The sequence below is a fragment of the Novosphingobium sp. JCM 18896 genome, from assembly GCF_025938095.1.
Lineage (GTDB): Bacteria > Pseudomonadota > Alphaproteobacteria > Sphingomonadales > Sphingomonadaceae > Novosphingobium.
The window spans coordinates 1-106,236 of the sequence record NZ_JAPCZF010000006.1 but is presented as its reverse complement, the minus strand read 5'-3'; the positions used below and the strand labels follow the sequence as shown (position 1 = coordinate 106,236).

At 64.5% G+C, this 106,236-nt stretch carries 135 protein-coding genes, 1 tRNA gene and 1 pseudogene (1 of these 137 only partly in view); 65 read left to right on the top strand and 72 right to left on the bottom strand.

Features of this window, described 5'->3' with window-relative positions:
- The 3 genes from OLX23_RS20360 to OLX23_RS20350 all read right to left on the bottom strand — a co-directional run.
- A protein-coding gene (locus OLX23_RS20360) for a glycosyltransferase family 4 protein (protein ID WP_264446963.1) crosses the window boundary here: on the bottom strand, positions 1-398 show its start. The gene continues 658 nt to the left of window position 1, outside the view; the window shows 398 of its 1,056 coding nt (coding positions 1-398); its start codon is at positions 396-398; its stop codon lies off the left edge, out of view.
- Between the two features lie 85 nt (positions 399-483).
- Positions 484-1,536: a glycosyltransferase family 4 protein gene (locus OLX23_RS20355; RefSeq protein WP_264446962.1), complete on the bottom strand. Its 1,053-nt coding sequence runs from the start codon at positions 1,534-1,536 to the stop codon at positions 484-486.
- Complete coding sequence (locus OLX23_RS20350) at positions 1,533-2,837, bottom strand: lipopolysaccharide biosynthesis protein (protein ID WP_264446961.1); 1,305 nt, start codon at positions 2,835-2,837, stop codon at positions 1,533-1,535. Before OLX23_RS20350 ends, OLX23_RS20355 begins: the two co-directional genes overlap by 4 nt.
- Before the next feature lie 129 nt (positions 2,838-2,966).
- On the opposite strand from OLX23_RS20350, the gene OLX23_RS20345 reads away from it, so the two are divergent.
- The gene (locus OLX23_RS20345; RefSeq protein ID WP_264446960.1) at positions 2,967-4,130 is read left to right on the top strand and encodes a glycosyltransferase; all 1,164 of its coding nucleotides are present in this window, start codon (positions 2,967-2,969) and stop codon (positions 4,128-4,130) included.
- 9 nt (positions 4,131-4,139) lie between these two features.
- The gene (locus OLX23_RS20340; protein WP_264446958.1) at positions 4,140-5,267 is read left to right on the top strand and encodes a glycosyltransferase family 4 protein; all 1,128 of its coding nucleotides are present in this window, start codon (positions 4,140-4,142) and stop codon (positions 5,265-5,267) included.
- Here OLX23_RS20340 and OLX23_RS20335 read toward each other — a convergent pair.
- From OLX23_RS20335 to OLX23_RS20320, 4 genes are all read right to left on the bottom strand, one after another.
- Positions 5,264-6,553, bottom strand: coding sequence for a cell wall hydrolase (locus OLX23_RS20335; protein WP_264446957.1), 1,290 nt, complete (start codon positions 6,551-6,553; stop codon positions 5,264-5,266). The genes OLX23_RS20340 and OLX23_RS20335 overlap by 4 nt on opposite strands.
- 35 nt (positions 6,554-6,588) lie before the next feature.
- On the bottom strand, positions 6,589-7,992 hold the full coding sequence (locus tag OLX23_RS20330; RefSeq protein WP_264446956.1) for an exopolysaccharide biosynthesis polyprenyl glycosylphosphotransferase: 1,404 nt from the start codon (positions 7,990-7,992) through the stop codon (positions 6,589-6,591).
- A 197-nt stretch (positions 7,993-8,189) separates the two neighbouring features.
- Positions 8,190-8,432 (bottom strand): hypothetical protein, encoded by a 243-nt coding sequence (locus OLX23_RS20325; RefSeq protein ID WP_264446954.1) that lies wholly within the window; start codon positions 8,430-8,432, stop codon positions 8,190-8,192.
- 134 nt (positions 8,433-8,566) lie between these two features.
- Positions 8,567-8,872 (bottom strand): hypothetical protein, encoded by a 306-nt coding sequence (locus OLX23_RS20320; protein ID WP_264446953.1) that lies wholly within the window; start codon positions 8,870-8,872, stop codon positions 8,567-8,569.
- A 115-nt stretch (positions 8,873-8,987) separates the two neighbouring features.
- Between OLX23_RS20320 and galE the strand changes: the two genes are divergently transcribed.
- From galE to OLX23_RS20305, 3 genes are all read left to right on the top strand, one after another.
- The gene (gene galE / locus OLX23_RS20315) at positions 8,988-9,986 is read left to right on the top strand and encodes a UDP-glucose 4-epimerase GalE (RefSeq protein WP_264446952.1); all 999 of its coding nucleotides are present in this window, start codon (positions 8,988-8,990) and stop codon (positions 9,984-9,986) included.
- A gap of 126 nt (positions 9,987-10,112) precedes the next feature.
- Positions 10,113-11,435 carry an amidohydrolase family protein gene (locus OLX23_RS20310; protein ID WP_264446951.1) on the top strand — a complete coding sequence of 441 codons (1,323 nt, stop codon included), beginning with the start codon at positions 10,113-10,115 and terminating at the stop codon, positions 11,433-11,435.
- A 69-nt stretch (positions 11,436-11,504) separates the two neighbouring features.
- Entirely contained in the window at positions 11,505-12,023 is a 519-nt protein-coding gene (locus OLX23_RS20305) for a glycine cleavage system protein R (RefSeq protein WP_264446949.1), read from the top strand.
- Between the two features lie 19 nt (positions 12,024-12,042).
- On the opposite strand, the gene OLX23_RS20300 is transcribed toward OLX23_RS20305, so the two are convergent.
- The 8 genes from OLX23_RS20300 to OLX23_RS20265 all read right to left on the bottom strand — a co-directional run bounded on the left by OLX23_RS20300 (position 12,043) and on the right by OLX23_RS20265 (position 22,685).
- Positions 12,043-13,050, bottom strand: coding sequence for a glycosyltransferase family 2 protein (locus OLX23_RS20300; protein WP_264446948.1), 1,008 nt, complete (start codon positions 13,048-13,050; stop codon positions 12,043-12,045).
- Between the two features lie 5 nt (positions 13,051-13,055).
- Entirely contained in the window at positions 13,056-15,401 is a 2,346-nt protein-coding gene (locus OLX23_RS20295; RefSeq protein WP_264446947.1) for a tetratricopeptide repeat protein, read from the bottom strand.
- Between the two features lie 104 nt (positions 15,402-15,505).
- Positions 15,506-16,765 (bottom strand): adenosylmethionine--8-amino-7-oxononanoate transaminase, encoded by a 1,260-nt coding sequence (locus OLX23_RS20290; protein WP_264446946.1) that lies wholly within the window; start codon positions 16,763-16,765, stop codon positions 15,506-15,508.
- A complete protein-coding gene (gene bioD / locus OLX23_RS20285; RefSeq protein ID WP_264446945.1) occupies positions 16,762-17,379 on the bottom strand; it encodes a dethiobiotin synthase in 618 nt (205 codons plus the stop codon). The genes OLX23_RS20290 and bioD overlap by 4 nt, the downstream gene beginning before the upstream one ends.
- Positions 17,376-18,503, bottom strand: a complete 1,128-nt coding sequence (locus tag OLX23_RS20280; protein ID WP_264446943.1) for an 8-amino-7-oxononanoate synthase — start codon at positions 18,501-18,503, stop codon at positions 17,376-17,378. Before OLX23_RS20280 ends, bioD begins: the two co-directional genes overlap by 4 nt.
- A 10-nt stretch (positions 18,504-18,513) precedes the next feature.
- On the bottom strand, positions 18,514-19,539 hold the full coding sequence (gene bioB / locus OLX23_RS20275; protein WP_264446942.1) for a biotin synthase BioB: 1,026 nt from the start codon (positions 19,537-19,539) through the stop codon (positions 18,514-18,516).
- Positions 19,540-19,586: 47 nt separating this feature from the next.
- A complete protein-coding gene (locus OLX23_RS20270; protein WP_264446941.1) occupies positions 19,587-20,108 on the bottom strand; it encodes a biliverdin-producing heme oxygenase in 522 nt (173 codons plus the stop codon).
- Positions 20,109-20,117: 9 nt separating this feature from the next.
- The gene (locus tag OLX23_RS20265) at positions 20,118-22,685 is read right to left on the bottom strand and encodes an HWE histidine kinase domain-containing protein (RefSeq protein ID WP_264446940.1); all 2,568 of its coding nucleotides are present in this window, start codon (positions 22,683-22,685) and stop codon (positions 20,118-20,120) included.
- Positions 22,686-22,888: 203 nt separating this feature from the next.
- Here OLX23_RS20265 and OLX23_RS20260 point away from each other — a divergent pair, with 203 nt between their 5' ends.
- The 3 genes from OLX23_RS20260 to OLX23_RS20250 all read left to right on the top strand — a co-directional run bounded on the left by OLX23_RS20260 (position 22,889) and on the right by OLX23_RS20250 (position 24,247).
- Positions 22,889-23,080: a DUF4169 family protein gene (locus tag OLX23_RS20260; RefSeq protein ID WP_264446939.1), complete on the top strand. Its 192-nt coding sequence runs from the start codon at positions 22,889-22,891 to the stop codon at positions 23,078-23,080.
- Entirely contained in the window at positions 23,080-23,283 is a 204-nt protein-coding gene (locus OLX23_RS20255) for a hypothetical protein (protein ID WP_264446938.1), read from the top strand. Before OLX23_RS20260 ends, OLX23_RS20255 begins: the two co-directional genes overlap by 1 nt.
- A gap of 76 nt (positions 23,284-23,359) precedes the next feature.
- Complete coding sequence (locus OLX23_RS20250) at positions 23,360-24,247, top strand: TauD/TfdA dioxygenase family protein (RefSeq protein WP_264446936.1); 888 nt, start codon at positions 23,360-23,362, stop codon at positions 24,245-24,247.
- Between the two features lie 13 nt (positions 24,248-24,260).
- Here OLX23_RS20250 and OLX23_RS20245 read toward each other — a convergent pair whose 3' ends face one another.
- Positions 24,261-25,121, bottom strand: coding sequence for a hypothetical protein (locus OLX23_RS20245; RefSeq protein ID WP_264446935.1), 861 nt, complete (start codon positions 25,119-25,121; stop codon positions 24,261-24,263).
- A 237-nt stretch (positions 25,122-25,358) separates the two neighbouring features.
- Entirely contained in the window at positions 25,359-26,081 is a 723-nt protein-coding gene (gene ubiG, locus OLX23_RS20240; protein ID WP_264446934.1) for a bifunctional 2-polyprenyl-6-hydroxyphenol methylase/3-demethylubiquinol 3-O-methyltransferase UbiG, read from the bottom strand.
- A gap of 79 nt (positions 26,082-26,160) precedes the next feature.
- Here ubiG and OLX23_RS20235 point away from each other — a divergent pair, with 79 nt between their 5' ends.
- Both OLX23_RS20235 and OLX23_RS20230 read left to right on the top strand, forming a co-directional pair.
- Positions 26,161-27,417, top strand: a complete 1,257-nt coding sequence (locus OLX23_RS20235; protein ID WP_413629922.1) for an aspartate kinase — start codon at positions 26,161-26,163, stop codon at positions 27,415-27,417.
- A 71-nt stretch (positions 27,418-27,488) separates the two neighbouring features.
- The gene (locus OLX23_RS20230) at positions 27,489-27,893 is read left to right on the top strand and encodes a GxxExxY protein (protein ID WP_264446933.1); all 405 of its coding nucleotides are present in this window, start codon (positions 27,489-27,491) and stop codon (positions 27,891-27,893) included.
- A gap of 47 nt (positions 27,894-27,940) precedes the next feature.
- Here the strand turns inward: OLX23_RS20230 and OLX23_RS20225 are convergent, their stop codons facing one another.
- Positions 27,941-28,507, bottom strand: a complete 567-nt coding sequence (locus tag OLX23_RS20225) for a TetR/AcrR family transcriptional regulator (protein ID WP_264446931.1) — start codon at positions 28,505-28,507, stop codon at positions 27,941-27,943.
- 72 nt (positions 28,508-28,579) lie between these two features.
- Here OLX23_RS20225 and OLX23_RS20220 point away from each other — a divergent pair, with 72 nt between their 5' ends.
- The gene (locus OLX23_RS20220; RefSeq protein WP_264446930.1) at positions 28,580-29,320 is read left to right on the top strand and encodes a Coq4 family protein; all 741 of its coding nucleotides are present in this window, start codon (positions 28,580-28,582) and stop codon (positions 29,318-29,320) included.
- Positions 29,321-29,460: 140 nt separating this feature from the next.
- Here OLX23_RS20220 and OLX23_RS20215 read toward each other — a convergent pair whose 3' ends face one another.
- Positions 29,461-30,975, bottom strand: coding sequence for a catalase (locus OLX23_RS20215; protein WP_264446929.1), 1,515 nt, complete (start codon positions 30,973-30,975; stop codon positions 29,461-29,463).
- Positions 30,976-31,173: 198 nt separating this feature from the next.
- Between OLX23_RS20215 and OLX23_RS20210 the strand changes: the two genes are divergently transcribed.
- From OLX23_RS20210 to OLX23_RS20200, 3 genes are read left to right on the top strand one after another with little or no spacing between them, the layout of a single operon-like run.
- Positions 31,174-32,163, top strand: a complete 990-nt coding sequence (locus OLX23_RS20210; RefSeq protein WP_264447085.1) for an NAD(P)H-dependent flavin oxidoreductase — start codon at positions 31,174-31,176, stop codon at positions 32,161-32,163.
- Positions 32,163-33,017, top strand: a complete 855-nt coding sequence (gene purU / locus OLX23_RS20205) for a formyltetrahydrofolate deformylase (protein ID WP_264446928.1) — start codon at positions 32,163-32,165, stop codon at positions 33,015-33,017. The genes OLX23_RS20210 and purU overlap by 1 nt, the downstream gene beginning before the upstream one ends.
- Before the next feature lie 24 nt (positions 33,018-33,041).
- Complete coding sequence (locus tag OLX23_RS20200; protein WP_264446927.1) at positions 33,042-33,437, top strand: VOC family protein; 396 nt, start codon at positions 33,042-33,044, stop codon at positions 33,435-33,437.
- 8 nt (positions 33,438-33,445) lie between these two features.
- Here OLX23_RS20200 and OLX23_RS20195 read toward each other — a convergent pair whose 3' ends face one another.
- The 4 genes from OLX23_RS20195 to OLX23_RS20180 form a co-directional block, all read right to left on the bottom strand.
- On the bottom strand, positions 33,446-34,285 hold the full coding sequence (locus OLX23_RS20195; protein WP_264446926.1) for a VOC family protein: 840 nt from the start codon (positions 34,283-34,285) through the stop codon (positions 33,446-33,448).
- Positions 34,286-34,297: 12 nt separating this feature from the next.
- On the bottom strand, positions 34,298-35,320 hold the full coding sequence (locus OLX23_RS20190; protein ID WP_264446925.1) for a glycerophosphodiester phosphodiesterase: 1,023 nt from the start codon (positions 35,318-35,320) through the stop codon (positions 34,298-34,300).
- A 62-nt stretch (positions 35,321-35,382) separates the two neighbouring features.
- A complete protein-coding gene (locus tag OLX23_RS20185; protein ID WP_264446924.1) occupies positions 35,383-36,135 on the bottom strand; it encodes an SDR family NAD(P)-dependent oxidoreductase in 753 nt (250 codons plus the stop codon).
- Entirely contained in the window at positions 36,136-36,597 is a 462-nt protein-coding gene (locus tag OLX23_RS20180) for a protein tyrosine phosphatase family protein (protein WP_264446923.1), read from the bottom strand. It abuts the gene before it with no gap.
- 60 nt (positions 36,598-36,657) lie between these two features.
- Here OLX23_RS20180 and OLX23_RS20175 point away from each other — a divergent pair, with 60 nt between their 5' ends.
- Both OLX23_RS20175 and OLX23_RS20170 read left to right on the top strand, forming a co-directional pair.
- Positions 36,658-37,464 (top strand): dienelactone hydrolase family protein, encoded by an 807-nt coding sequence (locus OLX23_RS20175; RefSeq protein WP_264446922.1) that lies wholly within the window; start codon positions 36,658-36,660, stop codon positions 37,462-37,464.
- A 48-nt stretch (positions 37,465-37,512) separates the two neighbouring features.
- A complete protein-coding gene (locus OLX23_RS20170; RefSeq protein ID WP_264446921.1) occupies positions 37,513-38,382 on the top strand; it encodes a dienelactone hydrolase family protein in 870 nt (289 codons plus the stop codon).
- A 58-nt stretch (positions 38,383-38,440) separates the two neighbouring features.
- On the opposite strand, the gene OLX23_RS20165 is transcribed toward OLX23_RS20170, so the two are convergent.
- Entirely contained in the window at positions 38,441-39,424 is a 984-nt protein-coding gene (locus tag OLX23_RS20165; protein ID WP_264446920.1) for an SDR family NAD(P)-dependent oxidoreductase, read from the bottom strand.
- A 176-nt stretch (positions 39,425-39,600) separates the two neighbouring features.
- Between OLX23_RS20165 and OLX23_RS20160 the strand changes: the two genes are divergently transcribed.
- The 6 genes from OLX23_RS20160 (at position 39,601) to OLX23_RS20135 (ending at position 45,099) form a co-directional block, all read left to right on the top strand.
- Positions 39,601-40,497, top strand: a complete 897-nt coding sequence (locus OLX23_RS20160; protein WP_264446918.1) for an AraC family transcriptional regulator — start codon at positions 39,601-39,603, stop codon at positions 40,495-40,497.
- Between the two features lie 63 nt (positions 40,498-40,560).
- Positions 40,561-41,475, top strand: coding sequence for an SPFH domain-containing protein (locus OLX23_RS20155; RefSeq protein WP_264446916.1), 915 nt, complete (start codon positions 40,561-40,563; stop codon positions 41,473-41,475).
- Positions 41,475-41,921 carry an NfeD family protein gene (locus OLX23_RS20150; protein ID WP_264446915.1) on the top strand — a complete coding sequence of 149 codons (447 nt, stop codon included), beginning with the start codon at positions 41,475-41,477 and terminating at the stop codon, positions 41,919-41,921. Before OLX23_RS20155 ends, OLX23_RS20150 begins: the two co-directional genes overlap by 1 nt.
- A 52-nt stretch (positions 41,922-41,973) precedes the next feature.
- A complete protein-coding gene (gene msrB / locus OLX23_RS20145; protein WP_264446914.1) occupies positions 41,974-42,372 on the top strand; it encodes a peptide-methionine (R)-S-oxide reductase MsrB in 399 nt (132 codons plus the stop codon).
- A gap of 129 nt (positions 42,373-42,501) precedes the next feature.
- Positions 42,502-44,673 (top strand): PBP1A family penicillin-binding protein, encoded by a 2,172-nt coding sequence (locus OLX23_RS20140; RefSeq protein WP_264446913.1) that lies wholly within the window; start codon positions 42,502-42,504, stop codon positions 44,671-44,673.
- 69 nt (positions 44,674-44,742) lie between these two features.
- Positions 44,743-45,099 carry an endonuclease domain-containing protein gene (locus OLX23_RS20135; RefSeq protein WP_264446912.1) on the top strand — a complete coding sequence of 119 codons (357 nt, stop codon included), beginning with the start codon at positions 44,743-44,745 and terminating at the stop codon, positions 45,097-45,099.
- A gap of 84 nt (positions 45,100-45,183) precedes the next feature.
- On the opposite strand, the gene OLX23_RS20130 is transcribed toward OLX23_RS20135, so the two are convergent.
- From OLX23_RS20130 to hflK, 3 genes are all read right to left on the bottom strand, one after another.
- On the bottom strand, positions 45,184-46,728 hold the full coding sequence (locus OLX23_RS20130; protein ID WP_264447084.1) for a Do family serine endopeptidase: 1,545 nt from the start codon (positions 46,726-46,728) through the stop codon (positions 45,184-45,186).
- A 148-nt stretch (positions 46,729-46,876) separates the two neighbouring features.
- On the bottom strand, positions 46,877-47,722 hold the full coding sequence (gene hflC / locus OLX23_RS20125; protein ID WP_264446911.1) for a protease modulator HflC: 846 nt from the start codon (positions 47,720-47,722) through the stop codon (positions 46,877-46,879).
- A complete protein-coding gene (hflK, locus tag OLX23_RS20120) occupies positions 47,722-48,879 on the bottom strand; it encodes a protease modulator HflK (RefSeq protein WP_264447083.1) in 1,158 nt (385 codons plus the stop codon). The genes hflC and hflK overlap by 1 nt, the downstream gene beginning before the upstream one ends.
- Before the next feature lie 161 nt (positions 48,880-49,040).
- On the opposite strand from hflK, the gene OLX23_RS20115 reads away from it, so the two are divergent.
- From OLX23_RS20115 to OLX23_RS20050, 14 genes are all read left to right on the top strand, one after another.
- A complete protein-coding gene (locus OLX23_RS20115; RefSeq protein ID WP_264446910.1) occupies positions 49,041-50,027 on the top strand; it encodes an Mrp/NBP35 family ATP-binding protein in 987 nt (328 codons plus the stop codon).
- A 1-nt stretch (position 50,028) separates the two neighbouring features.
- Positions 50,029-52,266, top strand: coding sequence for a xanthine dehydrogenase family protein molybdopterin-binding subunit (locus OLX23_RS20110; protein ID WP_264446908.1), 2,238 nt, complete (start codon positions 50,029-50,031; stop codon positions 52,264-52,266).
- Positions 52,263-53,249, top strand: coding sequence for a ferrochelatase (gene hemH / locus OLX23_RS20105; RefSeq protein ID WP_264446907.1), 987 nt, complete (start codon positions 52,263-52,265; stop codon positions 53,247-53,249). Before OLX23_RS20110 ends, hemH begins: the two co-directional genes overlap by 4 nt.
- A 76-nt stretch (positions 53,250-53,325) precedes the next feature.
- Positions 53,326-54,345 carry a winged helix DNA-binding protein gene (locus OLX23_RS20100; RefSeq protein WP_264446906.1) on the top strand — a complete coding sequence of 340 codons (1,020 nt, stop codon included), beginning with the start codon at positions 53,326-53,328 and terminating at the stop codon, positions 54,343-54,345.
- 41 nt (positions 54,346-54,386) lie between these two features.
- Positions 54,387-55,403, top strand: coding sequence for a cation diffusion facilitator family transporter (locus OLX23_RS20095; RefSeq protein WP_264446905.1), 1,017 nt, complete (start codon positions 54,387-54,389; stop codon positions 55,401-55,403).
- 91 nt (positions 55,404-55,494) lie between these two features.
- Positions 55,495-55,875, top strand: coding sequence for a GIY-YIG nuclease family protein (locus tag OLX23_RS20090; protein WP_264446904.1), 381 nt, complete (start codon positions 55,495-55,497; stop codon positions 55,873-55,875).
- Positions 55,872-56,525, top strand: coding sequence for a DNA-methyltransferase (locus OLX23_RS20085; RefSeq protein ID WP_264446902.1), 654 nt, complete (start codon positions 55,872-55,874; stop codon positions 56,523-56,525). Before OLX23_RS20090 ends, OLX23_RS20085 begins: the two co-directional genes overlap by 4 nt.
- Positions 56,522-56,971, top strand: a complete 450-nt coding sequence (locus tag OLX23_RS20080) for a hypothetical protein (RefSeq protein ID WP_264446900.1) — start codon at positions 56,522-56,524, stop codon at positions 56,969-56,971. Before OLX23_RS20085 ends, OLX23_RS20080 begins: the two co-directional genes overlap by 4 nt.
- Positions 56,968-57,162, top strand: coding sequence for a hypothetical protein (locus OLX23_RS20075; protein WP_264446898.1), 195 nt, complete (start codon positions 56,968-56,970; stop codon positions 57,160-57,162). Before OLX23_RS20080 ends, OLX23_RS20075 begins: the two co-directional genes overlap by 4 nt.
- A 37-nt stretch (positions 57,163-57,199) precedes the next feature.
- The gene (locus tag OLX23_RS20070; RefSeq protein WP_264446896.1) at positions 57,200-57,391 is read left to right on the top strand and encodes a hypothetical protein; all 192 of its coding nucleotides are present in this window, start codon (positions 57,200-57,202) and stop codon (positions 57,389-57,391) included.
- 85 nt (positions 57,392-57,476) lie between these two features.
- The gene (locus OLX23_RS20065) at positions 57,477-57,803 is read left to right on the top strand and encodes a hypothetical protein (RefSeq protein ID WP_264446895.1); all 327 of its coding nucleotides are present in this window, start codon (positions 57,477-57,479) and stop codon (positions 57,801-57,803) included.
- Positions 57,804-58,128: 325 nt separating this feature from the next.
- The gene (locus OLX23_RS20060; protein ID WP_264446894.1) at positions 58,129-58,413 is read left to right on the top strand and encodes a hypothetical protein; all 285 of its coding nucleotides are present in this window, start codon (positions 58,129-58,131) and stop codon (positions 58,411-58,413) included.
- Positions 58,406-58,732 carry a hypothetical protein gene (locus OLX23_RS20055; RefSeq protein ID WP_264446893.1) on the top strand — a complete coding sequence of 109 codons (327 nt, stop codon included), beginning with the start codon at positions 58,406-58,408 and terminating at the stop codon, positions 58,730-58,732. The genes OLX23_RS20060 and OLX23_RS20055 overlap by 8 nt, the downstream gene beginning before the upstream one ends.
- A complete protein-coding gene (locus OLX23_RS20050) occupies positions 58,729-58,917 on the top strand; it encodes a hypothetical protein (protein WP_264446892.1) in 189 nt (62 codons plus the stop codon). The genes OLX23_RS20055 and OLX23_RS20050 overlap by 4 nt, the downstream gene beginning before the upstream one ends.
- Positions 58,918-59,235: 318 nt before the next feature.
- Here the strand turns inward: OLX23_RS20050 and OLX23_RS20045 are convergent, their stop codons facing one another.
- The 42 genes from OLX23_RS20045 to OLX23_RS19840 form a co-directional block, all read right to left on the bottom strand.
- Positions 59,236-59,430, bottom strand: coding sequence for a hypothetical protein (locus OLX23_RS20045; protein ID WP_264446891.1), 195 nt, complete (start codon positions 59,428-59,430; stop codon positions 59,236-59,238).
- A 171-nt stretch (positions 59,431-59,601) separates the two neighbouring features.
- A complete protein-coding gene (locus OLX23_RS20040; RefSeq protein WP_264446890.1) occupies positions 59,602-59,856 on the bottom strand; it encodes a hypothetical protein in 255 nt (84 codons plus the stop codon).
- Complete coding sequence (locus tag OLX23_RS20035) at positions 59,853-60,263, bottom strand: hypothetical protein (RefSeq protein ID WP_264446889.1); 411 nt, start codon at positions 60,261-60,263, stop codon at positions 59,853-59,855. The genes OLX23_RS20040 and OLX23_RS20035 overlap by 4 nt, the downstream gene beginning before the upstream one ends.
- A 573-nt stretch (positions 60,264-60,836) precedes the next feature.
- A complete protein-coding gene (locus OLX23_RS20030; protein ID WP_264446888.1) occupies positions 60,837-61,442 on the bottom strand; it encodes a lysozyme in 606 nt (201 codons plus the stop codon).
- Complete coding sequence (locus OLX23_RS20025) at positions 61,439-61,798, bottom strand: hypothetical protein (protein ID WP_264446886.1); 360 nt, start codon at positions 61,796-61,798, stop codon at positions 61,439-61,441. The genes OLX23_RS20030 and OLX23_RS20025 overlap by 4 nt, the downstream gene beginning before the upstream one ends.
- Positions 61,795-62,145 (bottom strand): hypothetical protein, encoded by a 351-nt coding sequence (locus OLX23_RS20020; RefSeq protein WP_264446885.1) that lies wholly within the window; start codon positions 62,143-62,145, stop codon positions 61,795-61,797. Before OLX23_RS20020 ends, OLX23_RS20025 begins: the two co-directional genes overlap by 4 nt.
- Positions 62,145-62,597: a DUF4376 domain-containing protein gene (locus OLX23_RS20015; RefSeq protein ID WP_264446884.1), complete on the bottom strand. Its 453-nt coding sequence runs from the start codon at positions 62,595-62,597 to the stop codon at positions 62,145-62,147. The genes OLX23_RS20020 and OLX23_RS20015 overlap by 1 nt, the downstream gene beginning before the upstream one ends.
- A 2-nt stretch (positions 62,598-62,599) precedes the next feature.
- Positions 62,600-63,511 (bottom strand): hypothetical protein, encoded by a 912-nt coding sequence (locus OLX23_RS20010; protein ID WP_264446883.1) that lies wholly within the window; start codon positions 63,509-63,511, stop codon positions 62,600-62,602.
- Positions 63,508-64,380, bottom strand: a complete 873-nt coding sequence (locus OLX23_RS20005) for a hypothetical protein (RefSeq protein WP_264446882.1) — start codon at positions 64,378-64,380, stop codon at positions 63,508-63,510. Before OLX23_RS20005 ends, OLX23_RS20010 begins: the two co-directional genes overlap by 4 nt.
- The gene (locus OLX23_RS20000; RefSeq protein WP_264446881.1) at positions 64,377-67,814 is read right to left on the bottom strand and encodes a D-Ala-D-Ala carboxypeptidase family metallohydrolase; all 3,438 of its coding nucleotides are present in this window, start codon (positions 67,812-67,814) and stop codon (positions 64,377-64,379) included. The genes OLX23_RS20005 and OLX23_RS20000 overlap by 4 nt, the downstream gene beginning before the upstream one ends.
- Positions 67,815-68,488: 674 nt before the next feature.
- Positions 68,489-68,911 (bottom strand): hypothetical protein, encoded by a 423-nt coding sequence (locus OLX23_RS19995; RefSeq protein WP_264446880.1) that lies wholly within the window; start codon positions 68,909-68,911, stop codon positions 68,489-68,491.
- Between the two features lie 134 nt (positions 68,912-69,045).
- Positions 69,046-69,513, bottom strand: a complete 468-nt coding sequence (locus tag OLX23_RS19990; protein ID WP_264446879.1) for a hypothetical protein — start codon at positions 69,511-69,513, stop codon at positions 69,046-69,048.
- Between the two features lie 72 nt (positions 69,514-69,585).
- Positions 69,586-69,777 carry a hypothetical protein gene (locus OLX23_RS19985; protein ID WP_264446878.1) on the bottom strand — a complete coding sequence of 64 codons (192 nt, stop codon included), beginning with the start codon at positions 69,775-69,777 and terminating at the stop codon, positions 69,586-69,588.
- Between the two features lie 10 nt (positions 69,778-69,787).
- On the bottom strand, positions 69,788-70,195 hold the full coding sequence (locus tag OLX23_RS19980) for a tail completion protein gp17 (RefSeq protein WP_264446877.1): 408 nt from the start codon (positions 70,193-70,195) through the stop codon (positions 69,788-69,790).
- On the bottom strand, positions 70,192-70,716 hold the full coding sequence (locus OLX23_RS19975) for an HK97 gp10 family phage protein (protein ID WP_264446876.1): 525 nt from the start codon (positions 70,714-70,716) through the stop codon (positions 70,192-70,194). Before OLX23_RS19975 ends, OLX23_RS19980 begins: the two co-directional genes overlap by 4 nt.
- A gap of 2 nt (positions 70,717-70,718) precedes the next feature.
- Positions 70,719-71,087 (bottom strand): head-tail adaptor protein, encoded by a 369-nt coding sequence (locus OLX23_RS19970; RefSeq protein WP_264446875.1) that lies wholly within the window; start codon positions 71,085-71,087, stop codon positions 70,719-70,721.
- Positions 71,084-71,617, bottom strand: a complete 534-nt coding sequence (locus OLX23_RS19965; protein WP_264446874.1) for a hypothetical protein — start codon at positions 71,615-71,617, stop codon at positions 71,084-71,086. Before OLX23_RS19965 ends, OLX23_RS19970 begins: the two co-directional genes overlap by 4 nt.
- A gap of 183 nt (positions 71,618-71,800) precedes the next feature.
- Entirely contained in the window at positions 71,801-72,394 is a 594-nt protein-coding gene (locus OLX23_RS19960) for a head-tail connector protein (protein ID WP_264446873.1), read from the bottom strand.
- Between the two features lies 1 nt (position 72,395).
- Complete coding sequence (locus OLX23_RS19955; RefSeq protein ID WP_264446872.1) at positions 72,396-74,357, bottom strand: hypothetical protein; 1,962 nt, start codon at positions 74,355-74,357, stop codon at positions 72,396-72,398.
- A gap of 90 nt (positions 74,358-74,447) precedes the next feature.
- Complete coding sequence (locus OLX23_RS19950; protein ID WP_264446871.1) at positions 74,448-74,822, bottom strand: hypothetical protein; 375 nt, start codon at positions 74,820-74,822, stop codon at positions 74,448-74,450.
- The gene (locus tag OLX23_RS19945) at positions 74,815-75,123 is read right to left on the bottom strand and encodes a hypothetical protein (RefSeq protein ID WP_264446869.1); all 309 of its coding nucleotides are present in this window, start codon (positions 75,121-75,123) and stop codon (positions 74,815-74,817) included. Before OLX23_RS19945 ends, OLX23_RS19950 begins: the two co-directional genes overlap by 8 nt.
- Before the next feature lie 56 nt (positions 75,124-75,179).
- Positions 75,180-75,488, bottom strand: coding sequence for a hypothetical protein (locus OLX23_RS19940; protein ID WP_264446867.1), 309 nt, complete (start codon positions 75,486-75,488; stop codon positions 75,180-75,182).
- 23 nt (positions 75,489-75,511) lie between these two features.
- On the bottom strand, positions 75,512-75,694 hold the full coding sequence (locus tag OLX23_RS19935) for a hypothetical protein (protein WP_264446865.1): 183 nt from the start codon (positions 75,692-75,694) through the stop codon (positions 75,512-75,514).
- 78 nt (positions 75,695-75,772) lie between these two features.
- On the bottom strand, positions 75,773-77,002 hold the full coding sequence (locus tag OLX23_RS19930; RefSeq protein WP_264446864.1) for a phage major capsid protein: 1,230 nt from the start codon (positions 77,000-77,002) through the stop codon (positions 75,773-75,775).
- Positions 77,003-77,028: 26 nt separating this feature from the next.
- On the bottom strand, positions 77,029-77,655 hold the full coding sequence (locus OLX23_RS19925; RefSeq protein ID WP_264446863.1) for an HK97 family phage prohead protease: 627 nt from the start codon (positions 77,653-77,655) through the stop codon (positions 77,029-77,031).
- Between the two features lie 57 nt (positions 77,656-77,712).
- Positions 77,713-77,994, bottom strand: coding sequence for a DUF305 domain-containing protein (locus tag OLX23_RS19920; RefSeq protein WP_264446861.1), 282 nt, complete (start codon positions 77,992-77,994; stop codon positions 77,713-77,715).
- A 132-nt stretch (positions 77,995-78,126) separates the two neighbouring features.
- Positions 78,127-79,437, bottom strand: a complete 1,311-nt coding sequence (locus OLX23_RS19915) for a phage portal protein (protein ID WP_264446859.1) — start codon at positions 79,435-79,437, stop codon at positions 78,127-78,129.
- Positions 79,434-80,918, bottom strand: coding sequence for a terminase large subunit (locus tag OLX23_RS19910; protein ID WP_264446858.1), 1,485 nt, complete (start codon positions 80,916-80,918; stop codon positions 79,434-79,436). Before OLX23_RS19910 ends, OLX23_RS19915 begins: the two co-directional genes overlap by 4 nt.
- Positions 80,919-81,016: 98 nt before the next feature.
- On the bottom strand, positions 81,017-81,484 hold the full coding sequence (locus tag OLX23_RS19905) for a hypothetical protein (RefSeq protein ID WP_264446856.1): 468 nt from the start codon (positions 81,482-81,484) through the stop codon (positions 81,017-81,019).
- Positions 81,485-81,570: 86 nt separating this feature from the next.
- On the bottom strand, positions 81,571-81,789 hold the full coding sequence (locus tag OLX23_RS19900; protein ID WP_264446854.1) for an HNH endonuclease: 219 nt from the start codon (positions 81,787-81,789) through the stop codon (positions 81,571-81,573).
- 212 nt (positions 81,790-82,001) lie between these two features.
- Positions 82,002-82,232 (bottom strand): hypothetical protein, encoded by a 231-nt coding sequence (locus OLX23_RS19895; RefSeq protein ID WP_264446853.1) that lies wholly within the window; start codon positions 82,230-82,232, stop codon positions 82,002-82,004.
- The gene (gene nusG / locus OLX23_RS19890) at positions 82,229-82,795 is read right to left on the bottom strand and encodes a transcription termination/antitermination protein NusG (protein ID WP_264446851.1); all 567 of its coding nucleotides are present in this window, start codon (positions 82,793-82,795) and stop codon (positions 82,229-82,231) included. Before nusG ends, OLX23_RS19895 begins: the two co-directional genes overlap by 4 nt.
- Positions 82,792-83,010: a hypothetical protein gene (locus OLX23_RS19885; protein WP_264446850.1), complete on the bottom strand. Its 219-nt coding sequence runs from the start codon at positions 83,008-83,010 to the stop codon at positions 82,792-82,794. Before OLX23_RS19885 ends, nusG begins: the two co-directional genes overlap by 4 nt.
- Positions 82,994-84,409, bottom strand: a complete 1,416-nt coding sequence (locus tag OLX23_RS19880; protein ID WP_264446849.1) for an AAA family ATPase — start codon at positions 84,407-84,409, stop codon at positions 82,994-82,996. Before OLX23_RS19880 ends, OLX23_RS19885 begins: the two co-directional genes overlap by 17 nt.
- A 147-nt stretch (positions 84,410-84,556) precedes the next feature.
- The gene (locus OLX23_RS19875) at positions 84,557-85,264 is read right to left on the bottom strand and encodes a hypothetical protein (RefSeq protein WP_264446848.1); all 708 of its coding nucleotides are present in this window, start codon (positions 85,262-85,264) and stop codon (positions 84,557-84,559) included.
- Positions 85,264-85,446, bottom strand: a complete 183-nt coding sequence (locus tag OLX23_RS19870; protein ID WP_264446847.1) for a hypothetical protein — start codon at positions 85,444-85,446, stop codon at positions 85,264-85,266. Before OLX23_RS19870 ends, OLX23_RS19875 begins: the two co-directional genes overlap by 1 nt.
- A complete protein-coding gene (locus tag OLX23_RS19865; RefSeq protein ID WP_264446846.1) occupies positions 85,443-85,790 on the bottom strand; it encodes a VRR-NUC domain-containing protein in 348 nt (115 codons plus the stop codon). Before OLX23_RS19865 ends, OLX23_RS19870 begins: the two co-directional genes overlap by 4 nt.
- Positions 85,787-86,068, bottom strand: coding sequence for a hypothetical protein (locus OLX23_RS19860; RefSeq protein WP_264446845.1), 282 nt, complete (start codon positions 86,066-86,068; stop codon positions 85,787-85,789). The genes OLX23_RS19865 and OLX23_RS19860 overlap by 4 nt, the downstream gene beginning before the upstream one ends.
- The gene (locus OLX23_RS19855; protein ID WP_264446843.1) at positions 86,061-86,231 is read right to left on the bottom strand and encodes a hypothetical protein; all 171 of its coding nucleotides are present in this window, start codon (positions 86,229-86,231) and stop codon (positions 86,061-86,063) included. Before OLX23_RS19855 ends, OLX23_RS19860 begins: the two co-directional genes overlap by 8 nt.
- Complete coding sequence (locus OLX23_RS19850) at positions 86,231-86,644, bottom strand: hypothetical protein (RefSeq protein WP_264446841.1); 414 nt, start codon at positions 86,642-86,644, stop codon at positions 86,231-86,233. Before OLX23_RS19850 ends, OLX23_RS19855 begins: the two co-directional genes overlap by 1 nt.
- Positions 86,634-87,149 carry an HNH endonuclease gene (locus OLX23_RS19845; RefSeq protein WP_264446840.1) on the bottom strand — a complete coding sequence of 172 codons (516 nt, stop codon included), beginning with the start codon at positions 87,147-87,149 and terminating at the stop codon, positions 86,634-86,636. Before OLX23_RS19845 ends, OLX23_RS19850 begins: the two co-directional genes overlap by 11 nt.
- 363 nt (positions 87,150-87,512) lie before the next feature.
- On the bottom strand, positions 87,513-87,746 hold the full coding sequence (locus OLX23_RS19840) for a hypothetical protein (RefSeq protein ID WP_264446839.1): 234 nt from the start codon (positions 87,744-87,746) through the stop codon (positions 87,513-87,515).
- Between the two features lie 6 nt (positions 87,747-87,752).
- On the opposite strand from OLX23_RS19840, the gene OLX23_RS19835 reads away from it, so the two are divergent.
- The 26 genes and pseudogenes from OLX23_RS19835 to OLX23_RS19710 all read left to right on the top strand — a co-directional run bounded on the left by OLX23_RS19835 (position 87,753) and on the right by OLX23_RS19710 (position 99,437).
- Positions 87,753-88,166 carry a helix-turn-helix domain-containing protein gene (locus OLX23_RS19835; RefSeq protein ID WP_264446838.1) on the top strand — a complete coding sequence of 138 codons (414 nt, stop codon included), beginning with the start codon at positions 87,753-87,755 and terminating at the stop codon, positions 88,164-88,166.
- A gap of 583 nt (positions 88,167-88,749) precedes the next feature.
- Positions 88,750-89,055 (top strand): hypothetical protein, encoded by a 306-nt coding sequence (locus OLX23_RS19830; protein ID WP_264446836.1) that lies wholly within the window; start codon positions 88,750-88,752, stop codon positions 89,053-89,055.
- Positions 89,055-89,615: an HNH endonuclease gene (locus OLX23_RS19825; RefSeq protein ID WP_264446834.1), complete on the top strand. Its 561-nt coding sequence runs from the start codon at positions 89,055-89,057 to the stop codon at positions 89,613-89,615. The genes OLX23_RS19830 and OLX23_RS19825 overlap by 1 nt, the downstream gene beginning before the upstream one ends.
- Positions 89,612-89,830 carry a hypothetical protein gene (locus OLX23_RS19820; protein WP_264446833.1) on the top strand — a complete coding sequence of 73 codons (219 nt, stop codon included), beginning with the start codon at positions 89,612-89,614 and terminating at the stop codon, positions 89,828-89,830. The genes OLX23_RS19825 and OLX23_RS19820 overlap by 4 nt, the downstream gene beginning before the upstream one ends.
- Positions 89,827-90,069 (top strand): hypothetical protein, encoded by a 243-nt coding sequence (locus tag OLX23_RS19815; RefSeq protein WP_264446832.1) that lies wholly within the window; start codon positions 89,827-89,829, stop codon positions 90,067-90,069. Before OLX23_RS19820 ends, OLX23_RS19815 begins: the two co-directional genes overlap by 4 nt.
- Complete coding sequence (locus OLX23_RS19810) at positions 90,066-90,242, top strand: hypothetical protein (protein ID WP_264446830.1); 177 nt, start codon at positions 90,066-90,068, stop codon at positions 90,240-90,242. The genes OLX23_RS19815 and OLX23_RS19810 overlap by 4 nt, the downstream gene beginning before the upstream one ends.
- Positions 90,239-90,733, top strand: coding sequence for a siphovirus Gp157 family protein (locus tag OLX23_RS19805; protein ID WP_264446828.1), 495 nt, complete (start codon positions 90,239-90,241; stop codon positions 90,731-90,733). Before OLX23_RS19810 ends, OLX23_RS19805 begins: the two co-directional genes overlap by 4 nt.
- Entirely contained in the window at positions 90,730-91,344 is a 615-nt protein-coding gene (locus OLX23_RS19800; RefSeq protein ID WP_264446827.1) for a hypothetical protein, read from the top strand. The genes OLX23_RS19805 and OLX23_RS19800 overlap by 4 nt, the downstream gene beginning before the upstream one ends.
- 3 nt (positions 91,345-91,347) lie before the next feature.
- Positions 91,348-91,734: a single-stranded DNA-binding protein gene (locus OLX23_RS19795; RefSeq protein WP_264446826.1), complete on the top strand. Its 387-nt coding sequence runs from the start codon at positions 91,348-91,350 to the stop codon at positions 91,732-91,734.
- Positions 91,735-91,743: 9 nt separating this feature from the next.
- Positions 91,744-92,112 (top strand): DUF1364 domain-containing protein, encoded by a 369-nt coding sequence (locus OLX23_RS19790; protein WP_264446825.1) that lies wholly within the window; start codon positions 91,744-91,746, stop codon positions 92,110-92,112.
- Positions 92,105-92,488, top strand: a complete 384-nt coding sequence (locus OLX23_RS19785; protein ID WP_264446823.1) for a hypothetical protein — start codon at positions 92,105-92,107, stop codon at positions 92,486-92,488. Before OLX23_RS19790 ends, OLX23_RS19785 begins: the two co-directional genes overlap by 8 nt.
- Positions 92,478-92,852, top strand: a complete 375-nt coding sequence (locus OLX23_RS19780; RefSeq protein ID WP_264446822.1) for a recombination protein NinB — start codon at positions 92,478-92,480, stop codon at positions 92,850-92,852. The genes OLX23_RS19785 and OLX23_RS19780 overlap by 11 nt, the downstream gene beginning before the upstream one ends.
- 4 nt (positions 92,853-92,856) lie before the next feature.
- Positions 92,857-93,258 (top strand): hypothetical protein, encoded by a 402-nt coding sequence (locus OLX23_RS19775; RefSeq protein WP_264446820.1) that lies wholly within the window; start codon positions 92,857-92,859, stop codon positions 93,256-93,258.
- The gene (locus tag OLX23_RS19770; RefSeq protein WP_264446818.1) at positions 93,255-93,458 is read left to right on the top strand and encodes a hypothetical protein; all 204 of its coding nucleotides are present in this window, start codon (positions 93,255-93,257) and stop codon (positions 93,456-93,458) included. The genes OLX23_RS19775 and OLX23_RS19770 overlap by 4 nt, the downstream gene beginning before the upstream one ends.
- 140 nt (positions 93,459-93,598) lie before the next feature.
- On the top strand, positions 93,599-93,838 hold the full coding sequence (locus OLX23_RS19765; protein ID WP_264446816.1) for a hypothetical protein: 240 nt from the start codon (positions 93,599-93,601) through the stop codon (positions 93,836-93,838).
- Positions 93,839-93,840: 2 nt separating this feature from the next.
- A complete protein-coding gene (locus OLX23_RS19760; RefSeq protein ID WP_264446814.1) occupies positions 93,841-94,209 on the top strand; it encodes a hypothetical protein in 369 nt (122 codons plus the stop codon).
- Positions 94,210-94,211: 2 nt separating this feature from the next.
- Entirely contained in the window at positions 94,212-94,562 is a 351-nt protein-coding gene (locus OLX23_RS19755; RefSeq protein ID WP_264446813.1) for a hypothetical protein, read from the top strand.
- Positions 94,563-94,692: 130 nt separating this feature from the next.
- Positions 94,693-95,130: pseudogene (locus tag OLX23_RS25835) on the top strand (DNA cytosine methyltransferase); the annotation flags it as partial.
- A gap of 94 nt (positions 95,131-95,224) precedes the next feature.
- A complete protein-coding gene (locus OLX23_RS19745; protein WP_264446811.1) occupies positions 95,225-95,830 on the top strand; it encodes a hypothetical protein in 606 nt (201 codons plus the stop codon).
- 141 nt (positions 95,831-95,971) lie between these two features.
- Positions 95,972-96,190 (top strand): hypothetical protein, encoded by a 219-nt coding sequence (locus tag OLX23_RS19740; protein WP_264446809.1) that lies wholly within the window; start codon positions 95,972-95,974, stop codon positions 96,188-96,190.
- A gap of 265 nt (positions 96,191-96,455) precedes the next feature.
- The gene (locus OLX23_RS19735; RefSeq protein WP_264446808.1) at positions 96,456-96,707 is read left to right on the top strand and encodes a hypothetical protein; all 252 of its coding nucleotides are present in this window, start codon (positions 96,456-96,458) and stop codon (positions 96,705-96,707) included.
- Positions 96,704-97,561 (top strand): Lar family restriction alleviation protein, encoded by an 858-nt coding sequence (locus OLX23_RS19730; RefSeq protein WP_264446806.1) that lies wholly within the window; start codon positions 96,704-96,706, stop codon positions 97,559-97,561. Before OLX23_RS19735 ends, OLX23_RS19730 begins: the two co-directional genes overlap by 4 nt.
- Positions 97,558-97,869: a hypothetical protein gene (locus OLX23_RS19725; RefSeq protein ID WP_264446804.1), complete on the top strand. Its 312-nt coding sequence runs from the start codon at positions 97,558-97,560 to the stop codon at positions 97,867-97,869. Before OLX23_RS19730 ends, OLX23_RS19725 begins: the two co-directional genes overlap by 4 nt.
- 100 nt (positions 97,870-97,969) lie before the next feature.
- A complete protein-coding gene (locus tag OLX23_RS19720) occupies positions 97,970-98,254 on the top strand; it encodes a hypothetical protein (RefSeq protein WP_264446802.1) in 285 nt (94 codons plus the stop codon).
- Between the two features lie 23 nt (positions 98,255-98,277).
- Positions 98,278-99,336, top strand: coding sequence for an integrase (locus OLX23_RS19715; protein WP_264446801.1), 1,059 nt, complete (start codon positions 98,278-98,280; stop codon positions 99,334-99,336).
- 25 nt (positions 99,337-99,361) lie between these two features.
- A tRNA-Val gene (locus OLX23_RS19710) sits at positions 99,362-99,437 on the top strand.
- Between the two features lie 104 nt (positions 99,438-99,541).
- Here the strand turns inward: OLX23_RS19710 and OLX23_RS19705 are convergent.
- The 3 genes from OLX23_RS19705 to OLX23_RS19695 all read right to left on the bottom strand — a co-directional run bounded on the left by OLX23_RS19705 (position 99,542) and on the right by OLX23_RS19695 (position 102,394).
- Positions 99,542-99,955: a hypothetical protein gene (locus OLX23_RS19705; protein WP_264446800.1), complete on the bottom strand. Its 414-nt coding sequence runs from the start codon at positions 99,953-99,955 to the stop codon at positions 99,542-99,544.
- A 257-nt stretch (positions 99,956-100,212) separates the two neighbouring features.
- Complete coding sequence (locus OLX23_RS19700) at positions 100,213-101,364, bottom strand: nucleotidyltransferase (protein ID WP_264446798.1); 1,152 nt, start codon at positions 101,362-101,364, stop codon at positions 100,213-100,215.
- Between the two features lies 1 nt (position 101,365).
- Entirely contained in the window at positions 101,366-102,394 is a 1,029-nt protein-coding gene (locus tag OLX23_RS19695) for a CBASS cGAMP-activated phospholipase (protein WP_264446796.1), read from the bottom strand.
- Between the two features lie 111 nt (positions 102,395-102,505).
- Between OLX23_RS19695 and OLX23_RS19690 the strand changes: the two genes are divergently transcribed.
- The 3 genes from OLX23_RS19690 (at position 102,506) to OLX23_RS19680 (ending at position 105,116) form a co-directional block, all read left to right on the top strand.
- The gene (locus tag OLX23_RS19690; RefSeq protein ID WP_264446794.1) at positions 102,506-102,820 is read left to right on the top strand and encodes a helix-turn-helix transcriptional regulator; all 315 of its coding nucleotides are present in this window, start codon (positions 102,506-102,508) and stop codon (positions 102,818-102,820) included.
- Positions 102,821-102,822: 2 nt separating this feature from the next.
- Entirely contained in the window at positions 102,823-103,680 is an 858-nt protein-coding gene (locus OLX23_RS19685) for an ImmA/IrrE family metallo-endopeptidase (protein ID WP_264446793.1), read from the top strand.
- Positions 103,681-103,988: 308 nt separating this feature from the next.
- Positions 103,989-105,116 carry an AbiJ-NTD4 domain-containing protein gene (locus tag OLX23_RS19680; protein ID WP_264446791.1) on the top strand — a complete coding sequence of 376 codons (1,128 nt, stop codon included), beginning with the start codon at positions 103,989-103,991 and terminating at the stop codon, positions 105,114-105,116.
- Positions 105,117-106,236 lie beyond the last annotated feature (1,120 nt).

Below are 106,236 nucleotides of genomic sequence, written 5' to 3'. Positions count from 1 at the left end.
GTGATGACGTGGTCCGCATGGCGGAAGATCGTCGGCGTCAGGACGTTGTAGACCGCGCGGAACGGCAGGCTGTAGGCGGTTGGGAAATAGAGGTACGAGAGGTCGTGCACGCAGACGACGACACGCGGCTTGCCGAGCAGCGAGGCGATCGGCGCGGTGTTGCCGGGGCAGAACAGCGCGTCGCCCTTGAAGGCGCGCGGCAGGACCATCTGCTCCCAGGCGTGGCCCGCCGCCGAGCCGACGCTGCGCACCGCGATGTTGCGATAGATGGGGCTAGGGCCGTTCAGTTCAGGACAGAGAATCTCCAGGCTGACGTCGCTCCGCTCGTCGAGCAGGTCGTCGAGCGCGCGAGTCACCTCGTGGGCATAGCGCTGCACACCGGTGACCGGTTGGGTCAAAAATCGGCCGTTGATAACGACATGCATCCAGACGAACGCCCTGATTCCAAGTGTGCGCAGCAAACGATTTATGCTGCAGTGCACACTACAGGGTGCCGGAGAGCTCCGTCAGCCGATTTGCGCTGACCTGCCATGAATAGCCGGTAGCCCGAAGCCGGGCCGCGCTCGTTAATCTGGCGTGCAGGTGATCGTCGTCGAAGACCCGGCGCATGGACTCGGCAATCGCCTGCTGATCGCGCGGATCGAAATAGAGCGCGGACTCGCCGCAGACCTCGCGCACCACGGGAATATGGCTGGCGAGCACCGGAATCCCCAGGTGCATCGCTTCGAGCGGGGGGATGCCGAACCCCTCGTAGATGCTGGGGAACACGAGCGCGTGGGCGCCCTTGTAGAGCGCCGCGAGCTCGCGATCGCTGACGCGGCCGGCGAGGATCACCTTGCCAGGCAGGTCGCTTGGCGTGTCGTTGGCGAAAACGTCGACCTTGGCGCCGACGATGACCAATTGCTCGTCGGGCTTCGCGCAATCGAGGAAGGCGCGGATGGCCATGGGGATGTTCTTGTTCGGCGCGAAGGATCCGACCATCAGCAGATAGCGCGAACCGCCGAGCCCCAGCCGTTCGGTGATCGCGGGATCGGGCGCGATGCGATCGAGATGATCGGCCGCGTTCGGGATCACCGTGACGCGCGCCGGATCGAGCGCGAGGATCGCGGCGAGTTCTTCGCGGGAAAATTGCGATACCGAGGCGATCCGCGCCCGCTTCGCCAGCACGCGATCGAGCGTCTGGTGGAACAGCCGATAGGTGCGCGAGAAATGGTCGGGATGGCGGAAGACCCAACCATCGTGGAGCACCACGAGCGACCGCGGATGCAGCACCGGCCCCGAATTGCACAGGTTGAGCAACGCGCCGCGCCGTGCGGCCGCGAACAGTTCGATCTGTTCCCAGGCGTGCCCGTTCAGCCGGCCGACCGTGGCGAAGCCGATATTGCGCAGCCAGTCGGGTCGCGCGACGCCGTACGGTGCCAGCAGGCAGAAGCTCTCGGCGTCAGGCGTTGCATCGAGCGCGCGGACGATCTCGATCGCGAAGCGCTCTACGCCGGTCACGGTTCGGGTGAGGAACCGCCCGTTGATGTAGATCACGCCTCGCTCCGCGCGGGCACCGGCATCGCGCCACCTTCGCCGGCTTCGCTGCGCACGATGCCGCGCAGGTGGATCAAGCGCGACACGATCAGGATCGCCGCGGTCGCCGCAGCGCCCAGGCCGCTGCCGATCAGGCCGAACAGCGAGATCCCGACGAAGGCGCAGGCCAGCGAGAGGAACACGCCGGCGACGTTGCTCGCCGCATAGTAGCGGTCGCGGCCGCTGCTGGTGATGCAGACGTTGAGCAGGTCCGATCCCGCGCGCAGCACCGAGGCGAGCAGAAGGCAGCCGAACAGTTCGCGCTCGCGCGGGAAGTGGCCGCTCTTGTCGAAGACGAAGACCAGTTCCATCGCCACGAACATCAGCGCCGCGAGGCCCAGCGACACGACGATCGCCTTGAGCAGTTCGCTCTTCACCAGCCGGCTCCAAAGCGCCATGTCGCGCTGGCCATAGGCCTTGACCAGCCGCGGCAGCGCGAGCTGAACCACCGAGGCCTGCATCAAGGTCTGCAGCGCGTTCGCCAGTGACCAGTAGAAGGTGTAGATGCCCGTCGCGGTCAGGCCGAGCAGGCCCGAGACCATGTAGCGGTCGAGGTAGATCAGCCCGACGATGCCGAGGTCGCTCAGATAGATGTACCACGACCGGCTCAGGCGGTCGCGAATCCAACCACGATCGACCGGGTCGGCGAGTCGTTCCCAGACCGGCCAGGCGCGCAGGAAGCGCGCCATCAGCGCCAGGCTCAGCAGGTGCCCGCCGATCCAGAAGGCGCAGAGCGCGTCGAGCGAGCGCAGGTCGTGCCAGGCCATGCCGGCGGCCACCGCGATCGGTACCCAGAGCGCCGAGCGGACGAAGACGACGACATTGGCCTGGGTGGCGAGTTCGAGCCCGATCAGCGGGAGGTAGAGGTCGAGCGCCAAGGTCTCGAGCCAGATCAGTGCCAGGACCAGCAACCACAGCGGCCGCCATTCGATACCGGTCACGCTCGCGGCGATTGCGGCGACGATCGTCAGCAGGCTCAGCGAGACGAAGGTGACCGTCAGCCGGGTCTTGACCAACCCGGCTGCGGCGTCGGGCGTCCGGCCGACGACCTCGCGCGCGACGAAATAGTTGAGCCCCCAGCCGATCAGCGCGGGCGCGACGCCCACGGCGCCGAGCAGCAGGCCATAGATGCCCGCGGCCTGCAGCCCGAGGTAGCTGACCACGTAGAACGACAGGCCGAAACGGAAGGCGAGCGTGGCGGCGCGCAGGACGAGGTTGAGGCCTCCCCCTGTGGCCAATCGGCGAAGGCGCGACGACATCATGCCGCGGCTTTCTCTGCCATGCGGGGCTCCTTCTCAAGCCCCTCGCGGGGCGTGCGTCGATAGCCAGCGTCAACGTACCGCACGCGGGCTTGCGGCAGCCGTTTCTATTGCATAGCACGCAATGATGCAATGCAGCATAAGCATCATTCAACGAAGATCGGGCAGTCTTCTATGAAGATATTGGTTGTAGGTAAATTCTACACTCCGTTCCGTGGGGGGATTGAGGAGGTTACCCAGATTGTCGCCGAGTATGCTGCCAAGTATCATGATGTCACGGTTCTGGTGAATAATCATGAATCGGGAGAATCTTCCGAAGTTATAAATGGCGTAACCGTCATACGGCGCAATCAGGACCTGTTTTTAAAGGGTCAGCCGATTTCTTTCGGCATGTTTCGCGGAGTCCGCTTCGCCGACTACGACCTGATCAACTTCCATTCGCCGAACCCCTTCACCACCGCGCTGTTCCTGCTCCAGGGGCTGGGCCGCAAGGTGCCGCCGGTGGTGGTGATCCATCACATGGAGATCTTCGGCCGCAAGCTGCTGCGCGCATTGTCGCTGCCCTTCGTGCGTCACCTCGTCCGCCGGTCGAAGACCGTGATCGTCACGTCGAAGAAGAACCTGGAGGTGTCGCGCGATCTGCCGCGGCATGCGAACTATCAGGTCGTTCCGCTGGGTATCAAACCCGAGGAGTACCAGCTCGATGCCGAGCTCATCGAGGAGGCGAAGGCTTGGCGCCGCGAGCTCTCGGGTGATGCGCCGCTGATCGGCTTCGTCGGCCGGATCGCGCGCTACAAGGGCCTCGGCGTGCTGCTCCACGCGCTGGTCACGCTGCCCGGCGTCCATGCCGTGATCGGCGGTACGGGCGAGTATTACGACGAGATCCAGCGCATCGCGCGCGAGCTGAACATCACCGACCGCGTGCACTTCCTCGGCCGCATCTCGCACCGCGAGAAACTGCGGCTGCTCGCCGCGATCGATCTCTTCGCCTTCCCGTCGAACGAGATCACCGAGGCCTTCGGACTTTCGCAGGTCGAAGCGATGATCTGCGGCGCTCCGGTGGTCGCCACCAACCTGCCGACGGGTGTCACCGACGTGTCGATCGATCGGGTGACTGCCCTGCTCGCCGAGCCGGGTGACGTTGCCTCATTTGCGCACTGTTTGCGGACGATGCTCGATGATCCCAAGCTGGCCGCCGATCTGGCGGCGCGGGCGAAAGTGCACGTCATGGAAAATCTGACCGCCGACAAGGTCTCCGCACGAACGCTGGAAGTGTTTCATGCGGCCATAAAATGAGGGATGCCCATGGAAGGGACGAGAGATCCACCGGGCAGCGCTAGGGCCAAGAAGGTCCTGCATGTCTGCGATACGGTGGCGGGTGGAACGGGTACATATCTGACCGAGCTGCTCACGCGCCAGCTCGCGCTCTACGGTGCCGGCAACGTGATCCTGTTCATCCCCCAGGATCACGCGCACTATCTTGAGCCGGAACTGCGCAATTCGGCGGTGACGCTCGAATTCTTCAAGCGCCCCGGGCGCTATCGCGGGCTCGCCAACCTGGCGCTGCGCTATCGCTCGGTCTGGAAACGGCACCGGCCTGACGTCGTCCACGCGCATTCGACGGGGGCGGGGCTGGTGACGCGCCTGTTTCCCCGGCCGAAGGGGGCGCTGGTCTATTGTGCGCACGGCTGGACCTTCGAGATGTCGAAGCGGCCGACAACGCGCAAGCTGTTTGCCATGCTCGAGCGCGTGCTGTCGCGGCGCGCCGATCACATCATCGCGATCTCGCAGTACGAATACGATCGTGGGCTCGAAATCGGCATCGATCCGCAGCGGATCAGCACGATCCTCAACGGGATCACGCGGATGCCGCCCGCCGTAGCGCCGGCCGACTGGGACGATGATCGGCTGAAGCTGCTGTTCGTCGGGCGCTTCGACCGACAGAAGGGCCTCGACGTCCTGCTCGAGGCGGCCGAGCCGCTGGTCGATCGCGTCTGCATCCGCGCCGTCGGCGATCACGTCGTCGGGCCGCGTTCGGCCGGGGTGGTCGAAAGGCCAGGCGTGAGCTTCATGGGCTGGATGAGCCGCGAGGCGGTTACGGCGCAGATGCTCAGCGCCGATCTGCTGGTCATTCCGTCACGCTGGGAGGGTTTCGGCCTCGTCGCGGTCGAGGCGATGCGTTGCAAGCTTCCCGTCGCCGGCTCGGCGGTCGGCGGTCTGAACGAGATCCTCGAGAGCGGGCACTACGGCTTCATGTTCCCCTCGGACAACGTGCTGGCGCTGCGGCGTTTCCTGGGCGAGGTGACGCAGGAGCAGCTCGCCGACTACCGCGAGCGCGCCCACGAACACTTCCTGCTCAACTACACCGCCGAACGGCTCGTCAGCGAGATCGACGATCTCTACGACCGGCTACTGACCACCCAGCCTAGCTAGAGGCACTGGTTCGCCTGGGGGCGCGGCGAGGCCTTGCAGTCCCATTGCGCGGTTTCCGCGCCGCCGGCAAGCCGGCGATAGCGGAAGGCGAGCTTGGTGGCAGTACCGTTGGAGGCATCGCGCATCCCCACGACCTCGCAGGTCGCGAGGCCGCGGCAGAGCGCCAGTGCGCTGAGGGCATAGGTACCCGCGCCGGCCGAGTCCGATACCTGCATGACGAACTTTCCGCCCGCCGGGTCGCGCCGCACGATGCTGTGGCTCGCGAGCGCGCGCGTGCCGGCGCCGACGTCCTTCGGGAAGTTCTTGCCCTGCGCGGCATAGTCGGTGGCTTCACGGCCGGCCGCGGGCACGGGCGGAAGTCCCGCGATCTGTGCCGTCGGCCCCAGCGCATGCGCCGGCGACAGCGCGGCCATCAGCGGCTCGAAGGCTTCGGGCGAAAATGTGCGGCGCGCAAAGGCCTGCGGCCGGCCGAAGCTGCCCGGCCAGCGGAAGAACAGGTGCGTGCCGACCTTGGTCAGCTTCTCCATCTTCGGGCTCCACTTCGCCACGACCCAGTCGGTGTGATAGTGCGTGGCGACGCCGACGCGCGGGTCGACGAAGCCTGACAGGGCGTTGTCGGCGAGCGCCTGCGCCTTGATCCATTGCGCTGGCGACGGGCGCCGGCGGGCCATCGAGCCGTCGCAGGTGAACGAGAACTGGCAGCCGGTCCGGCGTTCGGAACCCTGGAATACGGTCGAGCAGATATCGGCGGGGAAGGCCGGATGCCGCACGCGGTTGAGGATGACCTGGACGACGCTGCTCTGGCCCACCGCGTCGTTGCCGGCTTCGTACCAAGCGCCCGCGGCCAGGCAGTCGCGCGCGAGCGAGCGCGCCTGGGCGTCGCCGCGGAACACGAACGGACGCGCGGCGGTGATCGGTCCGGATACGAAAGGCTGCCGCGCGTTCCGCGCGCGCGCATCGTCGGGACCGATCGGCAGGACCTCGAGCGTTTCGACCGGCGGAAGCAGCGGCGGTGCCTTGGTCGCCGTAGAGACCGTTTCGCGCAGGCTGCTGGTCGAGGTCTTCGCCTGATCGGGCTGCGTCAGGTAGAACGCAGCGGCGATCAGGGCTGCGAGGCCGAGCGTCAGCCCGATCCACAGGCCTGCGCGTGGTCGCCGATGCCAATGCCGGTCCCGCGCGGGCTGGGGCGGCGGCATTGGCGGCGCAGCGGGGCTGCGCGGCGGCGTGTCTTCACTCCTGATGCGCTGCGCGGCGCCGGGCCGGGAGAGGGTGGTGGCGTAGGCCATTGTTTGGGGGCGTGGCCGTCAGGCCCTGGCGCCGCTCAGTAGGCGTTCGGGTGCCAGACCACCCGCGCCGTGTTCACCAGGATCGCCACGTCGCGCCAGATGTTCCAGCCCTGGATATACTCCATGTCGGCGTCGAGGCGGTCGGTCAGGTCCGAGGTGGTGACGGTGTTGCCGCGCAGGCCGCGGACCTGGGCGAGGCCGGTGATTCCGGGCTTGAGCTGGTGGCGCAGCCAATAGGTCTCGTCGACCTGCCAGAACAGCTTTTCGCCGGCGAGCGAGCCCAGCGCGTGCGGCCGCGGGCCGACCAGGCTCATGTCGCCGAGCAGCACGTTGAGCAGCTGCGGCAGTTCGTCGATGCTGGTCGCGCGGATGAAGCGGCCGAGACGCGTGATGCGATCGTCGTCGCGCGAGGTCGAGCGGTTGCCCGAGGCGTCGCAGCTCTCGATCTTCATGCTGCGGAACTTGAGCACTTCGAACAGGCGGTTGCCGCGGCCCACGCGCTGCTGGCGGAAGAACACCGGGCCCGGCGAGTCGATCTTGATGGCGATCGCGACGAGCACCATCGGCACGAACAGCGCGATGATCAGCGGCACCGACACGGCGATGTCGAGCATGCGCTTCTGCATGCGGTGCGCGAGGCTCAGCGGCTGGCGCGCGACCTGCAGCGTGTCCTGGCCGTGGAACTTGCCCATGCCGATGGCGCCGAGGTGGTTGGCCTGCTCGACGAAGATCTCGCCGTTGATGTTCGCGCCCTTGAGCATCAGCGCCCATGCGCGATGATATTCGGGATCGCTGTCGATGAGCACGCGATCGAAGGCGGAGACCACCGTGCCGAACAGGTGCATCGTATAAGGATCGTGCAGGTCGGGGATCAGATTGGCGCGATCGGCGTCGAGGATCACGGCGCCCTTGCGCTCGATGCTTGGAGCCTTGCCGTGGACGATGATCAGTTCGTCGATCAGCGTGCCGTTCGCCGCGCGCCGCGCATAGATCGGGAAAAGCGCGCGTCCCAGCACCAGGAAGAAGGTGCTCGTCACCGCCACGATGCCGAAGTTCAGCCGCGAGATTCCGCTGCTGTCCTTGAAGAAGAAGGCCACCATCAGGATGATCAGCAGCGACATCGACAGCGAGATCAGGCCGTCGCGCACCGCGCAGAGGCTGCTGCCCAAGGTTTCGATCGAATAGCCCCCGCGCAGCATCGACAGGATCGCGTAGATCAAGAATATCGCGGTCGAGCTGTAGAAATTGCTCGGCGGCAAGCCCGCTACGGTCGCGACGATGTTCGGAACGAGCGGTGCGGCGATCAGAAGAAACATGTCGAGCGCAAATAGCTCGATATAGAGCTTCAGGCGCAGTGTCTTCTTCGACAGGCCTCCGGCGCGATTGGGGATCGCGGCCAGGGCAGCGGCGTCGATTTCAAGTTGATGCTGAACCGTCACAGGAGCTCCGCGATTGTCTCGACCCGCCTAAACCGCAATTTGTGCAGTGCAGCGAGGTTACCCCGCTCGAGACGCGAATGCTAGGACCCCGCCACTCGGGTTGTCCGCTATAAGGGCACAAGTGATCGCAGGCTTCCTGACGCCCAGATGAACGAAGGTCGTCGACTCGTTAATCCAGCCGCAGCCGGAATGGCCGGTCAGAAAATCAGCAGATAGAGCCCGATGAGCACGCCGATCATGGCCAGCGGCCCGGCGGCACGGGATACGAACTGGACGATCGATTCGGCCTGTTCGACGGGGGATTTTTCGGCGGGCTGCGGCGCAGGCTTGGCACGCGTATTGAACGCACCCGATGCGGATGCATCGCGGTTTGCCGATCCCTCTGCGATAGTATCGTCGGACGGCAACGCGTCACCGCCGTGCAGATCGCGCTGCACCATGCCCAACCTTTCCATGCATCCCGAATCCCGCAATCGGGATTATTAACCGCGAATACGCGAAAACGCGGCAACTTGCCATTGAAAATGCACGGTTCGTCGGAGGCAGCCCGAGGAGCTTTCCGACAGGTCGCGGATCAGAGCGCGAACCAGCCCATCATCGCGACCGTGCCGAGCAGGGCCACCACGCCAGCACCACGCGAAACGGCCTGGATCAGCTGTTCCGCGATGGGGAGTTCTGCCGTGCGCGACGCCGTTGCAACGAAGGCTCCACGCGAGCGACCGGCTTCTGCGACGGCAACGACGATCTTGTCCTGAGCGCTCATGGTGCTTCCTTGGCAATGCGATGGTTTGATCGCCTGATACCGGCCAAAGGTCGCGCTTCGGTGCAGGTCTGTGGTTAAAATCGCCTTATCGCGCCCATAGGGCACTTCGTCGTCCACTGCGGCCGGGGGCTGCAGAAGGCTTGCAAGGCGAATTCGTCGAGCCGAGCGCATGTTGCGCCGCAGCGCGCGAAGAGCTTGTTTTCGTGTCGTGCTACTGTGCTAAGCCGCACAGATGAGCGACAAGATCCCCGTACTCGTGACCGGCGGCGCCGGCTACATCGGCAGCCATGCCGTCCTCGCCCTGACCGACGCTGGCTGGCCCGTCGCCGTGATCGACAACCTGTCGACCGGCTTCCGCTGGGCGGTGCCCGACGGTGTGCCGTTCTATGAAGGCGACATCGAGGACGGCGATCTGCTCGCACGCATTTTCGCCGAGCAGGGCACGCGCGCGATCATGCATTTCGCCGGCTCGATCATCGTGCCCGAGTCGGTCGAGAACCCGCTCAAGTATTACCACAACAACACCGCCAAGAGCCGCAGCCTGCTGGCCGCGGCGGTCGCGGCCGGGGTGCCGCATTTCATTTTCAGCTCGACCGCGGCGACTTACGGCATTCCCGAAGTCTCGCCGGTGACCGAGGCCTCGCCCAAGCTGCCGATCAATCCCTATGGCATGTCGAAGCTGATGACCGAACTGATGCTGGCCGACACCGCTGCGGCCCATCCGATCAATTTCTGCGCGCTGCGCTATTTCAACGTGGCCGGCGCCGATCCGCAGGCGCGCAGCGGCCAGTCGACCGCCGGCGCGACGCATCTGATCAAGGTCGCGGTCGAGGCGGCGCTGGGCAAGCGCAGCTACGTCGGCGTGTTCGGCAGCGACTACGCGACGCCCGACGGCACCGGCGTGCGCGATTACATCCACGTTTCAGACCTTGCCCAGGCGCATGTCCTGGCGCTTGGCGCGCTGATCGCCGAGCCTGTGCGCTCGCTGACGATGAACTGCGGCTATGGTCGTGGCTTTTCGGTCCTCGAGGTGCTCGACGCGGTCGACCGCGTCACCGGGCAGACCATCACGCGCGAGATCGGTCCGCGCCGTGCCGGCGATCCCGACAGCCTGATCGCGGATAACAACCAGATCCGCGCGACCTTGCCCTGGGTGCCCCAGCATGCGGACCTCGATACCATCGTCGAGCATGCCTTGGCCTGGGAGCGAAAGCTCTCCGAACGCGGCTGATATCGCCGGCACGCGGGTGATCCCGCCCCGGCGATGCCGTCGTGCGGGGCGTGATTGCCGTTGATCTGACCGTTTTCTTAGCGCAGGCTCTCGTCATTCAAGAAGAGACGATCGGGAGTGCGTGCGATGAAAATGGAAGACATGGTGCTGATCAGCGTCGACGATCACATCACCGAACCCGCCGAGGTGTTCGACAACCAGCTCTCGGGTGAGGACTACGCCACGGCTCCCAAGCTGCGCGAGCGTGAGAACGGCGCGAACTACTGGGAATACCAGGGCATGCAGATGGGCTCGGTCGCGCTCAATGCCGTGGTCGGCCGCCCGCGCGAGGAATACGGCTTCGAGCCGACCAACCTCAACCAGCTGCGCAAGGGCTGCTACGACGTTCACGCGCGCATCGACGACATGGACGTCGGCGGCATCGCGGCTTCGATGAACTTCTCCAGCCTCGCGCAGATGGACGGCGGCGTCTACCTCCAGGCGCCCGACAAGAAGCAGTCGCTGACCCACCTGCGCGCCTACAACGACTGGCACATCGACGAGTGGTGCGGCGCCTATCCCGATCGCTTCATCCCGTTGGGCCTGCTGCCGCTGTGGGATCCGCAGCTGATGGCCGACGAGGTCAAGCGCCTGGCCGCCAAGGGCTGCCACGCCGTGGTGTTCAACGATAACCCGACCAAGCGCGGCCTGCCCAGCGTCCACAGCGACCATTGGGAGCCGTTCTGGAAGGCCTTGGTGGACAACGACACCACGGTTTGCCTGCACATCGGCTGCGGCAACGTCAGTCCGCACCCGTCGATGGAATCGCCGATCGAGGTGAACATCGCGACGATGCCGATGGCCGTGGCTTTCGGTGCCGCCGACTGGATGAATCTGGCCGCGCTGCACCGCTATCCGACGATGAAGGTGGCGCTGTCCGAAAGCGGCATCGGCTGGATCCCCTATCTGACCGAGCGCGCTGACTACAGCCACGAGCAGCACGGTGCCTGGACCCATTCGAACACCTATTTCGGCGACATGAAGCCCAGCGAGGTGTTCCGCCGCAACTTCACCTCTTGCTTCATCGACGATGCCTATGGCCTGCGCAATCTCGACCTCATCGGCGAGGATCGCGTGATGTTCGAGACCGATTATCCGCACTCGGACACGCCCTGGCCCTACGCTCCCGAAGTGCTGTGGAAGTCGGTCCAGCACCTCAGCGACGAGGCGATCGACCTGATCACCCATCGCAACGCCATGCGCGAGTTCAGGTTCAACCCGTTCAAGGAGAACACCCGCGAGACGCTCAACGTCGGCGCGCTGCGTGCCAAGGCCGCGGCCAAGGGCGTCGACGTCTCGATCAAGTCGCAGAGCGGCGAGCGTCCGGCCCAGGTCGGCGAAGTCCGTCCGGTGACCTCGGGCGACGTGATGGCCATGTTCACGCGTCACGCCGAGCCGGCCGACGCCTGATTACGATTGGCGGCCCGGTTTCGACCGGGCCGCTTTCCCTTCGCTGTGGAAGGGCCTAAACCGCTCCGCATGAAGACGAGCGTGATCCTCTCCGCGGTCGGCGGCGACCGCCCCGGCCTGACCCAGGGCCTCGCCGAAGCGGTGTTCAGCGCCGGCGGCAATTGGCTCGAAAGCCAGCTCAGCCATCTCGGCGGCAAATATGTCGGTGCGATCCTCGTCGAACTCGACGCCGCGCGGATCGGCGAACTCGAGGCGGCCGTCGCGCGGCTCAACGCCGGGGGCTTGCACGTCGCGATCGTGCCCACGGGCGGCGAGGTGGTGGTCGAAGGCAAGCCACTATGGTTCGAACTCGTCGGTCAGGACCGACCGGGCATCGTCCACGAGGTGACCGCGGTGCTCGCCGGGCTCGGCGTCAATATCGAGGACTTCACCACGCGCACCGAGGTCGGCTCGATGTCCGCCGAGCAGCTGTTCCGCGCCACGGCGCGGCTGACCGTTCCCGATGCGACCACGCCCGAGGCGGTCCAGAACGCGCTCGAGGCGATCTCGGGCGAGATCATGGTCGATTTCACGATCAAGCCGGCCTGACGCCGAACGCGATCGCGCATCAGCGTCCCAGCAGCGCGATCTGGCCTTTGACGAGGTCGAGGTTGTAGGTCGCAAGGTGGCTGCCGCGGCCGGCGACGCTGCCCTCCAGCTCGGGGCGTTCGCCGATCTCCAGGCAGCGTTCCCAACAGGTCACCGCGAGCGGCAGCCAGTGGTCGAGCGCGTCCGCCGGATCGAGCAGCGCCCGGTCGAGCGCGAGATTGCCGACCACGAAGTAGAAGTCGGGCGATTCGTTCATCGCCTCCATATGCGCCTGGGCGAGCGAGAGCCCGTCATCGACGCGGCCGGCCTGGCCCAGCGAATGGAGCAGGCGGATCAGCAGATCGTGGAACCAGCTCGCCTCGAGCCGGGTGTCCGTCAGCGCTCTCTCGTACCACTCGCAGGCCTGGACATATTCGCCGCGGCCTTCGGCTTCGACGCCGAGCTGATAGGCGACATATTCGTCGTCCGGCCGCTCGGCGATGTCGCGCAGCAGCAGGTTGCGGTTGCGATCACGCTTGGTTTCGAGCTGGGCATCGCGGAAGCCGTCGTGGCCGAGGTGTATTTCCAGCCGTTCGCGCGGCAGCGGCGAGGCGACCTGTTCGTGGACGCGGCCCTCGAAGCGGGCGCCACGCGGAATCACGCGCGTGGACCAGGATCGCGCCACCGTGACCGCTCCGGCCGCGCTATCGTCGAAGGCGTGATTGATCAGGACGCGGCCGAGCCTTGGCCCTGCGGCGCACCAGGGGCGCAGCAGTTCGCCGCCACGCTCGATGTGCTCGTCGGCGTCGATGACGAGGTGCCAGTCGGCATCGGCGAGTTCGAGCGCGCGATTGCGTGCGATAGAGAAGTCGTCGGGCCAGTCGAAATGCTGGACTTCGGCGCCGGCCTGGCGCGCGAGTTGCTGAGTGCCGTCGGTCGAACCGGTATCGAGCACGAACAGGCGATCGACGAAGGGCCGCACGCTGTCGAGGCAGCGCACGATGCAGCGCGCCTCGTTGCGGGCGATCAGCGTGGCGGCGATCGTCATGGGTTTCAGTCTATCACGATCTCGTGCGGCCGCTCACCCGCCTGGTGACGGCGATACGCCTCGGCGAAGGCGGCCTCGAGATTGCGGGCATAGCCGGCGCTGTCGAACAGCGGCGTGGTCGTGCGGTTCGCGGCGAGGCGCTGGCGCAGCTCGGCGAGGTGCGCGGGATCGGTGGCGAGCGCCAGGATCAGCGCTTCGTAGTCCTCGATCGTCTCGGTCACTAGATCGGGCAGGCCAACCGCGGTTAGCAGGCTGGCGCCGACGCGCGCCGAGAACTGGCGGCCGGCGAGGGTCACGACCGGCAGACCGGCCCAGAGCGCGTCCGAGGCGGTGGTGTGTGCGGTGTAGTTGAAGGTATCGAGGAACAGATCGGCGTGCGCGTGGCGCGCGAGGTGCTCGGCCTGCGGCAGCTTGGGTGCGAAGACCAGGCGTTCAGGCGCCACACCGTGCTTGGCGGCTTCGGCGCGCAGTGCATCGTCGGCCCAGGCGTTCGACTGGAACAGCCAGAGGACGCTGCCCTCGACCTGGTTCAGCAGCCGCATCCACACGGCCCATTCGCGCGGGCCGATCTTGTAGCTCTGGTTGAAGCAGCAGAACACGAAGCCCGTTTCGGGCAGGCCGTGGTCGGCGCGGGTGCCGGCCGTGTCGGCGATGACGCGCTGGTCGTCGTTGCACTGGTAGGAGCCGGGCATCAGCATCAGCGCCTCGCTGAAGCTGTCGGTCTCGCTGGCGGGAACCACGGTGCGGTCGGCCACGGCATAGTCGATGAAGTCGGCGCCGCTGGTCCCCGGGTAGCCGAGGAAGGCGACCTGGACGGGCGCGAGGCGTTCGGCGAAGAGCTGGGTGCGGCCGCCTTGGGTATAGCCCTTGAGATCGACCGCTACGTCGAGCTGGTGCTGGCGCGCAAGCGCGACCACTTCGGCATCGGCCATGTCCTGGACGTCGGTGAAGCTGTCGGTGCAGGCCTTGATCTGCGCGCGCACCGCCTCGTCGACCACGGGGCCATAGGAATAGGCGTGGATCTCGAACTTGCTGCGATCGTGCTCGCGCAGCAGGCCGGCCATCAGGTAGACGGTGGCGTGGGCATGGAAGTCTGCCGAGAAGTAGCCCACGCGGATGCGTCCGTCGGCGGCGGGCTGCGGCTGGGGCAGCGGAGCCTTCGTGCACCCGAAGCTCAGCTGGGTCCAGCCGCGCGAGCGGCGCAGCTGCGCCTGCGGATCGTCCTCGAGGGCCAGCGCGGCCCAGGGCGAGATCGCCGTGTCGGCGCGATCGCGCAGCGCCGGCCAGTCGCCGAGCCGCGACCAGTCGGCCATGTGGAGCTGGTAGAACAGCCGGTGCGCTTCGGCGCCGGCGTGGGCGGGATCGCTGGCGAGGGCTTCGTCGAACAGTGCGATCGCAAGGTCGAGATGGCCCGCAAGCGCTTCGGCCTTGCCCTGTTCTGCCGAAGCTTCGGCATAACCCGGGCGCGCGGCCTTGGCGCGTTCGAACATGGTGCTGGCTTCGTTCGTGCGACCCTGGCGCTTGAGCAGGTTGCCGAGGTTGAGCAGGGCCTCGGGATAGTCGGGACGGATCGCCAGTGCCTTGGCATAGAAGGCATGGGCGCCGGCATAGTCGCCGCGGCCGACCAGCAGGTTGGCGAGGTTGTTGCAGGCCGGGGCGTGATCGGGCTGCAGCGAGAGGACCTGCCGGTAGGCGGTCTCGGCCTCGGCGACGCGGCCGAGCTTGTCGAGCAGCACGGCGAGGTTGTTGCTGGCGTCGGTGTAGTCGTGACGCAACGCCAGAGCCTGGTGATAGGCGGCCAGCGCCTCTTCGTCGCGGCCGCATTCCTTGAGCGCATTGCCCAGGTTGTTACGCGCGATCGCATAGCTCGGATCGAGCGCGGCGGCTTCCTCGTAGAAGGCGATGGCCTCGTCATGACGACCGAGATTGGCGAGCGCCATGCCCAGGTTGTTGCAGATCGCGGGATGGCGCACGCCGCGGGCATGGGCCTCGCGCAATGCGGCTTCGGCGCGGTCCGATTGACCTAGTGTCAAGAAAGCAGCGCCGAGCAGGTTGTGGACGATCGTCGAGCGCGGATAGGGGACGAGCAGACCTTCGGCCATGGCCACGACCTGGGCGAGCCGACCCTGCTCGTAGGCAGCCGAAAGCGCGTCGATCTCGGCCTGGCTCGGTGCGTCGGCGCGCATCATCGCCAGAGCGCGGTTCTTGAACATCTGGTCCATGCCCTTGCGGGCGCGGGTGTTGCCGGGAAACTTCTGCAGGATCGAGCCGTAGACGCGCTCGGCTTCGGCGAAATCGCCGCGCTTTTCAGCGCCGCGGGCCTTGATCATCGCGGTTTCGAGGCTGCTCATAATGCTCGCTGGTCCCTTCGCGACGGCCGGAAGGCCGAAGAATTAAGGGACGTGGTAAACGAGGATTAATCATGTCTGGTAACTACGAGCCTAGGGGTTTTCCCTTATGGCTGAGCCAGCGTCTCCACGGCCTGCCCTATCGCCTTGCCGACGGCCGCCAGATCGGTCTCGTCGACGCAATAGGGCGGCATGACGTAGACCGTATTGCCGAGCGGGCGCAGCAGCACCGGTGCCTGGCGGAAGCTCTCGCGCAGCCGCGGCCCGACCTGCGAGAGATAGCCCGCGCTGGCCGGGTCGACCACGTCGAGCGCGATGATCGTCCCCACCTGGCGTGGATTGGCGACGTTGGGCAGGCGCGCGAGATCGGCCAGCATCGCTGCCTGGCGCCCTACCAGCGCGTCGATCCGCGCCTGCACCGGTTCGTCGCGCCAGATCGCCAGGTTGGCATTGGCCGCGGCGCAGGCGATCGGGTTCGCGGTGTAGCTTGACGAGTGGAAGAACTGCTTGGCCGGGTCGGTCGACCAGTGGGCGTCGAACACCGCGGGGCTCGCCAGGGTCACGGCCAGCGGCAGCGAACCGCCGGTGATGCCCTTGGCCAGGCAGACGATGTCGGGGACGATCCCGGCCTGTTCGCAGGCCAGCAGCGTGCCGGTGCGGCCCCAGCCGGTCATCACCTCGTCCGCGATGAACAGCACGCCATGGCCCGCGCAGATCTCGCGCATCGCGCGCAGGGTCTCGGGCCCGTACATCAGCATGCCGCCTGCACCGAGCACCAAGGGCTCGACGATGAAGGCGGCGACGTCCTGCGCGCGGCAGGCCTGGTCGAGCGCGTCGAGCGTCGCCTGTTCGGCCCCGGCGGCGGGGAAGGGCACGGTGCCGACGTCGAACAGCAGCTTCTCGTATGCACGGTTGAACACACCGCGCGCGCCGATCGACATCGCGCCGATCGTGTCGCCGTGGTACGAATGCTCCATCACGAGCACGCGGTGCCGCGCCACGCCTTGGTTGTGCCAGAAACCCAGCGCCATCTTCAGCGCGACTTCGACCGCGGTCGATCCCGAGTCCGAGAAGAATACGTGCGAGAGCCCCTCGGGCATCAGCGCGATTAGGCCCTGCGCCAGGCTCTCGGCGGGCTCGTGGGTCCAGCCGGCGAAGATCACCTGGTCGAGCTTGCCGGCCTGCTCGGCGATGGCCGCGGCGATGCGCGGGTGGCTGTGGCCGTGCGTCGTCACCCACCACGACGAGATCGCATCGACCAGCCGGCGCCCGTCGGCGAGGTGCAGCGCGGCGCCCTCGGCGCGTTCGACTAGCGGGATCGGTTCCTGCAGGCCGTGCTGGGTGAACGGATGCCAGATGGGGCTCACAGCAGGTCCGTGCGGATATGCGCGGCTACGGCTTCGGCCAGGCCAGCGGGGGTCACGGGATCGAGCCGGGGCAGGCGCCCGAGATGCCGGCACTTCCCGAAACCGACGATCGCCGCCTCGCTGGCTGCGTTCTCCTCGCCCGAGAAGACGATACCCGCCACCGCCACGCCGCGGCTGCGCAGCGCCTCGAGCGAGAGCAGGCTGTGGTTGATCGTGCCGAGCTCGGTCCGCGCGACGAGGATCACCGGCAGGCCCCATTGCGCGAAGAGATCGGCGTAGAGCGTCTCGTCGTTGACCGGCACGAGCACGCCGCCCGCGCCCTCGACGATCAGCGGGCCGTCGCCTTCGGGCAGTACCAGCGCGGCGGGATCGATGCGCACTCCGTCGATCCGTGCGGCCTCGTGCGGCGAGCAGGGGGTGTTCAGCCGCCAGGTCTCGGGCAGAACCTCGGCGCGGCCTGCGGTCAGCCGGTGGACCGCTTCGCTGTCGCTTTCCTCGTCGAGCCCGGCCTGGACCGGCTTCCAGTAGCGCGCGCGCAGGTGGCCGGCGAGGCCGGCGGCGACCAGGGTCTTGCCGACGCCGGTGTCGGTCCCGGTAACGACGTAACGGCTCATGCCTTGGCCGTGGCTTCCGCGAGCACGGCGGCCAGACCCTCGATGTCGGCGAGCGCCGCATTGTTGGTGATCGAGATGCGCAGCCGCGCGGTGCCGTTGGGCACCGTCGGCGGGCGGATGCCGCGCACGTCGTAGCCCGCGGCCTGGAGCGCGCCGGCGAGTTCCATCGTGCGGTCGTCGGGGCCGACGATCAGCGGGATGATCTGCGAGCCCGCCACCGCGGCACCGAGCGGCGCGAGCAAGGTCTCGGCCTGGCGCACGCGTGCCCACAGCGCTTCGCGCAGGTCAGGCCGGTCGCGCACGAGGCCCAGCGCGGCGCGCACGACGGCGGCCATCAGCGGCGAGGGTGCGGTCGAGAAGATGAAGCCGCGGCCGCGGTTGACGAGGAAGTCGGTGACCACGGCCGAACCGCAGACGAGCGCACCCTCGGCGCCGAGCGCCTTGCCGCAGGTGCGCAGGGTGATCACGTTCTCGCGATCCGAGATCGTATCGGCAAGCCCGCGGCCGTCGCGGCCGAACACGCCGGTGGCATGGGCTTCGTCGATCAGCAGCACGCCGTCGTGGCGATCGGCGACCTCGATCAGAGAGGCGAGCGGGGCTTGGTCGCCGTCCATCGAATAGAGGCTCTCGACCGCGAGCCAGGGCGTGCCCATGCCGCCTTCGGCGCGCCAGCGGCGGATCGCATGGTCGAAGGCGTCGACCTGGTTGTGGCGTACTGCGACGGTCTCGGCGCGGCCGAGCTTCATGCCCTCGTGTGCGGAGGCATGGACCAGTTCATCATGGACGACGAGGTCGCCGCGCTGGGGCAGGGTCGAGAGCAGGGCCGAATTGGCGGCATAGCCGGTGGCGAACCACAACGCGGACTCGCTGCCGAAGAAGGCCGAGGCCTCGGCCTCGAGCGCCTCGTGCTCAGGGCAATTGCCGCGCAGCAGTCGCGAACCGCCCGAGCCGACCGAGACCCCGCGGTCGAGCGCTGCGCGTGCAGCCTCGGCAAGCAGACCCGAGCGACCGAGCCCGAGATAGTCGTTCGAGGCGAAATCGACCCCGACCTCGGGGATCAGCCTGCGGCGGCGCGCGCCGGCGGAAAGTCGGGCAAGGTCGTTACGCTGCGCGCTATAGGTCATTCTGTATAGGTCACTCGGCCGCTTCGCGCACGCAGCCCGGCAGGTCCTCGAGTTGCATCGGGCGCAGGCCGAGCTTGGCGAACATGGCGCCGTCGGCGTCGTCGCCGGCATTGGGCGCGGTCAGCAGGGTGTCGCCGGTGAAGATCGAGTTGGCGCCGGCCAGGAAGCACAGCGCTTGGGTCGATTCGCTCATCGACTCGCGGCCGGCCGAGAGGCGGACCATTGACAGCGGCATGGTGATGCGCGCGACGGCGACGGTGCGGACGAACTCGATCTCGTCGATCTTGGCCAGCGGGGTGTCGGCCAGCATGTTGCCGAGCACCGTGCCCTTGACCGGGACCAGCGCGTTGACCGGCACCGACTGCGGATGCTCGGGCAGGGTGGCGAGCGCGTGGATGAAGCCGACGCGGTCGGGCCGCGTCTCGCCCATTCCGACGATGCCGCCCGAGCAGACGTTCATGCCCGCCTTGCGGACGTTGTCGAGCGTCTCGAGCCGGTCCTCGAAGGTGCGCGTGGTGATCACGTCGCCATACTTCTCGGGGGCGGTGTCGAGGTTGTGATTGTAGTAGTCGAGCCCGGCGGCCGCGAGCATTTCGGCCTGCTTGCCGGTCAGCATGCCCAGGGTCATGCAGGTTTCCATGCCCATCGCGCGCACGCCGTGGACCATCTCGATGATCGCGGGCATGTCGCGATCCTTGGGATTGCGCCACGCAGCGCCCATGCAGAAGCGGGTCGAACCAGCGTCCTTGGCGCGCGCGGCGGACTGCAGCACCTGGCGCACGTCCATCAGCTTGGTCGCCTTGACGCCGCTGTCGGCCGAGCTCGACTGCGAGCAGTAGCCGCAGTCCTCGGGACAACCGCCGGTCTTGACCGAGAGCAGGGTCGAAAGCTGGACCGCGCCGGCGTCATGGTTGGCGCGATGCACCTCGGCGGCCCGGAACACCAGTTCGGTGAACGGCAGATCGAACAGCGCCGCGATCTCGTCACGGGTCCAGTCGGTACGGGCTTGGGCGAGTGCCTCGGGAGTCTGATTCATATGCTGCACTGCACTAAACGTCTTGGTCGAGGAATCCAAGCGCCGGTTCAGCGGCGGGCCGCTTCCAGATAGGCGCCGAACATGGCCTTGGCGCCGGCCTCGGCCTTTGCATATTCGTCGCCGATCGCGGTTTCGAGCCGCGCCAGCAGATCGCGCCAGCCGCCGGAGCCGTGGCGCGCGCCGAGATAGGCAGCGGGCAGGCCCTCGGGTACCGAGCGCGCGAGCACCGCGCCGCCCAGTCGCGAGCCCTCGATCACGTAGAGCGCGCCCCAGCGCGCGGCCGCGCCCGGCGGCAGCGCGAAGTCGAGCTCGGGCGGAGCCTCGCCGCCCAGCGCGGCGAGATCGTCGTGCAACGCCTGGGTGCGGCCGTGCCAGCCTTCGACCAGCGCACCGGGATCGATCAGCCGCTCGGCCAGCGGCAGGATCCGTGCATGGGCGGTCAGGAAATCGCGATAGCCGTCGCGCGTGTCCAGCGCGAAGCGGCCATAGGCGGCGTCGACCTGCTCGTGATCGACGCGCGTTGCTGCGCGCAGGTGGGCGACGGCGGAATCGGTTTGGCTTGCTTGCATGATCGCGTCCTAGTCCACCGTCGGGTGGATGCCGAGCAGATCCTCGACGCTGCGCATGATGTTGCCCGTGGTGTAGGGCTTCTGCACGACCGTCCGCGCGCGGTGCTCCATCGGCAGGTTGGCCTGCTCGCCATAGCCCGAGGCGAAGAAGAACGGCACGCCCATGTCGTGGAGCCGGTCGGCGATGCCGAAGCTGTTCTGGTCGCCGAGGTTGATGTCGAGGATGGCGATGTCGGGGCGCATCTCGTCGAGCTGATCGTGCGCGGCATCGACGGTCGAGGCCGTGGCGATCTGCGCGCCGAAGCGTTGGAGGATGTCCTCGGCGTCGAGCGCGATGATCAGGCTGTCCTCGACCAGCAGCACCGAGACGTCGTCGAGCAGGTGCGGCTGGATCGGCACGTCCTTGATACGCTCGGCATGGGGAATGCGGACCTTGGCCGTTAGCGGACGCTCCGAGACGTGGCGCTTGGGAATGCAGAACTGCGCGCGGACGCCCGCAGGATCGTATTCGATCTGCGCCGAGCCGCCGAGATCGTAGGGCACCGAACGGTCGATGATCGTCGTGCCGAAGCCCTTGCGCGTCGGCTTGCGCACCGGCGGCCCCTTCACCTCGTGCCAGTCGATGACGAGGTCGCCCGTGTGGTTGCGATCCCAGGTTAGCCGCACTTCGCCGTCGCCCGAGAGGCTGCCGTACTTGGTCGAATTGGTGACGAGTTCGTGGATCACCAGGGCCATGGTCGAATAGGCCTGCGGGTTGAGCAGGATCGGCGGGCCCGAGGCGAGGATCGAATTCTGCTTGTGCGCGGCGAAGGCAGCGGCTTCGGCCTCGATCAGTGCCTCGAGCGGGGCGGGGCCCCAGTGATCGTCGGTGATCTGGTTGTGCGCGCGTGCCAGGGCGTGGATGCGGCCGTCGACGACCTTGACGAAGTCCTTCACCGCGTCCTCGTCGGGCTGCGACTGGCGGATCAGGCCGCGGATCACGCCGAGGATGTTGCGCACGCGGTGGTTGAGCTCGGCGATCAGCAGTTCCTGCCGGGCATTGGCCTGGTGCCGCTCGGCCGCGGCCTCGTCGGCCAGGCGCAGCACGACCTCGATCAAGGTCGCGCGCAAGGTCTCGGCGACGCGCATCTGCGAGGGGGTGAACGGCGTCGAGCGGCCCGAGACTTCCTCCTGCCATTCGGCGAAGCTCTCGCGCGGGGTCAGGCGTGGGCCGTTGGGGCCATATTCGATCGGCTTGTGCGGATCGCCGGCCCAGCGGACCTTCTCCTTCATCTCCGAGCGGAACAGCACGACGTAGTCGCGCGGGCTCCGCGAGATCGGGATCGCCAGCAGGCCCGAGGCCTCCCTGGCAAAGGCCTCGGCCCCGTCGACCAGCGAACCGATGTGCTCGGTCGCATAGACCTTGCCCGCGGCCGTGCCGTTGAGCGCGCGGATGATGCGGCGGAAGTCGTCGGTCGGCGGGGTCACGCCCGAGAAGGCATAGGCGCCGTTGATCCAGACCCCGACGCCGTCGGCGGGGATCGCGCTGGTCAGGATGTCGCCGAGCCAGTCGGGATCGTTGAGCAGGGTCTCGTCCGAAGCGACCGCGCCGAGCAACTGGTCCGAGATGTCGCGCGCGCGTCGCTCGTATTCGACCAGCTCGCGCCGCTCGCGGCTTTCGAGCCGCAGCGAAAACATCTGCGAGAACAGCTCGGACAGCGATCGCCGCTCGAAGGTCGGCGATAGCGGCGCGTAGTGGTGGCAGGCGAACAGCCCCCACAGCTTGTCGTCGACGATGATCGAGATCGACAGCGAGGCTCCGACGCCCATGTTGCGCAGGTATTCGAGGTGGATAGGCGAAACTGAGCGCAGCACCGACAGCGACAGGTCGAGCGGCTGCTTGTGCTCGTTGAGCGCGGGGACGATCGGCACGGGCACGCCATTCACGTCGTGAATGATCCGGATCAGGTTGCGCAGGTAGAGCGCGCGCGCCTGCTTGGGAATGTCGCTGGCCGGATAGTGCAGGCCTTTGAAGCTGCCGATGCCGGGCTTCGCCGCCTCGGCGACGACTTCGCCATGGCCGTCGGGCGCGAACTTGTAGACCATCACGCGATCGTAGCCGAGCAGCGCGCGGATCTGGCGCGCGCCCTCTCGATAGAAGCCCTCGAGATTGGGCTGGCTGTCGAGCCGCGCCATCATCCAGCGGACGGTGCCGGTGGCGTCGCCGGGGTTCTTCGAACCAGGCTCACCCTCGATGACGATCTGCTTGCCCGAAAAATGGATGGCGATGTCGAACGGTGCATGGTCGGCGCGTAGCGGACAGCCGAACACGCGCTCGACCGTGTCCGAGCTGACCAGATAGGCGCAGCGGTTGCGCAGGTCGTGCAGCAGCTGCGGGTCGACGAAATCGGACAGAGGGTTGCCGATCAGCGTTTCGGGCGGATGGCCGAGATAGTCCTCGACGTTCGCCGAGGTGCGCTGGATGATCCAGTCGGTGCTGAGCGCGATCAGGAACCCGACGGGCTGGATCGCCCCCAGGAGATGGATCGGCTCGCGATCACAATTCGTCAGATCGACCTGGAAATCGCCGTCCGTCATCAAACTTCCGCTGCCCAATTGAAATTCCGCGCAGTGCCAAACCGTTCCGCGACCGTTTGGTTCCGCAGTAACACAGGCTTGTCATATGCGGGTCCGGTGTGCGCAAGCGCGAATGTTAAGGCAAGTCACTGGCCTTGCTGCGCAATTTCGCGCCCGGCGAAGCGGTTGTTGCGCTGTCCCGGCAAACCGGTGCAGGAGGGCTCATGGCCGAGATCATCAACCTGCGTCAGGCGCGCAAGGCGAAACAGCGCGATGCGGCGGCGAACCAGGCGGCGGCCAACCGCAGCCTCCATGGCGAGACCAAGGGCGAGAAGCTGCGCCGCAAGCAGGAGGCCGATCGCCTCGTGCGCACGGTCGACGGCGCCAGGCTCGGCGATGACGGGAAGGACGATTGATGCGCACGACGTTCGATCAGGCGACGGTGCGGCTCTATCACCTCGACTCGCGGCCCGAGGGCGACGGCGCGCAGACCTTGCTCTATGGTCCGCTGTCCGAAGCGATGCGCGTGGCGGCCGAACAGCCCGAGGAAGTGCAGGAAGGCCTGTTCATCGCCACCGACAACGATGTGGTCGCCTATCTCGATCTGCTCGAGGGCTAGGGCTGGACTTGCTCCGCCTTCCGCGCGATGCTGAGCAAGCGTTCAGCAAGAGACGCGCGGGGACGAGAGAACTGCCATGACCATCGCCATCGAGCCCATCAAGCCGCTGATCGGCGGCAAGGTCACCGTCGACAAGGCCCGGCTGACCGATCCCGAGGTCATTGCGGCGATCCGCGCGGCGCTCGAGGAACGCGGCGTGCTGGTCTTCCCCGAGATCGCGCTCAGCGACGACGAGCAACTCGCGCTGACCGACGCGCTCGGCGGGCGCGGCAATTACAACCAGCGCGTGCCCGGCTCCGACGTTTCGGCGAAGGACGTCTACAAGATCACGCTCGACCGATCGGTCAACAACGAGCCCGACTACGTGCTCGGCACTTTCTTCTGGCACGTCGACGGTGCGACGATGGACCTGCCGCTGCCCAAGGCGACCTTGCTTTCGGCGCGAACCCTGTCCGACGCGGGTGGATCGACCGAGTTCGCCAATCTCTACGCGGCCTACGACGGGCTCTCCGATGCGGACAAGCGGCTCTACGAAAGCATGCGGGTGATCCATACGGTCGAGGCCAGCGTCCGCCCGGTCTTCGCCGTGCCATCGCAGGAACGGCTCGATCGCTGGCGTTCGATTGCCCATGCCATGGAACATCCGCTGGTCTGGACGCACGAGGACGGGCGCAAGTCGCTGTTGCTCGGCAGCCATGCCGACGGCGTGGTGGACATGCCCAATCCGCATGGCCGCGCGCTGCTCTGGCGGCTGCAGCAGTGGGCGGCGCAGCCCGACTTCGTCTATACCCACGAATGGCGGGTCGGCGATCTGGTCCTGTGGAACAACCAGGGGCTGATGCACCGGGTCGTCCCCTACACCGACACCGGCCGGGTCATGCACCGCACGACCTTGGCCGGACACGAAAAGCCGGGGCGTGTCGCAGCCGAAGGGAGTTTCGAGAGGTTGCTCGAGGTCGGCTGACGCGGTTCGCGCGTCAGGTCGGCATCCGCGAGCGGACCGCCTCGACGAAAGCGATCGGATCGTCGAGTGCGAGAGCGATACGCGTCACCGGCCCGCCCTTTCCGAAAGGCTTGGGTGACGGAAGCGGCGGTGCGACCTCGAGGATGACGTTGGGGCCGGCAAGCAGCGAGGCCTTGAGTGTTCCGCGCCGCGCCGGCGCTACCCCGAAAGTGACGGAACAGGCGGTAATCGCGGTCAGCGGCACCACGAAATCGAACAGGATCCCAGTGCGCACCTGCAGATGATCGGCGAAGAGCAGCACCGGAAGATGCCGGAGCGAGCCGATCAAGCCGAGCAGGTAGAGAAAGCCGATATCGCTGACGACGAAGACGATCCAGGCGACCGCCGGCTTCCAGGCATAGAGCAGGACATGGACGATGCAGATCTCGATGATCGCCAGGCACAGAAACGCCCACATCATCGGTGCGACCAGCCGGTGGTAGGAGAAGCCGATCGCGGCCGGCGGTACCTCGGGCTGTCCGGTCCAGCGGAAAGCGTAGGACAGCATGGTCAGCTCGGCGGCGGCAAGCCGCGCCAGCGGGGCCGGAACGATCTCGGCGAGCATGCGCTCGATGCGTCCGCGCAGCGGTAGCGCTGTGCCTTTGACCTGCGCCGCGCCGCGAGCCGCACCCCACAGGACATGGATCGCGAGCGGGATTGTGAAGATCAGCCAGCCGTACCCGTGGAGCAGGAGCGCGCGGCCGGCCTGCGGCATGATCGCAAGCGCGAGGATCGAGGCGGCGGCCAGAAACGCGACGGCTTGTGCGTGCGTGCGGGGAAGCGCGCTGCGCAGGAGCAAGGTGAGGCATGCGCCACCGGCGATTGCCCCGATCACGGCGGCATCCGGCCTCAATCCGGCAAGCCCGAAACGGAACAGCCAGGCGATGCCTAGCGACGCGATGATGGGCCCCGAACGGCGCAGCCATGTCCTGCGCCTGATGCGATGAGCGGTTGCCTCACTCGCGTTCGTGGCGTGTCCACCCGTGCCGGCCATTTGCGGAGGCTACCGCGCGGCCAACGCCCTAGACAAGCTCAGGCCGAGCGGGTTCGGATGTAAGCCAAGCGAGTGCAATCAGGCCCTCGTCGCCGTCACGATATAGTTGAGTGCGAGGTTGTCCGACAGATGTAGGCCCTTGGTCGGCGACCAGGCGATGCCCTTCGGCGCGCTCATCGTCAGGCCCGCGCCGCTGAGCAGGTCTTGCAGTTCCTCGGGCGTGACGAAGTCCTGCCAGTGGTGCGTGCCGCGCGGGATCGCGCCGAGGCGTTCGGCACCCTCGACCAGCAAGAGCCGCGACTGCGGGGTGCGGTTGGGGGTGGAGAGGATCATCAAGCCGTCGGGCTTCATCGCCGTGGCCAGCGCCGCGACGAAGCCCGCCTTGTCGGCGACGTGCTCGATAACTTCCATCGAGGTGACGAGATCGTAGTCGGTGAGGCCGAGCTGGCCGACGTCGCCCCAGCGGTATTCGATCGCTAGGCCCGAGCCTTGTGCGTGCTCGCGCGCGGCGTTCACGTTCTCCTCGGCCGCGTCGACCCCGGTCACCGTGCCGCCGAGCCGCGCCAGCGGTTCGCAGAGCAGGCCGGCGCCGCAGCCGACGTCGAGCGCACGCTTGCCAGCCAAGGGCTTGAGCGCGCGCGAATCGCAGCGCCAGTGCGCGTCGATGGCCTCGCGCACGAAGCCCAGCCGGACGGGGTTCAGCTTGTGCAGCATCGCCGAGGAACCCTTGGGATTCCACCACTCGGCGGCCAGCTTGCCGAAATGCGCGGCCTCTTCGGGTCTTATGGTTGCATTCGCCATGCCGCGTCCCTAACAGGGCGCCCGCCCGGGGCCTAGGCCCCGCTCAAGTTTTGGTTGGTTTAAGACGGGAGCGTAGTCCGTGGCTCGGATCGTGATGAAATTCGGCGGCACCTCGATGGCCGGCACCGAGCGCATCCGCCGTGTCGCCGGCATCGTGCGCCGCCAGCAGGCGGCCGGGCACGAGGTCGCCGTGGTCGTTTCGGCCATGGCTGGCGAGACCGACCGCCTGGTCAACTTCTGCCGCGAGGCGAACCCGCTCTACGATCCCGCCGAGTACGACGTCGTCGTCGCTTCGGGCGAGCAGGTCACCGCGGGCCTGCTGGCGCTGACCCTGCAGGCGATGGGCTGCAAGGCGCGCTCGTGGCTGGGCTGGCAGCTGCCGATCCAGACCGACGATGCCCACGCCAAGGCGCGCATCGGCACGATCGACTGCCCCGAGATGCTGGCCTCGATGGCGGCGGGCGAGATCGCGGTGATCCCGGGCTTCCAGGGCCGCACCGACGACAACCGCGTCACCACGCTGGGCCGCGGCGGTTCGGATACTTCGGCCGTGGCCGTGGCGGCGGCGATCAAGGCCGATCGCTGCGACATCTACACCGACGTCGACGGGGTCTACACCACCGACCCGCGCATCGTCGCCAAGGCGCGCAAGCTCAAGAACGTCACCTACGAGGAAATGCTCGAGCTCGCTTCGGTCGGCTCGAAGGTGCTGCAGACGCGTTCGGTCAGCCTCGCCATGAAGGAAGGCGTGCGCGTGCAGGTTTTGTCGAGCTTCATCGACGAGGATGCGCCGGCGGCCGATACGCTGCCGGGCACGATGATCGTCGGTGACGAGGAATTGGAAGGATCGGACATGGAACGCCAGCTCATCACCGGCATCGCCGCGGACAAGAACGAGGCCAAGGTCACGCTGACCCGCGTCGCCGACAAGCCGGGTGCGGTCGCGGGCATCTTCGCGCCGCTCGCCGACGCCAACATCAACGTCGACATGATCATCCAGAACATCGCCAAGGACAAGGGCGAGACCGACGTCACCTTCACCGTGCCGCTGGCCGACCTGCCGCGCGCCGAAGCTCTGCTCGAAGGGCAGAAGGACAAGATCGGCTACTTCCGCATGATCTCGGACAGCAAGGTCGCGAAGATCAGCGTCGTCGGCGTCGGCATGCGCAGCCATGCCGGTGTCGCCTCGACCATGTTCAGCGCCCTGGCCGACCGCGGCATCAACATCCAGGCGATCTCGACCAGCGAGATCAAGGTCTCGGTGCTGATCGACGAGGACGAGACCGAACTCGCGGTACGCGTGCTGCACACCGCCTACGGCCTCGACGGCGAGTAAAGATCTTTGGCTTTGTGCTGTGAGACCATCTAAGGAAAGTCGGTCTCACACAAAGGCACAAAGGCGCAAAGATGGCGTGTGCGGACGATCTTGAAGCGATTGCCCGCACTGCCGTAGATTGCGGCTTCCGATTGCATCGTGATCTCGGGCCAGGTCTGCTCGAATCCGTATATGAAGTCCTGCTTGCCGAATATCTGCGTGAAGCAGGTCTGGATGTTGAGAGGCAATTGCCCGTCCCGATCAGTTTCAAGGGTGTTGTCGTCGACAACGCCTTTCGCGCTGATTTGCTTGTCGAAGGGCGTTTGCTGATCGAACTGAAGTCGATCGAGCGGATTGCCGGGGTTCACGGGAAGCAGGTTCTCACTTATCTTCGCCTGATGAATCTACCACTCGGCCTGCTGATGAATTTCGGCCAGGAACTCTTCAAGGATGGCATACGGCGGATAGGCAACGACTACTTCGCTCCGCGGAGTTGAACCTCTCCTTTGTGCCTTCGTGCCTTTGTGTGAGATAGTTCTTCCTACTACCGCGCCGCCTCCACGAACCTTCGCGCTAAGGCACTGATCTCCGCCACCGGTTCGGCATAGTCGCCTTCGATCCAGAAGCGCGCGATGCGCAGCACTGCGCCCATCGCGCCGACCTGGGCGAGGGGTAGCGTCACCTCGGGCGCGATCAGCGCGGCGAGGCGTGCGAGCATGGCCCGGCCGACCTTGAGCATCTCCGGGTCGTGGTGGTCGGTCTCGACCAGGAAGACGCGCGCCAGGTCGGGATGATCGGCCAGGAGCTGGAAGAACGCGCTCAGCGCGCTGTCGGCCGGCGCGCGCGCGTCGATCGCGGCGGTGACGTCGGCGATCAGATGGTCGCAGACCTCGCGGAACACCGCGAGCAGCAGTTCCTCGCGGCTGGCGAAGCTCTCGTAGAAATAGCGCGGGGTCAGCCCGGCCTCGGCGCAGATCGCGGTGACCGAGACCCCGGTCGTGCCCGCCTGGCCATAAAGCTTGGCCGCCGCCTGCATCAGCTTCTCGCGCCGCTCGGCCACGCGCGCTTCCTGGCTCTGCCCCCCGTAGAGGCGGTCCTTGGCGATCCCCATGGCACCTGTCTTGACACAGCCGACTCTATCTGACAATTTGAAAATATAGATTATCAGATTGGAGTCGAGTTCATGACCGACACGGTGCAGCTCTCGTTCAAGCGCGACTGGAAGACGGCCTTCACCTCGGTGAAGGCGCTGATGGCCGATCCCGACGATACCGCGCAGGTCTTCCGCATCATGCGCGCGCTCAACGTCGATACGGCCAAGGCCGGTTACGATCGGCTGCTGCAGACCGCCGAGGGCGGGCGCATGGCCTACGATCGTGTCGAACTGGCCGAGCACCTGTCCGATCCGGCCTATGTCGCGCGCTTTCCGGAGGGTTCGGTCGGTGCGGCCTATGCGGCGTTTCTCCAGCGCTCCGGCTTTTCGGCGCAGGGACTGGCCATGGTCAGTCAATCCGAGGAGCCGTTCGAGGCTCCGCATCCCTACGAGTGGTTCGGCCGGCGCACGCGCGACGTCCACGACATCTGGCACGTCCTCACCGGCTACCGCGCCGACGATCCGCTGGGCGAGGCCTGCCTCGTCGGTTTCTCCTACGCGCAGACCAAGGGGCTCGGCTGGGCGGCGATCGGGCTGGGGGCGGCGCTCACCAGCCTGCGCCACCCGCAGGGGCGTGCGGCCGTGGCGGCGATTTGGGAGGGCTATCGCCTGGGCAAGCGCGCCAAGTGGCTGCTCGGCGAGGACTACGAGGCGCTGCTGTGCGAACCGCTCGGCGCCGCGCGCAAGCGGCTGCGGCTAGTGCGGCCCGAGCGCTACTTCGCGCTCGACGGCGTGCCGCGCACGATCGGCCCGGTCGCCGTAGCGGCTTGAGCTTAGGCATAGATCCTCCCTTCGCAGGGGAGCATCACAAGCCACAAGAGTTGCCCCGCCTCCGGTAGGGGGTACGGGAAGCGGGGCTGACCTCGGCCGGTCGGGGATCAAACGGCCAGGTCTTAACCGTCGGTGCGCGGTCAGTCGGCCAGTTCGGGCTGAGCCGGCAACTGGTCGGGCGACTTCACGCTCATGCCCAGCGCCTTGGCGACACCCGCGCCATAGCCCGGATCGCAGCGGGTGCAGTTGTCGATGTGCCGCTGCTTGATGAAGTCGGGCGCATCACCCATCGCTGCGGCCGTATTGGCGAACAGTGCCTGCTGCTGCGCCGGGCTCATCAGTTGGAACAGCTTGCGCGGCTGGGTGAAATAGTCGTCGTCATCCTCGCGGAAGTTCCAGAAATCGGCGTTGCCGTCGATCTGCAGCGGCGGCTCGCGGAAGTCGGGCTGATCGACCCACTGGCCGAAGCTATTCGGCTGATAGTGCGGCAGGCTGCCGTAATTGGCATCGACCCGGCCCTGACCGTCGCGGTGGTTGCTGAAGGCCGGGCAGCGCGGCGCGTTGACCGGGATCTGGTGGTGGTTGACCCCCAGGCGATAGCGCTGCGCATCCGAATAGGCGAACAGCCGCGACTGCAGCATCTTGTCGGGCGAGACACCGATGCCGGGCACCAGGTTCGACGGCGCGAAGGCGCTCTGCTCCACGTCGAGGAAGAAGTTCTCCGAATTGCGATTGAGCTCGAACTCGCCGACCTCGATCAGCGGATAGTCGGACTTGTACCAGACCTTGGTCAGGTCGAACGGGTGGACCGGATAGGTCTCCGCGTCCTTCTCGGGCATGACCTGGATGAACATCTTCCACTTGGGGAAATCGCCGCGCTCGATCGCTTCGTAGAGATCGCGCTGGTTGCTCTCGCGGTCACCGGCGACGACCTTGGCGGCCTCGTCGTCGGTCAGGTTCTCGATGCCCTGCTGGGTCTTGAAGTGGAACTTCACCCAGAAGCGTTCGCCGGCCTCGTTGTAGAACGAATAGGTGTGGCTGCCGAAGCCGTGCATGTGGCGGTAAGACTTGGGGATGCCGCGATCGGACATGACGATCGTCACCTGGTGCAGCGCCTCGGGCAGCAGCGTCCAGAAGTCCCAGTTGTTGGTGGCGCTGCGCATGTTGGTGCGCGGGTCGCGCTTTACCGCCTTGTTGAGGTCGGGGAACTTGCGCGGATCGCGCAGGAAGAAGACCGGCGTATTGTTGCCGACCATGTCCCAGTTGCCTTCCTCGGTGTAGAACTTCAGCGCGAAGCCGCGGATGTCGCGCTCGGCATCGGCCGCGCCGCGCTCGCCCGCCACCGTGGTGAAGCGGGCGAACATCTCGGTCTGCTTGCCGACTTCGCTGAAGATCTTGGCGCGGGTGTACTTCGTGATGTCGTTCGTCACCGTGAAGGTACCGAAGGCGCCCGAGCCCTTGGCGTGCATGCGCCGCTCGGGGATGATCTCGCGGTTGAGGTTGGCCAGCTTCTCGATCAGCCAGACGTCCTGCATCAGCAGCGGTCCGCGCGGGCCGGCGGTCAGCGAGTTCTGGTTGTCGACGACCGGCGCGCCGAACGCCGTGGTCAGATGGGTGACCGGGCACTTGCCGCGGTTGATCGGGTCCTGGGACATCGCCTTTCCTCCAGTCGTTTTCGGTAGGAAGCGTTTTACCGCCAGCAGGTTCCGCGACGAAACCGATTAATCCGAAACTTGTGATCGGCAAATGCGATCAAGAGCGAGGGTCTGGCGCGACGCGCTGGCCAAGCCTATAGGCCCGGCAACACAAGAATGCGCCATGGAGGCAGGGTGAACAGCAAGACCAAGTCGTTGATGGCGCGTGGAACCGAGTTCCTCGGGAGCGAGTGGGCCATCCTCTGCGGCGCGATGTCGTGGGTGTCCGAGCGCAATCTCGTGGCGGCGATCAGCAATGCCGGCGGCTTCGGCGTGATCGCCTGCGGCGCGATGACCCCCGAACTGCTCGACACCGAGATCGCGGCGACCAAGGCGCTCACGGGCAAGCCTTTCGGCGTCAACCTGATCACGATGCACCCGATGCTGTTCGATCTGATCGCGGTCTGCGCCAAGCACGCGGTCGGTCATGTCGTCCTCGCCGGTGGCATTCCGCCCAAGGGCTCGGTCGAGGCGATCAAGGCATCGGGCGCCAAGGTGATCTGCTTCGCGCCGACCTTGGCGCTCGGCAAGAAGCTGCTGCGCTCGGGCGCCGACGCGCTGGTGATCGAGGGCAGCGAGGCCGGCGGTCACATCGGCCCGGTCTCGACCTCGGTGCTCGCGCAGGAGATCCTGCCCGAACTCGCGCAGGACAATCTCGTCTTCGTCGCCGGCGGTATCGCTCGCGGCGAGGCGATGGCCGGCTATCTCGAGATGGGCGCCTGCGGCGCGCAGCTCGGCACGCGCTTCGCCTGCGCGACCGAGTCGATTGCCCATCCCGATTTCAAGAAGGCCTTCTTCCGCGCCTCGGCGCGCGATGCGGTGGCTTCGGTTCAGGTCGATCCGCGTCTGCCGGTGATCCCCGTCCGCGCGCTCAAGAACAAGGGCAGCGAGGAGTTCACCGCCAAGCAGATCGCGGTTGCGCGGATGCTCGACGAAGGCTCGGTCGACATGAACGCCGCCCAGCTCGAGATCGAGCACTTCTGGGCCGGCGCGCTCCGCCGCGCGGTGATCGACGGTGACGTCGAGCGCGGCTCGATCATGGCCGGGCAATCGGTGGGCATGGTCACCAAGGAAGAGCCCGTGGCCGAGATCATCGCCACCCTGCTGGCCGAATGCGAGCAGGCGCTGGCCCGCCGCAAGGCCGCCTGATGAGCGAGATCCAGGTCCTGACGCTGTCGTGCCGCGACAAGCCCGGCATTACCGCGCGCGTCACCTCCTACCTGTTCGACAAGGGCGGCAACGTCGTCGAGGCGCAGCAGTTCGGCGATCCGGAAGGCGGTGACTTCTTCCTGCGCGTCGCCTTCGAGCCAGGCCCGGCCGATCCCGAGGCGCTGCGCGCGGGCTTCGCCGACCTCGCCGCCGAATACGGCATGCGCTGGAACCTGCGCAGCCGCGAGAAGCCGCGCAAGGTGCTGCTGCTGGTCTCGAAGTTCGACCACTGCCTGGCCGACCTGCTCTATCGCCGTCGCATCGGCGAGATGCCGATGGAGGTCGTCGGCATCGTCTGCAACCATCCGCGCGAAGTGCTCGACCACGCGACGATCGGCGACATCCCGTTCCACTACCTGCCGATCACCAAGGACACGAAGCCCGAGCAGGAAGCCGCCATCCGCGACATCGTCAAGGATACCGGCGCCGAACTGATCGTGCTCGCGCGCTACATGCAGATCCTCTCGGACGAGATGGCGGCCTGGCTCTCGGGCCGCTGCATCAACATCCACCACTCGTTCCTGCCCGGCTTCAAGGGCGCCAAGCCCTACCACCAGGCGCATGCGCGCGGCGTGAAGATGATCGGCGCGACCGCGCACTACGTCACGGGCGATCTCGACGAAGGCCCGATCATCCATCAGGATGTCGAGGCGATCACCCACGCCGATTCCCCCGAGGACCTGGTCCGCAAGGGGCGCGACATCGAGCGGCGGGTGCTGGCCGAAGCCGTGCGGCTGCACCTGGAGGACCGGGTGCTGCTCAACGGCAGCAAGACGGTGGTGTTCCGCAGCTAGACGGAACCGCCGGGGAGAGAAACAATGTCGGTCAAGGGCCTCGATCACGTCAACATCATCGCCGAGGACCTCGACGCGACCGCGCGGTTCTATGGCGATCTGCTGGACCTGCGCCGCGGCGAAACCCCTGGTACGGCCATGGGGTTCAAGGGTGCCTGGCTCCACGATACGAGCGGCAAGCCGATCATCCACCTGATGGGCTGGAACGACGATCGTCATGCCGATCTCGATCGCGGTTCGGCCACCGGCTCGATCGACCACGTCGCGCTGGCCTGCGAGGACTTCGCCGGCACCGTGGCGCGCTGCGAAGCGCTCGGCGTCGAGCATCGGGTTAACGACCGCAAGTACGGCGACCTGCGCCAGGTCTTCGTCCGCGATCCCAACAACGTGATGCTCGAGCTGAATTTCGCCGGAGACTGACCCGCGAGCTAGGCTTCGGTGCCAGGATTCTCGGCGAATTCGAACATGATGCCGTGGTTTGCTTCGGGCGGCACTGCCACCCGGTTCTGCTTGGTGCCGAAATCGAGCGGAATGCTCTGCGCCACGCAATAGCGGCGCACCTGCGCCAGGTCGCGCGCACCGAACACGGTCGAGAGGATGCCCTGACCCTGGCGGCGCAGGCGTTCGACCAGCCAGCCCGGCCGCGTGGGCATCAGCAGCTCGACCATGGCGTCGGCGACGCGGAGACCGACGGCCTGGCCGGCGATGGCCGGGCGATCCTCGGTAAACAGGCGCTCGGCGCCGAAGAAGCTTTCGTAGAACGCGGTCGCCGCATCGATGTCCTCGACGACTTGGGTGTAGCCGATCAGCCCGGTTAGCCCCAGCGGGTGCTCGTCGCGCCATTGCGCGGGCGATTTCATCGGTTCGCCGCCGAGCGTGTCCCAGGTCCGCGAGTGGAATTCGCCCGCGTAGAACTCGTGCGCGACGCCGAAGCAGTCGGCGGGATCGGTGTGGAGCGCGAGGCCGATGTCGCGGACCGTGCCGATCCCGTGATCGGCGAGTGCGGCGCGCACCGCGTCCATGTCCGCCTGCCATTCGAGCCCGACGTAGTGCGGGCCGAGCCTTGCACTGACGAGGAAGTCGTAAGGCACGAAGAGCTCGAAGATCACCTGGCCGATTTCGAACAGGCAGGCGTGGAACTGCTTCTGCGGCATATCGGCGAGGAATTCGGCGCCGAAGGCGTTCTCGAAGTGCGCGACGCTCTTTTCGATGTCGCGCAGTACCGCGTTCATGTGGTTGACGCGCGTGGGGGAAACGGAACGGGGCATCGCGGAATCGTCCTAGGTCTTGTCGACGGCCTCGCGGCCGAGCGCCGGGTCGTCGGTGAACAGGGCATCGAGCCCGGCGGCGAGGTAGCGGCGCATCTCGGCCAGGCTGCCCTTGGGGTTGCGCGCGTTCTCGCCCGCGCCGTCGCGCAGGTCGGCGGGGAGGAAGCGGTTCTCGGGCCGGAAGGTCCAGGCGCTGACGAGCAGGCCGGCGCGGTGCGCGGCTTCGACCAGGCCCGTCGGCGTACCCAGCTTGCCGTCGGCGTCCGTCGGGATGATGAGGCGGCTGTAGGGTGAGAGCCAGTCGGCATAGGTCGCGATCGTCGCGAGGCCCGCCGGCGTCAGCATGGCTGCGGCTCGCGGCGAGGGCTCGACCAGTTGCAGCAGCTGGATGTTGTGGAACTCGGCGATCTGCGGGCGCAGCGCCTTGAGGTTCTCGGTCTCGAAGGACTGCACGATCAGCGGGGCATAGCGCAGGTAGCCGTGGGCGCGCACGGCTGCGAGGAAGCGCGGCTCGAGCGGCAGGCCGATGCCGGCGAAATAGGTCGAGTGCTTGATCTCGGGGATCAGGCCGATCGTTCGCCCGCGCGCGGCGGCTTCGGCGGCGACGAAGTCGGCGATCTCGTCGAAGGTAACGATCTGGAACTGGCCATCGTAGGCCTGGCTCTCCGGCCGGACCATGCCGAGGCGTTCCTTGGCGCGCAGGGTCTTGAGTTCGGCCAGGGTGAAGTCCTCGGTGAACCAGCCGGTCAGCGCCTGCCCGTCGATCGTCTTGGTGGTCTTGCGGCTGGCGAATTCGGCATGATCGGCGACATTGGTGGTCTCGCTGATCTCGTTCTCGTGCCGTGCGACGAGCACGCCGTCTTTGGTCGCGACGAGATCGGGTTCGACGAAGTCGGCGCCGTCCTGGATCGCCTTGGCATAGGAGGCCAGGGTGTGCTCGGGCCGCAGCGCCGAGGCGCCGCGGTGCGCGAGCACCAGCGGCTTGGCGGGGCGCGGCGCGCGCGCTGTGGCGGGGAAGGCGCTAGCGAGGGTCATGCCGGCTCCGGCGGCAATCAGGGTGCGACGTGATAGCATCGGGCCGTCCTGAACGCCGCGTGTTACTGCTCTATGACCAGCGTTCCCAGCAGGCCGCCGTCGACCGCGAGGCCCTGCGCAGTGACGTGGCTGGCCAAGTCCGACAGCAGGAAGGCGGCGACCGCACCGGCCTCGGCCGAAGTGCCGACGCGCTGTTGCGGTACGCGCCGGGCCATCTGCGCCTTGAAGCTGTCGGGCACGTCGCCAAGCATCGGCGTGTCGATGAAGCCCGGCGACAGCCAGTTGCAGCGCACGCCCGCGGCGGCGCCTTCCATCGCGATCGTGCGCGCGACGCCGATCGCCGCGTGCTTGCTGGTACAGTAGCCGATGTTGCCGACCATGCCCGTCTCGCCGCCCAGGCTCGAGGTGATCAGAATCGCGCCTTTGCCGCGCGCGGTCATCGCCGGCAGGACATGGCGCATGGCCCAGAACAGCGAGAAGGCGTTGACCCGCATCACCCGCTCGAAGGCCTCATCGCTGTAGTCGGGGGTCAGCGCGAACATGCCTTCGGTGCCGTGGTTGAGGAACAGGCCGTCGATCGGCCCATGGACCGTAACGGCACCATCGAGCGCGGCAAGCAGCGAATCCTTGTCGCCGGCGTCGGCGGTGATGCCGTGCGCGGCGGGGCCGATCTCGCGCACTGCCGCCTCGAGCACTTCGGCGCGGCGCGCGATCAAGGTGACCTTGCCGCCGGCCCCGACGATCGCCTCGGCCGTGGCGCGGCCGATGCCTGTCGAGCCGCCGGTGATGACGATGTGCTGGCCGGTGAAATCCATTCAAGAGTCTCCCTGGGCGATGAAGCGCGCCCAGGTGGGCCCGTCCTTCTGCTGATTGGTGGCGGGCTGCCACTGCTGCTCCATGATGGCGCGCGCGGCCTCCTCGGCCATGCCGTTCTCGCGGTTGAGCCGATAGAAGAAGGCGGAGACGCGCCAGTTCATGATGCAGTGGACGTGGACCGCCTCGTCGTTGGCCTCATAGGCGGCGCGGAAGGCCTGGTACTGCGCTTCGGTCGGCGCGTCGAAGGGCACGGGGATATGGGTATAGCGCAAGCCGTGTTCGGCGATCAGCGCATCCTCGTTCGCCAGCGCGCCCGGCGAATCGACGAGCGCGAGGTTGATGACGTGCCGCACGCCGAGCTGCGCCAGCACGGCGACGTCCTCGGGCGTCATCCGGCCCGAAGTGGTCGTGCGCGCGTCGAGCCGCTGCCAGGCGACGATGTGTTCCGGATCCTCGGGCATTGCTCCACCTCCCGGGGCGAGGCTAGCATCGCCGCGACAGCGAACAAGCGGAGAGCGGACATGTGCGACGAATTCACCGGGCTCAGGCAGCCGCAGCAGGCGATCGGCGCCCTCGAGGAGCAGGCCTATCCGGGTCTCAGCGAGGGCATGGTCGATGTCCCTACGGCCGACGGCACCTGCGAGGCCTTCTTCGTCCATCCGGGCGAGGGCCAGCATCCCGGCGTGATCTTCTGGCCCGATGCGATCGGCCTGCGTCCCGCCAAGAAGGCGATGGCGCGGCGGTTGGCCTCGTCGGGCTATGCCGTGCTCGCGGTCAACCAGTACTACCGCAACGCCAGTCTGCCGCTGAGCATCGGCTTCGACAGCTTCCGCGATGCCGAGGCGCGCGCGAAGATCATGCCGCTGATCGCCGCATTGACGCCCGATGCCCTGGCGCGGGACGCCAAGGCCTATGCCACCTTTCTCGACGCGCAGGATGCGGTCGATACCGGCCGCGGGATCGGCACCCAGGGCTATTGCATGGGCGGCGGTCAGGCGTTTCGTACGGCGGCCGCGGTGCCCGAGCGTGTCCGCGCGGTGGCGAGCTTCCACGGCGGCGGCCTCGTCACCGAAGCGCCCGACAGCCCGCACCGGATCATGGCGCAGACCCGGGCGGCCTTCCTGATCCTGCCCGGTCGCGACGACGATGCCGGCCAGCCCGAGGCGAAGGACGTTCTGCGCGAGGCGGCGGCGGCAGCCGGGCGCCCGACCGAGATCGAGGTCTATGCCGCCGATCACGGCTGGTGCGTGCCCGATGCGCCGGCCTACGATCAGGCCGAGGCCGATCGTGCCTGGGATCGCCTGCTGGCGCTTTACGCCGCGCTTTGACGCGCGTTATGCAGGCGGCCAGAGGCGAGGCAAGCGGAGCGATCCTACATGTGCGATGACTTCACCGAGACCACCGCGGCGGCCGCGCTCGTCGGCAAGGGCCTGAGCCGCCGCGATTTCGCCGCGATGGGCGCCGCGGGCGCTGCCATGCTGGCCTGGAACGGGGCTGCGGCCGCGGAGGCTGGCCTTACCGAGCGCATGGTCCAGGTGCCGACGCCCGACGGTACCTGCGACGCCTTCTTCGTCCATCCGGCCAAGGGCGCACATCCCGGCGTGATCCTCTGGCCCGACATCGCCGGTCTGCGCGAGGCCAAGCAGGTCATGGCGCGGCGGTTGGCAGCGGAGGGCTATGCGGTCCTCGTCGTCAATCAGTACTATCGTGGTGCCAAGGCCCCGGTGCTCGCCTCCTTCGCCGAATGGCGCACGCCTGCGGGCCAGGCGAAGATCACGCCGCTGCGCGAGGCGCTGACCGCAGAGGCGGTGACGCGCGACGGCAAGGCTTATGCCGCCTGGCTCGACGGCCAACCTGCGGTCGACAAGCGCCGTAAGATCGGCACCCAGGGCTATTGCATGGGCGGGCCCTTCACCGTGCGGACGGCTTTCGCCGCGCCCGAGCGTGTCGGCGCGGCGGCTTCGTTCCATGGCGGCGGTCTGGTCGGCGATGCGGCGGATAGCCCGGCGAAGCTGCTCGACAAGACCAAGGCGTCCTACCTCTTCGCCATTGCGCGCAACGACGATGCGCGCGCACCCGGCGACAAGGATGCGCTGCGCGTCGCCGCCGATGCGGCCAAGCGCCCGGCCGAGATCGAGGTCTATCCCGCCGACCACGGCTGGTGCGTGCCCGATTCGCCGGTCTACGATCAGGTCCAGGCCGATCGCGCTTGGGGCCGGCTGCTGGCGCTCTACGCCAAGCTCTGACGCGAAAAGGCCCGGCGGGTGAGCGCCGGGCCTTCGTTCGTCGTCAGCGCGTGAGCCGTCAGAACGTCTCGCCGACCATCTGCTCGCTCTTGGCCCAGAGCGCCTTGGCGTTCTCGGGATCGAGGGCATAGGGCTGGACGCCGCCGGTCAGGCCCGGAACGTCGCTGATCTCGGCGACGTGGCAATCCTCGCAGAACTGGCCGCCGACCGCCTCGGCCGGGGCAACCACCGCCGCCCAGACGCTGGTCGCGGCGCCCTGCGGGATCGTCTTCCAAGCCATCGGCGGCTGGCCGGCGGCGGCGTTCTGCTCGTTGATCGACTGCAGCAGGTCGTCGAGCGCGCCGTCGGGCATGTGGCGGCTCAGTTCGGTCTGGATACCGCCCGGATGCACCGCCGTTGCACGCACGCCGCGATCGCGGTGGCGCCGGTCGAACTCGACGGCGAACAGCACATTCGCGGTCTTCGAGCGACCATAGGCCTGGAATTCCTCGTAGGGCGTATGCTCGAAATTCGGATCTTCGAGGTCGACGTCCGAATAGCGGTGGCCCGATGACGAGAGATTGACCAGCCGCCCGCCGGGCTTGAGCAGGTGGGCAATGCGGTTGACCAGCACGAAGTGGCCGAGGTGGTTGGTGCCGAACTGGGTTTCGAAGCCGTCCGTGGTCTTGCCCAGCGGGCAGGCCATGACGCCGGCATTGGCGATGATCACGTCGAACGGTAGGCCCGCCGCGACGATCGCGTCGGCGGCGGCGCGGACCGAGGCGAGCGAGGCGAGGTCGAGTTCGACGACGTCGAACGAGCCGCCGTTCTCCCAGGCCGCCTCGCGGACCTGCGCCGTGGCACGCTCGGCCTTGGCGAGGTCGCGCGCGGTGCCGACCACCTGGGCGCCGTGGGCGACGAGCGCACGCGCGGTCTCGATGCCGAGCCCGGCCGAGACGCCGGTCACCAGGAAGCGCTGGCCCTTGAGGTCGACGCCCGCCAGCACCTTGTCGGTGGTCGACTGGGCACCGAAGCTTTTCGTCTTCTCGATCGTTGCAGACATGGTGAGGTCCCTTCTCCATTTTGCGTGAAGCCACGCGTGAATGATGATCGGGAGATGGGGCCGGGTAGGGCAGGGACCTCGCCCGATAGGCTCCGATCCTTGCCCGATCGTCTCAAACGCTGCGCGCGACGGCCTCGGGGCTTGCAGCCTTTCGGGCCCATGCGCATCTCTCGCCCATGCATGATGACCTCAATCGCCTGCTGGACATAGCGCATCGCCACTGCCCGGGCGGACTGGTCGAAACCGCACTTGACGGAGTGCGGCTCAACCGCGTGACGGCGCCGACCGCGCCGGTCCCGGGGGTCTACGAGCCGATGTTCTGCGTCATTCTCCAGGGCGCGAAGATGGTGACGATCGGCGATCGCACGGTGCGCTATGATCCTAGCACCTATTTCGTCGCCTCGGTCGAGCTGCCCGCCGCCGGTTGCGTGATCGAGGCCAGCGCCGAACAGCCTTATCTCGGCCTGTCGATCACGATCGACCGCGCGCTGCTGGCCTCGGGCCTCGCCGACCTGCCCGAACGCCCCGTCGGCCGCGACGCCGGCTTCTTTGTCAGCGGCGTGACCGGTGAACTGCTCGGTTCGGTGCGCCGGCTGATCGAACTGCTCGACGCGCCGCAGGACATCGCCGTGCTCGCGCCGCTGATCCGCCGCGAGATCCTCTACCGGCTGGTCCAGAGCGACGACAGCGGCACGATCCAGCAGATCGCCCGCGCCGACAGCCGGCTCTCGCGCATCCACCGCGCGATCCACCAGATCCGCGCGCATTACGAACAGCCGCTGAGCATCGACCTGCTGGCCGATCTCGCGGGCATGAGCCGCGCCTCGTTCCACCGCCATTTCAAGGCGGCGACGGCGATGAGCCCATTGCAGTACCAGAAGGCGATGCGGCTGCAGGAAGCGCGGCGGCTGCTGATCGTCGAGGCCAATGCCCAGAGCACCGCGCACCGTGTCGGCTACGAGAGCGCCTCGCAGTTCAGCCGCGAATATGCGCGCATGTTCGGCCTGCCCCCCGCGCGCGACGCCGAACGGCTGCGCGGCGCGCCGCCGGCACCGCAGTTCGTCGAGATCTAGGAACGTCGCTTCCTTCCGCCGCCGTGCGTGCTAGACTGCACTCTTCTCGAGGGGAGTGGGCATATGGGCGGTTTTCTGATTGCGCTGATCGTCGTCGTCTTCGTGTTCCTGCTGATGGGCGTTCGCGTCGTTCGCCAGGGCTACGTCTACACGATCGAACGGCTCGGTAAGTACACCCTCGCGGCCACGCCGGGGCTCCACCTGATCATCCCGTTCATCGACCGCGTCGGTCACAAGGTGAACATGATGGAGCAGGTGCTCGACATTCCGGGGCAGGAGATCATCACCCGCGACAACGCCATGGTCGGGGTCGATGCGGTCGTGTTCTTCCAGGTGCTCGACGCGGGCAAGGCGGCCTACGAGGTGTCGAATCTCTACGTCGCGATCATGCAGCTGACGACCACCAACCTGCGCACGGTCATGGGCTCGATGGACCTCGACGAGACCCTGTCGAAGCGCGACGAGATCAACGCCAAGCTGCTCGTCGTGGTCGATCACGCGACCTCGCCCTGGGGGCTCAAGATCACCCGTGTCGAGATCAAGGACATCCGCCCGCCCGCCGACATCTCGAACGCCATGGCGCGCCAGATGAAGGCCGAGCGTGAGAAGCGCGCACAGATTCTCGAGGCCGAAGGCTCGCGCGCGTCGGAGATCCTGCGCGCCGAGGGCGAGAAGCAGGGCGCGATCCTCCAGGCCGAAGGCCGCCGCGAAGCCGCCTTCCGCGACGCCGAGGCGCGCGAGCGCGAGGCCGAGGCCGAGGCGCGCGCGACCCAGGTCGTCTCCGAGGCGATCGCCTCTTCGGGCACCCAGGCGCTGAACTACTTCATCGCACAGAAATACACCGAGGCGGTCAGCCAGTTCGCGACCTCGCCCAATGCCAAGACGATCCTGTTCCCGGTCGAGGCGACGCAGCTCATCGGCACGCTCGGCGGCATCGGTGAACTCGCGAAGGAGGCACTGGGAAAGGATCCGAAGTGATGGAATGGTTCGAGGCGCTCGACGCGCACTGGCACTGGCTGGCCATCGGCCTGGTCCTCGCCGCCGCCGAAATGGCGATTCCCGGCGTATTCCTGATCTGGCTGGCGGGCGCCGCACTGATCACCGGCGCGCTGACCTGGGCCCTGCCGCTCGGCATCGCCATGCAGGTCGTGATCTTCGCCGTGCTGGCGATCGTCTCGGTCTTCACCGGCAAGCGCTATCTCGCGGCCAATCCGATCGAGAGCGCCGATCCCAAGATGAACGACCGCGGCGCGCGGCTGGTGGGCGAGACGGTGGTCGTGACCCATGCGATCGACGGCGGGAATGGCCGGGTTAAGCAGGGCGACAGCGAGTGGCTGGCCAAGGGCCCCGACGCCGAACCGGGCACGCGCATGCGCGTCGCCGGTCTCGACGGGGTGGTCCTGCTGGTCGAGCACCTTCACTGACGCTTGCGCGAACTTCGGGCGACTTCCATATTCGCCGGCAAAGGAGTTTCGCATGACCGACAAGCTGAAGCTGACCGACGCCGAATGGCGCGACAAGCTGTCCCCCGAGAAGTATCACATCCTGCGCGAGGCGGGCACCGAGCGAGCCTTCACCGGCGAGTACGAACAGAACAAGGCCGAGGGCGAATACGCCTGCGCCGGTTGCGGCGCGCCGCTGTTCGCTTCGGACAAGAAGTACAATTCGGGCTCGGGCTGGCCGAGCTATACCGAGCCGATGGCGGCCGACGCGGTCGAGGAACTGCGCGACGTCTCTCACGGCATGGTCCGCACCGAGGTGCGCTGCGCCAAGTGCGAAAGCCATCTCGGCCACGTTTTCCCCGATGGCCCGGGCGAGAACGGGCTGCGCTATTGCATCAACAGCGCCTCGCTCGATTTCAAGCCGAAGGAATAGGCTTTGCCAGCCCCCTGGCCTGCGGCTAGGGGGCTATGGTGCCTGCCGTTAACCCTGTGTTATGCTTGTTTCATGCAACGGGCGGCACTGTTTTGACGCGCGCGTCCACCGGAGGGGCCAGCTAGCCACATGGCACGCAACGACAATCTGCGCAAACCGCAGAGTTCGCCCCCGTCTCCGCCCGAAAAGCCCAAGAAGACCCCTTCGCGCTTCTGGCGCTTCGTGCGCGGCACCGCCATCTGGGGCTTTGCCGGCGCGCTGCTCGCGGCGATCGTCGTGGTGGTCTCGGTGCTCGTCGCGGCGCAGTCGCTGCCGACTTACGACAAGCTGAAGTCGAGCCAGGTCGGCCAGATGATCGTCGTGCGCGCGCGCGACGGCACCGAACTGGTCTCGCTCGGGCCGAGCTACGGTAAGTGGATCCCCTACGATCAGATCCCGCAAGTGATGAAGGACGCGACGGTCTCGGTCGAGGACCGGCGCTTCCGCTCGCACATCGGCGTCGATCCGATCGGTATCGTCCGCTCGCTGATGGTCCGCGTCGAGAGCGGCCGCTGGCGTCAGGGCGGTTCAACGATCACCCAGCAGCTCGCGCGCACGGTGTTCCTCAACAACAACCGCACCTTCGACCGCAAGATCCGCGAGGCCGTGCTGGCCATGGCGCTCGAGTGGAAGTTCTCGAAGGACCAGGTGCTCGAACTCTACCTCAACAAGGTCTATTTCGGCGGCGGCGCCTATGGCATCGACGCGGCCAGCCGCAAGTTCTTCGGCCACGACGCCAAGCAGCTGTCGTTGCCCGAGGCGGCGATCATCGCCGGCCTGGTCAAGGCACCCTCGCGCTATTCGCCGACCGCCGATGCCAAGGCGGGCAAGGAGCGCGCCGAGGTCGTGCTTTCGGTCATGCAGGAAGCGGGCGTCATCACCGCGGCACAGCGCGCGGCTGCCGATCTCGACGGGGTCAAGCCTGCGCCCGAGGCCGGTCAGAACTCGGCGCGCTATTTCACCGACTGGGCTCTGCCGCAGCTCGACCTGATCCTGCCCGACAACGACGAGCCGATCGAGGTCTGGACCACGCTCGATCCCGGCATGCAGCGCGCCGCCACGGCGGCGGTTGCGGCCAACGCGCCCAAGGGCGCGCAGGGCGCACTGGTCAGCCTCGACCGCGACGGCGCCGTCCTCGCGATGGTCGGCGGCACCGACTACGTCACCTCGAACTACAACCGCGCGACCAATGCCGTGCGCCAGCCTGGCTCGGCCTGGAAGCTGTTCGTCTATCTCGCCGCGCTCGAGGCGGGCTACAAGCCCGACGATCGCGTGGTCGACGAACCCGTGACGATCCAGGGCTGGAGCCCGCACAATTCGAGCCGTGGCTATGCCGGCGAGATCGACGTGCGCACAGCCTTCGCCTATTCGAAGAACACCGTTGCCGCGCAGCTCGGCAACGAGGTGGGCTTCGGTGCGGTCGCCTCGATGGCGCGGCGCTTCGGCATCACCACCCCGGTCAACACCCTGCCCTCGATGGTGCTCGGCACCTCGGACGTGCGCCTGATCGACATGACGCGGGCTTTCGCCGCGGTCTCGGCCAAGGGCGCCTCGGTCGAGCCCTATGGCATCCTCAAGGTGACCAAGACCGACGGTGAGGAGATCTATCGCCGCCCGGCGCCGCGCGGCGAGCTGCTGGTGCCGCAATATGTCGCCGCGGGCATCACCGACCTGCTGCAGTCGGCGGTCGCCACGGGCACCGGCAAGGCCGCGCAGATCGGCCGACCGGTGGCGGGCAAGACCGGTACGACGAGCTCGAACAAGGACGGCTGGTTCGTCGGCTTCTCGAGCGGCGTGACCACCGGCGTGTGGATGGGCCGCGACGATGCCAAGGCCGTGCCTGGCCTTCAGGGCGGCACCGCGCCCGCGCGCGCCTTCGCCGCCTATATGCGCTATGCCGTGGCCCGGCGCCCGGTCGAGAAGTTCGACACCGAACTCAAGCTGCCCGACTGGCAGCTCGAACCCGATGACGAGCAGCTCCACGGCGATCCCAACGAATATTACTACACCGACGACCAGGGCAACATGATCCGCCCCGGCGACGCCAACAAGGGGCCGGGCGAGCCGCCGGCCGAAGGGCAGGGCGACAACATCGGCTTCCAGCAGGATGGCCCGCCGCCGGCGGCGAACGATGATTTCCTCGACCAGGCCACCGGCCGCCGCCAGCGCGACCAGAACCCGGCGCGGCCTGGCGCCGTCCCCTCACCGCGTCCGGGGCAGCCGGGCAACCAGTTGCGGCCCACGCCAGCGCCGGGGAATTGACCCTTATCCTCCCTGAAGCGTAGCTTCGGGGAGGGGGACCGCTCGCGAAGCGAGTGGTGGAGGGGTGGCATGGCCAAGTCACTGCAGACCGTAAACCGCGCCCGTCGTCTGCGGCGCGAGATGTCAAAGCCGGAAGCGACGCTCTGGCAGCGTCTGCGCGGCGATCCGCAGGGCGTCCGTTTTCGCCGGCAACACCCGGCTGGGCCTTTTGTGCTCGACTTCTATTGTGCGAAGGCCCGGCTGGCGATCGAAGTGGATGGCATCGTCCACGATATGGGCGATCAACCTGAGTTTGACGAAAAGCGCTCGGCTTGGCTGAATGGCGAGGGGATCGAGATGCTGAGGATCGCGGCGAGCGAAGTGCTGCGCGATCCCGATGGTGTGGCCGATGCCATCGTCCGATACGTATTGGACAAACGCGAATGACCTCTCCACCACCAGCCCCTATGGGGCTGGCGGTCCCCCTCCCCGAAGCTGCGCTTCAGGGAGGATGAAGGCATGTATTGTCGATTACCGGATGCGGATCGGCACGTAGGTTGCCGGCTGGCCGCGGCGCTGGACGCGCAGGAGTACGGCGTTGCGGTTCTGGCTCTTGGCCGCCTTGATCGCGGCTTCGAGCTCGGCCGGGGTCGAGATGTCCTGGTAGTTGGCCGAGAGCACGATGTCGCCGCGTTGCAGGCCCTTGCTGCCCGCGTCGGACGAGGGATCGACGGCATTGACGACCACGCCGCGCGTCGTCTCAGGCATGCCCAGCTGGCGAGCGATCGTCGCATTCAGCGGCAGGACCGACAGGCCCAGCGCCTGTTCGGAAACGCCCTGGCCCTGCTTGGTCGGCGGCTTGTTGAACTGGTCTTCGTCCTGGTCCTGATCCTGGTCGAAGGTGTTCTGCGCGAGTTCTTCCTCGCTCGGGCGCTTGCCGACCGTGGCGGTGACGATCGTGCGCTTGCCGTCGCGGATCAGCTCGACCGGGATGCGCTTGCCCGGCGCGACGTTGGCGACGATGAACGACAGCGTCTGCTCGCGGGTCACGTCCTTGCCGTCGACCTTGACGACGACGTCGCCGGCACGGATGCCGGCGTTGGCCGCGGCCTGGCCCGGCTCGACCGCCTGGACGAATTCACCCTTGTTGTGGGCAATGCCCAGCGAGTCCGCGAGGTCCTCGTTGACCGGCTGAATGCGGATGCCGAGGTAGCCGCGCTCGATCGACTGACCGGTCTTGAGCCGCTCGACGATCGGCGCTGCGGTTTCGGCGGGGATCGCGAAGCCGATGCCGACCGAGCCGCCCGTGGGCGAGAAGATCGCATTGTTGATGCCGATGACGTTGCCGCGCATGTCGAACATGGGGCCGCCCGAGTTGCCGCGGTTGATCGCCGCGTCTGTCTGCAGGTAGCGGTCGTAGGCCGAGCCCGAGCCGGTGTTGCGGTAGACCGCCGAGATGATGCCCGAGGTCACCGTGCCGCCGAGGCCGAAGGGATTGCCGATGGCGATCACCCAGTCGCCGACGCGCGCCGAGCGGCTGTCGCCGAACTTGACGAAGGGCAGGGCCTTGGGCGTGGTGATCTTGAGTACCGCGAGGTCCGAGGCGGCATCGCGGCCGATCAGCTTGGCCGGATATTCGGTGCCGTCGGGCATGTTGACGGTGATCGATTCGACCTCGCCCTGGCCGTCGGCGGTGATGACGTGGTTGTTGGTCACGACATAGCCGTCGGCCGAGATGATGAAGCCCGAGCCCAGCGACTGCGCCTCGCGCGTCTGCGGCTGGCCGCCGCGACCACCGGGGGTGCCGCCGCCGAACAGGTCCTCGAACGGCGTGCCGGCGAAGGGGTTCTGGTTGGCCACCCGCACGCGCTGGCGGGTCGAGATGTTGACCACGGCCGGCGCGAGCTGCTGCGTCAGATCGGCAAAGCTGGCGGGGGCACCGGCGCGCGGGACGACGTTCTGCATCTGGCTGGTGTCGTTCTGGGCGACTTGCGCGCCGGCCGGGATGCCGGTCACGAGCGAGATGGCGGCGCCGCCGAGCAGCAGCGCAGTGGTGACTCCATAGGCGTATCGCACGGGCTTCACGTCCTTCAGTTTCCTTTGTCTCCGGTGGCAGGGCCACCTCGTCTTGGCACCGCGAATTCAGGCTTGGTTGGCTTAACCCAGTTTGAATGGCGGATTTAAAGGTCGAAAGGTTCGAGCGCGCAAACGCCGCATCTGTTCCTTAGCGACCCTTGAACTGCTTCAGATATTCGTTGTCGGGCGACAGCAGGATCGTCGTCGCACCTTGTCCGTTGGAGAAGGTATAGTCGTAAGACTGCATCGCACGATAGAAATCGTAGAAGGCCGGATCCTTGCCGAAGCTGTTCGCATAGGTCTTGGCCGCGTCGGCCTCGGCCTGGGCGCGGATGATCTGTGCGTTCTTCTGGCCCTGGGCGCGGATCGTCGTGGCTTCCTGCTCGCGCGCGGCCTGCATGCGCGAGAAGGCACTCTCGAGCGCGCCCTCGGGCAGATCGGCACGCTTGATCCGCACGTCGATGACCTGGGCGCCGTATTCGCGCGCTTCGCGATCGAGGCCTTCGCGGATCTGCTTCATCGCCTGGCCGCGCTCGGCGGTGAGCAGCGACTGGAAGGTGCGCTTGCCCAGTTCCTGGCGCAAGACCGAGGAGAGGATCGGCTGAAGCTGTTCGGCGACGCGCTCGGTGGTGCCGGCGGTGCGGACCATCTTGACCGGATCGATGATGCGGAAGCGCGCATAGGCATCGACCTCGAGCCGCTGCTGCTCGCTCGACAGCACCTGCTGGCGCTCCATGTCGAGCGCGAGCACGCGCTTGTCGATACGCACCAGCCGCTCGGCGATCGGGATGCGGAAGGTGATGCCGGCGCCGGTCTCGCCGAAGTCGACCTTCGGACGGAAGCGGTTGATCACGCGATCGGGCTGGCCGAAGCGGATCACCACCGCCTGTTCGGTCTCGGGCACGACGATCACGCTCGAGGCCAGCGCGATCAGTGCCAGACCGATCACGGTCAGGCCGGCCTTGTGGTCTTCCCAGAGGTTCGCGAGGCTCATCACTGGCCTCCCTGCGAAGCGGGCGCCGCGGGCACGGTGGCCTGCGGTTCGGTCGCGGCTGCGGCCTTGCGACGCAGCTCAGGCAGCGGCAGGTAGGGCGTCACGCCGGCACCTTCGACCACGACCTTGTCGTTGCCGCCGAGCACGCGCTCCATGGTTTCGTAATACATGCGGCGCTTGGTCACCTCGGGCGAGAGCTTGTACTGTTCGTAGACCTTGTCGAAGGCCGCGGCATCGCCCTGCGCGCGCGCGGTCAGCTGCTGCGCCCAGGCCTGGGCGTTCGACAGGTCGCGCTGCGCGTCCTGCTGTGCCGAAGTGACCTGCTGGAAGGCGGAGACGACCTTGCCCGGCGGGTCGGCCTTCTTGATCTCGACGCCCTGGATGGCGACGCCGGCGCGGTAGGCGTCGAGGATCGCCTGCATGCGCTCGCGCACGTTCTGCTCGACCGTCGCACGGCCGGCGCCGCCCATGGCGTCGCGCAGCGGCACTTCGGCGACCGAGGCGCGCATCGCCGCCTCGGCGACCTCGCGCACGGTCTGGTCGGGATCTTCGAGCTGGAAGGTGTAGAGCTTGAGGTTCTTGATGTTCCAGCGGACCAGATAGGACAGGTCGACCAGGTTCTGGTCGCTCGTCAGCATCAGCTTCTCACCCTCGCCCTCGGGGATGTTAAAGCGGTTGATCGAGGTCACGTCGGTGACGTTCACGTTCTCGATCGGCCAGGGCAGGGTCAGCGACACGCCGGGATCGATCGTGCGCGAATATTTGCCGAACAGGGTGACGATGCCCTGTTCCTTGGGGCCGACCATGTGCACGGTCGAGAAACCCAGCCAGACCAGCGCGATGCCGCCGGCGATCAGCGGGAACCACGACTTGCCGTCGGGGCGCTGCGGCAGGCGCGGCATGCCGCCGCCGCCGTTACCACCACCACCGCCGCCACCGGGCCGGCGACCGCTCTTCGAGCGGAAGATCTCGTCGATCGAGGGCGAGCGGCGTGGCGGCGTATCGCCCCCGCTCGGCGGCAGCCAGGGATTGCGCGGTCCGCGCGGCTGATCGGACTGGCCGTCGCCGTCCGAACCGCCCGCGGTCTCACCGGTGTCGTCACCGGTCTCGTCGCCACCCTTGTCCCCGCCGCCCCAGGGGCTGCGGCGCCCAGCCATGGCCAGAACGCCGCGCATGAGCCCGGATCTTGGGGCACTTCCGTTCGTTGTCATGCGGCACTTATAGGAAGCATTCGCGACAAAAACAGTGCCTGCCTTTGCTTTTTCCGCCCGAGACGCCCTATGGCGTGTGACATAGTGTTTCGCAGTAGGGACGAGTGATGAGCGGCGACGACCATAGCGCTTTGCAAGCGGCCCTGCCGCCCCAGGCGCGGGAGCGGCTGCAGTCGCTGCGACTGGCCGAAGGCGTTGCGACCCTGGTGCTCGACGTCGCCGGGCTCGACCGGCTCGAGCGCGACAAGCTGGAGATCGCGGTCAAGGGCGCGCTGCGCGGGCAGGACGGCGTCAGCGAGGTGCGCGTGGCGATGACCGCCGATCGCGCCGAAGCGGCTCCCAAGCGCCGGCTGATCGCGGTGGGATCGGGCAAGGGCGGTGTCGGCAAGTCGACGCTCTCGGCCAACCTGGCGGTGGCGCTCCGGCGGCTCGGCAAGAAGGTCGGCCTCGTCGATGCCGACATCTACGGCCCGTCGCAGCCGCGCCTGCTGGCGAACGAAGGGATCAAGCCCGGCACGCGCGACAAGAAGCTGCTGCCCGTGCCCAGCCCCTGGGGGGTGCCGGTGCTGTCGATGGGCCACATCATCGAGCCGGGACAGGCGATCGCCTGGCGCGGCCCCATGGCGGGGAATGCCCTGTCGCAGCTGGTCGATGCCGACTGGGGAGACGCCGAAATCCTGCTGCTCGACCTGCCGCCGGGTACCGGCGACGTCCAGCTGACCATGCTCCAGCGCTTCAAGCCGGCGGGGGCGGTGATCGTCTCGACCCCGCAGGACCTGGCCTTGATGGACGCGATCCGCGCGATCAGCCTGTTCGAGCAGAGCGAGGTGCCGGTGATCGGCCTGGTCGAGAACATGGCCGGCTATGCCTGCCCGCACTGCGGCGAGGTCAGCGATCCCTTCGGCCAGGGCGGCGCCGAGGCTGCGGCAAAGTCGATGGGGCACGCCTTCCTCGGCCGCGTGCCGCTCGACCTGGCGATCCGCCAGGCCAGCGACGCGGGCGAGCCGCCGGCCGCGGGCGAGGGCTCGCAGGCCGAGGCCTTCACGGCGATCGCGCGGCAGGTCGCCGCCTGGCTGGACGATAAAAAGGCCTGACATGGCGATCTCGCGCCGCGGCATCCTGATCGGGAGCCTGGTCGGTGGCGGGCTGGCGATCGGCTATGCGCTGCGCCCGCGTCACTACGAGCCGCCACTGGCGGCCGGCGAGGGGGAGACGGGCTTCGATGCCTGGCTGAGCATCGGTCGCGACGGGATCGTCACCGTCGCCGTGCCGCAGCTCGAGATGGGGCAGGGCATCGGCACCCTGATCGCACAGATCGTCGCGGTCGAGCTCGGCGCCGACTGGCGCCAGGTGGCGATCGAGCCTGCGCCACCGAGCCCGCTCTACATCAACTTGCCGCTGGCCTCGCGCTGGGCCGAGCTGTGGATGCCGCTTTTCCCGCGGGTCGCCAGCGTCGGCAGCCCGATCACGCGGCATTGGGCCGAAGACGGCGTCTTCACCGTCACCGCCGACGGCACCTCGCTCGCCGCCTACGAATATCCGGTGCGGCTGGCGGCGGCGAGCGCGCGGTCCTTGCTGGTTCAGGCTGCGGCCGACCGATGGGATGTCGATGCGGGCGCCTGCGACACGCAGGGCGGCTTCGTCGTCCATGGCAAGCAGCGCCTGCCCTTCGGCACGTTGGCGGCCGAGGCCGCGGGCTTCGATCCGCCCGGAAATCCACCGTTGCGCAAGGATCCGGCCAAGGAGGTGCAGGTCAGCGCTCTGCGCTTCCCGCGGCTCGACCTGCCGTCGAAGGTTGACGGCAGTCACCGCTTCGCTGGCGACGTGCGCCTGCCCGACATGGTCTTCGCCGCGATCCGCCATGGGCCGATCGGCGAGACCGAGCTCGCCTCCTACGACCGCAAGCGCGCGGCGGGACTGCCCGGGGTGATCGAATTCGTGCGGGGCAAGCGTTGGTTTGCCGCCGTCGCCGATACCTGGTGGGCGGCCGAGCGTGCGCTCGCCGAGATCGCGCCGAACTTCATCGCGAAGAAGCGCGCCGACAGCGGCCGGATCGAAACCGCGCTCGATGAGGCGCTGCGCAAGGGCGAGGCCACGACCCTGCTCGAACGCGGCGATCCGAGCACGCTCAAGCGCAAGTTCTCGCTGGCGCTGCGCTACGATGTCGCCCCGGCGCTCCACGCCACGCTCGAGACCGCAAGCGCGACCGCGCGCTTCGCCGAGGGCCGGCTCGAACTGTGGGTGGCGAGCCAGGCGCCCGAGGCGGCTCGCCGCGCCGCGGCGGCCGCCGTCGGCATCTCTCCGCGCGACTGCGTGCTCTATCCGATGCCCGCGGGTGGTAGCTTCGATCGTCGGCTCGAACACGATCACGCGATCGAAGCGGCGGTGATCGCCAAGGCCGTCGGCCGGCCCGTACAGCTGACCTGGTCGCGCTGGCAGGAGGCCGTCGCCGGCCCTCCGCGTACGCCGGTAACCGCGGTGCTCGCGGCGCGGACCGATGCCGCCAATGCCGTGGTCGGCTGGAAGGCGCGGCTGGCGCTGCCCGCCAGTGCGCACGAATTCGGCCGCCGGCTGTTCGACGGCATGGGCACGCGCGCGGCGATCAAGGCCAGCGCGGGCGAAAGCGATACCTTGGCGATGGAAGGCGCGATCCCGCCCTATCGCGTGGCGAACATGGTGGTCGAGCACGCCCCGGCGACGATCGACCTGCCCACCGGCCGCATGCGCGGCAATGCCCACGGCTATACCGCCTTCTTCAACGAGAGCTTCGTCGACGAACTCGCGCACCACACGCATCAGGAGCCGCTGTCGTTCCGCATTGCCATGCTCGGCCACGATGCGCGGCTGGTCCACTGCCTCCAGCGCGTCGCGCAGCAGGCCGAGTGGGGCGGCGGCGTCGAAGCCAGCGGGCAGGGCGTCGCCTGCCACGTCATTGGCGACGGCAGGATCGCTGTCGTGGCCACCGCGCGGCGCGACGCGGACGGGGTGCGCGTCGACCGGATCGACGCGGTCGCCGACATCGGCCGGATCGTCAACGTCGACATCGCGCGCCAGCAGATCGAGGGCGGGCTGGTCTTCGGCATCGGCCTCGCGCTCGGGTCGAGCACCGGCTACGCCGACGGCCTGCCGACCACGGCGCGCCTCGCCGAGCTGTCGCTGCCGCTGCTCGCCGACTGTCCCGAGATCCGCGTGACCTTCATCGACAGCGACGCGCCCTCGGCCGATCCGGGTGAGCTCGGCGTGGCGGTGGCGGCACCGGCCTTGTCGAACGCGCTGTTCTCGGCCACGGGGCTGCGCTTTCGCAAGTTGCCGCTGCTGTCGGAGGAGATTTGAGCGTGTCCGCACATCGGATCGGCGTCCTGCTGGTCAACCTCGGCACCCCCGATGCGCCGACGCCGCAGGCCGTGCGTCGCTATCTCGCCGAATTCCTCTCGGACCGGCGCGTGGTCGAGATCCCGCCGTTGCTCTGGCAGCCGATCCTGCGCGGCGTGATCCTCAACACCCGCCCGAAGAAGTCGGCGCATGCCTATGGTCTGGTCTGGACCGAGGAGGGCTCCCCGCTCGCCGCGATCACGCGGGCCCAGGCAGCGGGCCTGCAGGCGCGGTTGGGGGCTGAGATCGAGGTGCGCTGGGCGATGCGCTACGGCAACCCGGCCATCGCCGCCGAAATGGCCTCGCTTCAGGCCGCGGGTTGCGACCGTATCCTGATCGCGCCGCTCTATCCGCAATACTCGGGGGCGACGACGGCCTCGGCGATGGACGCGGTCGGCGCGGCGCTGGCCGAGCTGCGTTGGCAGCCGGCGATCCGGATCCTGCCGGCCTATTACGACGATCCTGAGCACATCGCGGCGCTCAAGGTCGATATCGAACGTCAGCTCGCCGGGCTGCCGTTCGCACCCGAAGTGCTGCTGTTGAGCTTCCACGGCATGCCCGAACGCACGCACAAGCTCGGCGATCCCTATTACGCGCAGTGCCTGGAGACCGCGCGGCTTTTGGGCGAAGCCTTGGCGCGGCCAGATATGCGTATCGAGACCAGCTTCCAGTCGCGCTTCGGCCGCGCCAAGTGGCTCGAGCCCGCGACCGACGCGGTGCTCGCGGCCGAGGCGGGCAAGGGCACCCGGCGGCTCGCCGTGGTCGCTCCGGGCTTTTCCGCCGATTGCCTGGAAACGCGCGAGGAACTGGCGATCCGCGGGCGCGAACAGTTCCTCGAGGCGGGCGGCAACGACTATGCGACGCTCGACTGCCTGAACACCGGCGAAGCGGGCATGGCGATGCTCGAAGGCCTGGTTCGGCGCGAGCTTGGCGGCTGGATCTGACCGCTAAGCCTCCATTCTTGACTTAATCCCTATTTGTTCTACTCTCGTTCCATATTCGGAATCGGAGTCGGAACCCATGCCGCAAGCCTGTTTCGCCTATTCTTCGGTGCGCGAGAGCGGCGCGAGCGATGCCGCCGGGCTGCCGCTCGGACTGTCGGTCTTCGCCGACCGTGCCCATCTGCGCGACGAGATGCGCGACGATGCCCAGGCCGCGGGTTTCCGCATCATGCGCAGCGAGGACATCGCCAGCCTGCTCGAGGGGGAGGCGCGACCGCTGGGCGAAGTGGTGCTGCTCGATTGCCCGGTGATCGACGGCGCCGTGCTCGCCGCCCTCGCGCGGCTCGATCTGCGCGCGGCGAACACCGGCGCCCAGCTCGTGGTCTCGACCACGGTCGAAGCGCTCGACGACGTCTTCGCCTGCATGGACCAGTCGAACCCGCAATTCCTCGTCGATCCCAGCCGGGCCGAGCGCGTGATCGCGCTGGGCCGCGTGCTCGGCAAGGTGCCGCAGCTGCGGTTGCGCGAACTCGGCGAGGCGGACCGGCTGGTTCTGCTGCGGCTGACCGAGCAGGTCGCGCAGATCGCCGAGCGGCTCGACCGCCTGGGCGATCCGGGGCAAGGCTTCGGCCCGGGCAGCGCTTTCCGCTTCGAGGCGTTCAAGCGCGATTTCGCCAGTCCCGCGGCCAATCTGAACGGAGCACCTGCGGGAGACGACGGCGCCCGGCTCACCCGTCAGACGCGGCCGCCTTTGCCCGATCCGCGGCTGCTGCGCCGAATCTTGCGCCAGCGCCAATTGCGCGCGCGGTTCTTCGACGGTGATCTCTTCGCCGATCCCGCCTGGGACATGCTGCTCGATCTCACCGCCGCGCGTGCCGAGCACAAGCGCGTCTCGGTCACCTCGCTGTGCATCGCCTCGGGCGTGCCGCCGACCACGGCGCTGCGCTGGATCGGCCAGTTGACCGAAGCCGGCCTGATCGAGCGGGTCGAGGACGATACCGATCGCCGCCGCGCCTTCCTCGTCCTCACCGACCGCGCGGCTGATGCCATGGCACGCCTTTTCGTCGAGATCGAGGTCAACGCCGCGCGGCTGATCTAGCCGCGCAGGCAACAAGTCGCGGCGCGCATCGTTGTGGCGCCATGGCTGACGACGGCAGGAAGGCGCATTTCAAGGACAACATCGTCCTCTATGGCGCGCTGCTCGCCAATCTCGGCATCGCCGTGGCCAAGTTCGTCGCCGCAGGGATCAGCGGTTCGTCGTCGATGGCGACCGAAGGCGTCCACTCGCTGGTCGACAGCGGCAACCAGGTCCTGCTGCTCTACGGCCAGCACCGCGCGAAGAAGCCTGCCGACCGCAGCCATCCCTTCGGTTACGGCCGCGAGCTCTATTTCTGGGCCTTCGTCGTCGCGATCCTTATCTTCGCGATCGGCGCGGGCGTGTCGATCTACGAGGGCCTGCGCCACATCGCTGCGCCTGAGGCGCTTGCCGATCCGACGATCAACTACATCGTGCTCGCCGTCGCCTTTCTGCTCGAAGGAACGTCCTGGGCGATCGCCGTGAAGGAGTTCGGTGCGCGACGCGGTGCCGCGACCTGGTGGACCGCGATCAAGCGCTCGAAGGATCCGGCGGGCTTCATCGTGCTGTTCGAAGACAGTGCCGCGCTCGTCGGCTTGTTGCTCGCCGGGCTCGGCGTCTGGTTCAGCCACCACTACGGCGATCCACGGATCGACGGCATGGCCTCGATCGCGATCGGCGCGGTGCTGGCTACGGTCGCGATGCTTCTCGCGCGCGAGGCCAAGGGTCTGCTGATCGGCGAGAGCGCCGATCCCGCGCTGATCGAACAGCTCCGCCGCGCGCTGGAAGATCGGCCCGAGATCACGGCGCTCAACCACGTGCGCACGATCCACACGGCACCCGATTCGATCTTCGTCGCGATCAGCGCCGATTTCGTCGATAGCCTGCCGATGGGCGAGGCCGAGCGGCTGATCGAGGAGATGGAGGCCCAGCTCAAGGCTATCTCGTCGTCGATCTCGTCGATCTACATCCGTCCGGAAAAACAGGAGGATGCCGTCAGCTTCGCGGGTGACGGATCATCTCCTGCGATTGACCACGGGGGAAAATCGCCTAAAGCGCGAATCCCGCGAGCGGGCGCTTAGCTCAGTTGGTAGAGCATCTCGTTTACACCGAAGAAACAGCCACGAAAGCCTTGAAGAACGGCCCACTTGAGGTCGAACGAAAGGTGATTCAATGGCGAACTTTCGAGCATCTGCGGACCATGCGCGGACCACGGGAGAAGAGGCCCTAGCGCACGCCCTGGCATTGCTGGCGCAGCCGACGCCAGCCAAGCGCAGGCTCCCCCTACCTGACGATGGTCTGGTCTACTTCATCCAGGCTGGCGAGAATGGTCCGATCAAGATCGGCACGACCACCAACCTGCGTATGCGCGTCAAGAAACTCCAGCAGGCTCAGGCCGAGAAGCTGGCGGTTCGCGCTCTGCGGAAAGGCGGGGTGGCTACCGAGCGCAAGTATCATGCCCGGTTCAAAGCGCATCATAAGCGAGGCGAATGGTTCAATCCCGCCCCTGAGATCCTGGCCGAGATTGAGCGGTTGCAGGGAGAGGTGGCATGAGCCGCGTCGAGCACATCGGGCGGGCGACGCTGTATCTCGGTGATTGCCGGGAGGTTCTACCGACGCTGGGCAAGGTCGATGCCGTCGTGACCGATCCGCCGTATGGGCTTGGCGACAAATGGCAGGGCGGCGCCGCGGGCACGAAAGCTAGCTGGAAACTGAATGATGGCGGCTCTGAAATGGGTTGGGACGTAGAGGCTCCGACCGAGGTTGTGCTCGGCCTCCCAGATCTTGCGGAGCATTCCATAATCTGGGGTGGCAACTATTTCTCGCTCCCGCCTCGTCGCGGTTGGCTCCTGTGGGACAAGATTGTCCGTGAGTTCACGAGTGGACACGCCGAACTCGCGTGGACGACGCTCGATCAACCCGTGCGTGCATTCAACTTTGCGCATGCCCAACTTGCCAGCGAGGGCAAGTCGCATCCAACCCAAAAGCCGCTTCGCTTGATGAAGTGGTGCCTCGGCTTCCTGCCTGATGCGCAGACCATCCTCGACCCGTTCATGGGCTCTGGCACGACCGGCGTCGCTGCAGTCCAGATGGGGCGCCAGTTCATCGGCATTGAGCGCGAGCCCAAGTATTTCGACATCGCCTGCAAGCGCATTGAGGACGCCCAGCGCCAAGGCGACATGTTCATGGAGAGCGCGGCATGACCGAGCACCGTTACCCCCTGGTCGCCAAAGACAAAGCGCAATGGAAATACGGGCCTTGGTGCATCGAGTATCGGCCCAAGCCAATCCTGCCGACTGCTTGGGACTTCGACTGGTGGCACGACGATTTCGATGGCGCGCCTGATGCGGGTGATACTCGCCGCGGCTCTGTCGGATCACTTGAGGACTGCCTGGAGGCAATTCACGAATGGGAGGACGATCAGTTACCTGCTGGGCTGAGTCCGAACTATCGGCAGCCCGCTGATGGCTACGCAACCGCCTTCTATGAACTCGCCGCGCTCATGGGCATTCCGGCTCAGGCGCGATCACCGAAAGAGGTCTGGGACAGCGAAATGTTGCCTAGGCTCAAAGCTGCTTTGGCCTGCCAGCCCGCAACCGAGGGGCTACGGGATGACACATGCGGGTCCGACGAAAGGCTCTCATCATGAGCGAAGCATACCGAGACTGGACGATCAGCAACGGGCAATGGCCTGAACCAGCATGGATGGCGCTCGGCCCGAACTACGATGCCTGGATCGATGACGACGGCGAGTGGTGCGACAACGGCGAGAAGGCTTACGCTGACAGCCGCGAGGATCTGATCGCCGAAATAGATGCCAAGATTGAGGAGGCATCATGACCCTTACTGAAATCGAGCGGTTGAATGGGGGTGTGGAATGAGGTTCTGGCAAGCCTTGGTTGTCGCGCAGTTAACCGCCGGTTCGGTCTACGCGGATCGCTATCCGGCCGGGCTTCACCACTTCGCTGTCGAAGGCGGGGCGTTGCTCATCGGGGCAATCATGTGGGTTGTCCTCAAGTGGACGTTCGGTCCGAGCCACCAGCCCAACGTCACGACGGAGGACCGCTGATGACCACCACTCCCGGGCGATGCCCTGACGGGCCGGGCTCTCACCCTTCGGGCCGAGCCAGCGATGCTGGTGAGGAAGGGACAGCATGATCTTCTCGGTTGAGCCCTTTGACCACTGGCGGCCGGGAGACCGAGCCTACTGCCTGCATGGCCTACATAAGGACGATCAGCAGATCGTGGAGGCTGGCAAGATCTATGCCGTGGTCGAGGCGCAGCAGTTCCCCGGCATGATGAACGATGGCCTCAAGCTAGCGGGGATCGAACCACGCTTCTGGAGCGGTCGGTTCGTCTGCCTGCGTGGTCGGCCTCCCTACGCCAAGCAACTCGCTGAGCGCACCCGTCGTGGCTGGTATGAGGCTTATCGTCTTTGCAGTGATGCGAGAAACGCCACAGCGCGAAAGGAAGGGGAATGAGCGAGGAACTGCCCGAGGGCTGGATTGCGCATGATGGTGGTCCGATGCCTGTTGCGCCTCACATTCCGTGTCGCGTGATCCTCAAGACGCACTCAGGGGCAGTGGAGCATTCGTACATGCTCTCAGCAAAGGAATGGCATTGGGAGATACCTACGAACCTAACCGGATCAATCCAGGCCTACAAACCGGAGCGCCCCCATGAAGGATAACAGCAATACCGTCAATAACTTATGGCAATCCCTACGGGCCGGGCTTTCGTGCTATCGCATGAAGCCGGTCCCCGTCTTCACCCTCTCGGGCTTCAATCCCTATTGCGGAGGCACCGATGTGCACTGAACTTCACGTCCGCGACGGCAATCACTGGATCGAGCAAGCGCGCGAACTGGCGGCACTGGTAGGTCGGGAGAATGTCCTGTGGTTCGGGGATGATGAAAGCATTGTCAGCGAACCGGCAGATATGGCGGGCGACGATCTATCTTTCTGCCTCTGTCCGATCGCAGTTGAAGAGACCATGCGAGCCGCAGGGTACGAGGTGGTCGAGGGGTGGTGCGAGCCTGAGCAAGTCGATCTTGTCGCCTTCCTCCCACCGAAAGGCCCAGCCAATGACTAATACCGACCCGACGCGGCGCATCGTGGGCATTGAGCGCAGAACCGCTCAGGAGGTGTTCGACATCATGGTCGATCGTATCCGCTCCTCCCGTACTGATGGGGAGGAAAGGAAGGCGATCGTGGCGTGGTTGGAGGCGGAAGCGGACGAGAGCCGAAAGGGAGTAGATACGGCCAGCGCAGACATGGCAATGCTCTACGTTTCGAGAGCCGCCTACTACGACCAAGCCGCAGGAATGATCAAGAGAGGCGTCCACCATAGAGGTAAGGCTCTCTCTGATCTGGCAGAGGGGGATGCGGAGTTGATTGGGGGTGAGCGGTGAGCGAGGCCGACGAGATCGACGCTTGGCTCGTGAAGCGTTTGGCCGCCCTGCGTGAACCGCTGCTCGATCGGGTGTCTAAGCGAGACACCAAGAGCCGCGAATACCTGATCATGCTCGGGCAGCACCAAGCGTTCATGACGGCGAGGTCATTCATCAGCGCCGGCCGGAAGCAGGCCAAGCAATAACGGCCGGGGCACTGTTAAGCGGGCCACCCCAGCGAGGGCCGCGTCCCTCCCTTTCGGCACGCATTTCCTACACGGAAATCACTTGATACACCAGCGCCATGGACCAGCCTGATCGAATTCGAGCTCGTGCTTTCCGCATAGCCAAGCAGGGACCGTGGGGACGGCGGCAGGCAAAGCGGTTGCTAAGGCTTGCCTCCGAAGTCGACACGATCGAGTTTGGAGCGTCGGTCAGCGAGGCGTAGAACCGCCGCGTCGGATGACGGATCCTCTCTCCGACATGTGAGGCCGCCGGGTGGGCGAGACGCTCGGCGGTCTTTCTCATTCATCGGCGGGCGGAGACCATCTCCCGGTCCGTATATCGTCCATCGCGGATCCGGTCCTGGTCGGCCAGGTCTCGACGTCGCGCACGCCGCAGTTCGAGCACTTGAGCCGCGCGACCACGGCCGACAGCTTCTCGGTGAGATCGCCCGGCGGCAGGTCGGGCCCCCACGGCATGCCCGTAAGCTGGTGCACCGATCGCTCTGACCACTTCTGGCATGAACGGCAATGGACCAGGAGATTGCATCTGTGCCGCTGCAGATCGGCGAGGGTGTCGATTCGCATGGTCGGGTCATAGCTGAAACGAAAAAGGCGCCCCAGCCTGAGCCGAGACGCCTTGAGCTTCCACGCTGTTGGTGGAGGGTATCAGCCGGGGCAATCGACATCCATGCCAGTGTCGCGGAAAAACCGACACAACCTCACGCCTGCTGCATAGAGTCGATCTCCCCTAGCTTCCAACACGGAGTTATAGCGATCGTTCGCAGCCGGATCGGTCAGCACATCGGCGCCGGGCTTTGGCTTCGCCTCGGTCATCGCGACTACATCTGCGCGCGGTGGAAACGGCAGCGGCTTCGACGCGCAGCCGGCGACGGCGAGACAGAGAACGATCGCGCGCTTCATGAGCACTTCTCCTGGTATACCGCGTTCTTGGCCAGTTCGCGCGCCGTGTAGGCCTGCCGAAACCGAGCGCAGTTCAGGGCCAGCGTCGTGGGCGGGAGCTTGGCGCGCTGATCGACGGGTTTCGCCGCCTCGGATGCCGCAGCGGTTGCAATGGCGTCCTCCCGGTCCTTGCTCGCGATGATGCCGGTGATGGTGTCGGCCGCGCGCTGTTCGGCGCTGGTGCTGTAGGCCGCGATGGCATCTGTGGCGCGCCCTTGCTCGTGCTTCTCGATCACGCTGGCGTCGTAGATCGCTTTCCCGGCCCACAGGAGGCCGAGAGCGGCGATGATGACCGCCAACCACTGGAATGGCTGGCGAAGCTTCTCCGGCACGCCCCAGGACGTCAGCAGGGGGATGAGGAGGTTCATAACTTGCCCTCGTTTTGTTTTTGAGCTACAAATGGGCATGCCGATTGACCGCCAATGCCCGACGTGCGGGGCCACGTTCCAGACGTACGCATCGAAGCTCGCCCAAGGTCGGGGCAACTATTGCTCGCGTGCGTGCAACGCGAAAGCGAACCTTCTAAGACGAGGTGCGACACGGCATGGTCGTTGCGACACGGGCGAGTATCGATCTTGGGCGGCGATGCTGCAGCGGTGCGAGAATCCAAAGGCTGGGAAGTACCATCAGTATGGTGCTGCAGGCGTAAATGTCTGCGAGCGCTGGCACAGTTTCCAAGCGTTCTTTGACGATATGGGGCCACGCCCTTCCGGCATGACGATTGACAGGATCGACGGCTCCAAAGGTTATGAGCCGGGAAATTGCCGATGGGCAACGCCAGCCCAACAGCAAGCCAATCTCCGCAACAACGTGATGATAGAGTACCAAGGTCAGCGGTGGACACGAGCCCAACTCGCGAGACATCTACACGTGCACGCAACAACGCTGGCCTACCGCGTGGAACATTGGCCGGTTGACCGTTGGGCAGAGGCAACTGGACGCTAGTCATCGGCCAAGTAGAGCTGCGCCTCAGCGGCGCGGCGGCGAACCAGTCCTTTCATGACCTTCCCGTCATTCATGCGCCAGGCATGAAAGGCAGCCGCCGCACCAGCATGATCGCCAGCCTTGTGCTTGCGCAGGACGGTGGACTTTTTCAGCGCGTCGAGACCGATGTTGTAGGCGAGCGAAACCAGGGCCTCGAACTGCGACTGATCCGTGGGAGCGTCACCGATCAATGCGTCCACTCGTGCGGCAAACTTCGCGAGGTCTTCGGCAAAGCGCGCGTCAGCCTGCGCCTGCGTCCACCGCACGCCCTTGGCGATGCCGGGGCCGGTCGACCCATAGCCGATCGTCCAAGGGTTGCCGTCCTTGCTGCCCGGGTCAGGGTACGCCTCAAGCTGGCAGCCTTCGAACTGGTGCATCAGGTCGATGCCGCGTTGACCTACCTGACGGCCAGTCGGCGGCGGCTGCGCGAACTGCGGCGTCACGTTCGCAAGCGCCCGGTCGATTGCAGCGTCCAGCTGCTGCACCTCGGCCAGCGTGAAGCCTTGGCCTTTGCGCAGCGCCTTGACGGCCTGGAAAATCTCGCGCCGATCAATGAGGCTCATCGGGCATACTCCGGCAGCGTATCGTCAGGCACGACGGCCAACTCAGGCTGCACGGGGGGAGCCGGTGCAGGCGGTGTCGCCGGGTTGCTGCCGGTCTGCTCGATGACCTTCGACGCGGCGACATTGCGGTCCTTGATGGCGACCGCAGCAGCAGTGCCACCCGCAACGACAGCCAGGCCGCCGGGGAACGCGAGGCAGTAGGCAGTGAGGTCAAACGGCTTGCCCAGCCACAGCACCTCATAGCCGACGAAAATGTGCGCGCCGATGACGTAGACGATGCCGCCGAAGAACCCGACCAGTCGGTTGAGTTCGTAGTCGCCGGAGATCCCCTTAAGGGCTTCGGTCAGTCCCTTCATTGTTTCGCGCCTCCCTGATGATAGGCTTCGAGCTTCGTGACGCGACGGTCCAGTTCATCGACACGCCCGTCTTTCACCGCGCCGCTGACCATGCGCTCGTCCATCCGCGCGAGCGTCTGCTGCATTCCGCTGACGCTGGAGACGAGCCAGAAGCCGATGCCGATGATTGCGGCGGCACCGAGCCCGGCGATCGCGCCGACCAGCCATTTGACGAGAGGATGGATGGGAGGCTCCTTAGCCGCTGGCTGAAACCTCTCCGCCATCCTGTCAGCCAACGTGACGAATGACGCTTCGACGACTTGCTCGACGATAAGGCGTGTCTGAGCTGCATCGCCGGTATTCGACATCAGCCCGGCCACCCCACCGTCAGGTCGATCGCCTGCACCGCCTCGACCGAGGTGGCGGCAAGGATCGCATCGTTCAGCGTCAACTCGTTATCGAAGCATGCCTTGATGTGCGCCTTGACCGCCGATCCGACCATGAGGACTGCCGCAGCTGGCACGTTGCGGACCCAGATCGCGTTCGCCATCTTGAAGCTCCAGACGAACTCGTCGTCCTTCTCGGCTTCGCCCATCGCCTGATACAGTTCGGTGCGAACCTCGCGATCCGTCCTGATCTGCACCGGCTGCCCATTGTAGGGAATGACGATCCCTGCGACCTCGTGCTGCCAGCGGATGTTGGCAAGGTCGGCCAGCCTCGCCGCCTTGGCCTCGGCCAGCGTCGGTACGGGCAGGTCATAGGGAACCTCGTTTACCTGACCGGTGATCGGGTTGAGGATGATTTCGAGACCGTCAGCCATGATCACTTCCCCCAAACGCGAATGGTGCCGGCAGTGCCGGTGTCGTTGCCAGCCCAAAGGAACCGGATGCCTTTGGCGCCACCGGTTACGGTCACTGATGCGGAATTGAGGCTGGTTTGCCCCAAGTTCGGATTGCCAAACACGCGGATCAGGTCGTGGCCATAACCCCAAATGTTCACGTGCCCCGTGAATGGAGTGGCGCTACTGATATTTGACGCGACAGCCCCCGCGCTTTGCCATGTGGTTCCGTCGTAAAGCTGCACGAGCAAGGATCGGGGCCCGCCGGAACTCTGCTGCACGCCGGCCAGATCAACCAGGAGATCGGCATAGTTGTTTGGCAGAGGGTTGATCGTCCACGAAGTGCCAGAGGCCGTGGAAATTGGTGAACCAATCAACTCCCACTGCTCACGAACGACAGGCGCTCCGACCGCGTAAATCTGCCAGTCGGTGAATGTCCCCGAGCCGCCCGTCTGCTGCACGTCGAGCGTCAGCGGGTTGCCATCCGAAACGTCATAGGCCGTGATGGGGCCGCTCATGTAATTCGCCGGATTGGCCTGCGACCGGATCAGCAGCCATTGGGTCGGCCGCCAGAGCTTGCCGGCCTGCGTTACGAAGGACTTTGCGCCCGTTCCGATGGTGATTGACGTCGTCGAACTGCCGCGCATTTCGCTGGCATCGTCGGTGGCCATCAGGTCGTAGAGATCCCTCACCGTCTCAGTATCGGCCGCCACCTGCGCGGCCTGAGCGTCGATCGCTGCAGCGGTCTCGTTCATCGCCGTTGCCTGCGCGTTCTGCGCCTCGGAATAATCGGGCAGAGCGTCGAGGAACGTGACGACGTTCTCTTGGAACTCGGGCTCGGGTTGATCCCCACGAAGCGGGACGGGCTCAAGAACTGGTACGAGAGGAATGGTCATGTCGCGCCCTCAATTTCGAGACGGTATTTGTCGATGCCGTAGGTAAGGAAGGTGAAGTTGGCGTCGTTCGCGTAGCCCCAGATGATCCCGCGCGTGTATTCGGGCGTCATCACGAAGACGACGAGCGTCAGGTCGAGGTCATCGAGAAATGACTTGATGTCGTCGACGTCATCGTTGCCCGAAAGCCACATGTCGAACGAGCCACGCTTGGCGTTCGGTCGCCGCGACGTCGGCGTCCATTTGCCGTACTTGTCGAAGCCGGGGATGCTGAACTTCTTGTTGCCGACGCTCGACCCGTATTCGGCCTTGCCGATATATTTGCCGAGACCAATGCGAATGAGGCCGATGCCAACTTCGCCGGGTCCGGTGATCGTGATCGTGTAGGTGAGGCCGGACATCGTCGGAATATCCATCACGACCTTGTCCCGGATGTAGGCGTAGGGCGTGTAGAAGTAGGTCCAGAGATCGACGATGCCGTTGCTGCTGAGCAGCGAGAACGTCTTGTTGTAGACCTCGTCGCCATCCTTCGTGACCACGACCGAAAGCGACGTGCCGACTAGGTTGAGGAGCGCGATACGGTTGGTGAACGCTGCGGCGCTGATCACAAAAGTCAGGCTGCTCGCGCGGGTCGTTTTCGTCCGATAGCTGTCGTCAAATACGGCATATCGGTTCGTTGGGCCGGCGTCCGCCCACTTCGCGCTTGGCGGCATGTCCGTGTTGCCATCCTCCAAGCTCTCATAGATCCGGTTCGTCGTATCGAGCCGCTTCTGGACGCCGATGTTGTACGATCCAGCGGTCCACAGCGGCACCGTTTCGGTCGCGGTCGTCGAGACCAGCGTCATTACCGCGGGGTTGATGACCTCGCTCATGCCGCCGGCTCCAGAACGACCACGCCAGCGCCGCCGTTAAAGGCGTCGTCGATGGTCGAGGTTTGCGTCTGTAGCTCGACAACCTGATCGGCACCGATGGCGTTCTGCCGCTCAAGCAGGTCAATCACGCGATCGAGCTTCTCGGCCGTGATCCCGCCTAGACGCTCCTGCTCCTCGCGGAAGCCATCAGGCATGGTTGCCATCCAGCTGCCGCGCCCGCCGGTTTCCTGCATCTGACGCAGGTACCAGGACATGGCGCTCGCGCCTTGGTTGGCCTGGGCATCAGCGAGATTTGCCGTGTTGAGGCTGCCCTGGCGAAGGAAGGCGATCTGGCGCTGGTAATCGGCCAGCGAGCCCGCCTGGTTCTCGGCCATCGGCAGGTAGGCCTTGATCAGTTCGGGCAGAACCGCGGCGTTACCGGCCTTCATCGCCGCCTGGATCTGGCTGAGCAAAACGGTCGGGTCCGTCTGCGTGGCCTCGTCGAAGATCTGGTTGGCGTAGGTGCGCAGTTCGGCGCTTGCCTTGTATGCGGCGTCGGCGACCGACTGGATCATGTTGGCGAACATGCTGGTCGCCTCGGTGGCCTGCTGTTGCTGCTCCATCAGACGATCCGTCTCGTGGATCATCCGCAGCATCTGCCGCTCCTGCTCGGTCTGCGCCGAGTTCAGCTCCTGCATGTTCTCCAGGGCCTTGGCGGTCGCTTCGTCGCCCTGAGCACGAGACAGGCGGATTTGCAGGGCGAGGATACGGTCCGAAGCCGCCGCCGCTTCCTGAGCCGCCTGTGCCTCGTCCTGCAGCGACGCGATCAGGTCGTACCGAGCCCGCAGCGTCTCATCGATCTGCTCGCGCTCCAGCTCGCGCGCGATGGCCGTGGCCTTGATGGCATCGCCCTGCAGGCGCGCGATCTCGGCATCCATGGATCGGGCCTGGCGTTCGAGGTCGAGGGTGTCTTCGGCGTACTTCTCGACGATTTCCTTGCGCTTCAAACCATACAATTCTTCGACGCGCGCCAAGTCTTCGCCCGCTTCCGTCGCCGTCGTGCGGAGTTCGGTGAACGCCTTGTCCAGCTGCGTTAGAGCGTAGCCCTGCGGATCCTTGATCGACGAAAGCTCGTCGAAGGCGGATTGCAGGTTCATGTAGCGCTGGATCTGCTGCTCGACGTCACCCGAGGTGAGGAACTTCTTCACGCCCTCAGAGAGACCAGCAAAGGCCCCATCCTCGATCGCGTTCTGGATGGCCCACTTGAGCGCGCCAGCTTCGTCCTTGCCGAAATCAATGGTGTCGCGCTGGAACGTGGTGCCGATCTTGCCGTTCACCGTGCCCGGGTTAACGTTGATTTTGCCGTTCGTGACGCCGATAGACACAGCATACTGGTCAAGCGTCGTGTTCAGCATCTTGGCCAGGTTCTGCAGCGACGTGTTCAGCGCGTTACCCAGCGAGTCCGCGCCCGACTTGGCGTCGCTGTTGTTGCCGCGCAGCGAGACGCCGCTCGCCGTGACGACCGAACTGCCGTACTTGTCCTTCTTGAAAATGCTCTCGACTAGGCTCGTGAAGATGCCGAGCGGGCCGCCCTTGAAGCCGACGATGTCGCCGATCAGCTGGTTGGCCGAGACAGCAAGGCCAAACGCGCCGAGGGCTTCGGTGAACGCGCCTTTGCCGCCAAAGAACTTGTCCAGCGTTCCCTCGAACTTGCCGAGGAAGTTCTTGCCGAAGTCGGTTTGGTTGAGGAGGTTTAGCGTCGACCCAAGAGGCCCCCTGACGTTTCGGAAATCTCCTACCTGCAGCCCGGTTATTACCGCCGCGATGTCACTTAGCGTTCGGCCTGCGCCGCCAAGGCCATCTAGGTATTCGAGAGTTCTTTCCAGCTGCTCATTCCAACGCAACGTCGCGTCCGCAGCATCCGTGATATGCTTCGTGCGCTCCGCGTTGTCGCGAGCGAGTTGATCGGAAAAAATGGAGCGCTGCACAGCCTCAATCTGCAGTAGGCCAGGCAGCAGCTTTGCGGCCATGTCGGCCTGCATGTCGTAAAGGGCCTGCCACTCACGCGTCGCGGCTTCGCGTGCTGCCTTGGCAGCTTTCTCTGCGGCCTCGGCTGCATCGTCCTGCAGCCTACGTACCTGATCAGGGGCGAGGCGCTTTATCCCGAAGGCGATATGGAAATGGTCGCTGTGGCCCTTGTCGCCGGGTCCGAGCAGTTCCTTGATCTGGATTCCGAGCGGTTCAAGTTGTTGGCGGATCCATTCTTTCGTGATCGGCCGGCCGTTGACCGTCAGCGGAATGTCGATGGCCTGGCCGATTAGGTGATATGAGTTTTTCGCGCCCCCGACACCTGCGTTGCGCGATGCGGAGCGCAGGCCGCTCGTAATCGTGGTGCCAAGCGCGCGGGCGATCTCCTCACCCGTCACCTTGGCGAGCTTCATCGTCTCATCAGCCCGCTTGCGCGTGCTTTCAGTGATTGCCTTCTGGGCCGCTTCCTCGCGCCGCCCCAGGTCGGTCAGGGCATTGCCCAGTTCGTTGACGTCGGTGATTGAGGATCGGGCCTGATTACGCAGGATATCGAAACCGGCCTTCAACTTCGCCGAGGGGTCAAGGCGCAGCGCGGCGATGGCCTCTGCCGTCTTGATAGTGATCTCGCTCGCGCTGCGTTCAAGCTCGCTGATCGCGGCGACGTTCTCGCGAATCTTCGCCTCGACTTCTGCTTGCTTGCGAAGGGCGAACATCAGCCCTTCGCCACTGCCGGTCTGAGCCGCGATGTCGGCTTCCAGCTTAGCCGCTTCGAGTTCTGCCAGATACTTGGTGCGTGATGCAGCTGCACTCTTGAGTTTGCCTGCTGTTGCTAGCGCTTCGGTCTGGATCTGATCGAGCGTCAGAACGCGGGTTTTCGCCTGCTCGTCATTGTAGGCCTTCGCTGCCTTGCGAACCTCTTCCCACGACGACTTGCTGTCGTTGAGGACGTCGACAAACGAACGCTGAGCCCGCTCGTTCTTCTTGGTCGACTCCTCGCCCTTGAGCATTTCGAAGCCGAACGAGGCGGCTAGCGCGATAGCCGAGGTAAGGGCAATGCCCCAAGGGCCGCCCATGAACGCCGCGAACTTGTTGGCGGCCTGGCCCGAGGCGTTGAGCTGGCTGACGATATCAGGAAGCTGGATCGCCAGCGCCTGGATCGCATTGCCGCCGGCCATCACCTGCTGCGCCATTTGGCTGAACTGCTGAGCCATCATGCGGCCCTGACCGCTGGCTTTGTTCATTCCCGCCGCGGCATCCTGTGCGGCGCGCGCCATGTTTGAGGCGGCTCGGCCAGACTTGTTGAAGCCCGCCTCTGCGCCGCCGGTCATCGCATCGATGGCACGCTGAGCGTCCTTCATGTCCTTTTGCAGGCGCGTGATGTCTGCCGCCATCTGGATCTCGAGCGTGGCGACGCGGTTGGATGCCATTGGCGATCCTTTCATCAAGGTGATGACGAGGCGGCCGATCCGCGCTAAGTCGCGAGCGGGAGACCTCTATGATTTGGTTTATCGCTTGCCTTGCGACGTCGGTTGATAACGTCGCCTGTCAGAACCCGATGCAGGTTGCAGATGAGGCTACCTGCCGCGCTCTTGAAGCGGCCTACCGGAAGAACGCCGAAGCGCTTTACCGAGCAGTTCGAATTCAGACCAACTGCGTCCCCGCTACCTCTTCCGCGCAGTCAGCGCCGAAACCATAGCCTTGAACTGATCACCTACCTTGTCCCGCACCACCTTGGGCGGGGCGTCGGTAAAGGGCGGCGGGCACAACGGCGCTCGAGCCTCGTGCCGTTGGCTGATGAATGCCTCCGACAAGCGTCGGATTGTCTTCGCCTCCCAAGGATCCAAATCAATCCCGGTCAGCCGCGACCATGCGTCCATCGCTTCCCAGCCAATCGGACCCTCGCCCATGCCGGCCGGGACAGTCGGGCCAATCTCCATCAGCCAGTCCGTGATGTGCGGGGCGGGGTTCGGCGGGAGCACGATCGGTTCATCACGCTCCCGCTTCGCTGCTATGCGGGACTTAGATTCGGGCCGCTTGCCCTTGCCGCTGTGCTCAACAGACGGGGCCGTGTTGAGCCAGGCGATTTGACGGGTCCAGAGTTCTAGTTGCTCGTGGACCCACTCGTAAAAGCCGCCCAGTCGCGGCTATCGCCGTCCATCTGATCGCGGATGTAGCCGAGCTGAGGGTGCGAATAGATCGCTTTGACCATCGCCTTGGCGCCGGTCTCGCCTTCGGCCAGCGGCACGGAGACATTTATGAACTCTTCGGTCACCGCGCAGAGGAATTCGATGACGTCCTCGGGCGCGTCGGCTGCCGCTTCGATCTTGCCGCCGTTCTCGCGAACGCGCTTCATCGACTTGCGGCGACGTGCGGCGTTGGCGACTTCCCAGACCTTCGACGCGGGGGAGTGCACGCGCGCGAAAGCGGGCTGGCCAGCGTCATCGACAAGGGGTGAACCGTCCTGCGCCTTGATCTGGATGAGACCAACAGTCGGGACGAGCTTCTGAGTGAGATCGATGGGCATTCGAGGATCCTTTCACGGAAGGGCGCCACCGGCCCGACGCTCCGTGACGAGCCGGGCCGGTGACAAAGGGGCCGGCCCGAAGACCGGCAAGGTTGGGAGAGGAGCAAACCTCCCGCTCACGGGCGGAAGAGGGATCAGGCCGGCTCGACGTAGACGATGCCGTCCGTGGTCTGGTTGACGATCGTATATTCGAGCGTGACCGAGCGGGTAGCGACAGTGTTGACGTCGCCGTAGCTCTTGGGGCCGCCCATCACGAGCGCGCGAGCGTAGATGTCGCCGAGCAGCGGGTGACTGATCTTCACCGAATAGACGGTGTCCGAATTGGTCGCAGTGTCGACGAGGGTCTGGCCTGCATCGTCGGCGTCGAGCGCATAGACGATGGTCTGCGACCCGATAGAATAGCCCCCCTTCGCCTTGCGCATGCCGCGCTCACCGATGGGCTGGTGCGTGACCAGTTCATAGACGCGGCTCGGAATTTCGCCGAGGTCGGTAACTTCGCCGACGGTGGTGAAGGTCAGGGCTTCATAGCCGGCTTCGGTGTAGGTAGCGGGTGCGGCAGCCGAAAGGGCAAGCGTCGTCCCGGCAGCAGTTGCGAACGTCATGGGGTTTCACTCCAGGTTGAAGCGCCCAGTTCACGGCCGGGGCATGGCATTGCCGGGAACGGCAATCTCGTGTCAGGCGGGCTTGGCGTCCGCCTTGGTCTCGGTGGTCTTGGCGCCCGCCTTGTCGACCCAACCGATCCCGTCGGGGCCGAGGTCGTCGAACTGGTTCTGGGGCAGCGTCACGGTCGCGCCATGCTCATGGAATTCATCACCGATGCGGGCACCGCGGGCGCGGGTCACGACGGCGTTGACGGTCTTGGCCATGGTATTTCTCCTATCGAGCTTCGTTGAACTTCACGATCACGTCCTGGTCCGACATTCGGATCGAGGCCTCGTCGTTCATGTAATCGCCGCCGGTACCGTCGGTGTGGACGGTGACATGCTGGAGCCCAGCGACCTCGGGCGCTTGATCGGCCAGAGCTTTGCGAACCTTGCGGATGAGTGCTTTGACGGTCGGGTAGTTCGGCGACATCGCCGTCACCCGGACGCGCTCGCGAACAAACCGGGTCGCGCCAGGCGCGGGGATGTTCTCGTCAACCGACGAAATGCTGCTGATCGACAGAGCGGGAAGCGTGATCCCGAGCGGCATGGGGCCAGCGGCGATGCGCGATGCCGGGACCGTTGCAAGAAGATCGGAGGACGCGAGCAGAAGCTGGCGCACCACTGCAACGCCGTCGCTCATGCTGCCTCTTCCTCGTCTACCGCTACAGCCGGCGCTTGGATCGTGCCCCAGTTGAGGTAGCGGGCGATGTAGTCGCCCACCTCATTGATCGCCGCGTCTCCCTTGATGTCGACGGCCGGTGTCATGAACGGCTTGGCCGCAAAACCAGGGTGCATCACCTCGCCGCTCACAAAGTTGCGGCCGATCTTGAGCGCCCCGGAGCCGTCCCGAACAGTGATGAGGTGAGGCGAGACGCCGCGCTCCATCCAGAGGCCGAGATAGGAATGCTCGCCCTTGAGCTTCACTTTGGCGATGACCTGGCCGGTCTTGCGATTGGTGTCGCGTGTGGTCTTGATCGACTTGCGCAGCTTGCCGGTGGCAGTGCTGTCCGCAACCTGAGCTCGCGCCTCGTCTCGCAGCACTCGCACGCCAGCGGCTAGCCCGTTGCGCATGATTTTGGTTTCGATTTCGACGGGGAGCTGCTGCAGAAGGTCGTGCATTTTTGCGCCGCCGACCATCTTCATGTCGAAGAAGCCCGCCATGGTCAGACTTCCTCGCCGCTCGAGCTGTATTCAGCGGCCATGAACTCCACCCGCTCCCGAAACCCAAGCTCAGCCGGTCCCGCGGTAATCCGCAGCACACGATCAGCCTCACCCGGCGAGCGGCCCTTGACCACGAACCGCATAGCGCTGGTCACGTCGTCGCGGAACAGCATCCGAACCCGCGTCGGGCGCTGGCTCATGGAAATGCCGTTATCGACCCGCTCGGCGCGCGAGGGCAGCATGTCCTGCACTTCCGCCCACACCGTCGCGATCGTGGTCCACTGGACCTCTTCATTCGTCCCGTAGATCGGATCGATGGTCGTCTCGCGGCTCTGGATCTCAACCTCGCGGTTGTGACTGCCGGCGCTCATGCTTGGCGCTGCCAATCAAGTTTGGTGTGCTTCGACAGATTGTCAGATGCCCAAAGAGGCTGCAGGTTTGCCATCGACCAGCACTCCCGAAATTCCGCCTCATCTGGGCTCAAATAGGAAAACGAAGATTTCGGCCGGACATGATCAATGTGCCACTCGCCGATATTGTCCCAGGTCATCCCCGGCAGAAACAGAGCCTCGAGATGCGCCACAAGGTCGTCGAGAGTATAGCCCACCAACGACTCCCAACGACGCCCCGCTTTCCGTCCCTTTAAAGCCGCGCCGATATTGACGCTCATTCGGTTATCAATACGGAACTTGGGGTCGGCTCGCCGACGTGCATTTAACTCTGCCCAACCGGTCGCTTGCTGTTTCTCTGTGCGAATGCGGGCTAATTCCTTGCAGCGCTCAGGATTATTCTTTCGCCATAGTTCGGCCGTTCGACGCTTGTGATCCGACTGCCGCGCTGCATATTCCCGCTGATAAGCATTGGCCTTATCGCGGTTGCGAGCGACGTAAGAGCGGGTCATTTCGGTACGCTTCTTCCGGTACTCTGGGTCCTGTTTCACCCGATCCCGGTAAGCACGCTGGCCTCGCCTTGCTGTCTCCGCGCGTCCCTCATCTCGACAGGACAAGCAAAACCGCTCTGCGCTGTGTCCTCGTATAAACGAGACATTACATCTTCTGCATTCTCTTGGCGGCATTTGCTTTCATCACGCTATGGCTAGTCGACGGTATGGCATCACCAACGCGTTGAATGCTAAAGGAACTTCTGTTGGATTTCCAACAGATACGGCCGCTTTATTCTCAAAAAAGTGACCCACGAGCAGAAGGATTGCCTGCTTCAATGCCGCCGGAACGCCGCTCTCAGAGCCGCTGAGCGCGTATCCGGCAGTGAACCGCACTCGCACCGCGTTGATGCCATCAACCGTCTGAGGATAGCTCTCAGCCGAATTTCGGACGACCCACGCCGTGGAGGATGAAAGGTCGACGGTGTAGGCATCAGGGTTCAGCGTCTGCTCGGCGCCATCGGCATCGCTATACTTGATGCTTTCGACCGAAATCACCGGCCGAAGCGGAATTTCGATGCTGTCCGTGAAAGCGTCGAGCGTCAGTTCCCAGACTTGTGGCTCGAGGACGCGGTCGAGGATGCCGTTTGGGCCATCGAGGTGGTTGGTTGCCGCGTCGATGTAGGCTTGGAGTTCGGCGTTGAACGTGTTGTCCGACGTGTGGACGCGAACCTGCCGCTTGGCGTCGTCGAGGCTCACCGGCGAGGTCGTCGGTGGGGTGATGAGCTTTAGCCCCATCTTAGCGCCTCCCTGTGCTGATCTGGCGTGGACGCCGGCTGATGGATTGGGCCGGCCGAGGTACACCGATCTGCACCGGCCGAAGCGTGATCGGTGTTGCGGGGCGAGTGGTGCCCGCGAAGGTCGGCCGGCTAGCCGTTGGCACGCGAATGTCGCCGCGATGAAACTGCAGCGCAGGACAGGAAGCGATGTGCGCATGCCATGCGCTGTCGGGCGCGACCTGAAACGAGAATGCGAGCCCTGGAGACGTAGCCTGGTGGCCCAGCGTGTTGTCGTTCACCGCGACCGAGAAGTGAGCGCCGATCGTCGGTTCACTCGCGGCATGTCCGTGCACGGCGCCGTTGACCATCACCGAAGCCTTGGCTGCCAGTGGTGGCGAGGTGGCAGATTGCGCGTGCGTGGCCGCGTTCACCGTGATCGAACCGGAAACTGCGATGACTGGCGAAGTCGCGGTGTGGCCATGAACCGACCCAGCCGGAACGATCGTCGCCGCGAAAGCAAGAACAGGCTGCGTCGCTGTGTGCCCGTGGACGCTGCTTACAGGCGCAATCCCAATCGTGCCTAGCGTGAGGGCCGGCGATGTCGCTTCGTGGCTGTGCAAGGCGTTGGCGAGCGACACCGACGACTTCGTGGCAATGGTCGGCTGCGTCGAGGCGTGGGCGTGGACCGAATTGTCCGGGGAAACGGTAGACTTCGCCGAAAGGGTCGGACTTGTGGAAGTGTGTCCATGCACCGCGTCGGACGGGCTGACCGATGATTTGGCTGTGATCGACGGACTGGTCGCGGCCTGAGCGTGGCTTGCATTACCAACAGTGATCGCAACGGACGGCGCATAAGCGACAAGGCCAGGGCTGGTTGAACTGCTTGCGTGGGTCGAGCTGTTGGGCGTGACGCTCGACTTCGCGGCAAGAGCGGGTTGCGTTGCCGTATGAGTGTGCGCCGCGTTATTCGGCGTCAGGGTCGTTCCGCCGCCGCCCGTCGTGTTCTTGAGCGCCAGGGTAATGACGCAATAGGCGGCGCTCGCCGCGCTGGTGGCCGTCGTGGCGCTGACCGATCCGGCCGTAGCCTTCTCGCCGGTCACGATCATGATGCCAGAGCCCTGGCCCTGCGTCGTGCCGGCGTCGAAACGCTTGGTGACGTTGGTCAGGCTGGCATTGGCCTGCGCGCTATAGGTCGGACCAGCATTGTCGCGGTCGGTGAACCAGAAATCGACATTAAGGCATTCGTCGACGCCCGTAGTGAGCGAGTTGCCGGTCTGCGAGGTCGCAGCGGCGGCATTCCGGCCGGCCGCAGCTTCGATAGCAATGGCCTGGCCGGATGCGGGCCTAAACACCGCGCCGACCGCGTATTGATGGTCCCCACTGTCCGCGATCGTAACTGTCGTCTCGGTACCGTCGCTGGTCTTCCGAAAGACAGCGCCCCGAAGTCCGCCTGCCGCAGCAGCAGTGCCGCGCGACTGCGGGCTCGCCGAATTGTCAGTGACCTCGGTAAAACCTGTAGGCGTCGCGATGGCTTGGTTTGCGGTTGCGACCGCAATGAACAGCTCATCGCCTGCCGCTCGGCCGCTGGATGAGAAGTCAATTGATGTTGCAGCCGTGCTGCCTGCGCCAGACGTGGCATTGACCCAAGCCGGCCCTTCATATCCCTTGCAATCAATCGTGTAGGTAGAGCCGCCTGTGAAGCCAGCAGGTGGCGTGACGCTATAGGACGTATAGCCGCCACCAAAGCTGCCCGCCGATTTCGGCCACGCCACCCCATCGACCGTGAGAACAAACGCAACACCGGTGGTATTACCCTCGAACCAAAGCTCGTTGCTGGGACCGGTCGTGAGAGAGTCAAGGATGAAACCCGAGAGCGGCTGACCCGAAATCGACCCGATCGGGCCGAGCCCGGTCGGAGACCCACTTTTCGCGTATCCCCGGTACGAACCGAACGACCCCGCAGTCAGCGTAACAGCGGTCATGCTACACCCCCGCCGACTGGCTGCGCGTGCCGACGTTGAGATACGACGGGGTGGTCATGGGTTAGGTCTGGATCGGCGTGTCGCGGCGCGTCACGACGGGTCCGCTATTTCCACCTTCCACGAGCCGATGTCGACGGTGCCGCCCGCTGCCACGGCCTGCGAAGCCGTAGTCGTCACGTAGTCGAGCAGCGAACCTGACACGTCGAGAAGGGCTGCGTGGGTCACAGTGCCGGTCACATCGACAGGAACCGCAGTCTTCGACGCCACGGTCACCTTCCGGCCGCTCGTGTCGCCGTTCGCCAACGTGTAGTCGCCCGATGCCATCGTCACGTCGGCCAGCGCATAGGTCGCGTTGCCTTGCGTGTAGTTGGTCGGCTCCGCGCTGCAGACGGTCTGGCGCGTGTCGTTGTTCTTGATGATATTGAGCGCGGCATCGAGCACGCGGTCAGCAACCGACTTAGCCATTCCGCAGATCCTCCCCGCTCCAGACGTAGGCCTGGGCATCTTCCAACGTCATGCCGCGGGCTTCGGCAGCGCGCTCGGGCATCACGAACTTGTGCTTGTTCGCGCCGTCCGCCCAGATTGTGCAGGGGTCCACGTCGACTTCGCCGACAGTGAACACCACCGTGGGCTCTTCATCGGTGTCCTCGGCCCAGCCACAGGTCTTGAAGTAAGGCTCGGCGTCGGCGTCCTCGAAGCTGTACGGCACGCCCGGGTGGAAATCGTGACCGCCGTGCTTGACGCGCTGGTTGAATTTGATGGCCATAAATCAGCCTTTCGTTGATCAGCGGATCGCGGTGACCTTCACCGGGATCGAGCGCCTTAGGAGGCGACGACAGCCGTGGTTTCAGCGCTGGTAGCGACGGCGGTGACGCCATTCGAAGTGGCGCTGACGGTGCAGCTCATGGTCGCGCCGACGTCATCGGCCGAGAGCACGCGCGTGCTCGCAGTCGCTCCGATAATCGGCACGCCGCTGCGCCGCCACTGGTAGGCGTAGCTCGGGCTCTTTGACCAGGTTCCGCTCGAGCAAGTCAGGGTCTGGCCCTGCGTCTTCGTGCCAGTGATGGCCGGTGCGACCGAATTGACCGGCATGTTATCGGCGGCGAATGCGCCGGCCGATCGCGCGTTCATGCGAGCGCGTGCAGACCGAGCCATCAGTCGGCGGCCTTCTCAGCCTTGGCGCGCGGCTTGCCTCTGCGGCGGCCAGCCTCACTCGACTTCGCCTCGAATACGCCGTCTCCAGCGTCGCGCATCTGATTCTCCTGCGCGTGGATCACGCCATAGGCGCCCTTCGGGCCAGGATTCGCCTGAGCTTCTTCGTTTTTTTCGGTAGCCATCAGTGGTCTCCTTTCCAGAGGGTCGCCTCGGCGGCACTCAAGAAAAGAGGGGCTGGCCAAAACCAGCCCCTGCATTCGTCACGACGTCAGGTCGGTAATCGCGTCCGAGAAGTCGCCCTTGGTGAAGGCTTCCGGCCGGTACACCGCCAGAGCCAGGCGTTCCTCGCAGAGGATCGTGATCAGGTTCTGGACGAAGTTCGAGCCATCCTCGGTCGAGAGTTCGACGCGCGCGTCCATGCGGTCGAAGATCTGCGCGCCCATGCGGAACGCACCGACCAGGAACTTGTCGACCGTCATTGCCTGGGTCTGCACTACCGGCAGCGACCATAGCCGCGGCTGAATGCTGCTCGAGGGGTCGCCAACGATGTAGTTGCCGGCGCTGTCCTTGGTGGTCTCGATGCCCATCCAGTCGGTCGGATGGACGACGATGCCGGTCGCGGGCAGCTCGGCGAGCGTCGCCTGGAGAATGGCAACGCGCAGAACGTCGATCTTCGTCGGCGTCGTGATGACGGCGGGGTTCGAAGCGAGCGCGGTGGCCTGCGTGTAAATGCCGTTGAGGTTGGTGCCGGTGCCGTCGCCGTTCAGAAGCTGCAGCTCCTCGGCGTAGGCCAGGCCGTAACGCAGGCGGCCATCGATGTACGATTGCAGCGCCGGAACGTCGTCCATGATCTGGCGCGTCGCTTTCACGAAATGCGCGATCGTGGTGACATTCGCCGTTGCGATGTCGAACTTGATTTCCGACTGCGGCTTGGTCGTGCCCGCCGTTTCCGTGTGGGTCGCGGCCGAGTTGGTGAAGCCGGTTTCCTTGGGATACTGGATCGAGCTCGACGAGGTGCGGCCCGGCGTCAGCAGGTCGCGCACCGTCATGCGGCGCTCGACGGCCGAGACGAGCGGTCCACGCTGCGGGACGACGAGGTCGCCGGCCGAGCCGTTGGCGTCGGTGGTGAGTGACGAAATGATGGCCTTGGCCTCCATCTCGACGACAACCTTGCCGCGGCCGCCGTTGGCCAGGAACTGCTTCACGTTCTCGTTCTCGGTGAAGAGATAGCCGGCTGACTTGGCCTCATGCTGATCGCCGCTCGGGCGCAGCGCCATCTTCTGCTCCAGCTCGTCCATGCGGGCCTTCGCTTCGTTCATGCCGGTGATGGCCTGGTCAGCCAGTTCCTTGGTGGCCGCCGTCAGCTCTTCGCCGCTGCGGATCTTGCCGAGCGCGTCTTCGGCAAGGCCTTTGACCTCATCGAAGCGGCGATCGAACAGGGCCTTCGTCTCAGCAGCCAGTTCGGCCGCCGACTTGGTTTCAGTCGTCATGTGAATTTCCCTTTTGCTGGGGTGAGTTAGGCGCGGTTCAGCGCCGCAAGAGCCGAGAGGTATTCATCGGCTTCGGTGGTGTTGCCGGGCTCACCCCGGAGCAACGACGAGAGGCCCTTGCCAGCGATGGCAGCGGCCTGCGTCTTCGAGAATCCGGCCTCGCGCAGGAAATCCTCGAATTGCGGGAGCGTCGGCAGTTCGCCGGCGCCAACCAGGTCTTTGACGCTGATGATGCGCGTCCGATCGTTCATCGGGATCGTCACCAGCGAGATTTCGTGCAGCGCAACGTCGAGAAGCTGCCGCGCCTTGCCTTCGAAGCGGTGCTTCAGGGTCTTGTAGCCCATTGATAGCCCCTGAAGGGCACCGTCCTTAGCCAGTCCGTGCGCTTCTCGGCCATGGTTGGTCGACATCGAGAAACGACCTTTGACCAAAAGCCCCTCGCTGACCTCTCGGAAGCTGTTCCATACCCCCGCGGGGCGCTTCTGATCATGGAAGAGCAGCATCGGCAGAGACTTGCGGCCCTGGAAGTTGATCGCGCCCGGCATCACTACATCGCCGCCGTGGTCCATGTTGCCATAGCCAACCGCAAGGCCTTCGATGTTGCCATCATCGTCGATACTCTTGGCGTCGAGCGCAAAGTCCAGCTCGTCCATCAAATTTCCTCCTGCCCCGCTTGCGTGATCGGCACGTTCTGGGACTGCATGCGCATTTCACATATTCATTCCGCCGCCGCTGCCGGCAGACGGCTTGTTGCTCTTCAGCCAATACTTCATCTCGTCGATCTCTCTTTCCTGCGCCGAGATGATTCCCCTAGCCAACTTGGCTATCCATTCGTCCTTGCCCTTGCTGAGGATTGCCTTTGACATTTTGACTGCCATCCGATGATGCTCAACCATCTCTGATGCGAACTTGATGTCAGCAGCATTGGCGTTAGAATCAGACTCCTTCAGAGATAGAAGAAGTGTCTGGAGGAAAGTCCCTACCTCAGTCATTGTTTGGTTCTCCTAACGAGACGCTCCGCATCAAATCAGGTGCGTTCGTTTCGCGCCCTTGCTGATGTTCTGATTTGCCCAGAGCGGACGTCAGGGCCGCGCGGTGTTACCAGCACCGTTGCGGCCCGTTTTCTATAGCGTGTCTTCCTCCGGTTGTGAAACGCTTCCCGGCCCAGAAATGGGTACATTTTGGGACTGCATGCGGGGGGTATCGCCACCAGCGACGGGCGGCAGGTTCTCCAAGGCGCGAACCTCGTTGATCGTCATGGCGCCAAGCTGGGTCATGGTCTGATAGAACTGCGCGCGGCCTTGACTGTCGGCTCGGAGCAAACCCTCTAGATTGAACTCCAGGGTGATGCCCTGGGCGCGATCGGCGGGGGTCAGAAGCTGCTTCATCACCGCTTGCTCGATGCGTTTCAGGCGCTTGCGCAGGGTGAACTTCTGGAAACCGAGGACATCCACCTCCTTGCCGGTGCCCCAGTTTGAAGCCTTATCGCCGTAGCCGACCATCGCGGGTGGCACGCCGAAGATCCGGCAAATTTCCTCACCGCTGAACTTGCGGCTATCGAGCATCTGCGCGTCTTCTGGTGTGATGTTGATCTGCTGCCACTGCATGTCGCGGTCGAGGACCATCGGCAGGCCGGCATTGATCGAGCCGCTGTATTTCTCCTGGAGCGCGCGCTCTGCGTCGTTGCGCTGCTCTCTGGTTAGGGAGTCTTTCGTTCGGAGCACGCCAGACGGGCGCATTCCGTTGGAAAACGTAGTGCGAGCCGCGCTGTCGGTCGCAAGCGCGCTTGCGAAGGTTCCGCGGCAGGCCGCAAGGGTCGAGGCTCCACTCAGCGCGTTGCCCATTGGACCGCGGATGTGAAGCACGTCGCGCACGTCCTTGACGATAGCCCGTCCGCCTTCAGACCATTCATAGCGAAGCAGGCCATTCACGCGGGTCACGGTCACGATATCCGGGCGGATCGGGATCAGCGAGTAGACCGAGCCATCGTCGCGCCGCTCTACCGAGGCGTAGGCGTTGCCCTGCAGCTCGATCGAAGCGGCCATGAACTCCCAAAAATCGAGAGCGGTCTGGTCGAAGTTGGGGGAATCATGGAGCACGTAGTAGAGCGGGTGGCCTTGTGCGACCGTGCGCACGCCACCTGCAGAGGTGCGATAGACGACCAAGGGCAGGCTGGCGATCGTGCCAGCGATCAGGTTGACGCAGGACCACGTTGCGGAGAGCCCAATCGCATTGCCATAGCCGGCCGCCATCGCGTCATCGTACTGAGCAAGCGTCACCTGGTTGGTCGTGAAGTTCGATCCGTTCTGCCGACTCACTCCACCCGCGGCCCAGGTCGAGAGCGCGCCAGCCCCAATTACGGACTTGCGTTCTCGGGCAGCGTCCCATGCCTGGTTTGCCTGCCTCGCCTCCCGCGACAGCGCGTAACCCGTCACGCCGCGAAGCTCTTGAGCCAGTCATCGACGGAAACGTCGGTTTCAGCGTGCATAGCTTCGACCCCTTCCGCCATTGTGAGCGCGACCAGACCGTCGATGCGGCCCGTTGCCTTGGATTTGTCCAGCTTGCGGTTGCCCGCAGGATCGGGGACCGCGACGGCATTGGCGGCGCACATCGCCAGCACCGGGTGCCCTCCATGCCGAACAACACCGTTCAGCAAGTCGGCTTCCAACGCATCCAGCGCCGGCGACATGCTCACGTAGCCCTGGCCGAACGGCTCAAGCGGCAATTCCACGCCCTGGCGTTCCAGAGCACCCTTCATGCGGTCCATGCGCCAGCGGTCGAAGCCGATCTTGGCGATGTTCAGGCCCGCGGTAATCTGGCCGATGTCTCGAGCGACGAAATCGTAGTCGATGACCTTGCCGGGCGTGGTGCGCAGGAGGCCTTGCTTTACCCAGACATCGTAGGGGGCCTTGTCGCGCTTCTTGGCCTCCATGACGCTGTCTTCGGGCATCCAGAACGTCGGGTGTACATGCAGCAAGCCGTCGACGCGCGAGGTGAGAACAAGGGCGGTCAAATCCGTTGTGGCCGAGAGATCGAGGCCGCCGTAGACCACACCCTCAAGCGCTCCCGGGGTCTCATTGCCCTGTTTCCAGACGCTGGCCGACACGAACGCGGAGACCATGTTGATCCGCTGGTTGAGGTAGAGCACCCGGAACGTCGGTTCGTTGCTCGGCATCTCCTTGGCGCCGCGGGCATGCTCTTCGACGTCGTTGCGGGATCGGAAAAGGCCCATCGCCGGATTTGCCGCTTCCCATGCGCTTTCGTCGTCCAGTTCGCAGTCTTCCGGGGCCGCGTAGACATGGCTGACCGTGCTCGGGTTCTGCGAGCGCTCGGCGTTATCCAGCTCGATCGAAAACAGATCCGCGTCAGTCGGTGCCTGCGTCGAGATCACGATCAGCAGCGCGTCGTCGTATGCGCCCTGGCCCGTCGTCAGCGCGTCCCAGAAGTCGTCTTGCGGCCCCTTGATCTGACCAGCCTCGTCGACGATCGCCACAATCGGCGAGCCGCCGTGAGTGGTAGAACCTTCCGCCGAGAGCGCCTCGTATTCGACGTTCATCGGGAGGCCGATGATCTTCTTGTTCGACGGGATGAGCCGGCAATACTGGCGCAACTTCGGCGAAAGCTGGACCATTTTCGACGCGTAGTTGTAGACCTCAGCGGCCTGCTTGCGCGAGCGGCCGCCGGAGTTGATGCGGCTGTTCAACTTGGCCTCGGGGCCGACAGTGTGGACGAGGACGATCATCGAGATCGTCGCCGTCTTGGAGTTCTTGCGGGCGATGCTGAGCAGCGCCTTCTTGGTCACCACCTCGTTGTCGTAAATGGCGTAGAAAAACGCTTCCTGGAAATCGGCGAGACGAACCGGCTGACCGACAAGGGGGCCTTCCGGGACGCGGCACATGGTCTCAACGAAACGCATGTTGCGCTCAGCGCGGGTAAGATCCTCTTTGCCGAGAGAGCGCCAGTCTCGAATGGTTGGAACCGGGCCGCACTTGATCGCGCGGCGAACGATGTCCCTCACTGGACCGATGGCCTCGCGATCAGATCGTCGTCGTCGAACTCGGGCTCCATCGACTTGGCGATGCCCTGGCGTTTTGCGACGTCTCGAGCCTCGCCCTTTTGCGCGCGCGCGTGAAGCGACAGGCTGCGGCGCATCGACAGGATGGTGCCGGCGAGCATCTGCACGACCTGCTTGCGCGGGTTGACTACGGGAGTGCCTCGCTCGCTCGACATGACCGAGCCTTCACTGCGCAGGTCGAATTGCTCGCGCTCCAGATCGGCCATCGACCGCGCCAGCATGCCAGCGAGTTCGAGTTGGTGATCGGTCCATTCCGATCGAGCGAATTCAGCGATCACCGAGTGCCAGAACGGCCAGTCGGCATCCTGCATGCGGATATGCGACGGCGGGGCAATCTCGCGGGTTGCCCCAGCCATCACCTTCACGGCGGCAGAGGCGCTATCGATGCGGTCCTTCCGTCCAGCCATGACAAAATCCTGTGTTAGCGTTGAAATTGAGGGCCAAGCGCGGTACTGGCGATCCGGGGATACGTAGTTTTACCTACGCCCCCGGCTTATGCGATCGGCCATCCGTCCTCGCCGATGGTCGGCTTCACCCGCTTCCCCTCATCGGCCAACGTCTTCGCTTGGTGACATGGGCCGCAGATCGCTTGGCAGTTGCTCAGCTCGTCCTTGCCGCCTTTGGCCTTGGGGATGACGTGGTCGACCTCGGTTGCCGGCGTCACGATCCGCTTGCGTAGGCAGGGCTGGCATAGCCGGCCATCTCGCCGCATCACCTGCTCTCGGAGTTTAGTCCACTCCCGGCCATACCCTCGGCTATGCCGCGATGTAGTCGGCCATGGCATAAGGCCTCCGGTCTTTAGGGCGAGGTTTTCCTTCCGGCGCGAACGCGGGACTTAGGCTGCTTGCGAGGGGGATACCGCGCCTCGGTGGTCAAGCTGCACTGTTCAGGTATGCAACTATCTAGATTAACTGGTGGTTCCGGTCAAGCGCTGGCATCGCGGGCCGTCTTTTCGACGTAAATTGCCAGCGAGTGGATGGGGTCTCCAGTGTGGGTGGATGGGCTCCAAACGGTGTCTACCCAATGAGCGATCTCAATGATCGTGAAGGAGCCTCGATCGCCAAGCCAAAGGTACTCACCGACAGCGGGCTTTGCTCTCAGCCAGACAGCGCAAACCTCATTATCATCCTCGAACATGACCTTTGCATTGATCACGCCGCCTTCTCCAGTTCTTCCGCGTGCTGCAGCATCCACATCGGGAGCTTATGCGATAGCGTCGAGCGAGGAAACTCAATCTGCACATGTACGCCATAGGCTCGGATGACGGTGCCTGAGAGCCCCTGATATGGGCCATCGATAACCTTGACCTCTTCGCCTGTCAGGAATGGCCGCACCAGTTCCTTCGGCCTGTCCTTGCGCTCGGCTGTCTTGAGGTACCGAAGCTCCCGATCGGTCACCGAAGCATAGCCATCGCTGTCGGGCATTACCGAGAACCGCGGATGGCCACGCGATACATGGCGACGCCGTTCTGGATCCCACTTCATGTAGCCCAAGGATGGCGACCGAGCGAGAGCGAGAAGATCAACCAAGCGATCTGACCGGGCAAACACATAGCATGGAGTGCCGGGCACGATCTCTGTCTTGCGGGTTCGGGATTCACCCTCGCGCCAATGCCGCGCGACCCTGGGGCTCCAAGCCTCATAGCCGTCCTCGGTCAAACTCTCAGCGAGGCGCAGGGTGCTCTGGCCGGCGCAGCGCAGGATTACCCAGTCAGTCATGCGGGGCTCCTTGGGGTGGGGGTGTACTTCATGGCTTCTTTCGCCAGACCGGAATGCAGATCGGGGTATTCCCCGGCTCGAAAGCGCTTCTCGAGTTCGGAGCGCCTCATCCCGTTAGCGACATCGCCAAGGAACTTACCGTTGCCGATGCCTACTGTGCGGTCGATCGGTTCAATCCGCACAAACGGCAGGAATGCCTCAGCTTGCGAAGCCATTGCCCTCGATCCTGCAAGTTTTGTCATTGAGGCTGACGCTGATCTCGCCACACTCGCCGGGTAGACCCATGCGGACCTTAACGACGGTCAGTGTGCCTTCGTTCACCGTCTTGTCGGGGCGGTGGTAGATCAGGCCATAGTCGGCCTTGTTCGCCCAATTCGCAGAGCCGCTGATGTCGTACAGACCGGGCTTGCCGCTGTGCCCCTTCTGAGGCTTGGAGGGATGGGCGACGACCCAAAGCGAAACGTCGTAGCGCTTGGCGAACCGCTTGAGCGCGCGGATCGCCCGGCCAATGTAATCCGTCTCAGTCTCGTCGCGGTTCCGCTTGTGCTCGATCTCGTTCCAAGGGTCGAGAACGATCACCTTGGCGCCATTGCGCACGACGGCGACGCGGATCAGGTCTAGGTATGCCTCAAGCGTGATGTCCGCCTCATCGTCGAGCGCGTTCGAGATAACCGTGACGTGCTTCTCGATCTGCTCAAGGGCTGCCTCCCGCGCCTCGTGAACGGGGAACTGCTGCCAGGAGCATCCGATCAACGCCCGCGCCAGACTGTTGCGAAGGATGGGCTTGGGCAGCGTTTCAAAGCTCGCGATGCAAACCGGCACGCTGCGAGCGATGCAGTGGGCAAGGATGGTGTTGATCACCGTAGATTTGCCCATGTTCGAATAGCCCGAGAACACGGTCAGAGTGCCGAGACAAATCCGCATGTACTTGTCGAGATCGGCGATACCGGTATCCATCGAGCGGACTTCGTGATCATCGGGGAAGTCGCTGAGGCTGTAGAGGCCGCGCACCGGGTACGGCTTGGCCGAGCTGATCACATCGACGACCGCCGACTGGCCGTATTGGACCAAGACCTCGTTGAGATCCTTGCAGCCCTCGGGGTAGGTGACGAACTTGCAACGCTCGATACCGAGGATGCAGGTAAGGTCGTGCGCCAGGGTGCGACCGGGCTTGTCGCCATCGGTTGCCAAGATGATCGTCTCGACGTGCTTCAACGCCTCTTCGGTTTCGTAGAGGTAGGCGTAGGCATTACCGGCGAGCGGGTTCTTGCCAGTTTCCGTGGCGCTGGTGCCGTTGGGAACCGAGACGACATTGCGGAATCCGCAGACCATCGCGGCGAGCGCATCGAACTCGCCTTCGGTGATGATTAATTCACGGGGCCGCTCGGATAGGACGTCGGCATTCCACAGGCATAGCTTGCCGCCCGCGTCCATCGAATGCTGCTTCTCGCCGGTCCTGCGGTATTTGCGATTCACGATCTTCCCGTCGAGAAAATAGGGGATCGAAAGCCACCACGCTCCGCTGCGCTGGGTGCTGGAGAAACCCATTTCCTCTGCTGCCGAGGATAGGCCGCCGCGTTGGTCCAGCCATTCCTTGTGCCTCGGTTCGATCACCTGTTCCTCCTGAAAATCCGCAGTTGTGGCAGTGAAAAACGAAGCCGGTCGGGGTCTGCGTGACGCTCATGCAGCGGTCCGTTTTGTTCCGCCGGCTGTGGGAGCATTGGGGGCAAAGCTGCTTCCCGGCTTTGGTCGGTGCCCAGGTCACAGGCCGACCACCGGAGCGGGGCTAGCTCGGGCTTTCGCCCTGAAACCGCCCTCCATGAAGGCTATCGGGTCGGGTGCGCCTTCGCGTTTCGCCCGGCCGATCATGGTAATCACCAGTTCGGCGCCGTGGTCGCGCTTTGCCTTGCCAAGCCACGATCTCGCCTGGCTCTCGGACTTCCCGCAGCTCGTGATCAGAGCCACGCCAGAGTCGAACATCACCTTTTCAGGATCGATGACATCGCGGCCGTTAGCGTTAGCTAACGGAATATATGTCTCTGTCTCTGTCTCTGGTGAGTTACGGTGACGTTCCTGTAACGTTACACCGTCGTTACCGTCCCTCTGCTCACCGTTACCAGTGTCCTGCGATGACCGTTTCCGCTGACGATGAGCAGCGACGCGCTCCTTGGACCGGTCAGAAGAAAACTGACGGTCGCCCCACTTGACCACAGAGCCCTCAGCCACCCGCCCAGCATCGGCGAGAGCAACGAGCACAGCGTCAACGTCAGCCTCATCCGCTCGCAGAAAGTAGGCGACCTCGGCGGCGTCCAAGTCGTACCGGCCATGCTCATCGATCTCCGCTGCGCTTTCGAGAATGGCGCCCCAGATCCACAGGACCCGCTCGACGGGTTGCTTGCTCTTGATGGCGACGCGGACGAGCTTTTCGTCACGCATCATCCCGGCGTAGTGGCGAAACCAGCGGCTCATTACAGGGCCTCGAAGTTAAGGAGGAAGCGCGCGTAGGCGGTGTCTTGAAGCGCCTTGAAATACTTGTTCTCGACAAGGCTGGGTTCTGCCTGGGCAGCACGACGAAGCGCTGCGAAGGCTTGGAATGAGGCGTCAACCTCATCCTCTTCGATCACGTAGGTAGGGACGACGGGCGCTGTCATTGCCACCCCCACTGCTGGAGGGTTTCGTCGATGTCCTCGATCGACCGGCAGACAGCGACCTTCTGGCCAAGCTCGGTCAGCCAGCGCTCGCAATCCTTCTGCGAGGCGGACTGATACCTGCCCTCAATTTTGACTTCAATGTGCCCAACCCGGCCATCCGTGCCGTAGACGATCAGATCGGGAAACCCCGGCGTAAGGCCATCACGCTTGAGGTTGGCCATCTGCCGGGCGCGATCCATCTTGTCGCCACGCAGCACCGCGCCGTTGGGGATCGCTACAGAGCGATAGCCCTTGACCGTGAGATAGCGAACAAGCGTGCGCTGGAGTTGCGTTTCGGGCCTCATGCCGCCTTGGCCTCCCGCAGAAGGGCCGCGACAAACACCTGAGAGGCAATGTCAGCGTCGGCGCGCATCTGTTCACCACGCCAGTCGAAACCGCGCTCATCGTACTTGTCGTAGTCGAGCATCGGCCGGCTCTGCATTTCGCGGATCTCGGCAATGCGACGAAGACCTGGCGCGTTCAGGAACTCAGTCAGGATCTCGCTGCGCACCTTTCGGTCGCAGGGAATGTACCGGACGAGCACGCGCGCCATAGCTTCGGGGGAGCGGTGCGCCTCAAGCATGGGGAGCCCCAAACATCGCCCAAGCCGCGATACGGCGGTTCTTGTGCTCTGTGATGCGGCCTTTCAGGGCTGCCTTTTGACGGGCTTCTCGGATGGCTTTCTGACGTGCAATGCCACGGGCGATCTCGCGCTTGATGCGAAGGAGGCGAAAGATCCTCATCATCACGCCACCGCCTTCAACACGACGGCCTTCTTAATCAGGCGCTCGCGCTCGTTGGGGCCAAGTTCGCGGCCCATTTCGCTTTCCTGATGATGAGCTTCGCCCTTGGCCGCGAGGTAATCGCGTGCAGCCTTTTCGAGCTCGTCGTGGTCGAGTTGTTCAGGCGCGCGGACGATCGATCGACCTTCCGGCAGCAGCAGGCTCAACAGCTCATCGGGGACAACGCCGATCAGTGCCACCAGCGCCGACAGACTCATCTGCGTCTCGCCTTTGGCGTAGTTGCAGAGGCTGTCGTAATCGACGCCGCTGTCCATGCTAATGGCCTTGAGCGTCAGCCCATGGTCGCGCTTGGCAAGGCGGAAAACCCGCTCCTGCGACGATTTCACGTTTTGGATGATCTTCGGATCAAGCGGCATTGCACGCCTCCGTCAGAAGGGCGGGCATCGGCGTGCGGTTCCGGCTATTTTCGCTGTAGCTGCAGATCCGCAGGTTGGACCTACGATTGTCTCGCGGATTCCGATTGATATGGTCCACCACCTGCAAACGCGAGGGCTGAACCCCTAGAATGTCGTGATAGACATAGATGTTATGGCGCTTGCCATCGGCGGAGCGAACTTGCCGGCTCAGTCTGCCGTCTGTCGTGACCCGCCAGCAGAACGCTCGAAGCAGTGCCTCATCTTCGGCATCGAAGAGAAAGGCGAGTTCACCGATAACAGCGGAAATGAACTCACCCGACGGTTGGATGTTGAACAGTCCATCGTCTATTTTGGCAGTTTGCCGTTCTAGCAGGTGCCCTGTCTGCCCTGCTTTCCTGCGGGCGTTGATTTCGTGATCGGGTGTTTTTCCAACCTCACAAATCACAGCGCGCGAAACACTCGCCTGCCCGATGCCAAGCTGCTTAGCTATCTGGCGTTGCGTCATTCCGGATCGGTAAAGTTGGATAATCGTCGAAACGTCACGCATGATTACCTTGAACCTCCGCGCTATCGAGAGCGTCATGACAAAGGGGGTTAGACAAAGCGGCCGAGCGGATCGCAGCGGGGGTGGGGCAACCCGCCCGGCCAAGGTAGGCGCGCGTGGGATCAGCCAACGCGCCTGGAGCATCGAGATCAGTGAAGATGAGCGTGGGGCGCAGCGAGATCGTGAAGCTCTCGGAACCGCGCGCACCAAGACGCCTGAGAAAAGCGGGCGGGCGCACTTAGCGTTCCACCTTCATGCAGCGAGCAAGGGCGAGGCCGAAGATGATGCTGGCTACAAACCATGCGGTGAGGAGAGCCGCGATGATCATGCCGCTGCCCTCTGCTTAGGAGGGGTCCACGGCTCGACACTTTCCAGAACAGCCATCTGCTCGTCAGTCAGATCGGCGATCGTGTCGTGACGCCAATCGGTCTTGCGATAGATGGCGATTGCGAGCGCGCGGGGTGGTATCCGGGCGCCGCTGAGGATCATGCTGCCGTAGGACTGGCTGATGCCGGTCGCCTCGATGAGTGCCTTGATGGAAGGGGGGGCATCGGTCATGCCCTGATGTCACAGATTGTGATGTTAAAATCAAGTCCAAAATATCACAGCCTGTGCGGCGACCATGTTGGATTGCCGTGGCAGATTGTGACCATGGACGATCAGGCGAAAAACGGCGGGCCGAACCACCTCAAGTCGTGGCGCGAATACCGCAAGTTGACGCAGGCCGAGCTGGCTAACCGCGTCGGAACTAACGCCAACATGATTGGCTACCTAGAGAGCGGCGAGCGTGGGCTGTCCGCTAAGTGGCTTCGCAAGTTGGCTGACGCGCTAAAGATAACGCCGGGCCACCTGCTCGACCACAACCCAAACGAGATGCCTAGCGACATCCTAGAAATATGGATGAACGCAGATCCTTCGGTTCAGCGCCAAATCGCCGAAGTGGCGAAGGCGTTGGTTCGTACGGGTACGGACGGGTGAATTACGCCGGATTGTAGAGGGACCGCAATGGATACCGTAAAGCACCTGTCATTCCGCTATGCAGGTATACACTTTCCTGCTGACGGTGGATTGCCCCGGCATGAGTTCGAGCTCACCGACCGAGAGGCCCGCGCAGTTGGGCGGTTTGCAGTGACTGTCCATCCTGAAGGCACTGTGGGCGAGCAAATTACCGAGGCGCATCGCCTTATGGCTGAGTACCTAGAGGGCTGGGCTCGACAAATTCGACCTGAGCCAGCGGCATCCTAACGTAGATCGGGCGCTTCGCCCCGAACTGCCACGTTTCCACATATCGATATCCGTCGTCAGGGATGAGTACGTCCGCTGACGCTTTGGCGCGCACGCAACGCACAGGCGCAGTCTTTACGCTAGGCTGGTCTCGTGGGGGCATCGTCATATGCCTTTCCTACACGCACATCGCCATTCATTCTAGTGAGATGATTCGCGCGCTGTGACTGTGTACATCACAAAATGTGATAAAAAACGCTTGACCCCATAATCACAATCTGTGAAAACATCTCCAACGCCACGATGCCCAACGGCAAACGGTGGCTTGGAGGTTGCCATGGCTACCCACGCCGAAATCCAGTCCGACAAGCTCAAGCTCCCGGTATTCGTCCGCGCTCTCTCCGTAGAGCGTAGGCTTACCGATGCGATCGAGACCTGCTCGTTCAACATCGCCCGATTGAAGAACCTTCGCGGTCAGCTTCGTTGGGAGATCAACAACGCCAACGAGCAGTCCATGACGCTCTGGTTCGCCACCTACATGCAATCGATCGAACACCACATCGACTGTGCAGAGAACGTCTCTGGATGGCGGGAAGAGGCGATTGCTAGGCCGGCGCACTATGGCCTGGGGAGGGCTGCGTAATGGCAATACTTCCCATTCGCGAGAAGCAGTTTCAGACGGCCAACTTTGCAGCTTGGCTGACCGCCAACGGCGGTGAAGTTGGCGTCCCCACCAATCGCTACGAGGTCATTCGGTACCGGGCGTTTTGGAACGGTGGTTCCAAGGCCGCGACCCATATCGTCTACTGCAAGGACAGCGGGCTCCTGACCTACACTGGAGCATCCGCCGAACATTACCGCGCGTTTATCAATGGCGTCTTCATGCCCGTGAACGTGAAGGAAGCGGAGAGGCAGAGCGGTAATCTCAAGGCGAAGGCCAATCGCATCCAGAAGCCGGCGAAGATCCGCCAGAAGCTACGCGAGCGCGACGGTCGGGATTGCTGGTTCTGTGGTGTCGAGATGACGCCATTCGAGGAAACCATCGAGCACCTGATCCCCAAGTCGGACGAGGGCACCAACTCGCTATCCAACCTCGTGCTGGCGCATCAGCCCTGCAACCAACGTGCAGGTAGCCTTTCACTGGCCGAGAAGATTGCCCTGCGCGCCGAACTGCGAGCTTCCAAGACGGAGCAACCCGCATGACCGGCCTCTACGCAGATCGCATCCCCGATGAGGTCAAGGCCATCGCTGCCTTTCATCGCAGCCTCACCGCGCGCCTTCGTCCCGATCCGATCCCCCTCGTAACTGAGCAGATCGCACCCATCGGACAGAGCTACGAAGCCCGCAAAGCCCGTGAGCACCTTGCCTCACTATCGCCTGAACGAAGGGCGGAACTTGAAAAGGAGTGGGAGCGATGAGCCGCATCACCGCTCAAGGCACTTTCCGCATCCACGAAGGATGGCGCGACCACACCTCTTCGGCTCGCCGGGCTCATATCCACGGCAAGCTCCTCCCCATGGACCGCCCCCTCAAAGACGAGGGCACCGGATACGAACACCTGTCCATTTGGGATGAGCAGCCGAGCCTTCTTGCTGGCGTGGGCTGGGGCATCCTCATCCTTTCCATTCTCGCTTTTCTTTGGGTGATTACGCAATGAACTTCGACCTCACCGCAGCCCTTGAGCGCGAGGGCATCAAGAAGATCGAGCGCACCGCCGGCCGCATCCTCGTGGTGCTTATGGATGGGCGCGCTGGTGTCGGCGGGACTGTCTCCGAGGCCCTTGCCAAGGCTCAGCAGCCGAACGCCTTCAACGTGGCGAGGGCGGCATGAACGCGCACGTCCAGTTGGGCGAGATCGCCCGCATCGCCGAGCAACTTTCCGTCCTCTGCGACGATGACGAGCAGCTTTTCCATGACATGCTCCAGGGCGAAAGCGACATCGATCGCATTGTCTCGCGTATCCATGAGCAGATCGCCCGCGACCAGGAAATGCTCATCGGCATCAAGGCGCGCGAGGAAAGCCTCAAAGAGCGCAAGCAGCGGATCAATGATCGTGTCGAGGCTGCCAAGGCAGCGATCGGCAAGTTCCTCCGCGCCGGGCAGCTCGCGAAGCTGGAGCTTCCAGAAGTCACCTACTCAGTGAGGGACGGCAAACCAACGCTGCGGGTTTTGGACCCCGCCGCCGTCCCCACTGAGTATCAGCGGGTGAAGTCCGAGCCCGACAAGCCCGCGATCAATGCGGCTTTCGCAGAGGCTGAAACCCTTCCCAACTGGCTGACCCGCGACCCCGCTCGCGATGTCGTTAGCGCGAGGACGAAATGACCGACAATCTCCGCATCTGGTCGAAGGTCGAGAAGACTAATCCGGCCCACACCAAGCACGTCAATCAGCGCGGCGGCTTCACCGCGGTTAGCGCAAACTACCAGATCCTTGCGGCGACCGAACTGTTCGGGCCGATTGGCGAAGGCTGGGGCTACACAACGGACACACCCGTCATCGTCGATACCCTCGTGATGATCCCGGTCACGCTTTGGCACGGCAACCGCGAAAACTCTTTCGGCCCTATGTGGGGCTGCGAGGAGTGGAAAGACGCCAAGGGGCGCATTGACAGCGACGCCCCCAAGAAAGCGACCACAGACGGCCTGACGAAGCTCCTGAGCCAGCTCGGCTTCAATGCCGACGTGTTCCTCGGGAAGTTCGACGATCAGAAATACGTCGAGCAGATGAGGCGGGAGTTTGCGGCGGTCACTGAGCCGGACCCGATGAGCCCCATTACCGACAAGACCCGCGACTGGCTGCAAGCGCAGATCGACGCCGCCCCCGTTCAGGTGGGCGATGTCTGCCGGGCCTTCGAAGTCTCCAGTCTCAAGCAACTCACCTTTGGCCAGGTCCGCGAAGTGACGGACTGGATCAAGCAGAAGAAGGCAGCCTAACCCATGCAGAGCATCACCATCGCTGGCCGCATCGGCCGAGACGCGGAACTCCGCAACACACAGAACGGCGATCAAGTCTGTGGCTTCACCGTCGCCGTCGATACCCGGCAGGGGCGCGACAAGGTTACGAACTGGTGGCGTGTGAGCCTGTGGGGCAAGCGCGGCGAGGCACTGGCTCAATACCTCACCAAGGGCGCCTCTGTGACCGTTCAGGGCGAATTCTCGCTCGGGGAGTACGACGGTAAGCCCCAGCTCAACATTCGCGCCAACGAGATCGCCTTGCAGGGCGGTCGCTCGGAGGGCGGGCAGCGCGATCAGCGTAGCGCCGGGGATCAGGTCCGCGACCACTTCCCGCAGGCCGAAGACCTCGACGACTCGATCCCCTTTTGAGGTAGCGTCATGGCTCTCCCCAATCGCCTCCCGAAGAAAGCCAAGCGCGATACCCGGTGGCGCTCGCAAGCCCACCTTGGTTTCGTCCGCTCTTTCCACTGCGCCGTCCCCGGTTGTCAGGGAATGCCTATCGAGGCGGCTCACGTTCGCCTCGGTTCCGGGGCAGGCATGGGCCAGAAGCCGGATGATTTTCGGGCGGCACCGCTCTGCAAGTTCCATCACTCCTCGCAGCACTCGCAAGGCGAGGAGACGTTCTGGAGCGCTTACAAGGCGGCATCGGGCCAGTCGGTAGATCAGTTGCTCGATGAGCTTTGCAAGGCCTCTCCCAAGGCAGCCGAGATCAAGCGCGTGAAAGCGGAAAGGCTGGTCAATGTCTGACAACTATGAACCAGAACTTGGCCAGATGCTATTCGGCCAACCAGGGCAATCCCTGTCGGTCCCGACTGAACTGGAGGCCGCAATGGACGCGCTTCAGAATGTGTTCGGCGCTCTGCATCCGAAGCTGTACAATCCGTGGGGCAACTCAGGCGCCCGGTATCGCTGGTCATGCTTCGAAGCGCACGCATACGACTGGGGGGACGACGAACAGCCGTTCAACTTCAAGTGGCGAGATTTCATCGTCTCTTGGTACAAATACAATGGCCGGGGAATGTCGCGCAATCGCAAGATGAGCGCAGCCGAACTGGCAGAAATGCTCCGCGAGTGCATGACCGCCATGCTCACCGAACAGCCGGTGGACTGCCATGCCAGCTGAGCATACCGCCATCCTCCGCACGCACCGCGAGTTTGCGCACCGCATGGTCGATGCCGCTCCCGCAGGTAGCGTGATGAAGATCGCAGCCCCGCGCCGCACGCTCGACCAGAACGCGCTCATGTGGTCGCTTCTCAGCCAGATCAGCGCCGCCAAGCCCGAAGGCCGGGAGCTGACCCCCGACGTATGGAAGAGCCTCTTCCTGCACGCCCTGGATCACTCCCAGCGCTTTGAAATGGCTCTCGATGGCAAGGGCATGGTCCCGGTCGGCTTCCGCACCTCGAAGCTTTCCAAGGAGCAGATGAGCGCCTTGATCGAGACCATCCATGAATACGCCGCTCGCAACGGCATCCAGTTCAAGGACTAAAGCTATGAACGTATATTACGAGCAGATCGAAGATGAGGAGATCACTCGCGAACTGGTCGCGGAGGAAACCGACACCGCGCTGCTAGCTGAATGGTACGCCGACCTGCGCCAGGTCGAGAATGAACTCGCCACCATGATCGGCAGCCTGAAACTGGTGGACGCTCAGGGCACGACAGGAATGGCGCGCAAGCTGGGATATACCCGGATCGCCTGTAACTGGATCACCAAGCGTCTCGCAGAGCTTGGCGAGGAAGTGCCCGACAATGCGATGAGCAGCAAGTTCAGGCGCATGAAGCAGCACCTCACCGACGCCAACCGCGTGCTCGAAAAGAAGAACGCTCAGCTCAAGGAACTTCGCGCCCGCGTGGCCGAGCTTGAGGGTCAGCTTAGCAGGAAAGCAGCATGAGCGAACGGGGCTGCAACTGCGGGGCGCAACCCCATTGCGCCTACAACCGCATGGTCGTCTTTCACCGAGAAGACGGCTTCTACCCGGTCATCGGCACCGCCTGTGAGGATTGGGCTCTGCATGCCTCTCTGAACCCCGGCACGGTTCGTATCACCACGATCGATGATGTGCAGATCTGGCCAGAAGGAACGATGCAGTGAGCCGCGATAGAGATGGCGCGCGTCAGCGCCGAGACGCGAAGGCGGCTCGGGTGCCTCAGCACCGCCAAACTCGGGCCGAAAGGCATCGCCCAAATTCAATCAGTCCCACCTGACCCCCTTAGACAGAGGAATTGTAGAGTATGGTACAGGAAGAGAAGAGTGGGGTGGAGATCAACCACGCTGCGCTGCCCGAGCGGATCGCCGGCGGCCGAAGGTGCGGTGTCGAGAAGAGCGCTTGGCTAGATGGTTGGTTCATTTCTTGGTCGCCGCGCAACGACAACCAGAACGCCGAGGGTCCGTGGGAAGATTGGGTTTCGCTCGCCAAGGCCATCCTTGCAGCCGATGAGGCGGCCCGCACCCCCACAGTCTCGGAGTCCTAACCATGGCCGTCACCCGCACCATCGAGATAAAGCTCGGCCCCGACGAGCTGGCCGAGCTGTTCTGCGAACTAACTGGCGACCGTCAGGCGCTGTTCTTCGCCAACATCCACGACATCGCCAAGGACTGGCCCGGCGCAGGTTGGTGCCAGCAGTCCTGCGATATCGCCCGACACATCGAACAGGACGGACGCGAGGTCATCACCAAGCTCGCTGAGCATGTGCTTTGCTATGATGAGTTGATCGACGCCATGAGCGGGGTTGTCGACATACTCGGTCGGGTCGAGAGCAATGCTAGTGGCAGCCCTGAATGGGACGACATCGGACCTCGCATTGCTAAGTTCCGCGCCGCCATCGCCAAAGCGGAGTCCTAACCATGGAACAGGAAGGACAGAAGGGGCAGGGGGCGTTTACGCCGGGGCCTTGGGAGGTTGCCGAGCCAAGCTATGGCTGGGACCACTTCGCCGCCATCGTCACCAAAGACGGACTGGTTGCCACGTGCCACCTTGCCGCACTTTCCCGCGACTATGAGCAGAGCAAGGCTGACGCCCACCTGATAGCCGCCGCCCCCGACATGCTCAAGCAGCTTGGCATTGTCGTGGACTGGCTGAGTGCCTGCCTGGAATGTGCGGCCTTTCAGTGGGACGGGGACCAGCGTGAATGCGCAGTTAGCGACCTAGAGGCAGCCCGCGCCGCAATCCTCAAAGCCACCAGAGGCTCGCTATGACCCTCTCTCTACAGGATCAGGGGAGTCCGAGAGCGCGGGCGAATGCCTACGGCACCGCGCTTTCGTCGCTTCGCGATCGAGCCCCTGTGGGTCTCGACCATTCGGCTTCAATCGCTTTCGCGGGTGCAGCGTGACGGCCTTCTACAATGAGATCGATCCGCTTGCGGCGCAGACGATACGCGAGGCCATCAAGGCCGGCGTGATCGCGCCTGGCGTCGTGGACGAAAGGGATATCCGTGACATTACACCAAATGACCTTGCCGGGTATTCTCAGGTCCATCTCTTCGCTGGAGGTGGAATCTGGTCTTACGCCGCACGACGAGCCGGATGGCCTGACGATCGCCCGCTCTGGACCTGTTCCTGCCCATGCCAGCCTTTCAGCGCGGCAGGCAAGGGAGGCGGGTTTGATGACGAGCGGCACCTTTGGCCCGCTGCGCAATGGCTCATCGAGCAGTGCGCGCCTGAGTGCGTCGCTGGCGAGCAGGTTGCAGACAAGGGTGCAGACCCTTGGGTCGACCTTGTACAAGCTGACTTGGAAGCCATGGGTTACGCCTTCGGGTGTGTCCCGCTTGCGTCTGCGGGCTTCGGTGCGCCGAACCCTCGTCACCGGTCTTTCTGGTTGGCCCACGCCGTTGGCGGCCGACGCGCGGGGATCGGCGGGGGTGGGCAAGACCGAACTGCCCAACATTGCGGCCCTGACCGGTTGGGCAACCCTGTGCGCCATGGAGCCGGACCAGTCCGCCGAGACGGTGATCGCGAGGAAGCGGCGGCTGACCGAGACGACCGGCATATTCCGTGGTCCAGCTTTGCCCCTGGGCACGCAGGCGCAATTGGCGGGGTGGCCGACGCCCGATGCCTCACTGATGAACGACGGAGCAGACGTGGAGAAGCACTTCGCGCGCCTGGATCGGATGAAGGAGAGGCACGGCAACGGCAATGGAGCGGGACTGACACTAGCGATAGCGACGCAACTATCGGGTTGGCCGACGCCACGAGCGAGCGACACGAATGGAGCGGGCTTGCACGGGACGGGCGGGATGGACCTCCGCACGGCGGTGCAAATGGTGACAGCGATCCGCGGCCAGTTAACGGATTCTGGCGAGATGCAGACTGGCTTCTTTGCCGGGATCCACGAGGCCCACGCTGGCGGCCCGTTGACGCTGGAACATTCCCTCTGGCTCCAGGGCATCCCGCGCGTGTGGGCGGACTTCGTATCAGCGGCAATGCAATCAATGCCGAAGTCGCGACGGCGTTCATCGAAGCGGTGATGGCCGAGCTCGACGAAAGGCTCGCCGCATGACCCGCGATAGGGACGGAAGCCCGGCAGGGCGGAGACTGCTTGCAGGCTCCGTTCACGACGGCCCGGGCCGGAACGGCATCGCCCACCCTCTATCCCAGGACCCCTACTAATGGACAACACCCCCTCAGAGCCTTTGTTCGACGCCGAAGCTTTCGCGCTGGAGGTCCGGTTGGCGATGGCCAGTGAGAACATCAGCTATCGGCAACTCGCCTCGTTGATTGGCAGCGATCAGGCCAGCATCCACCGTGCTGCCAAAAAGGCGCTTCCACCCTCGATCGAGACGTATCTCCGGCTGCGCAAGTGGCTCGATGGAAGGGTTGCCCAATGACAGAGCCTGACATCGCGAAGATCGCGGCGGGGCTGACGGCAGGTGCCTCACGAGCCTGCGTCGCAATGCGTTGCGAGTGGGATTTCCCAGGCAAAGCCACGTTCGATGCAAACGGAGCATGGGCACTTCACCATGCGAAGATTGGGCTTGGGCGCGGTGCGATAGCCGAAACGACACTTATCCCGGTCAGCCGGAACAAGCGCCGGGCCTACCGCCTCACCGACCTAGGCCGCCAAGTTGCCGCCCACCTAAAGGAGCCCACCCCATGACCACCAACGAAGCGGCGCTCAAGCTGGCGCGGTCTGTCGCAGAACGAGAAGCTCCGGCAGTCCTCGAATGCCTGTTCGGCAAGGCCTACAGCGGCACCGTTGAGCGTGTGCTGACCGATGGCCTTCGCGTTGCAGCCCTCGCCGCCATCCTCGAAGTGACGGAGCGGGCGCTAGCCAAGCTGGATGAGTGCCGCGAGCCTTGTTCGGTATGCCACGACGCCCTGTCGAACATGGAGCACCTGTCATGACCAAGACCCCCGAACAGGCCGTGATCCAGGCGACGCTACTGCCGTGTCCGTTTTGCGGCGGTGAGGCTGAGTTGGGCGGCTATCAGACAGCATGGTACGTCAGATGCCAGACCGACGAGTGCTGGGCGGAAACCTACGGCGCGCTCTACATAGACGCGACCGAGGCCATCGCCGCATGGAATACCCGCCTCGCCCACAGCCAGTCCGCGTCTGAGGGGCTGCGGGAAACATGGCTACGCTTGAGACACGCGATAACCGGCGTGATCAGCGATGTGGAATGCGCCCTTGAACTGCGGGAGGGCTTAGACGCCTTGCACTACGACGGGGCGCAGGAAGCGCGCGCCGCCGCTGACGCCATGGACGCTGCATTCAATGCCCAACCCCTTACCGAGCCCCAGCGCTTCGGGCAGGAGGGGGAGGCATACGATATTGCGAGCCGCATTTCAGTCAGCGAGTTTCCCGGCAACACGTTTGCGGAACGGCTCGAAAACGCCCGCATCGTCCTTGCCGCCCTTACCCCTGCACAGGCCGAGCCGGTTGCGCTGGATGCTTACGACGCTGGGCTGCTGAACGACTACGGTGGTGGTGATGTGAACTGGTGGCAGGATTACATTCGCGCTGAGCTTGGCCGCGCCCATGACTTCTATGCGGCGCAGTTCGACGCCCATCCCCCAGCACCCCCGCTGGACAGGGAGGCTGTTGTGGAGCGAATGGCCCGGGCGATCCACGAGCATTGCTGCAAGCGTGACGTGATGACGTACCTCGCGAACAAAGAGGACTGCCTCGGCCTCGCCCAAGCCGCCCTAGACGCAGCCCTACCTCTTCTGGCCGAAGAGCGGGGAGAAAGGTCGTGAGCGACACCCAGGCCCTCGTTGAGCGGTTGCGGTCAATGTCTCGACACGAGCACGATGACCTGTCCATCGCGGACGAAGCAGCCAACGCCCTAGAGCGAATGGCCGCAGAGGTGGAAGCTCTGAGGGAGGCGTTGAAGCCTTTTGCTGAACGCCGCACGATCGAGGAAGAACTTTCCGACCCGACGCCGCCAGTGTGGGCGAATGCCACGCCTGAGCGACGCATCGAGATGATCGGTGAACGCAAGCGCCAGCACGACGACGACATTTTGCGCGCCCGCCAAGCCCTCTCCGATAGGGGGAGGGGATGACCTACCCACTCAGGACGATGCCTGCGGCCCGCGCTCTCGTGAACGGAGCCCTGTCGGTCTCCGACCTACGGGCTTCGATCGCTATCGCGGGGAGCGTGCGGTGACGGCGCAGACGATCGCCTCGAAATTCCGCCGCGCTTTACGCAACGGCACAGGCGCGACATTCACGCTCGAACAGATGCAGGAGCTGGCCGGCTTCGGCGTACTCAAGATGCTGGCCACCAAGGAAGCCGACGAACTATGCCCCGAGAACCCGAGTTCCGCGTCGGAGATTATTGGCTCGCCAAGCGCCGAGACGGGAAGTCGCCGGACATCTGGCAGATTGCATCCTACTCCGACAAGTCGCGGTCCGTTGTCTATCGAAGCACTAAGTGCCGGACACTAGACCATGAAAAGGCCCAAGAGGTCTTGCGCGCCTATGAAGCTGAGCAGCGGTCCAAGAGCAAGGACCAGCCCGCCAGCCAGGCTGATCTAGTGCCGCACCTGTTCCACTATCTCACCGAGCACGGTCCGGACGTGAAGCGCCTCGATACCGTCAAGAGCAGCTTCCGCGCGTGGATCGGCTTCCTCCAACAGGACGAGCTCACCACGGGCGCCAAGGTGGCCGACGTGACCAAGAGCATGGTCGCGCGCTTCCGGCGCTGGCGCATGGGTCCGCATAGCTATGCAGTACCATGGAACGGCAAGGTGTTCTCCAACACCTCGGCCGGCGTGACTGGCGAGACGGTCCAGCGCAATATCGAGGACTTGCGGGCGGCCCTGCATCACGCGGAGGCCGAAGGCAGGATCACCGCTCCTAAGATCGCATCGGTAAGCCGCAACCTTCGGTCGGGCCCGCGCGACTTCATCTATACGCCCAAGCAGCTTGGGTCGATCTTCGGCTATGCTCAGGACGACATCGAGGCCTATCGTTGGCTTGCCATGATGCTGGCCACCGGCTGCCGCCCTGGCGTGGCCTTGGCGTTCGATCCGGCGACGCAATGGCATGGTCCCGTGCTCGACTTGCAGCGCCCCGGCGTGGCGTGGACCGACAAGCAGAACCCGGTCGTGCCCGTCATCAAGCCGCTGGCCGAGATACTGGAGGCGTGGAAAGCCAACCCGCACCCCCCGGTCAAGAGCCGCAAGCGCTGGTGGAAGACTATGAGCCGCGTGCTCGGGCTGCCGGATGAGGCCCTGGCATATGGCTTCCGGCACACCGTATCGACCTTCATGGACGAGCAGGGCGTACCCGGCGCGCAGATGTCAGGGATCGTCGGCCACATCCCCCGGCACCGCGGCGTCGCCAAGACCACGGCCAAGAATTACCTGCACTTCGATCCGTATAATTGCCCCAAGGCAGTCAGGGCGTTGACGAAGCTGTTTCAATCCGTAGAGCGTGAAGCGACCACCTGGCGCGCGGACCACTTGCGGACCATTCCTGTCAGAGGCAAGCCGATTACGCTTGCAAAGGCGGGGGTAAAAGCATAGTATTCACGGGCTTTCATGGCAGGTGGGGCGCTTAGCTCAGTTGGTAGAGCATCTCGTTTACACCGAGAGGGTCGGCGGTTCGAGCCCGTCAGCGCCCACCAATCACCGCTCCGAAAGAACTGTTGAGGCTAGATAAAACCGCCTCAATGCGGGCCTAACAATGCCTCGCGGAAATCAGTTCGATGAGCGACGGAGTGGCCTTGCGCTAAGCCGCGAGTGTTTCGGGCAACGCCCGTTCGGACGGCCGCGCCATAAGATAATTCAACGACCGCAGTAAGGGGGCGTGGACGGTGCGCGTCGGTGTCGATGGCACGCGCTTGGCGGCTACGTCGACTTGTTCTTCCCGTCGGGGCATTTCCGCGTGCGGAGCCTCTGGACCACCCCAGGTGCCGGTGACCTGCCACATCTCGTAGTAAAACAGCCATTCCGCGGTCCAAGGCACGATCGTTTCCGCAAGGAGCATACCTTCGGACCACTCAGCGCCATCTGGATAATAAAGGCAGAGTTCCGCGCCGCGAGGATCGTCATACAGTCCATAAAGATGTGGGATGGCTTTATCCTCACGCGGCGAAAGCGGAGATAACACCCGTGCGACTGGCCAACGTGCCATGAAGGTCAATTGCTCGTCTCTGCACCCGCGGCAATCGGTAATTCGAACTCGATATGAACTTGAGAGAGGACAAAGCTCACCTTCCCAGATTGTGATCCACGGTAAACTAATGACTGGCCGAAGGGCTGGGAAAAGGCGTCGCATGGCGTCCTCCTGCCTCCAACCAAGACGCCGCCCAAAGCGATCCTGCCAATGGCTTGATCCGGGCGAGAACGCAGGCTCGTCCCAGAAGAGAGGTAGAGGCATCGCGCGGTCGACCAGGGGGATCATCGCGCCGGGCCGCAGTAGAAACGATGTGGCGGAGCGGCGACGCTGCGTGAGGACGTCGAACCGGAGAAGCTGACCGCGCCCGACCCCGCTGCTGCGAAGCGGCCAGCACGGCTCTGCTCTGCAGCCCGCTCAGTCGCGCGGCGGTAACCATCCATTGCGGCGTTCTCGCCAAAAAGGGTTCGTAGGATCTCCGCCTTGCGGGTCTGTGTGCCATCCTCCCGGACAAGCTCATCGAGATGCACAACAAGCTGCATCAGGTCTCGCGCAAAACGGTAGTTCGCATCGGTGTGCTTCGGCCATCGGTCGGAGAGAACGTCTTCGGGGCATGCTGGGTTGACGACGTGTAGCGGATTTGCCGAGACACTCTGCGCGACGTGGATCGATGCGAGCCGGAAGTCAGAGACCAAACCCGAGCCCTGGGGGGCCTCCGCCGCGATGCGCGAAAGGAGAACAGATGGACAGCGGTCATAGCGCCCAGCGTCGCAGCGAAGGTCTCGATAACGCTTCAGCAGTTGCACGGCGAGAAGACGATCGGGCTTGGCGTCGGCCGGAGTTTGCTCAGGAACGGGCACGATCTGTGCACGGACGGAGCGTTTAGCGATGACGCTGCGCGGCCGCACCGCAGCATCGAACCAATTTGCAAAACCTTCCGGGTTCGCCAATGCGTGGTTAGGCCGATCGGGGTGCCTATCGAAAATAGTAACAACCCTAGCATCGCGACCGGGCATAAGGACCGCGGGGGTTACGTCCAAATGCATGTTGGAATAGCCGAGTGTGACGCAGCGCTTCTTCAACTCGCATGTCGTGAACTTCAGCCGGCCTTTACCGGCTTCGAGGGAACGCGCCACGAGCCGCAGCACCTGCTCAGGGTCGGAATCAGGATGCAGCGCCATCTCTAGAAGAAGGTCGATGTCATAATCTTCGCGATCGTCATAAGCGGAGATCGTCGATCCCATGCGAAAGGATCCCTGCGGATAAATCACCGGATCGTAGCCCGAAAGTCCGCTCGCCTCGTCATCGAGGTAGCGACTCACCGCGCCGAAGTGATCCACCGCTTCATCGTAGGCCGTTGGCGAAAGCTGGATCTTGCGGGCAACATCCGCAAGCAAATCATCGTAGAAGCGATTGACGGGGCGGGAATGCAGCATCTCAAGACTCCCTTGCAGGGTGGAACGGGACGAACGGCTCCCGAGTACCGATGAAGAAACAGCTTTCCATGTCGGGCAGGTGGTTACGCGCGCTCGCGCGCCCCATCCTGACCAGCGTCTCAATCTTCGATGCGTCGTCGAGCGCGACAAAACCTGGGTCGACCATCGCGTTTATGCGTCGAAGGTGCGGATTGGTGTGCGGGTGGCCCAACAGCAGCTTGGCTGTCGCCTGACTGAAGCGATCCTGCCCCTGGAACATTAGTTCCAGTAACCACTTGACGTCCTTCAGCCCGACCATGTCTTTCACTGGATGAACGGTATCGGTGCAGCCAAGCGAGAGCATGCGGGTCTCTCCCATGTCCCACTTGAGGGTAGAGGCCGCTTCAATTGCGGCCGAGCCCATCGGATTATTCGCCCAGATCCCACCATCCAGCAGGTGCGAGGCGCCGTCGAAGCTGTGCGCTGGCAAGAAGGAGGGTGCAGCTGCTGTCGCCAGTGCCGCATCGACCGCCCTGCGCTCGTAATCTACTTTGAAGCGTGGGTGGTGGGCGGTCTTGAACACGTAAGGTCCGCCATGCGCAGAATCAAATGCCGGAATCACCAGCCGCGTAATGCTATCGCCAATCGAGCTGTCTCCGAAAACGTCCTCCAGCGCGCTGCGCAATTCGTCAGAACCGTATTTAGCGGTTCCGATGTGCTTCAGCGTACGGGCGAGCTTTCGCCAAGCGTGTTTGGCAGCGGTGAACCTCCCTCCTAACGGAGCTTGGTCGAAGATCGCGGGTCCCCGATCCACATAAAACCGACAGATATCCTCGGCGGAAATGCCGAGCCCCAGCCCCAAGGCGATTATGCCGCCCGTGGAAGTCCCCGCAATGAGGTCGAACTGGTCGACGACGCGCTTTCCGGTCAGTCGTTCAAGTTCCGCCAAAAATGCCGCCGGCATCGCACCTTTCAGCCCACCTCCATCGATCGCCAGGATGCGGCGAGGAAGGTGTCTCTTCGTTGTATCGTCCGCAGAATCGGACGCCATAGCATACCCTTTCTTCAATTTCGTAAGATATACCATACGACGGCGCACTTGTAAATTCTGGCGCACGTGTCGTAAGATCAAGCAGACGGCGCCGATTGGCGTCGGGGAGAAATGACGTTGTCAATTGCCAGCACGCTCAAGGACCTTCGCGCCAGGAGTAGGCAGTCCTTGCAGCAGGTCGCAGACGCGGTCGGCGTGTCAAAGGCGCACATATGGGAACTCGAAACCGGTAGAAGTCGCAATCCGGGGATCGAACTCGTGCGTAAACTTGCGGATCATTTTTCGGTGACGATCGCGTTCTTAATCGGCGACGAGGAGGTCGAGGATCCCGCCGCATTGCAGTTCTTCCGCGAGTTCGGCGGGGACATCTCAGAAGGCGACTGGGAAGTGCTCCGGTCACTCGCTGAAAGGCTCAAGCAGAAATGACGGTGAACGAGGAACTGCTGATGGAGCTCGCGGATTGCGGTTCCCCTGAGCGCCTTCTCAGCGTCATCCTCGATCATCACCCTGCGTGGCGTCCGCCTGTCGATATCGAGGCATTTGGCCTAACAGTGGGAATCCTCGAATACCGTGACCTCGAAGTCGAGGGGTTCGTGGGCGCCCTCATGACCGACATCGATAAGACCAAAGGTGTCATCTTGTCAGCGGCAGGCCTGTCGGTACCTCGGCGACGGTTCACTGTCGGACACGAGTTGGGTCACTATCTGATTGGTGCACACCGAGGCGACAAACGCTGCACGTCCCGAGATATGCTAGAGAACCGGCGCGAAACCTGGCACCAGAAAGAGGAAGCTCAGGCCAATCGCTTCGCGGCGGGTCTATTAATGCCCAAGCCTTGGTTCGTTGCGCAAATGGACGAACTTGGTTCACCGGATATTCGTCACCTTCGCGCCATCGCTTCGACGTACTTGGTCAGCATCGAAGCTGCGGCCAATCGCTATATCGAGCTGTCATGCGAATCGTGCGCCTTCGTTTTTCTGCGCAACGGCAAGGTCCGCTATTCGCGCCCCTCGCGATCGTTTCCGTCACTGTCGATCCGCCCTGGCGATCCAGCGCCCTCAGACTGTTTGGTCGGGGCAAACTTTGAGATGGCATGGTCGGAGACAGATGCGACAGACTGGCTGCGAACCGAGCGTCAAGGGCGACTGCCCTCCGTGCGAATGCAGCGCCTTGATCAGGCGGACGGGTTTCAAACTGTCCTTCTGCTCGTTGACGAGGTTGAGGAGGATCAGATCGACGAAGAAGTTTCGCTTGAAGAGCGTTATAAGCCAAGGTTTCGATACTAATGGCGGCGGTCGTAGGGGGCCACGTTTGAGCTCCTGACCAGTGCCGATGGGTTATCAAAATCTAATTGGTCCACAGTGCAAGCTGGCGGCGCTTCGGTCTCTTCAAGAGGATCGCTCATTCGTAGATGGCTAGCATTGGAAGGGGATTGGCGGCTAGTCGAACCCATTGAGCACGCGAACTTGATGAACGGAGGTTGCTCAGGCATCGCCTCATCGAATATGCTGATTGACCGCGCAGTTTTGAGGATAGAGCCATACCCTGGCCCTCTAGACAGCACCCGCATTCTAAATTCTGACGACGAGTGTGTATGGCAATTACGGATATTTTTAGTCGTCGCTATGAGGGCGTGCAACTTCTCGATACTTGGGGCAAGCGCGAGACGGCCCTGATGGTCCAGTCCGTTGCCATGATGCGGGAAATCCTCTGGTCCGGTAAGAACTACGAGAAGGTTGACGAGGATACTGATCGTATTTATCGGTCAATTCATGATAAAGTGGCAATTGAAATTGGTGTCGAACATCTATCGGCACCGACATATGTTAATAACCTGCGTACCTACCGTTACAGCTATCCTCAAATCATTCGAGCCTATATGCTTCAGGTCCCGCAGGGTGGAGATTCACTCGAGGACTTCTTGAACGATCGCATCAGTGTCATAGAGCAGGCATTCAAGTACGGCTACGATTACGTTCAGCAACGGAACGCTGCGCTAGACGTTGAAATCGCGAAAGCTCTCGAAAAGGACGAGACTCGTGGGTCGCCATACGTCAGTAGAGCTCCTGTGCCGCCCGTTTCGCGAGGTGGGTCCCCCACCCGTTCTCGACAGGACTGGGGGGCACAGATCGAGCGAGCGACGGCAAAGCTGACAACATACCATCGTGATCGCGTGAAGGATGAGAACAAGGCTCTCAACGAGAGGTTTGCTGTCGCTAGCGAAGAGCTAAACGAACGCCTTGGGATTGCCGGCTTGCCGCTACATTTTCACAACGGCCTGTTTCAGCTGCGAGGCGATGAGCTCGTGGAGGAAGAAGTTTACGAGTATTTCTGGGAGCTCGTGTCTCATTCGATGTGGAGAAGCGTTGACGAGCAGATGAAAGAGGCATTTGACCGCCGGGACGCGGACGACCGCACAGCGCCGTTCCATGCAGTGTCGGCGCTGGAATCGGTTATCAAGATCATCAGCGGACACCTGAAAGCCAACACTGGGAACGAGAAAGGTGCATCCCACTATATCGACAACTTGATCAGCGAGCGCAGCGGACGGTTCATTGCGGCTTGGGAAGGTGACATGCTCAAAGGCATGTTTCGGAACATTCGCAATCCTTTCGGGCATGGGCCTGGCGAACATGAGCTCCCGAGGTTGTCACCGCAGCAAGCGGACTGGGCGATCGATTCCGCGCTGGTTTGGAGCAAATCTCTCATTGAGCGCATTTAAGGTCGCTCGTTGCCCCTGACCCTGCCTTCAGCGATCTCGAACTATCGGCCCGACGTCGATCCTGATCTCCGAGGATTGAACTTGCTCGACTAACGTCTGCAAAGCTGGCGCCAAACGACCTAGTGCAGGGAGGCGTTCGCGAGAGATCGACCGGCCGTCATGGCTACAGCGCAGCCACCCATCAGACCTGCGCTGCAGTCGTGCCCGGGGCTACCCCACGCCCCGAAGTTGGTTAGTTTACACCGGGGCTGACCGGCAGGCAACGTGCCGCATTCATCAATGTCCGGCTGACGGTTCGTACTCATCGGCACCCCGAAATGGTCCGTTTGAACTTATGCACGCTGAGGAAAGCTAGCTGCATAGGGGGAACATTGCTTCGACATCGCGACGCTGTATGATCCAGTATGGATCAAGCCGATGGGAGCGGTGGCAAAGGTCGTCGTACATTACGTAGCCGTTTCAACTTCTTGAACCTGCCCCAATCGCCGCGACCCGCGGGTGCGCACGTCTCATTATGATCTGTCGTCAGACGGGCCGGAGCTAGTGGATTACGCACCGTCAGCGACATGATAGGCTCGGACAATGTCGATCCTCTGCTTCTTCGGACGGCATGCGCTCTCCCCGTGTCGGTGGCGCATGGCAAGCATGGTGGCTACCAGGCCTACTGCGAGAGATGTGCGATGCCGCTCGAGCGCGGCGATACCGGCCCCTGGCGGCCCGCGGCACCATTGTCGCATGCCGCCTCGCGCCTGCGCTAGGCATTGGTCTGACTGGGCGGCTCTGCCCATGGACTCTCTTCCCGCACAGGCATAGCTCTAGCCCATCGCCACGGGCGCCTGTTGGACCGTCATCCAATCCACGCCGGCGAAATACCTTTATTTTATCCCTGATATAAACTGCCCCGCGGACCTCCTCCGCGGGGCTTTTTCGTGTGCTCACGAGTGGACTCATTAAGTGCTGAGGTAACGGCTTAAAAATCGGTGATCCGAAGATCCAGCGTAAGCGCCGACGGAACCCGGCCTTGTGCGGTGGGCGGATGGGGTGAAGTTCGCGGGGCAGACGGAGGCCTTGCGAGTGGATATCGAGCAGTCAAACGAGCCTCGTATGAGCGCTCGCGGCG

What these genes read in the sequence shown, in the direction of transcription:
- OLX23_RS20350 (WP_264446961.1), bottom strand. Translation starts at nt 2,837, where the DNA reads ATGATGTCGTCGCGCCTTCGCCGATTGGCCACAGGGGGAGGCCTCAAC.
- OLX23_RS20345 (WP_264446960.1), top strand. Translation starts at nt 2,967, where the DNA reads ATGCAGCATAAGCATCATTCAACGAAGATCGGGCAGTCTTCTATGAAG.
- OLX23_RS20340 (WP_264446958.1), top strand. Translation starts at nt 4,140, where the DNA reads ATGGAAGGGACGAGAGATCCACCGGGCAGCGCTAGGGCCAAGAAGGTC.
- OLX23_RS20335 (WP_264446957.1), bottom strand. Translation starts at nt 6,553, where the DNA reads ATGGCCTACGCCACCACCCTCTCCCGGCCCGGCGCCGCGCAGCGCATC.
- OLX23_RS20325 (WP_264446954.1), bottom strand. Translation starts at nt 8,432, where the DNA reads ATGGTGCAGCGCGATCTGCACGGCGGTGACGCGTTGCCGTCCGACGAT.
- galE (WP_264446952.1), top strand. Translation starts at nt 8,988, where the DNA reads ATGAGCGACAAGATCCCCGTACTCGTGACCGGCGGCGCCGGCTACATC.
- OLX23_RS20310 (WP_264446951.1), top strand. Translation starts at nt 10,113, where the DNA reads ATGAAAATGGAAGACATGGTGCTGATCAGCGTCGACGATCACATCACC.
- OLX23_RS20305 (WP_264446949.1), top strand. Translation starts at nt 11,505, where the DNA reads ATGAAGACGAGCGTGATCCTCTCCGCGGTCGGCGGCGACCGCCCCGGC.
- OLX23_RS20300 (WP_264446948.1), bottom strand. Translation starts at nt 13,050, where the DNA reads ATGACGATCGCCGCCACGCTGATCGCCCGCAACGAGGCGCGCTGCATC.
- OLX23_RS20295 (WP_264446947.1), bottom strand. Translation starts at nt 15,401, where the DNA reads ATGAGCAGCCTCGAAACCGCGATGATCAAGGCCCGCGGCGCTGAAAAG.
- bioD (WP_264446945.1), bottom strand. Translation starts at nt 17,379, where the DNA reads ATGAGCCGTTACGTCGTTACCGGGACCGACACCGGCGTCGGCAAGACC.
- OLX23_RS20280 (WP_264446943.1), bottom strand. Translation starts at nt 18,503, where the DNA reads ATGACCTATAGCGCGCAGCGTAACGACCTTGCCCGACTTTCCGCCGGC.
- bioB (WP_264446942.1), bottom strand. Translation starts at nt 19,539, where the DNA reads ATGAATCAGACTCCCGAGGCACTCGCCCAAGCCCGTACCGACTGGACC.
- OLX23_RS20270 (WP_264446941.1), bottom strand. Translation starts at nt 20,108, where the DNA reads ATGCAAGCAAGCCAAACCGATTCCGCCGTCGCCCACCTGCGCGCAGCA.
- OLX23_RS20265 (WP_264446940.1), bottom strand. Translation starts at nt 22,685, where the DNA reads ATGACGGACGGCGATTTCCAGGTCGATCTGACGAATTGTGATCGCGAG.
- OLX23_RS20260 (WP_264446939.1), top strand. Translation starts at nt 22,889, where the DNA reads ATGGCCGAGATCATCAACCTGCGTCAGGCGCGCAAGGCGAAACAGCGC.
- OLX23_RS20255 (WP_264446938.1), top strand. Translation starts at nt 23,080, where the DNA reads ATGCGCACGACGTTCGATCAGGCGACGGTGCGGCTCTATCACCTCGAC.
- OLX23_RS20250 (WP_264446936.1), top strand. Translation starts at nt 23,360, where the DNA reads ATGACCATCGCCATCGAGCCCATCAAGCCGCTGATCGGCGGCAAGGTC.
- ubiG (WP_264446934.1), bottom strand. Translation starts at nt 26,081, where the DNA reads ATGGCGAATGCAACCATAAGACCCGAAGAGGCCGCGCATTTCGGCAAG.
- OLX23_RS20230 (WP_264446933.1), top strand. Translation starts at nt 27,489, where the DNA reads ATGGCGTGTGCGGACGATCTTGAAGCGATTGCCCGCACTGCCGTAGAT.
- OLX23_RS20225 (WP_264446931.1), bottom strand. Translation starts at nt 28,507, where the DNA reads ATGGGGATCGCCAAGGACCGCCTCTACGGGGGGCAGAGCCAGGAAGCG.
- OLX23_RS20220 (WP_264446930.1), top strand. Translation starts at nt 28,580, where the DNA reads ATGACCGACACGGTGCAGCTCTCGTTCAAGCGCGACTGGAAGACGGCC.
- OLX23_RS20215 (WP_264446929.1), bottom strand. Translation starts at nt 30,975, where the DNA reads ATGTCCCAGGACCCGATCAACCGCGGCAAGTGCCCGGTCACCCATCTG.
- OLX23_RS20210 (WP_264447085.1), top strand. Translation starts at nt 31,174, where the DNA reads ATGGCGCGTGGAACCGAGTTCCTCGGGAGCGAGTGGGCCATCCTCTGC.
- purU (WP_264446928.1), top strand. Translation starts at nt 32,163, where the DNA reads ATGAGCGAGATCCAGGTCCTGACGCTGTCGTGCCGCGACAAGCCCGGC.
- OLX23_RS20200 (WP_264446927.1), top strand. Translation starts at nt 33,042, where the DNA reads ATGTCGGTCAAGGGCCTCGATCACGTCAACATCATCGCCGAGGACCTC.
- OLX23_RS20195 (WP_264446926.1), bottom strand. Translation starts at nt 34,285, where the DNA reads ATGCCCCGTTCCGTTTCCCCCACGCGCGTCAACCACATGAACGCGGTA.
- OLX23_RS20190 (WP_264446925.1), bottom strand. Translation starts at nt 35,320, where the DNA reads ATGACCCTCGCTAGCGCCTTCCCCGCCACAGCGCGCGCGCCGCGCCCC.
- OLX23_RS20185 (WP_264446924.1), bottom strand. Translation starts at nt 36,135, where the DNA reads ATGGATTTCACCGGCCAGCACATCGTCATCACCGGCGGCTCGACAGGC.
- OLX23_RS20180 (WP_264446923.1), bottom strand. Translation starts at nt 36,597, where the DNA reads ATGCCCGAGGATCCGGAACACATCGTCGCCTGGCAGCGGCTCGACGCG.
- OLX23_RS20175 (WP_264446922.1), top strand. Translation starts at nt 36,658, where the DNA reads ATGTGCGACGAATTCACCGGGCTCAGGCAGCCGCAGCAGGCGATCGGC.
- OLX23_RS20170 (WP_264446921.1), top strand. Translation starts at nt 37,513, where the DNA reads ATGTGCGATGACTTCACCGAGACCACCGCGGCGGCCGCGCTCGTCGGC.
- OLX23_RS20165 (WP_264446920.1), bottom strand. Translation starts at nt 39,424, where the DNA reads ATGTCTGCAACGATCGAGAAGACGAAAAGCTTCGGTGCCCAGTCGACC.
- OLX23_RS20160 (WP_264446918.1), top strand. Translation starts at nt 39,601, where the DNA reads ATGCATGATGACCTCAATCGCCTGCTGGACATAGCGCATCGCCACTGC.
- OLX23_RS20155 (WP_264446916.1), top strand. Translation starts at nt 40,561, where the DNA reads ATGGGCGGTTTTCTGATTGCGCTGATCGTCGTCGTCTTCGTGTTCCTG.
- OLX23_RS20150 (WP_264446915.1), top strand. Translation starts at nt 41,475, where the DNA reads ATGGAATGGTTCGAGGCGCTCGACGCGCACTGGCACTGGCTGGCCATC.
- msrB (WP_264446914.1), top strand. Translation starts at nt 41,974, where the DNA reads ATGACCGACAAGCTGAAGCTGACCGACGCCGAATGGCGCGACAAGCTG.
- OLX23_RS20140 (WP_264446913.1), top strand. Translation starts at nt 42,502, where the DNA reads ATGGCACGCAACGACAATCTGCGCAAACCGCAGAGTTCGCCCCCGTCT.
- OLX23_RS20135 (WP_264446912.1), top strand. Translation starts at nt 44,743, where the DNA reads ATGGCCAAGTCACTGCAGACCGTAAACCGCGCCCGTCGTCTGCGGCGC.
- hflC (WP_264446911.1), bottom strand. Translation starts at nt 47,722, where the DNA reads ATGAGCCTCGCGAACCTCTGGGAAGACCACAAGGCCGGCCTGACCGTG.
- hflK (WP_264447083.1), bottom strand. Translation starts at nt 48,879, where the DNA reads ATGGCTGGGCGCCGCAGCCCCTGGGGCGGCGGGGACAAGGGTGGCGAC.
- OLX23_RS20115 (WP_264446910.1), top strand. Translation starts at nt 49,041, where the DNA reads ATGAGCGGCGACGACCATAGCGCTTTGCAAGCGGCCCTGCCGCCCCAG.
- OLX23_RS20110 (WP_264446908.1), top strand. Translation starts at nt 50,029, where the DNA reads ATGGCGATCTCGCGCCGCGGCATCCTGATCGGGAGCCTGGTCGGTGGC.
- OLX23_RS20100 (WP_264446906.1), top strand. Translation starts at nt 53,326, where the DNA reads ATGCCGCAAGCCTGTTTCGCCTATTCTTCGGTGCGCGAGAGCGGCGCG.
- OLX23_RS20095 (WP_264446905.1), top strand. Translation starts at nt 54,387, where the DNA reads ATGGCTGACGACGGCAGGAAGGCGCATTTCAAGGACAACATCGTCCTC.
- OLX23_RS20090 (WP_264446904.1), top strand. Translation starts at nt 55,495, where the DNA reads ATGGCGAACTTTCGAGCATCTGCGGACCATGCGCGGACCACGGGAGAA.
- OLX23_RS20085 (WP_264446902.1), top strand. Translation starts at nt 55,872, where the DNA reads ATGAGCCGCGTCGAGCACATCGGGCGGGCGACGCTGTATCTCGGTGAT.
- OLX23_RS20080 (WP_264446900.1), top strand. Translation starts at nt 56,522, where the DNA reads ATGACCGAGCACCGTTACCCCCTGGTCGCCAAAGACAAAGCGCAATGG.
- OLX23_RS20075 (WP_264446898.1), top strand. Translation starts at nt 56,968, where the DNA reads ATGAGCGAAGCATACCGAGACTGGACGATCAGCAACGGGCAATGGCCT.
- OLX23_RS20070 (WP_264446896.1), top strand. Translation starts at nt 57,200, where the DNA reads ATGAGGTTCTGGCAAGCCTTGGTTGTCGCGCAGTTAACCGCCGGTTCG.
- OLX23_RS20065 (WP_264446895.1), top strand. Translation starts at nt 57,477, where the DNA reads ATGATCTTCTCGGTTGAGCCCTTTGACCACTGGCGGCCGGGAGACCGA.
- OLX23_RS20060 (WP_264446894.1), top strand. Translation starts at nt 58,129, where the DNA reads ATGTGCACTGAACTTCACGTCCGCGACGGCAATCACTGGATCGAGCAA.
- OLX23_RS20055 (WP_264446893.1), top strand. Translation starts at nt 58,406, where the DNA reads ATGACTAATACCGACCCGACGCGGCGCATCGTGGGCATTGAGCGCAGA.
- OLX23_RS20040 (WP_264446890.1), bottom strand. Translation starts at nt 59,856, where the DNA reads ATGAAGCGCGCGATCGTTCTCTGTCTCGCCGTCGCCGGCTGCGCGTCG.
- OLX23_RS20035 (WP_264446889.1), bottom strand. Translation starts at nt 60,263, where the DNA reads ATGAACCTCCTCATCCCCCTGCTGACGTCCTGGGGCGTGCCGGAGAAG.
- OLX23_RS20030 (WP_264446888.1), bottom strand. Translation starts at nt 61,442, where the DNA reads ATGAGCCTCATTGATCGGCGCGAGATTTTCCAGGCCGTCAAGGCGCTG.
- OLX23_RS20025 (WP_264446886.1), bottom strand. Translation starts at nt 61,798, where the DNA reads ATGAAGGGACTGACCGAAGCCCTTAAGGGGATCTCCGGCGACTACGAA.
- OLX23_RS20020 (WP_264446885.1), bottom strand. Translation starts at nt 62,145, where the DNA reads ATGTCGAATACCGGCGATGCAGCTCAGACACGCCTTATCGTCGAGCAA.
- OLX23_RS20015 (WP_264446884.1), bottom strand. Translation starts at nt 62,597, where the DNA reads ATGGCTGACGGTCTCGAAATCATCCTCAACCCGATCACCGGTCAGGTA.
- OLX23_RS20010 (WP_264446883.1), bottom strand. Translation starts at nt 63,511, where the DNA reads ATGACCATTCCTCTCGTACCAGTTCTTGAGCCCGTCCCGCTTCGTGGG.
- OLX23_RS20005 (WP_264446882.1), bottom strand. Translation starts at nt 64,380, where the DNA reads ATGAGCGAGGTCATCAACCCCGCGGTAATGACGCTGGTCTCGACGACC.
- OLX23_RS20000 (WP_264446881.1), bottom strand. Translation starts at nt 67,814, where the DNA reads ATGGCATCCAACCGCGTCGCCACGCTCGAGATCCAGATGGCGGCAGAC.
- OLX23_RS19995 (WP_264446880.1), bottom strand. Translation starts at nt 68,911, where the DNA reads ATGCCCATCGATCTCACTCAGAAGCTCGTCCCGACTGTTGGTCTCATC.
- OLX23_RS19990 (WP_264446879.1), bottom strand. Translation starts at nt 69,513, where the DNA reads ATGACGTTCGCAACTGCTGCCGGGACGACGCTTGCCCTTTCGGCTGCC.
- OLX23_RS19985 (WP_264446878.1), bottom strand. Translation starts at nt 69,777, where the DNA reads ATGGCCAAGACCGTCAACGCCGTCGTGACCCGCGCCCGCGGTGCCCGC.
- OLX23_RS19980 (WP_264446877.1), bottom strand. Translation starts at nt 70,195, where the DNA reads ATGAGCGACGGCGTTGCAGTGGTGCGCCAGCTTCTGCTCGCGTCCTCC.
- OLX23_RS19975 (WP_264446876.1), bottom strand. Translation starts at nt 70,716, where the DNA reads ATGGCGGGCTTCTTCGACATGAAGATGGTCGGCGGCGCAAAAATGCAC.
- OLX23_RS19970 (WP_264446875.1), bottom strand. Translation starts at nt 71,087, where the DNA reads ATGAGCGCCGGCAGTCACAACCGCGAGGTTGAGATCCAGAGCCGCGAG.
- OLX23_RS19965 (WP_264446874.1), bottom strand. Translation starts at nt 71,617, where the DNA reads ATGACCCGCTCTTACGTCGCTCGCAACCGCGATAAGGCCAATGCTTAT.
- OLX23_RS19960 (WP_264446873.1), bottom strand. Translation starts at nt 72,394, where the DNA reads ATGGGGCTAAAGCTCATCACCCCACCGACGACCTCGCCGGTGAGCCTC.
- OLX23_RS19955 (WP_264446872.1), bottom strand. Translation starts at nt 74,357, where the DNA reads ATGACCGCTGTTACGCTGACTGCGGGGTCGTTCGGTTCGTACCGGGGA.
- OLX23_RS19950 (WP_264446871.1), bottom strand. Translation starts at nt 74,822, where the DNA reads ATGGCTAAGTCGGTTGCTGACCGCGTGCTCGATGCCGCGCTCAATATC.
- OLX23_RS19945 (WP_264446869.1), bottom strand. Translation starts at nt 75,123, where the DNA reads ATGGCCATCAAATTCAACCAGCGCGTCAAGCACGGCGGTCACGATTTC.
- OLX23_RS19940 (WP_264446867.1), bottom strand. Translation starts at nt 75,488, where the DNA reads ATGAACGCGCGATCGGCCGGCGCATTCGCCGCCGATAACATGCCGGTC.
- OLX23_RS19935 (WP_264446865.1), bottom strand. Translation starts at nt 75,694, where the DNA reads ATGGCTACCGAAAAAAACGAAGAAGCTCAGGCGAATCCTGGCCCGAAG.
- OLX23_RS19930 (WP_264446864.1), bottom strand. Translation starts at nt 77,002, where the DNA reads ATGACGACTGAAACCAAGTCGGCGGCCGAACTGGCTGCTGAGACGAAG.
- OLX23_RS19925 (WP_264446863.1), bottom strand. Translation starts at nt 77,655, where the DNA reads ATGGACGAGCTGGACTTTGCGCTCGACGCCAAGAGTATCGACGATGAT.
- OLX23_RS19920 (WP_264446861.1), bottom strand. Translation starts at nt 77,994, where the DNA reads ATGACTGAGGTAGGGACTTTCCTCCAGACACTTCTTCTATCTCTGAAG.
- OLX23_RS19910 (WP_264446858.1), bottom strand. Translation starts at nt 80,918, where the DNA reads ATGCGTTTCGTTGAGACCATGTGCCGCGTCCCGGAAGGCCCCCTTGTC.
- OLX23_RS19905 (WP_264446856.1), bottom strand. Translation starts at nt 81,484, where the DNA reads ATGGCTGGACGGAAGGACCGCATCGATAGCGCCTCTGCCGCCGTGAAG.
- OLX23_RS19900 (WP_264446854.1), bottom strand. Translation starts at nt 81,789, where the DNA reads ATGCGGCGAGATGGCCGGCTATGCCAGCCCTGCCTACGCAAGCGGATC.
- nusG (WP_264446851.1), bottom strand. Translation starts at nt 82,795, where the DNA reads ATGACTGACTGGGTAATCCTGCGCTGCGCCGGCCAGAGCACCCTGCGC.
- OLX23_RS19885 (WP_264446850.1), bottom strand. Translation starts at nt 83,010, where the DNA reads ATGGCTTCGCAAGCTGAGGCATTCCTGCCGTTTGTGCGGATTGAACCG.
- OLX23_RS19875 (WP_264446848.1), bottom strand. Translation starts at nt 85,264, where the DNA reads ATGAGCCGCTGGTTTCGCCACTACGCCGGGATGATGCGTGACGAAAAG.
- OLX23_RS19870 (WP_264446847.1), bottom strand. Translation starts at nt 85,446, where the DNA reads ATGACAGCGCCCGTCGTCCCTACCTACGTGATCGAAGAGGATGAGGTT.
- OLX23_RS19865 (WP_264446846.1), bottom strand. Translation starts at nt 85,790, where the DNA reads ATGAGGCCCGAAACGCAACTCCAGCGCACGCTTGTTCGCTATCTCACG.
- OLX23_RS19860 (WP_264446845.1), bottom strand. Translation starts at nt 86,068, where the DNA reads ATGCTTGAGGCGCACCGCTCCCCCGAAGCTATGGCGCGCGTGCTCGTC.
- OLX23_RS19855 (WP_264446843.1), bottom strand. Translation starts at nt 86,231, where the DNA reads ATGATGAGGATCTTTCGCCTCCTTCGCATCAAGCGCGAGATCGCCCGT.
- OLX23_RS19850 (WP_264446841.1), bottom strand. Translation starts at nt 86,644, where the DNA reads ATGCCGCTTGATCCGAAGATCATCCAAAACGTGAAATCGTCGCAGGAG.
- OLX23_RS19845 (WP_264446840.1), bottom strand. Translation starts at nt 87,149, where the DNA reads ATGACGCAACGCCAGATAGCTAAGCAGCTTGGCATCGGGCAGGCGAGT.
- OLX23_RS19840 (WP_264446839.1), bottom strand. Translation starts at nt 87,746, where the DNA reads ATGACCGATGCCCCCCCTTCCATCAAGGCACTCATCGAGGCGACCGGC.
- OLX23_RS19835 (WP_264446838.1), top strand. Translation starts at nt 87,753, where the DNA reads ATGTCACAGATTGTGATGTTAAAATCAAGTCCAAAATATCACAGCCTG.
- OLX23_RS19830 (WP_264446836.1), top strand. Translation starts at nt 88,750, where the DNA reads ATGGCTACCCACGCCGAAATCCAGTCCGACAAGCTCAAGCTCCCGGTA.
- OLX23_RS19825 (WP_264446834.1), top strand. Translation starts at nt 89,055, where the DNA reads ATGGCAATACTTCCCATTCGCGAGAAGCAGTTTCAGACGGCCAACTTT.
- OLX23_RS19820 (WP_264446833.1), top strand. Translation starts at nt 89,612, where the DNA reads ATGACCGGCCTCTACGCAGATCGCATCCCCGATGAGGTCAAGGCCATC.
- OLX23_RS19815 (WP_264446832.1), top strand. Translation starts at nt 89,827, where the DNA reads ATGAGCCGCATCACCGCTCAAGGCACTTTCCGCATCCACGAAGGATGG.
- OLX23_RS19810 (WP_264446830.1), top strand. Translation starts at nt 90,066, where the DNA reads ATGAACTTCGACCTCACCGCAGCCCTTGAGCGCGAGGGCATCAAGAAG.
- OLX23_RS19805 (WP_264446828.1), top strand. Translation starts at nt 90,239, where the DNA reads ATGAACGCGCACGTCCAGTTGGGCGAGATCGCCCGCATCGCCGAGCAA.
- OLX23_RS19800 (WP_264446827.1), top strand. Translation starts at nt 90,730, where the DNA reads ATGACCGACAATCTCCGCATCTGGTCGAAGGTCGAGAAGACTAATCCG.
- OLX23_RS19795 (WP_264446826.1), top strand. Translation starts at nt 91,348, where the DNA reads ATGCAGAGCATCACCATCGCTGGCCGCATCGGCCGAGACGCGGAACTC.
- OLX23_RS19790 (WP_264446825.1), top strand. Translation starts at nt 91,744, where the DNA reads ATGGCTCTCCCCAATCGCCTCCCGAAGAAAGCCAAGCGCGATACCCGG.
- OLX23_RS19785 (WP_264446823.1), top strand. Translation starts at nt 92,105, where the DNA reads ATGTCTGACAACTATGAACCAGAACTTGGCCAGATGCTATTCGGCCAA.
- OLX23_RS19780 (WP_264446822.1), top strand. Translation starts at nt 92,478, where the DNA reads ATGCCAGCTGAGCATACCGCCATCCTCCGCACGCACCGCGAGTTTGCG.
- OLX23_RS19775 (WP_264446820.1), top strand. Translation starts at nt 92,857, where the DNA reads ATGAACGTATATTACGAGCAGATCGAAGATGAGGAGATCACTCGCGAA.
- OLX23_RS19770 (WP_264446818.1), top strand. Translation starts at nt 93,255, where the DNA reads ATGAGCGAACGGGGCTGCAACTGCGGGGCGCAACCCCATTGCGCCTAC.
- OLX23_RS19765 (WP_264446816.1), top strand. Translation starts at nt 93,599, where the DNA reads ATGGTACAGGAAGAGAAGAGTGGGGTGGAGATCAACCACGCTGCGCTG.
- OLX23_RS19760 (WP_264446814.1), top strand. Translation starts at nt 93,841, where the DNA reads ATGGCCGTCACCCGCACCATCGAGATAAAGCTCGGCCCCGACGAGCTG.
- OLX23_RS19755 (WP_264446813.1), top strand. Translation starts at nt 94,212, where the DNA reads ATGGAACAGGAAGGACAGAAGGGGCAGGGGGCGTTTACGCCGGGGCCT.
- OLX23_RS19740 (WP_264446809.1), top strand. Translation starts at nt 95,972, where the DNA reads ATGGACAACACCCCCTCAGAGCCTTTGTTCGACGCCGAAGCTTTCGCG.
- OLX23_RS19735 (WP_264446808.1), top strand. Translation starts at nt 96,456, where the DNA reads ATGACCACCAACGAAGCGGCGCTCAAGCTGGCGCGGTCTGTCGCAGAA.
- OLX23_RS19730 (WP_264446806.1), top strand. Translation starts at nt 96,704, where the DNA reads ATGACCAAGACCCCCGAACAGGCCGTGATCCAGGCGACGCTACTGCCG.
- OLX23_RS19700 (WP_264446798.1), bottom strand. Translation starts at nt 101,364, where the DNA reads ATGCTGCATTCCCGCCCCGTCAATCGCTTCTACGATGATTTGCTTGCG.
- OLX23_RS19695 (WP_264446796.1), bottom strand. Translation starts at nt 102,394, where the DNA reads ATGGCGTCCGATTCTGCGGACGATACAACGAAGAGACACCTTCCTCGC.
- OLX23_RS19690 (WP_264446794.1), top strand. Translation starts at nt 102,506, where the DNA reads ATGACGTTGTCAATTGCCAGCACGCTCAAGGACCTTCGCGCCAGGAGT.
- OLX23_RS19680 (WP_264446791.1), top strand. Translation starts at nt 103,989, where the DNA reads ATGGCAATTACGGATATTTTTAGTCGTCGCTATGAGGGCGTGCAACTT.